This window comes from Bradyrhizobium sp. SZCCHNRI1029 (assembly GCF_032487555.1).
GTDB lineage: Bacteria > Pseudomonadota > Alphaproteobacteria > Rhizobiales > Xanthobacteraceae > Bradyrhizobium.
Genome location: NZ_JAUEUK010000011.1, coordinates 113215 through 210120 on the forward strand (window position 1 = coordinate 113215; position 96906 = coordinate 210120).

Consider the following 96906-nt stretch of genomic DNA (forward strand, 5'->3'; position numbering starts at 1 on the left):
TCACGGTCAACGTGACCTGGGCGATCAAGGCGGCGCAGTAGGTCGGCCTCACGCCCACGCGACGCATTGTGCGTCGTGGCAGCCGACAACGTAGCTACAAACTCGGTGTCGTCCCGGCCTTGAGCCGGGACCCATACTCCGGGGCGGTAATTGTCGCGCGAGAGGGAGCTGCCAGCCTTCACAACATTGAATTCGGTGTTTATGGGTCCCGGCTCAAGGCCGGGACGACATCTGTTTTGTGGCGGCGGCCTGCTTAGATCTCCACCACCTGCCCCGGCTTCAACACGCCGAACCGCTCGCGCGGGATGCCGGCTTGGTCGAGCGCGGCGTGCAGGGCGCGCGCCGGCGCGTCGATCGCCTCGTCCGTCAGTTGGAACGTGCCGTGGTGATGCGCCAGCGCGGCCTCCGCGCCGCAATCCTGCAGCGCCTGCACGGCATCCTCGGGGTTCATGTGCTGGTCGCGCATGAACCAGCGCGGCTCGTAGGCGCCGATCGGCAGGATCGCGAGCCTGATCGGCGCGTGCTGCTCCGCCACGCGGCGGAAATGCTTGCCCGTGCCGTAACCGGAATCGCAGACGATGTAGACCCTGCCGCGCGGCGTCTCCAGCACGAAGCTCGCCCAGAGCGCCTTGTTGCGGTCGAACAGGCCGCGCGCCGTCCAGTGCCGCGTCGGCACCAGGGTCACGGCGACCTCCTCGTTCAGCGTCACGCGATCGTGCCAGTCATAGGCCTCGGCGCGGATCTTGGAGTCAGCGTCGATCATCGTAAGGTCGTTGCCCAGCGGCGTGACGACCCGCGGCGAAAATCGCGCGGTCAGCTTCGACAACGTCCGGATGTCGAGATGATCGTAATGCCCATGCGACACCAGCACGACGTCGATATGCGGCAGCCCCTCAAAGGCGATGCCGGGATCATTGTGCCGCCGGGGACCGGCGAACGCGAATGGCGACACCCGCTCCGACCAGACAGGATCGACCAGGATGTTGAGCCCGCCGGTCTGGACCAGCCAGCTGGCGTGGCCGATGAAGGACAGCCGCACTGTCTCGCCGTCGATCCGGTGCGGCGGCGTGTCGGCGTGCGGGCTCGCCGCCCAGGACGGCCAGCGGGAACGCTTGCGGTTGCGGTCGAACTGCCAGCGCAGCACCTGGGACAGGGATTTGGGCGGAACGCCGTCGGGATCGTAGAAGCGCTTGCCGTCGAAATGGTCGGTGACGGGGCCGGAATAGGTCCTGGAACGGCGCAGCAAGGTCGTCCTCGCAAGGGAAAGCTGAACTGGCGCAAGAGGTAAGCGCCCCCACAGGGTCCGGCAACGGGACGGCGAGAAGCAAGTTTCCTTGACTTTTGCGGCTGCTGAGGGTTTAACCCGGCCGAATTTCGGAAAGTTTCGTCTTTTCGAGCCACCGCCCGGCCCTGGAGGCCGGAGGTCACCGCCCGACAGCGCTGTGCGCCCTCGGGCGCAAACGTGTTTGGACTGACGGTTTCGGCCGACGGGCCGAGGTTTATATGGTCGTCATGGGCCGCAGCAAGCGGCGATGACGGGCGGCAATGAAGCGAGCGCCCGCAAGGGCAAAGGATAACGGCATTGTTCGACAATCTGTCGGAAAGGCTTGGCGGCATTCTCGATCGGCTGACGGGGCGTGGTTCGCTCTCGGAAGCCGATGTCGACGCCGCGATGCGCGAAGTCCGCCGGGCGCTGCTCGAGGCCGACGTCGCGCTGGAGGTTGTCCGCAGCTTCACCGAGCGCGTGCGCGAGCAGGCGATCGGCGCCACCGTCGTCAAGTCGGTCACCCCCGGCCAGATGGTCGTCAAGATCGTCCATGACGAGCTGGTCAAGACGCTCGGCGACGACGGCCAGACCATCGACCTCAACGCCGTGCCGCCGGTGCCGATCATGATGGTCGGCCTGCAGGGCTCCGGCAAGACGACCACCACCGCCAAGCTCGCGCGCCGCATGGTCCAGCGCGACAAGCGCAAGGTGCTGATGGCCTCGCTCGACGTCTACCGTCCGGCCGCCATGGAGCAGCTTGCGGTGCTCGGCCGCGACCTGGACATCCCGACGCTGCCGATCGTGGCCGGCCAGATGCCGCCGCAGATCGCGCGCCGCGCCATCGAGGCCGCCAAGCTCGGCGGCTACGACGTGGTGCTGCTCGACACCGCCGGCCGCACCACGCTGGACGAGGACATGATGAAGGAGGCCGCCGAGATCAAGGCGGTCGCCAATCCGCACGAGGTGCTGCTGGTCGCGGATTCGCTGACCGGCCAGGACGCCGTCAATCTCGCCCGCGCCTTCGACCAGCGCGTCGGCCTCACCGGCATCGCGCTGACCCGTATCGACGGCGACGGACGCGGCGGTGCGGCGCTGTCGATGCGCGCGGTCACCGGCAAGCCGATCAAGCTGCTCGGCACCGGCGAAAAGACCGACGCGCTGGAAGACTTCTATCCCTCGCGCATTGCCGGCCGCATCCTCGGCATGGGCGACATCGTCTCGCTGGTCGAGAAGGCCGCGGCGAACATCGACGCCGAGAAGGCCGCGCGCGCCGCCGAGCGGATGCGCAAGGGCCAGTTCGACCTCAACGACATGCGCGAGCAGCTGCAGCAGATGGCGCAGATGGGCGGCATCGGCGGGCTGATGGGCATGATGCCCGGCATCTCGAAGATGAAGAACCAGATCGCGGCCGCCGGCATCGACGACAAGATCCTCAAGCGCCAGGTCGCGATCATCGATTCGATGACGCGCGAGGAGCGCAAGCATCCCGACCTGCTCAAGGCCAGCCGCAAGAAGCGCATCGCGGCCGGCTCCGGCCAGAGCGTCGAGCACGTCAACAAGCTGCTCAAGATGCACCGGAACATGGCCGACGTGATGAAGGCCATGGGCTCAGGCAAGCGCGGCCCGCTGGCCGGCATCGCCCAGGCGATGGGTTTTGGCGGCGGTGGCGGCATGCCCTCGCCGGATCAGCTCAAGGCGCTTGCGGAAAAGATGCCGGGTGGCATGCCCGGCGGACTGCCGAATTTGCCGAAGGATCTGCCCGCCGGCCTGCGCGGCGGCCTACCGAACCTCCCCGGCCTCACCGGTCTCAGCGGCAAGCCGACTCTGCCGGGCCTCGGCCTTCCTCCGGGGAAGAAGAAATAATGAGGATCATCCGCTCCTCTTTCCATTCGTCATTCCGGGGCGCGCGCAGCGCGAGCCCGGAATCCATACGCACGATCGTGGTTATGGATTCCGGGCTCACCGCTTCGCGGTGCCCCGGAATGACGGCTTAGCTGACATCAACTCATCAGAAGACACTCAGGAGAACCTACATGTCCGTCGTCATCCGTCTCGCCCGTGCCGGCACCAAGAAGCGCCCGGTCTATCACGTCGTCGTCGCCGACTCGCGCTTCCCGCGTGACGGCCGCTTCATCGAACGTCTCGGCTACTTCAATCCGCTGATGCCGAAGGACAACGAGGCACGCCTCAAGCTGGACATGGAGAAGGTGAAGGGCTGGCTCGCCAAGGGCGCGCAGCCGTCCGACCGCGTCGCCCGCTTCCTCGACGCCGCCGGCGTCAAGAAGCGCGAAGCCCGCCAGAACCCGATCAAGGCCGTGCCGCGCAAGGAGCGCAAGGCGCAGGCCGAAGCCGCCGCCAAGGGCTAAGGTCGTTGACGAGCGCGGCCTCATGCTTCGAGATGCACGGCTTGCGCCGTGCTCCCTTGCATGAGGAACTGGCTCCTCCTCCTGAGGAGCGCGCGTTCGAGCGCGTCTCGAAGGACGAGGCACGCTGATGTCCAAGCTCATCTGTGTCGCCAGAATCGGCGCCGCGCATGGCGTGCGCGGCGAGGTTCGCTTATGGACCTTCACCGAGGATCCGCTGGCCGTGCTGCATTACGGCCCGCTCACGACCAAGGACGGCAGCCGTTCGTTCGAGGTCGCGAAGGCGCGCGAGGCCAAGGACCATCTGGTCGCAGGCATCAAGGGCGTCACCGACCGCAATGCGGCCGAACGCCTCAACGGGCTCGAGCTCTACGTGCCCAGAGACCGCCTGCCGGAGACGGCTGACGACGAATACTACCACGCCGACCTGATCGGCCTCGCCGCGGAGACCGCTGACGGCGCGCAGCTCGGCCGCGTGCTCGCGATCTATAATTTCGGCGCCGGCGACATCATCGAGATCGCCCCGCCCTCGGGCAGCACATTGCTGCTGCCGTTCACCAATGCCGTGGTGCCGACGGTCGATCTTGCCGGCGGCCGCGTGATCATCGAGCTGCCGGCGGAGATCGAGGGCGAGGAGCGCGATGGCGGCGATGAGGAGAGCGACGCCGCCTCCCCACCCCCCGCTCGTCGTCCCCGCGAAAGCGGGGACCCATAGCCACCGCCGCTGATTGGCTTGCGCGGGACTGGCCGCGTGCCTCGTTTCGAAATCACGCGGTATGGATCCCGGATCGGCGCCGCGACGCGCTGATGCGCGTCACGGCTTGTCCGGGACGACCCCGGTGAATGAGCCGCACGAGCCGGGGACACGCAGCATTGATCGAGGGGCTCGATCTGCCCGCGCCAGTGCCGTAACAGTGCATCCATGACCACTTCGCCCACCCCCGCCATGCCCTGGCGCGCCACCGTGCTCACCCTGTTTCCGGAGATGTTTCCCGGGCCGCTCGGGGTCAGCCTGGCCGGCCGGGCGCTGGGGTCCGGCGTCTGGGCGCTGGAGGCGCGCGACATCCGGGCCTCCGCCACCGACAAGCACCGTAGCGTCGATGACACGCCGGCCGGCGGTGGCCCCGGCATGGTGCTGCGCGCGGACGTGCTGGCAGCCGCGATCGACGCGGCGGCGATCGATCCCGAGCGGCCGAAGCTGCTGATGAGCCCGCGTGGCCGGCCGTTGACCCAGGCCTTCGTCCGCGAGCTCGCGGCCGGTCCGGGCCCGCTGATCGTCTGCGGTCGCTTCGAAGGCGTCGACCAGCGCGTCATCGATGCGCGCTCGCTGACCGAGGTCTCGATCGGCGACTACGTGCTGTCGGGCGGCGAGATCGCCGCCCTGGTGCTGATCGACGCCTGCGTCCGGCTGCTTCCGGGCGTGATGGGCAAGCTCGAATCGGGCACCGACGAGAGTTTTTCCGATGGCCTACTTGAATACCCGCAATACACCCGGCCCCAACTATTCGAAGGCCGGACCATTCCGGATGTGCTCACCTCGGGTGACCACGCCAAGGTCGCCGCTTGGCGCCGCGCCCAGGCCGAGGCGCTGACTGAAGCGCGAAGGCCGGATTTGTGGGCCGAATGGCAGGCGCGCGACGGCCGAGAACAAAGAGGGACCGGCCAAAAAGAGCCAAAAAGCACGACAGACGGGTGACAAGCCTCGCGCTTTGGCTTATAGGAGCGCCCAATTCCGCAAGTGACGGCAGGAACAAGCGCAGCCCCCGCGTGACCCGGCTGGGCGCGCCGCCGATGGAGATTTACCCGTGAACCTGATTCAGCAGCTCGAAAAAGAGCAGTTCGACAAGCTGTCCGCCAACAAGACCATTCCGGAGTTCGGCCCGGGCGACACCGTGATCGTCAACGTGAAGGTGGTCGAAGGCGAGCGCACCCGCGTGCAGGCCTATGAGGGCGTTTGCATCGGCCGGTCCGGCGGCGGCATCAACGAGAGCTTCACCGTGCGCAAGATCTCCTACGGCGAGGGCGTGGAGCGCGTGTTCCCGATCCTCTCCCCGATGATCGATTCGATCAAGGTCGTGCGCCGCGGCAAGGTGCGTCGCGCCAAGCTGTATTACCTGCGCCAGCTGCGCGGCAAGTCGGCCCGCATCGTCGAGAAGCAGGACCGGCAGCAGACCGCCGTCAACGAGTAGTCGTTGCTTTCATTGGACTGACGAAGAGCGCGGGCTGGCCCCGCGCTTTTCTGTTTTTGCGCTGCCGTCATTGCGAGCGAAGCGAAGCAATCCAGAGTCCTTGCCCCGGCCCCTGGATTGCTTCGTCGCTTCGCTCCTCGCAATGACGGCGGGCGCAAACGCATCTCGCACTCCACGGCACGCGTGCTATATATCCCCCTGAAATGGTTCTAGATCGCACCAGCATGGCCTGTCGCCGCGTCGTCATCGACGATCGCCGCCGGCTGCCCGGGCGGTTCTTCGGACGCTTCGCCACCTCGGCGACATCTGAGCTTAGGCGCGCGCTGTAAGCCGCAGCGCCTCATTCCTGATTGTTCGCGCGTGCCCGTCACGCGCTCCGTTTCAAACCTTAAATTCCCGGGAGCATTCGCTCATGTCGAAGCCGACCACCCTGTACGACAAGATCTGGAACGACCATCTGGTCCACGAAGCCGAGGACGGCACCTGCCTGCTCTACATCGACCGCCATCTGGTCCATGAGGTGACCTCGCCGCAGGCCTTCGAAGGCCTGCGCATGACCGGCCGCAAGGTGCACGCGCCGGAAAAGACGCTGGCCGTGGTCGATCACAACGTGCCGACCACAGACCGCTCCAAGCCGAACCCGGATCCGGAGAGCATCGAGCAGATCAAGACGCTGGCCGAGAACGCCAAGGAATTCGGCATCGAATATTACAACGAGTTCGATCGCCGCCAGGGGATCGTCCACGTCATCGGCCCCGAGCAGGGTTTTACGCTGCCCGGCACCACAATCGTCTGCGGTGACAGCCACACCTCGACGCATGGCGCGTTCGGCGCGCTGGCGCACGGCATCGGCACCTCCGAGGTCGAACACGTGCTGGCGACGCAGACGCTGATCCAGAAGAAGGCGAAGAACATGCGTGTCACGGTCGACGGCGTGCTGCCGGACGGCGTGACGGGGAAGGACATCATCCTCGCCATCATCGGCGAGATCGGCACCGCCGGCGGCACCGGCTACGTGCTGGAATATGCCGGCGAGGCGATCCGCGCGCTGTCGATGGAAGGCCGCATGACCGTGTGCAACATGTCGATCGAGGGCGGCGCGCGCGCCGGTCTGGTTGCGCCGGACCAGAAGGCGTTCGACTTCCTGCGCGGCCGTCCCAAGGCGCCGAAGGGCGCGGCCTGGGATGCGGCGATGCGCTACTGGGAGACGCTGCGCTCCGACGAGGGCGCGCATTTCGACAACGAGCTGCGTCTCGACGCCGCCAAGCTCCCGCCGATCGTGACCTGGGGCACCTCGCCCGAGGACGTGATCTCGGTGACCGGCGCAGTGCCCGATCCGGACCAGATCGCCGACGAGGCCAAGCGCATCTCCAAGCACCGCGCGCTGAAATACATGGGGCTGACCGCGGGCACGAAGATCACCGACATCAAGCTCGACCGCGTCTTCATCGGCTCCTGCACCAATGGCCGCATCGAGGATCTGCGCGCCGCCGCCAAGATCGCCGAAGGCAAGACCGTCAGCAGCCACGTCAATGCGATGGTCGTTCCGGGCTCGGGCATCGTGAAGGAGCAGGCGGAGGCCGAAGGCCTCGACAAGATCTTCATCAAGGCCGGCTTCGAATGGCGCGAGCCGGGCTGCTCGATGTGCCTCGCAATGAACCCGGACAAGTTGGCGCCAGAAGAGCGCTGCGCCTCGACCTCGAACCGCAACTTCGAGGGACGCCAGGGCTTCAAGGGCCGCACCCACCTGGTGTCGCCAGCGATGGCCGCGGCGGCCGCAATCGCAGGACACTTCGTCGACGTACGCGACTGGCGCTGACGTCATCTCGCTGCTTCAGATCCGGCACGGCGGCCGGTCTACAAACGAACGCGATGGCTTCACCAAGCCATCGCGTTTTTCATTTCACCTCAACGTCGACACAGTTCGGCAAGGGCTTCTTAAGTCTCGTCGCGCACAATCCTACCGCCGGACGCGCTGCGTCTGCAGAGGAACGTGCCGAGGAGCCTGACATGGCCGACAAGCCGGAATACGTCGACCTCATCCGTGATGCGACGCGCCAACGCCGCAAGACACCGCCCGCCAAGATCATTGCCCAGCCCGAGGCTCCGAAGGAGGAGCGGCGGTTGTCGAACTGGCCGCCCGGCCGCTTTGCCAAATGGCGCCTGGAGACGCTGGTGCCTTGGAAGCTGAGTGTGAGGAATTGGCAGTTCAAGGATTGGCTCTGACCGCCGCGCCCCACTCCATCCCCTTGAAATGAGAGAAGGACGCCGTTGGGCGCCCTTCCTGCTTTGTCGAACTTCAAGTCCCGTCAGTAGTAGCGCCAATGGTGGCGGTGGCGATGATGCCACCGGTGATAATGGCGCCAGTGATGACCCCGCCAATGCCGATAGTGGCAGATGCGGCGCGGCCCGTAATGGGTCCAGACGACGCGGCAGCGGCGATAGGGATAGTAGTAGCCCGAGGTATAGACCGGCGCGTAATAACTGCGATAGCCGTAGAAGTGCCGGCGGTGATGGTGGAAGTACGGCCGGTAGGCGTAGTACGGACGATGATGATAGCCGCCGCCATGGAACACCGGCCGCGGGCCGAATCCGCCATGGAATGCGGGGCCGCCACCGTGGAAGACAGGACGCGGGCCACCACCGCCGAAGGCATGTCCTCCCCCATGAAACGCGGGGCTGCCGCCGCCCCTGAACATGGCGCCGCCGCCATGGAACGCCGGGCCGCCGCCTCCGCCGTGGAACGCCGGACCGCCGTGGAATCCACCACCGCCGGGATGCCCGCCACCACCGCCGCCATGGCCGCCGGGGCCTCGGACCTGAACGGTCAATACGTCCGAAGGCGTCTGCGTGGCGGAGCCGGCACCGGGACTCACCGGCGACATCGCAAGCGCAGGCCGTCCGGACGCGCCCGCCAGGACAAACAGTGTGGCCGCCGCAAGACTAAGGCGACGAGCAAGACCAGCGCGCTGGTCCTTCATCCTCATCATGGTCCCTTCTCCCTGAATGCTGTGCAACGATGGACCCATGCAGCGCCGATGCTGGTCGTCCGATCGGTGGATTGGCGCACCCCCAACATGAACGTAGAGATAGCGACGTGAATGCGGCATGAATGATGCACGTCAGTGATGCACGGTGCACGCGCATCTGCGGCGTGGCGTCGCGGCAGAGGAGATGCACCTGAGCCTCTGCGTCGTCGTGCAACTCAGGATCACGGATGCCGACGCAACGGCTCACGTGCTGCTCGTGCGGGGACTTCGCAACTAACGACACGCAGGAAACGCAGCGCGCCTCGCGGACATGGCCTCAATGGTAGAACGGCGTGAACAGAACCAAGGGGCCCGGCGGATAGGCCGGCGTGTAGTCCGTGGGACGGTCGAGATAGTGCGGCACCTCTGCCGTCGACACCACGGGCTTCAATCGGCGGCCCTGCCGACGCGGGCCAGCATCCGTTACGGTCTGACGCGCCTGCGTTACGGCTGGAGCTGCGGCGACAGGAGCGGTGGCGGCGGAACTTGCGAGCAGCATCGCCACCGTGACAACGCTGATCCCGAGCCAGGTTCTGTTGACTGATGGTTTCATGGCGAACCTCGTTGCCAGCCCCCATCAACGTACAGGCCCGCAAAGCGGGCCTGTTTGATTTCGGTCATTGTCTCGGTCGGCTCGAAAGCGCGGCTTACCAGCGGCCGTGATGGCGATATCCGTAGTGATGCGGCCGCCAGTGATGACGCGGATGGTAGTAATGCCGAGGATAGTAGTGGCGCCGGGGATGCCAATGGCGGCGGCCGTGCCAATGCGCCTGCGTGGTCTCCTGCGCCGTGCCCTGCTGCACCGCGGTCGCAGCGCCCGGATTGATCAGCGACAGCGCCTGCGCGCGTTCGGCGGGGGCAGCCATCGCGAGAACGGCGCCAACCGCCGCGATGCCCAACAGCTTCATCACAGTCATGAACTTCTCCCTCGATCGCCTGACATCACGTCCGGCACCGTACCTTCCGCCTTGTCAGTTGCCTGAAGGGCGGCCGCAGCAGCGCGACGCAGACCAGTCTCGAACGAGCGACGTGAATGGGACATGAAGACCTGCGCAGGAGCAGAATGCCGATATGTCGCGCATGGTTCCGCCGCAGTGCGCGACATATCGGCACTGTGTCCGGGCGGTAACATCAGGCAACGTCGCGATCGCGACCGGATCGCGTGCGCGCTTGCCGAGCCGATCAGTGCGCGGGACCCAGGAGTCAGCCGCGTCGCCAGACGCAACTCATATGCGGGACGATCACGGTGCCGCTCGGCCGATGCTCCGGAACATAGGTGGCATCGCATACACGAACTGCGTTCGGACCCGGGTTGAAGCGCGGCACCACGTCGGGCTGCCAATGACCCTCGTAGCGCGGATAGATCTGGATTCGTCGTTGCCGGCGCTGTGCGGAGAGATCCGTGCTCGCCTCAGGCGGCACGGCGCCGCGCACGCCGGCGACTTGCTCGGCTTGCGCTGCCACCGAGATCGAGACCACGACCGCCGCAGCCAGCGCCGCTCCGGCCAGCACCATCGACATCTGCCTCATCTGTCCCTCAAACCCCCAGTTCGCGCGTCACGGTCGCCGGTTTCATCCCCTGCGTCAACCAGCTCCGCCCCACATGTCATAGAACCAAGATGCAAGATGATCAAAGCCGGGCTAGAAGGCGGCAATGTGGACAGATCTGAAAGCCCCCTCGCTCGCCGACATGGAAGTCATGGCGCACGAGATGTTCGAGCGTCTGCCCGAGCATTTTCGCAGGATGTGCGAGGGCGTCATCATCCGGGTCGACGACTTTCCGACCGAGGAGGTGCTCGACGAGATGCAGTCCGAAAGCGAGTTCGACCTGCTCGGCCTGTTCCAGGGCACGGGACTGCCGTTTCGCAGCAACGACGACCTGCCGCGCCTGCCCAACATGATCTGGCTCTACCGCCGACCGATCCTCGACTACTGGGCCGAGCACGACGAGAGCCTCGGCCACATCGTCCGCCATGTCCTGATCCACGAGATCGGCCATCATTTCGGAATGTCCGACGACGACATGGAGGCAATCGAGGCATCCGTCGACTGACGAGCCGGCCGATAGCACCGGGATTTTGACTTTATCCGCCCTGCCGTTCGGGCTAAACAGCGGCCTGCCCGTATTCTCGAAGGTGCCCCCGATGGACAAGTTCACCACGCTGGAAGGCGTCGCCGCGCCGCTGAAGATCATCAATGTCGACACCGACATGATCATCCCCAAGCAGTACCTGAAGACCATCAAGCGCACCGGCCTCGGCAAGGGCCTGTTCTCGGAGCAGCGCTACAAGGACGACGGCAGCGAGAACCCGGATTTCGTGCTCAACCAGCCGGCCTATCGCAACGCCAAGATCCTGGTCGCCGGCGACAATTTCGGCTGCGGCTCGAGCCGTGAGCACGCGCCCTGGGCGCTGCTCGACTTCGGCATCCGCTGCGTGATCTCGACCTCGTTCGGCGACATCTTCTACAATAACTGCTTCAAGAACGGCATTCTGCCGATCCGCGTGTCGCAGGCCGACCTCGACAAGCTGTTCGACGACGCCGAGCGCGGCGCCAACGCGACCTTGACGGTCGATCTCGCCAACCAGGAGATCCGCGGCCCCGACGGCGGCACCGTCAAATTCGACATCGACCCGTTCCGCAAGCATTGCCTGCTCAACGGGCTCGACGACATCGGGCTGACGCTGGAGAAGAAGGCGTCGATCGACAGCTACGAGGCCAAGCTGGCCGAGCGCGCCTGGGCCTGAGGCCCGCCGAAGGATGGTGAGTTCGCGGGCCCCGGACCTCGTCCGGGGCCCTGTTTCGAGAGCAGCCCAGCAGGTCCGCCGTTGACGCGCGTATTGCCCGAGGTCGTCACCTTCTGGCGGGGGCCGCTCGACCGCCTGCGCCAGACCTGCCTGCGCTCGCAGCTCGCCGCCGGCCACAAGGTGACGGTCTACAGCTTCGATCCGCTGCCCGGCCTGCCCGACGGCGTCGGCAATGCCGAGGCCGAGGCGGTCCTGCCTTATGCGTTCTCCGAGCGTCTCAGGCCGCCGCAGCCGGACGGCGGCTGGCGCGATTGGACCACCTTGCAGTTCAGCGACTTCTTCCGGATGCGGCTGATGGCACAGCGCGCCGGCCTCTGGCTCGATGCCGACGTGCTGCTGCTCAGGCCGGTCGAGATCGACCCCGCCGTGCCCTATTTCGCCTGGGAGCGGCCGCGGCAGCTCGGCAACTCCGTGCTCTACCTGCCGCCGGAGGATCCGATCGTCGCCGAGTTCGCCGCGCTGATGGCGCAGGACGCGCTGACGCCGAACTGGCTTTCGCTGCGTCACCGCCTCACCTTTGCGCTGCGCCGCCTGCGCGGCGGCTCCGACCGCCTCTCGGACATCCGCGTCGCCATCTTCGGCCCTGCCGCGCTGACGGCGCTGGCCCGCCGCCATGGCTCGCTGCACCATGCGCTGCCGAAGCGCAGCTTCTACGCGGTGCATGCCGAGCCGAAGGCGTTCTTCGACCCTTCCGACTTCTCCGGCCTGATCGGCGATCCCGGTGTCATCGGCCTGCACATCTCGCCGAAGGGCCGCGGCGGCGAAGCGCCGATCCCGGGCAGCCTCTATGCCTGGGCGGCCGCACGATTTGCCCCGCGCTGACCTTCGCCGCGCAGCTTTGCGGCCGGCGCAGGGCCGATTTGCTGCTTGATCTACCGCAACGTCCGCGCGTCCACCCGGTGATTGATTGCGAACAATCATCGGAGACGTGTCATGACCGTAGACGCCAAGCCTTATCCGCGGGTTCAGTTCCTGATCGATACGTTCGCGCAATGGCTCCGGCACCGGCGTGAGCTGAGCGAGATCCGGCAGCTGGACCGTGACGATTTCGAGCGTATCGCGATGGACCTCCAGGTCACGCCGGCGGATCTCGACGAGCTGGTCCGCCATGGCGAGCACGCCGCCGACGAGCTGCCGCAGATGCTGAAGGCGCTCGGCATCGACGAGGCCGCGCTGGGGCGCGCCGAGCCGCTGGTGCTGCGCGACATGGAGCGCGTCTGCGCCATGTGCAAGGACAAGCCGCGCTGCCATCGCGATCTTGCCGCCGGGACGAGTGCCGAGCACTACGAGGAATACTGCCTCAACGCCCCGACCATCGACCGCCTGGGCGCCGCCGCGGTCAAGCACTGATCGCCGCCTCCCTCCCACCCAGCGGAGCAATGCGATGAGCCTGCCGAATCTGCACCGCAACACCTGGCTCCATGTCGGCGCCGCGATCCTGCTCGCGCTCGGCGCGATGCTGCTGATCCGGCTGCACAATGCCCACGGCGTGACGCCGGCCGCCGACAGCGTGCAGGCGGGACGCAAACTGGCGGAGGCCTGGTGCAGCACCTGCCACGCCATCGACACCAGCGGGGCGAGAGCCCAAACCACGGCCGCCCCCGATTTCGTCGCGGTCGCCAACATGCCGTCGACGACCGAGCTATCGCTCAAGGTGTTCCTGCAGAGCAGCCACCCGACGATGCCGAACGTCATTCTGACGGCCGAGCAGCGCGGCGACCTCGTCAACTACATCCTCAGTCTCCGCCGCACCTGACGCCTCACTTCGCCACCGCCGCGATCGCATCGGCGATCGCGATCGTGCGTCGCGCCATCTCGGCATGCAGCCGCTCGACCATGCGGCCGTCGATCTGGATCGCGCCGCGCGAGGCATTCTCCGGCAGCTCGAACGCAGCAATGATCTTGCGTGCCGCAGCGACCTCGTCGGCGGGCGGCGTGAAGATCGCGTTGCAGGCGTCGATCTGGCCGGGATGGATCAGCGTCTTGCCATCGAAGCCGAGATCGCGGGCCTGGATGCATTCCTGAGCGAATCCGTCGGTGTTGGCGAAATCGCTGTAAGGCCCGTCCAGAATCTCCAGCCCATGGGCGCGCGTCGCCAGGATGCAGTGGCTGATCATCGGCAGCATCGTGGAGCGGCCCGGCAGCATCCGGATGCGAGTCTCACGCGAGATGTCGTTGGGTCCGAACACGAAGCCGGCGAGCCGCGAGCCTTCCTCGTGCACGGTGGCCGCGAGCAGATCGGCATCGAGCACGGCACGCGCCGTCTCGATCATCGCCCATACCTTCAGCGCGGGATCGGCGCCGACCTCGGCCAAGCGATCCGTGACCAGGCGAAGGTCCTCGACGGTCGACACCTTGGGAACGAGGATGCCGTCGGTCGCCGCCTGTCCGGCCATGGCGACGTCGTCGCGCCACCACGTCGTATCCAGGCTGTTGATCCGGATCAGCAGTTCCCGCTTGCCGTAGCCGTCGGCCGCCACCGCCTTGGCGATCTGGTCGCGGGCGGCGGCCTTGGCGTCCGGCGCCACCGAATCCTCGAGATCGAGGATCAGCCCGTCGGCCGGCAGGTTCCGCCCCTTCTCCAGCGCGCGCGCATTGGAGCCGGGCATGAACAGAAGACTGCGGCGCGGGCGGATCATTTCGGCGTTTCCCTTGGTTTATCGACGCGGCCCGCGATACCATTTCGGGGGCCGGCCCGAAAGGCTTGTTCCCGGAAGGCGCATGTGTTTAGGCAAGGCCCATGATCTCGTTTCCGCAACGCCTGCTCGAAGGCTATCGCGCCTTCGCCACCCAACGCCTGCCGACCGAACAGAGCCGTTACCTCGAGCTCTCGGAGCGCGGCCAGTCGCCCGAAGTAATGGTGATCGGTTGCTGCGACTCGCGCGTCTCGCCCGAGGTGATCTTCGACGTCGGTCCCGGCGAATTGTTCGTGCTGCGCAACATCGCCAACCTGGTGCCGATCTATCAGCCGGACGCCAACGCGCACGGCGTGTCCGCGGCGCTGGAATATGCCGTCACCGTGCTGAAGGTGAAGCACATCGTCATCCTGGGCCACGCCCAGTGCGGCGGCATCCGCGCCTTCGTCGACAAGGCGGCGCCGCTGTCCCCGGGCGACTTCATCGGCCGCTGGATGTCGATGTTCATCAAGCCCGGCGAGGTCGTCGAACAGCGCACGCATGAGAGTTTCCAGGACTTCGTCACCCGGATCGAGAAGGCCGCGGTGTTCCGCAGCCTCGAGAACCTGATGACCTTCCCATTCGTGCGCAGCCGCGTCGAGGCCGGTGATTTGCAGCTCCACGGCGCCTATTTCGGCGTCTCCGAGGGCTCGCTGTTCGTGCTCGACAAGGCCAGCAAGGAATTCAAGAGCGCGCGCGCTGGCGAATAGCGAATGGGGAGTAGCGAGTAGTTCACCTGCCCTATTCGCCATTCGCGCCTCGCTATTCGCCGCCCATCAATGGTCACCCGACCAGCGGTCCGACAGCGCCAACATCAGGGTCGACACCACGAAGGTCATGTGCACGCCGACCAGCCAGGCGAGCTTGGTCGAGTCGTAGCCGGCGTCGAGATTCATGAACGCCTTCAAGAGCTGGATCGCCGAGATCGCGACGATCGAGGCGAGCAGCTTCTGCTTCAGTCCGGCGAAATCGACCTTGGTCATCCATTCCGGCCAGTCGGGATGGCCGCCGGGATCGATGCGCGAGACGAAGTTCTCATAGCCGGAGAACACCACGATCAGCACCAGATTGCCGGTCAGGCAGACGTCGATCAGGCTGAGCACGCCGAGGATGATGTCGCTCTCCTTGGCGGTCGGCAGATGGACGATGTTCTCCCACAGCAGCAGCACGAACTTGAACAGCAGGACGACCAGGCTGACGACGAGGCCGACATAGAACGGCGCCATCAGCCAGCGGCTCTTGAACAGGAAGCCTTCGAGCCCGCGCTCGAGCGGACCCGGCGCGTGCCTGGCGGCGTCCGGCGTCGTCTTCTCGCTCATTGCGTTCCGCGCCTCACCCTGACGACGTCTCCGCTCAGGCCGCCTTCTTCTTGGCCGTGATCAGCTTGCGGTTGATCAGGACCTCCGCGATCTGGATCGCGTTCAGCGCCGCGCCCTTGCGCAGATTGTCGGACACGCACCAGAAGGCGAGGCCGTTCTCGACCGTGCCGTCCTCGCGGATGCGGCTGATATAGGTCGCGTCCTCGCCGGCCGCCTCATAGGGCGTCACGTAGCCGCCCGGCTCGTGCTTGTCGATGACGAGGCAGCCCGGCGCATTGCGCAGGATGTTGCGGGCCTCGTCCGCCGTGATCGGATTCTCGAACTCGACATTGACGGCTTCGGAGTGACCGACGAACACCGGCACGCGCACGCAGGTCGCGGTCAGCTTGATCTTCGGATCCAGGATCTTCTTGGTCTCCATCATCATCTTCCACTCTTCCTTGGTGAAGCCGTCTTCCATGAAGACGTCGATCTGCGGAATGACGTTGAAGGCGATGCGCTTGGGAAACTTCTTATTGACCAGCTCGTCGTTGGTGTAGACGGCCTTGGTCTGCGAGAACAATTCGTCCATCGCATCCTTGCCGGCGCCGGACACCGACTGATAGGTCGACACCACGACGCGCTTGATCTTGGCCTTGTCGTGCAGCGGCTTCAGCGCGACGACGAGCTGGGCGGTCGAGCAGTTCGGATTGGCGATGATGTTCTTCTTGTTGAAGCCGGCGGCGGCGTCGGCATTCACCTCCGGCACGATCAGCGGCACGTCGGGATCCATGCGCCAAGCCGACGAGTTGTCGATCACGACAGCGCCGGCGGCGCCGATCTTGGGCGACCACTCCTTCGACACCGAACCGCCGGCCGACATCAGGCAGATGTCGACATCGGCAAAATCGTAGTGCTCGAGCGCTTTGACCTTCAGCGTGCGGTCGCCATAGGACACCTCGACGCCGACGCTGCGGCGTGAGGCCAGCGCCACGACCTCGTCGGCCGGGAATTGCCGCTCGTCGAGAATATTGAGCATTTCCCGCCCGACATTGCCGGTCGCGCCGACCACTGCGACTTTGTAACCCATCGTTCACTCTCCGAAGAAATATGGCCGGCCGCGCGTGTCAGCGGAAACCGAAGCGGCAGCGCTTCTATGCGAGAAACGTCCCTGACACAACGTTACCACGACGTCTCGCATTCGATGCAGTCCAATTCGGCCAGAACAGCCGCAGCGCCCCGATCCGGGTCCGTCCTGCAAGGGCTCAAGAGCTTCGCGGACGAGGTCTGCGGCACCTTTGCGCGCCTGTTCGCCTATGTGGGGGCTCTGGCGCTGATCGCCATGCTCGGGGTCGCCGGCTGGAATCATCTCGACGACGGCGACCCTTTGCCCGGCCGCGCCGGCTGGACCTTGGCCGACGCCGCAGTGCCGGCGTTCTCGCTTCGTCTCACCGACCAGCCCGACAGGACCGCCACCTACACCGTGCTCATCCACCCGGAAGGCGGCCGCAAGGACGTGTTGCGCTGGGGCGAACCCGCCGATCGCCCCGCTGCCGAGCTCGAGGTCTACCGGTTCGGATCGGAGCGCGATGCAAGGCATGATCCCCGGGCCGATCTCGCGGTCCGGATGGGGCGCAACTCCGCCTCCGAGCTCGAGACCGCCGGCGTGATCGACAGCCGGTTCGGCCCCGTCAGTCTGGTTCGCCGGGCTGGGGCTCCCGAGGGCGCCGGAGCCTGCCTCGGCTTTCTCAAGACCATCGCCGAGCCGAGCTTGCGGATCTCCGGCTGGTCGTGCCAGGGCGTGACGATGCCGATGCGCCGCGCCATGGTCGGGTGCATGCTCAACCGGCTGACCCTGCTGGCGCCCGACCAGCACCGGGCCCTGAGCCAGCTGTTCATGGGGTCCGATCAGCGGCGCGGCGGCTGCGACGAACCCGCCATCGCCAGCGGCAGCGCCGATTGGGTGACGTCGACCGCCAATCCGAGGCTGCGCGGCGCCTTGTGAATGTCTGCCTGCGTCCGGATGTTGCTGGGCGTGACCGCGCCCAATTCGGGCGTCCACATCGGCAGCCAAGTGACGGATTTTGATGCAACTTTCCCGCCACAGCGGGAATTTATCTTCGATGCGGCCGCGGGAATGACCTTGTGATGCCACAGCCGACCCAGATATTGTGCGGGCCAAATCATGCGCATGGCGAGCGCCCGCCCCTTTTGGCGCGAGGAAGAGGACGTGATGATCGAATTTCCTGCTGCGACCCGGGTCATGGCCTTGGCGGTGATCGCCGCGACGGGCCTTGCCGTCACGTCTCTTGCCGCCACCTCGGCGGATGCCGCCACCACCAAGCGCCGCGTGACGACCACCTATAGCAGCGGCAATCCGAACTATTCCTACCAGTCCGGCCCGCGCACCCGCATCTACATCACCCGCCGCTCGTTCCTCGACGGCGGCACCGAGGTGCTGCCGGGCGACCGCAAGTTCTCGGATTACGCGTTCCCGCCGGCCGTCGGCTATCCGTCGTTCGCCCGCGAGAACCTGAACCGCCCGATCGACCGTCAGCCGCTGATGGCGCCGTCCGATCTCGGTGGCTATCCGACCCGGATTCCGATCCCCTACTGAGGGCGGCCGCATCGTCAGATCATCAAGGCCGGGCCCCGCCCGGCTTTTTGTTGTTTTGCCGCGCTGACGTTCCATCGCGTCGTCATCGATCATGAGCTGGTCACTGCTCGATTTCGAACGTGTGAGACGACCGTTCGGAGACATGGCTGACACATCGCTACACGCCGATGGAGGCCAGCCTGCTCCACCCCTCAGTGTCATCCCGGCGAACGCCGGATCCATAACCACCGGCCGGCATGCCCTCCCGGTCTCATCGCTCCAGCGTGCCTCACACCCATGTCGGGGAGTCTGGGTCCCGGCGTTCGCGGGGACGACACCGGAATTTTCGGCACGACTGGTCATCCTCGCACCCGCTTTCGCGTCCGAGTCTTTGCTCGTCTGATCGCCCTCTCCTTGCAGAGGGCGCAGGGAAGGCCGGGCCTCGGCTGAGGCCCGTGGCCCCCGTGCGGAAAAAATGCACGGGGCAGGAACCACAGGTACAGCCGGATCGACCCGGCCTTCCCTGCGCGATGGTTTTCACGCTTACTCTACGCTCTCCCCGGTGTCCGGCCTGTTAGCCACCGTCGTCGTCGGGATCATCGCCCTTCCGACTTGGCGCCAGCATCGGGGCGCCAGGACCACGCAGCTTCACGTCCGCAAGAGCCTCGTTCGTCCGCATGCCCCTAGGACATGCTGCGAGCCCTCGCGGCCACCGCATTCCCGCCTCACGCCTCCTGACGATCGCGAAACGTCCCTCGCAAGCGAAGCGGGATGGAGGGAGAAGACCATGGATTCTGGAAAAACGAAAGTGGAATTTTTGGCGGAGGCCGACTGATCAAGCGGAGGAGATTGAAATCGCGGGCGAAATAAGTTCTTCGCCGCGAAGGGAATAGAGCCACGGGACGAGCGGCAACCTCCGTCAATCGCCATCGATCGCACCCGAGAGCTGATCTGATTTGCCCGACGAGCAGTCGCGACAAGCAAGCGTGCGAGTTGGCTACTCCGTCATGCCCGGGCTTGTCCCAGGCATCCACGTCCTTCCCAGGATGCCTCGCGATGTGGATGGCCGGGACGAGCCCGGCCATGACGACGCGGAGATGGACCGCCGCAAACTCAGATCATCATATGCGATCGCCCGGCCCGACCTCGCACCGGTCTCAATCGTACAGCACAGCCGCGATCTTCGGGTTGGTGATGTTGGACTTGTCGTACCAATAGAAGCCGGTGTCGGTGACCTTCGGCAGCTTCTCGCCCTTCAACGCCTTGACCGCTGACTCCACGGTGCAACTGCCGATGCCGATCGGGTTCTGGGTGATGGCGCCGGCCATCTCGCCCGACATGATCGCGGCCTTCTGCTGCTTGCCGGAATCGTAGCCGATCACGACGATCTTCTTCTTCATCTCCTTGACGCCGTTGAGCACGCCGATCGCCGAGCCCTCATTGGCGCCGAAGATGCCCTTGAGGTTCGGATTGGCCTGCAGGATCGACTTGGTGATCTCGGTCGATTTGAGCTGATCGCCGCCGCCATACTGCACGCTGACGATCTTGATGTTCGGATGCTTGTCCTTGATGCGCTTGAGGAAGCCGTCGCGACGGTCGATGCCGGTGCGGCTGGTCTGGTCGTGCACGACGACGGCGACGTCGCCGGCATCGCCGATCATGTCGGCCATCTTGTCAGCGGCGAGGCCCGCCGCGGCGAGGTTGTCGGTGGTGCAGGTGGTCAGCGGAATGTCGCTGTCGACGCCGGAGTCGAAGGCGATCACCGGGATCTTGGCGGCCTGCGCCTTCTTCAGGAGCGGAATGGCGGCCTTGGAATCGAGCGCGGCGAAGCCGATCGCCTGCGGCTTCTTGGCGAGCGCCGCGGAGAGCATGTCGATCTGCTTGTCGACCATGGCCTCGGTTTCCGGCCCTTCGAAGGTGATCTTGACGTTGGCGGCCTTCGCGGCCTGCTCGGCGCCAAGCTTCACCGCCTGCCAGAACTGGTGCTGGAAGCCCTTGGAGACGAGGGGGACGTAGACATCATCGGCACGCGCGCTCGCGGACACTCCCGCGACCATGAGGGCGCCGAGCGCGACGCCGACGAGATGCTTGCTCAACATTGGTGTTTCCTCTGCTCTCTTCAGTGACCTTGTCGTTACAGTGATGATCGTGGTCGTCGCCGCTCGCTGTCGGCGGGCAGCGCAGTCTTCAGCGCGACGTCGGAGCGGTGCTGGTCGCTGGTCCTCCTTGAAGGGTCAGGCGCGGTTTCGACGGAGCATGTCGGCGTAAACAGCGAGAATGATGATGACCCCGGTGACGACGAATTGCCATTCCTGGGCCACCGAGAGGATGCGCAAGCCGTTGGTCAGAACGCTCATGATGAAGGCCCCGATGATGGTGCCGAGAATGGTGCCGGTGCCGCCGCTCAGCGACGTGCCGCCGATCACGACGGCAGCGATCGCATCGAGCTCATAGCCCTGGCCGAGCGCCGGCTGGGCGGAATTGATGCGCGACGCGATCAGCAGTCCCGCGACTCCGCAGATGGCGCCGCCGAGGCCGTAGATGATGATCTTCCAGCGGTCGACATTGACGCCGGAGAGCCGCACCGCCTCCTCGTTGCTGCCTATCGCGAAGGTGTAGCGGCCGAGCGCGGTGCGGTTGAGAACGACGGAGGCCAGCACCGCCATCACGAACAGGATCAGGGCTGCATTGGGAATCGGCAGCGCCGGCACGAGCGTGCCGAGCAGCGAGTCCTGCGAGATCATCGAGAAGTTCTCGGTGTTGGTGAAATAGATCGGCTTGCTGCCGGAGACGACCAGGGCCAGCCCCTTCAGCACCAGCATCATGCCGAGCGTCGCGATGAACGGCGGCACCTTCATCTTGGTGATGACCGTGCCCGACAGCGCGCCGCTGAGCGCGCCGGTCACGATCGCCGCGACGATGCCGGTCCACATCGGCAGCTCCCAATAGGTGAGGAACACGCCGGCCATCACCGCGCAGAAGGTCATCAGCGTGCCGACCGACAGATCGATGCCGGCGGTGATGATCACGAAGGTCGAGGCGATCGCCAGCACGCCGTTGACCGCGGTCGCCTGCAGGATGTTGATCATGTTGTCGGTCTGCATGAACGCCGGCGAGGCGAAGCTGAAATAGACCAGCAGCAGCACGAGGCTCGCGAACGCCAGCAGCTTCTGCAGCGCTGCGGGCCCGAGCAGACGGCGCCGCAGCGCCGCCATCGCGCCACTCGGCGCGAGGCCATCCTTGACCTGATCATTGACCAATGCGGGGTCGCTCATGCCGTCAGCCTGCCTTCATGGTTTCGCGCTGGGTGGCCAGCTGCATGATCCGCTCCTGCGTGGCCTCGTCCGGCGACAATTCGCCGGTGATGCGGCCCTCGCACATCACGACGATGCGATCGCTCATCCTGATCACCTCGGGAAGCTCCGAGGAAATCATCACGATCGCCTTGCCCTGGTCGGCCAGCGCGCGCAGCAGGCGGTAGATCTCGTTCTTGGCGCCGATGTCGATGCCGCGGGTCGGCTCGTCGAAGAACAGGATGTCGCAATCGCGATCGAGCCATTTGGCGATCACGATCTTCTGCTGGTTGCCGCCGGAAAGCAGGCGAACCTGCTGCGACGCCGAAGGCGTGCGGATGTTCAGCATCCGGATGAAGCGGCCGGCGGTATCGCGGATCGCGCGCTTCCTGAGCATGAACTTCATTGCAAGGTAGTTCGCGAGGTTCGACATCACGACGTTGGACTCGACGTCCATGCCGGTGGCGAGGCCGAAGCGCTTGCGGTCCTCGGAGAGATAGCCGATGCCGTGGGCGACCGCATGCGCCGGCGAGCGGATCGTCACCTTGCGATTGTCGACGAGAATATCCCCGGACGGGACGGCGTCGGCGCCGAAGATCGCGCGCGCGACCTCGGTGCGGCCGGCCCCCATCAGGCCGGCAAAGCCGAGGATCTCGCCCTTGCGCAGGGTGAAGCTGACGTCGCGGACCAGCGGCCCGCAGTTGAGCCCGCGCACCTCCAGCGCGATCGCGCCGGCGGGCTGCGTGCCCGCGACGCGCGCGTCGCCCAAGGTGCGGCCCACCATCATGCCAATGATGGTCTCGATCGTGGTGGTCTCGGCCGGCACCGTCGCGACATACTCGCCGTCGCGCAGCACGGTGACGCGATCGGCGATCTGCTTCAGCTCGTCCATCTTGTGGGAGATGTAGACGATGCCGACGCCGCGTGCCTTCAAGGCGCGGATCATCTTGAACAGCTCGGCGATCTCGCGATTGTTCAGCGCGGCGGTCGGCTCGTCCATGATCAGGACGCGCGAGTTGAAGGACAGCGCCTTGGCGATCTCCACCATCTGCTGCCTGGCCACCGTCAGCCCGCCGACTGTCGTGCGCGGGTCGATCGACAGATTGAGCTGGGCAAGCAGCTCGGCCGCCTGCCGGTTGAGCCTGTCCTCATCGAGCAGCAGCCCGAACGCCTTCATCGGCTCGCGCCCGATGAAGATGTTCTGCGCCACCGTGAGGTGGTTCATCAGTTGCAGCTCCTGATGAATGATGCCGATGCCGGCGGCCTGCGCCTCGCGCGGTCCTGGAAAATCGACGCTGGCGCCGTCGTAGATGATCTCGCCGGAGTCCTTGCGGTAGACGCCGGCGAGGATCTTCATCAGGGTCGACTTGCCGGCGCCGTTCTCGCCCATCACGGCATGGACCTCGCCGGCGCGCAGCTCGAACCTGACATTGTGCAGCGCCCGGACGCCGGGGAAGCTCTTGCACAGCCCGTGAACGGAGATGAGCGGCGCAGTCATGCGTCAGCGTTTGTGGTGAGGGAGGTTGCGTAGAATCGCCACGGGGCGGTGGTCGCGACATTGGCGACGACACCATGCACGGCGAGCGACATATCGCATCGCAAGCGCGATCACATTCATCCTCCCCGGCCTTCGCACGCATCATGTCGAACGCGTGCGAGCCCGCGTCCATTCAATGGCGCGGCGTTGGGGTCAGGCTATTCATCCGGGGATGAAAGTCTATAGGTAAAATCGACAGGCCTTGCGATGCGCCTGCAGGACGCGACCGCGGAATAGCGACGACGCGCCCGGTGGCGCGATCGAACACGTCGTGCGTTGAATTTGCGCTATCTCGACAACGACGGTGAGCCCCCCTCCCCCTTGCGGGGAGGGGTCGGGGGTGGGGGTCCCCGGGCGATACTTGATGTGATGAGTTCGGGTCGAGACGTGCAACGACGAAAAGTAATCGTCTGGGCAGGTGAGACGGTGCCTCAAGCGGGGCTCACTGGGTGTGGGCCCCCACCCCCGACCCCTCCCCGCAAGGGGGAGGGGAGTGCACCTTCGGCGCGGCGGAACCTCGGCTCCAACTACGCCGTGAGCTTCTCCAGCTCCTTGATGATCGCCTCGCCCATCTGCGCGGTCGAGGCCGGGGTCGAGCCTTCGGCCTTGATGTCGGCGGTGCGCAGGCCGGAGGCGAGCACGGCGGCGATGGCGGCGTCGAGCTTGTCGGCGAGCGCGCCCATGTCGAAGGAGTAGCGCAGCGCCATGCCGAACGACGTCAGCATCGCGATCGGGTTGGCGAGACCCTTGCCGGCAATGTCCGGCGCCGAGCCGTGCACCGGCTCGTACAGCGCGCGGCGCTTGTGGGTCTTGGCGTCGACCTCGCCGAGCGAGGCCGACGGCAGCATGCCGAGCGATCCCGTCAGCATCGCCGCGATGTCCGAGAGCATGTCGCCGAACAGGTTGTCGGTGACGATGACGTCGAACATCTTTGGATATTTCACCAGATTCATGCCGCCGGAATCGGCGAGCTGGTGCTCGAGCGTGACGTCCTTGTATTCGCGATTGTGAACCGCGGTGACGACCTCGTTCCAGAGCACGCCCGACTTCATGACGTTGCGCTTCTCCATCGACGTCACCTTGTTGCGGCGCTTGCGCGCCAGGTCGAAGGCGACGCGGGCGATGCGCTCGATCTCATAGGTGTCGTAGACCTGGGTATCGACGGCCCGCTTCTGGCCGTTGCCGAGATCGGTGATGGTCTTGGGCTCGCCGAAATACACGCCGCCGGTGAGCTCGCGCACGATCATGATGTCGAGGCCCTCGACGATCTCGCGCTTCAGGCTGGAGGCATCGGCGAGCGCCGGGTAGCACACGGCAGGACGCAGATTGGCGAACAGGCCGAGATCCTTGCGCAGGCGCAGCAGGCCCGCCTCGGGGCGGACCTCGTAGGGAACGCCGTCCCACTTCGGACCGCCGACGGCGCCGAAGATGATGGCATCCGCCGCCTTGGCCTTGTCCATGTCGGCTTCCGAGATCGAGGCGCCATGGGCGTCGTAGGCGGCGCCGCCGACCAGACCGTCCTCGGTCTCGAACGAGGCCAGCCCCTTGCCGTTGAGCCAGCCGATCAGCCGCTTCACCTCGGCCATCACTTCGGGGCCGATGCCGTCGCCGGGCAGCAAAAGGAGCTTCTGGGTCGCCATGGTCGTTGTCCTCACGGGGCTTGTCATGCCCGGCGTTGCGCGGGCATCCGGCATTCCTGGCCGGATCGCCGGACGGACCGGCAATGACGGGAACGAAAATCCGCGGGAGTGCTAAAGCCCTCCTGCATGGTTGGCAAGCCACCATTGCCGCCGCACGTCTTCTGGACCGGCGCGCCGAGCTGCTATGTTCTCCGGGATCGCCGCTGGAGAGCATGGACTGCCGGACGATCGCCGCGCCGGAGCATGTCTTGCTGAATCCCACGCCCGATCCGCCTCCGGCCCATCCGGCGCGGCTGAACCTGACACTGTCGCTCGGGCCCATCGTCGGCCTCGGCATCGGCCGCTTCGCCTATGCGCTGGTGCTACCCGACATGCGCGATTCGCTGCACTGGTCGTACTCGGCCGCGGGTTTCATGAACACCGTGAACGCCGCCGGCTATCTGATCGGCGCCCTGATCGCGTCGCGTCTGATCGGCCGGATCGGCGCACCGGCGACGGTGCGCGGCGGAACCCTGGCGGCGCTGGCCTCGCTCGCGGTCTGCGCCCTGACCGGCGACTTCGTCGCGCTCAGCCTGGCGCGGCTGATCACCGGCATCGGCGCGGGCGTCGCCTTCGTCGCCGGCGGCACGCTGGCGGCGCGGATCGCGCAATCGCGGCCGGCCCAGGCGAGCTTCATCCTCAGCCTGTTCTATGCCGGACCGCCGCTCGGCATCGTCGCCTCCGGCCTGGTGGCGCCGTTCGTGCTGCAGGCGTTCGGGCCTGGCTCGTGGTGGATCGTCTGGCTGGCGCTGACCGCGCTTGGCTGCGTGCTGATCCTGCCGCTGCTGCTGACGCCGATCCCCGCGATGGCGGCCGTGCCCGGCGGCGGCGCAGCCCCGGTGTCGCTGCGGCCGATGACGATCTATCTGTTCGGCTACTTCCTCTATGGCGCCGGCTATATCGCCTATCTCACCTTCATGATCGCCTATGTCCGCGACCTCGGCGGCGGCGCCGCCGCGCAATCGGCATTCTGGTGCCTGATCGGGCTGGCCGGCTTCACCACGCCCTGGGTGTGGCGCCGCGTGATCGCGCTGGACCGCGGTGGGAGGCCGGCCGCGATCATCCTCACCGTCAACGCCATCGGCGCCGCACTGCCGGCGCTCAGCCATTCGCCGGCGATGCTGGCACTGTCCGCCGCGATCTTCGGCGTCGCGTTCTCGACCGTCACGACGGCGACCACCGCGTTCGTGCGCTTCAACCTGCCGCAGGCCGCATGGTCACGCGCCATCGCGGCCCTGACCATCGTGTTCGGCATCGGCCAGACGCTGGGTCCGTTCGCGGTCGGCGCGATCACGGATGCGATGGGAAGCCTGACCTATGCGCTGAATGTGTCGGCGGCGCTGTTGCTGTTGGGCGCGGCAATGGCGGCGCTGCAGGGGAAGTTGAAACGCGCCGATCGAGCCTGATCGACGGTGTCGTCCCTGCGAACGCAGGGACCCCTACCGCGGACGCTATCGAGGAATCTGGCTGGTAGTTGCCTGCCTCATCACGGCCTGTGGTTATGGGTCCCTGCGTTCGCAGGGACGACAGCGGAGATTGCGGCCGCCATCCGGGCTCGATTGGCGGGAGATCAGCTCCCGCTGAACGAATTGTACCCCTGATCCTCCCAGTAGCCGCCCTTGTAGTCGTTGGTGACTTCCATCGCGACGACGTATTTGGGGTTCTTGAAGCCGAGCTTGGTGGGCACGCGGATCTTCATCGGGTAGCCGTAGGCGCGCGGCAGGATCTGGTCGGCGAACTTGAAGGTCATCTGGGTCTGCGGATGCAGCGCGGTGCGCATGTCCAGAGGCGAGTTGTAGCCGTCCTTGTCGGCGCAGTTGAACCAGACATATTTCGCACTGATATCCGCGCCGATCAGCTTGAGGAAGTCGCGCAGCGGCGTGCCGGTCCAGGAGCCGATCGCGCTCCAGCCCTCGACGCAGATGTGGCGCGTGATCTGCGTCACCTGGGGCAGCGCCTGCAGCTCATCCAGCGTCCACGACTTCTTGTTGTCGACGAGGCCGCGCACCTCGAGCTTCCAGTCGGCGGCGTCGATCTCCGGCGCCTCGTCGAGCGTGTAGTAGGCATTGAACGGGAACGGCTTGGTGATCGCGCTCTCCGGGAAGGTCGGCGCCAGCGCATCCGGATTGAACATCCAGGCCTGCACCGCGTCGTTGAACTTCGAGACCTTCTTGAGCAGCTCCTCGGCGGTGTCGCCGTCGACGACGTCGCAGCCGGCGAGCAAGGTCAGCGCGCCGAGGCTGGCGCCGCCGGTGATGAAGCGGCGCCGCGTGAGATCGGGCATCACCTTCAGCGAGTCCTTGATCAGGAGCCGCTTGTCGACGCCGGGAATGAGGAACGGACGTTTCGCCATGGTTGTCTCTCCTCTCAGCGGCCGATGATCATCGCGCGCAGGCTCTTCGGCACCAGCAGCGCGAGCAGGATGTGGATCACCAGGAAGGCGCAGATCAGCGCCATGCAGACGAAATGGACGTAGCGCGCCGCCGGATAGTCGCCGAACAGGCTCACCAGCCAGTGCAGCTGCACCGGCTTCCACATCGACAGGCCCGTGAGCACGACGACGATGCCGACGCAGATGATGCCGAGATAGAGCAGCTTCTGCACCGCGTTGTAGACGGTGAGGTCGTCATGGGCGAGCTTGAAGGTCAGCGCGGCCTTGAGGTCGGCGATGACGGACGCCGGCGAGATCGGCAGCAGCTTGCGGCGGAACCGGCCGGTGGCGAGACCGGTGACGAGATAGGCGAGGCCGTTCAGCATCAGCAGCCACATCGCCGCGAAGTGCCACAGCAGCGCGCCGCCGAGCCAGCCGCCGAGCGTGAAGCTGCGGTCGAAGCGGAAGTCGAACAGCGGCGAGGCATTGTAGATCTGCCAGCCCGACATGATCATCATGATCATTGCGACGGCGTTGATCCAATGCATGACGCGCACCCAGGCCGGCTGAATGGCCTTGGTCGCGACTCCGGTTACCGCTCCCCCGGTCGCCGCGAGGGTCGAGGGGGCGCTGGTGGTGGCGCTCGTCATGGCGGTCGGCTCCGTCGCTTGCATTTACGTCGCTTGCATTCGTCACGCCAAGTATACGCCGGCTCGGCGGGCTCCGTTACACGCGCGGCGCCGATCAAAACGATACGCAGAAACTATCGCGTTCACAAAAAAGCGAGCCGGGGGTGGCCCGGCTCGCTCCTGGTCACATCCGCGAGGAGGAGGAAGAAACGGATGTGTCCGGTGTCGCGCCGGGCCTCAGGACGCCGGCATCAGCACGGTGTCGACCACGTGGATGACGCCGTTCGACTGGTTGACGTTCGGGATCGTCACCATCGAGGTGCCGCCCTTGGCGTCGACGATCATAACGTTCTTGCCCTCGCGCTTGACGGTGAGCTGCTCGCCCTCGACCGTCTTCAGCATCTGGCCGTCCTTCAGGTCGGACGCCTCGAGCTTGCCGGGCACGACGTGATAGGTGAGGATCTTGGTCAGCGTCGCCTTGTTCTCCGGCTTGACGAGGCTGTCGACGGTGCCTGCCGGCAGCTTGCCGAACGCGGTATTGGTCGGCGCGAACACCGTGAACGGTCCCTTGCCTTCCAGCGTCGGCACGAGGCCGGCGGCCTTCACCGCGGCGACCAGCGTCGTGTGATCCTTCGAGTTGACCGCGTTCTGCACGATGTTCTTCGACGGATACATCGCCGCGCCTCCGACCATCACGGTCTTCTCCTCGGCGCTGGCGGGCGCGACGAAGGTCGAGGTCAGCGACAGCGCGCTGAAGGCGGCGGCAGCGAGAAAGGCAATGCGCTTGGACATGGGTAGCTCCCTATGAAAGGCGGCGGCAGAGCCGCGTGATGAGTTCGACTGCGACACCGATGCTGATCTTGAGCGGATGCGCTCTTGCGTCGTGTCAGGCCGAGCTACGCCGCGTTCGGAAGCGAGTTTCGGCGCATAATTTAACGTGATCCGTGAAACCTGCGGCGATCGAGATCGTCTCGCCGACTCATTGAACGAGATCCGCGCCGCATTGTCGCAGCCTGCTGCGAACTGATCAGCTCTCTGTCGGTCATTGGCCGACGCCGATGACCGATCATCGTCGCCATTAACTACAATGCGAGCCGAGCCCGGCCGAACCTGCCGAAAACATTGCGAGTAAGACTTTCTTAAGGTTGATTGGTCGGCACGGCGCCGGCTGCGGGAAGGGGATGTCCTGCACTGTCCGGCGCGATCGGCGGGGGTTTCCTACAGTGAACAGAACGATCTGGATTGCGGGGTTCTGCCTCGTGATAATCTGCTGCTTGCTTGCAACGAAGATGGTGCTTGCCGCGGTATCGCCCGGCGACATCGCAGGCGAAGCGACGTCGTCGCTGATCCGCGAGCCCATTCCCGGCGTTGATACGTTGAACGAGTCCGATCGCAGTTTCGAAACACCGCCGCTCGATCTCAACGAAGGCGCGCGCCTGCCGCTGCTATCGAGGGCCGTGCGCGCGGACGGACGTGGTGCGTCGGCTGCCCGCCGCGCCAAGCCGGCCAGCAAGTCGACCGTGCTGCGGCCGGCTAGGCGCGAGGCCGCGCCGGTGAAGAGCGCGGCGGCGCCGTGCCGGCAGCTCGATCCGATCGCCCGCTTCCTTGCGTCGGCCAAGATCGGGCCGCGCTGCCAGGCTTGATGAATTGCGGCGTCAGGCCGAGACCGCCGTCACCACCTGCGCCAGCAATTGCTCGCGCCGCGTCTGCGAGCGCTGGCCCTTCATGGTGGCGGCGAAGCGTTCGAGGATGCCGTCCTCGAACGCCGTGACGATGGTGTCGTGCACGTAGCTCTTGCGGCAGATCGCCGGCGTGTTGGTGAGCTCGTCGGCGGCGGCGCGGATCGCTTCCAGGATCTGCTTCTTGCGGCCGCGCGCGCTCGCCGCCGGCGTGATCCGCGACAAGGTCTCCAGCGCCACGGCGGAGGCCATCAGCGTGCGGAAATCCTTCAGCGAGATCTTGATGCCGGCGATCTCGCGCAGGAAGGCGTTGACCTGCGTGGTCGAGACGGCGCGCACCACGCCCTGGGCGTCGCGGTATTGGAACATGCGGCGGCCGGGCACGCCGCGCAAAATGCCGACGGCCCGCACCAGCTTGGCGGCGTCGCATTCCTTGCGCACGGCCTTGCCGCCCTTGGCCTTGAAGGTCAGCACCAGGGAGTCATCCTCGAGCGTGACGTTCGACTTCAACAGTGTGGTGGCGCCGCGCGTGCCGTTCAGCCGGGCATAGGACTCGTTGCCGGGGCGAATGGCCGTGCGCGCGATCAGCTCGATGACAGCAGCGAGCGCGAACTCGCGCGTCGGCTGGTCGCCGGCGAGATGTTTCGACACCGCGCGACGGATGCGCGGCAGCGCGCCGACCAGCTTGGCGAGGCGATGCGCCTTGCGATGCTCGCGCACCTTCTCCCAGTCGGCGTGATAGCGGTATTGCAGCCGGCCGGCGGCATCGACGCCAACCGCCTGCAGATGCAGGTTCGGATCGGGGGCGTAGCGCACCTCGCGATAGGCCGGCGGCACCGCCATCGCATGCAGGCGGCGGATGGTGCCGGCGTGGCGGATCGGGGTGCCGTTGGCGCGGATGAAGGTATAGCTCTTGCCCCGCCTGATGCGGCGGATGGTCAGCGCGGTCTGGTCGCCGAGCTTCAGCCCGATGCGCTTGGCGAGTTCCTCGACCGAGGTCTTGGCATTGCCTTGCGCGTCGGCGGTCTTGGCGTGGGCCAGATCCTTCAAGCTCAGCTTGCGGCGCGGCGGCTTGGGCGGCCACTGGCCCAGCGCTTTCGCGAGCGCGACCTCGGGATCGGCCGGGCCGACCCGCGGGCTCTCGAAATTCTGCTGGTCCATCATTGCTTTAGACGCCCTGCCGTCGTTTTCATCCGCTCAATGCCCCGGAGTCCGGTTTGGTTCCGGCCGGGTTATCCACAGCTTCAAGGCGATTTAGGGCGTGACGGGCCGGATAGCGAGTCCCTAATTTTGGGCAACGCGGTTTCAAAATACCGGTACACGCCCCGATTCCGGGTAACCTTGATGCTGCAGACTGTAGGGACCTCCGAGGCGCGGCCGGCGCACGCAACCTCCGCGCACAATTCTTTGATCCTGCTCAGACCGCCTCCCCGCCGAAGGTCCTACTTGTCTTGCCTTGTCGCCGCCGGTTACGCGGACGCATAGTGGGAACAACGATGGCCTGCGCGGGATCGACGGCAGGCCGCATGTGGAGGGTGTGAAATGTCCGAGAAGATCTACGACGTTCCGGCCGAGTGGGCGAAACGCGCCTTTGTCGACGACGCGAAGTACCAGGAGATGTACGCGCGCTCGATCAAGGACCCCAACGGCTTCTGGGCCGAGCAGGCCAGGCGCGTCGATTGGGTCAAGGCGCCGACGAGAATCGAAAACGTCTCCTACGCACCCGGCAACATCTCGATCAAATGGTTCGAGGACGGCGTCCTCAACGCCGCCTATAACTGCATCGACCGCCATCTCGCCACCCGCGGCGACCAGACCGCGATCATCTGGGAAGGCGACGACCCCTCGCAGTCGAAGCACATCACCTATCGCGAGCTGCACGACGAGGTGTGCAGGATGGCCAACATCCTGCGCAACCGCAACGTCAAGAAGGGCGACCGCGTCACCATCTATCTGCCGATGATCCCGGAGGCCGCCTATGCGATGCTGGCCTGCGCCCGCATCGGCGCCATCCACTCGGTGGTGTTCGCCGGCTTCTCGCCGGACTCGCTCGCCCAGCGCATCAAGGACTGCGATTCCAAGATCATCATCACCGCCGACGAGGGCCTGCGCGGCGGCCGCAAGGTGCCGCTCAAGGCCAATGTCGACGCAGCGCTGAACAAGGTCGACAATGTCGACTGGGTCGTCGTGGTCAAGCGCACCGGCGGCAAGATCGAGATGAATCCGAGCCGCGACCTCTGGTACCACGAGGCCGCCGAGATGGTGACCACCGAATGCCCGTGCGAGCCGATGAATGCGGAGGATCCGCTGTTCATCCTCTACACCTCGGGCTCGACCGGCCAGCCCAAGGGCGTGCTGCACACCACCGGCGGCTATCTCGTCTACGCCGCGATGACGCATCAATACGTGTTCGACTATCACGAGGGCGACGTCTACTGGTGCACCGCCGACGTCGGCTGGGTCACCGGTCACAGCTACATCCTCTATGGGCCGCTGGCCAATGGCGCCGTCACGCTGATGTTCGAAGGCGTGCCGAACTATCCGGACAATTCGCGGTTCTGGAACGTCATCGACAAGCACAAGGTCAACATCTTCTACACCGCGCCGACCGCGATCCGCGCCCTGATGCAGGGCGGCGACGGACCGGTGAAGAAGACCTCGCGCGCGTCTCTGCGCCTGCTCGGCTCGGTCGGCGAGCCGATCAATCCGGAAGCCTGGGAGTGGTATCACCGCGTCGTCGGCGACGACCGCTGCCCGATCGTCGACACCTGGTGGCAGACCGAGACCGGCGGCATCCTGATCACGCCGCTGCCGGGCGCGACCCGGCTGAAGCCGGGCTCCGCGACGCGGCCGTTCTTCGGCGTCGTGCCCGAGATCGTCGATGCCGACGGCAAGACGCTGGAAGGCGCGACCGAGGGCAATCTCTGCCTCACCCGGTCCTGGCCGGGCCAGATGCGCACGGTGTATGGCGACCATGCCCGGTTCGAGATGACCTACTTCTCGACCTACAAGGGCAAGTACTTCACCGGCGACGGCTGTCGCCGCGACGCCGACGGCTATTACTGGATCACCGGCCGCGTCGACGACGTCATCAACGTCTCCGGCCACCGCATGGGAACGGCCGAGGTGGAAAGCGCGCTGGTTGCCCATCCCAAGGTGTCGGAAGCCGCCGTGGTCGGCTATCCCCACGACATCAAGGGCCAGGGCATCTACGCCTATGTCACCCTGATGGCCGGCGAGCAGCCGACCGAGGAGCTGCGCAAGGAGCTCGTCGCCTGGGTGCGCAAGGAGATCGGCCCGATCGCCTCGCCCGACCAGATCCAGTTCGCCCCCGGCCTGCCCAAGACCCGCTCCGGCAAGATCATGCGCCGCATCCTGCGCAAGATCGCCGAGGACGAGCCGGGCGCGCTGGGCGACACCTCGACCCTTGCCGATCCCGGCGTGGTCGATGATCTCGTCCAGCACCGGCAGAACCGCAAGGAGAAGCAGGCGTAAGCACGCCGTGCCCCGCGGGCGCGAAGCGCGTTCGCCGCAATCGTCAAGTCTCATCGCACTCCCGCGGCTGATTCCGCGGGAGTGTTGTTTTTAGGTCATTTACTCGCAGATGGAGTTTTCCTTTCCTCATGCGATCTGCGTGCTCCCGGCCGGGGAGCAGGCGCCGCGGAACCGGCTGAGGGGATGACCATGCGGACTGGGGCGGTCAGGCTGACAATGAAGGCGGCGATGCTGGCCGCGTCGGTGATCGGAACCATGGTCACGACGGCCGGCTCTGCGTCGGCCCGTCCCGAGTTGGTCGCCGTCGCCGGCGACTTTTCGCCGGGCACCATCGTCGTGAGGACCGGCGAGCGGAAACTCTATCTCGTGCTCGATGGCAGCCACGCCTTGCGCTACACGGTCGGCGTCGGCAAGGCCGGCCGGCAATGGGCCGGCACCACCAAGATCGACGGCAAGTACAAGAATCCGGCCTGGGCTCCGCCCGCCGACGTCAAGCGCGACAAGCCGGAGCTGCCGGACGTCATTCCCGGCGGCTCGCCGCGCAATCCGATGGGCGTTGCCGCCTTGACGCTCGCCGGCGGCGAATATGCGATCCACGGAACCAACGTGCCGAATTCGGTGGGCGGCTATGTCTCGTATGGCTGCATCCGCATGCTCAACCCGGATATCACCGACCTCTACGAGCGCGTGTCGATCGGCACGACGGTGGTGGTCACGCGCTGAGTCACCGTTGCGATACGGGAGTGCGGCGAACGCGGGACCGGCAAGCCCGGCGCCGAACAACGAAAGCCGAGCGCGGACATCCCGTCAGAAGTCCGAGATGATTCCCTTTTTCTCCCAGTCGCCGTAACGGGTCGGCTCCGGCCCTTTCGGCCCCTGCAACTCCGTCGGCATCGGCTTCGTCTGTTGTGCTGCCAGTCGGCGGCGTTCCTCAGCCTCGGTCAGCGCGCGCTGCGCGGCCGGCGTCAGCGGCTTGCGCGGCGACTCATTGCTGGCGACCAGGGCCAAAGCGGGCTTGCCCTTCGGCTCACTCCTGGGCTCATTCTCGGGCTCGTTGCTCATCGTACCATTCCACCATTGAACCGGTTCGTTCCGACCTCATCAGATCGTGTGCCCACCCATGAAAAAACAGGGCTAATAAAAGCAGAGCCGATTCTTACATTTGGCATATTCCGGTGACAGAGGACCCGCAAGCTGATGGCATGCACCCGATGGTCGCGGAACTGCCTTTCTTCTTTCGCGAGTAATTCCCAGGCATGCCTCCGCCGCGTTTTGCGACCCCTTCCGAAGTCCCAGGCCTGGCGGCACGGCGCATCGCCGCCGACGTGGTCGACGGCGTGCTGCACAAGCATCGCACCCTCGACGATCAGCTCGACGGGACCGGCGCACATCCCGGACTGAAGCATCTGGCCGACCGCGACCGCGCGCTGATGCGCCGGCTGGTCGCCACCACCTTGCGGCGGCTTGGAACGCTCGGTCACGTGCTGTCGCGGCTGCTGGATCGCGGCGTGCCGACCGACGCGCCGCGGGCGCAGAGCGCGCTGCTGATCGGCGCCGCCCAGATCCTCTGGATGGACGTTCCTGACCACGCTGCCGTCGACCTCTCCGTCCGCCTGGTGCAGGCCGACCGCCGCGCAGCGAAATATGCCGGGCTCGTCAACGCGGTGCTGCGGCGCTGCGCGCGCGAGGGCGCAACCCTGCTCGACGATGCCGCCGGTCAGCCGCTCGACATCGCGCCCTGGCTGCTCAAGCGCTGGATCGATCATTATGGCGAAGCGACCGCCAGGGACATCGCCGCGGCGCTCGGCCAGGAGCCGTCGCTCGACCTCACGGTGAAGTCGGACCCGGCGCAATGGGCGTCGCGGCTGCATGGCGAGGTGCTGTCGACCGGCACCGTGCGCACCGTACTGCATGGTTCGGTGACGGTGCTGCCGGGCTTCGCCGAGGGACAATGGTGGGTGCAGGACGCCGCCGCCGCCTTGCCTGCGCGCCTGCTCGGCAACATCAGCGGCAAGGCCGTCGCCGACCTCTGCGCGGCGCCAGGCGGCAAGACGGCTCAGCTCGCCCATGCCGGCGCCCGCGTTACCGCGGTCGACCGGTCGCCGGCCCGGATGAACCGGCTGAGGGACAACATGACCCGGCTGCAGCTGACCGCCGAGACGGTCGTGGCTGACGCCGCCGAATGGCAGCCTGCCGACGGCGGCGGCTTCGACGGCCTGCTGCTCGATGCGCCCTGCACCTCGACCGGCACGATTCGGCGTCATCCCGACGTCGGCTGGTTGCGTAGCGAGGCCGACATCGCCGCGTTGTCGGGCTTGCAGGCGCGGCTGTTGACCAGGGCGGGCAGCCTGATCAAGCCGGGCGGAACCCTGGTCTACTGCACCTGTTCGCTGGAGCCCGAGGAGGGCGAGCAGGTGGTCGAGCGCGTGCTGGCCGAATCCACCGAGCTGCGCCGCATCCCCGTCACCGCCGGCGAGGTGGCGGGACTGGCCGAGCTGGTCACTCCGGCCGGCGACCTGCGCACGCTGCCCTGCCATTTGCCGCACCAGGACCCCCGGCTCGGCGGTCTCGATGGTTTTTATGCGGCGAGACTGGAGCGGCGGCCGTGAGCGTGTCATCGTGCGCCGTGCGCCGTGCGCCGGCCCTGCGTCGGTCGGGCTTTAAGGGCGTCGGCGTTGCGTTAGTCCGTTAAATCCTGATTTTGCACCAGATTCTGGTCCCGCGATGGTGCTGCACCGGGGCCAAAAATGGTGTATCGGCGGCAGTTGCGATCTATGAAGGATGCGCAACCGAATCCCCCTCTGAATCCAAGGCTTGGCGTGTCCGCCGCTCAACGCAGACGCATATCGACGCTGGTGATGGGCCGCTTTGCGCGCAGCCTGATGTCCAACGTCAGCGGTGTATCGGTATCCGTGTCCGGGTTGTGGCCCGGTCGCGCCGACCGACTCATCATTGCGCCGCATGACCTGCGCACGTCGGACGCGACGCGGGCGGCCGAGATCTACGCCGGCCGCTTCGTCTTCGCCGGCAAGATCGTGACCTGCCATGGCCGCTCGATCTTCGACCTGGAGCCGCCGTCGGAGGACTGGGAGGTGGCCCTGCTCGGCTTCGGCTGGCTGCGACATCTGCGCGCAGCCGACACCGCGCTGACCCGCGCCAATGCCCGTGCTCTGGTCGACGACTGGATCACTAACCAGATCGGCCGCCATCCGCTGAGCCGGCGCGCCGACGTGCTGGCGCGGCGGGTGATCTCGCTGCTGTCGCAGGCGCCGCTGGTGCTGGCCGATTCCGACGGCAAGTTCTATCGCCGCTATCTGCGCGGGCTGACCCGCGAGATCCGCTATCTGCGCTATTCGACGATCGACATCCCGGATGGCGCGCCGCGGCTGCAGGTGCTGATCGCACTGTGTTACGCCGCGCTGTGCCTCGCCAACCAGGCCAAGCACATCCGCAGCGCGACCCGGAAACTCTCCGACGAGTTGCAGCGGCAGATCCTGCCCGATGGCGGCCACGTCTCGCGCAATCCGGGCGCGCTGATCGAATTGCTGATCGACCTGCTGCCGCTGCGGCAGACGTTTGCGGCCCGCAACATCGCCCCGCCGCCGGCGCTGCTCAACGCCATCGACCGCATGATGCCGATGCTGCGCTTCTTCCGCCACGGCGACGGCAACATGGCGCTGTTCAATGGCATGGGCGGCACCCCGTCCGACCTGCTGGCGACCCTGCTCGCCTACGACGACACCCACGGCACGCCGATGGCGAGCATGCCGCATTCCGGTTTCCAGCGGCTCGATGCCGGACCGATGACGGTGATCGTCGATACCGGTCCGCCGCCGCCACCGCATCTGAGCCATGAGGCCCATGCCGGTTGCCTCGCCTTCGAGATGTCCTCCGGACCGTGCCGCATCGTGATCAATTGCGGCATGCCGTCGACCGGCCGCGATAATTGGCGCGCTTTTGCGCGCAGCACGGTGGCACATTCAACGCTGACCTACCACAACACCTCGTCCTGCACCTTCGTCGAGATGTCGGCGATGAAGCGCCTGCTGCACGGCGCGCCGATCGTATCGGGTCCGACGCGGGTCGAGAACTTCCGCGAGATCGTGCCCGACGGCACCGTGCTGTCGACCTCGCACAACGGCTACGCGGCGAAATTCGGCCTGATCCATCGTCGCGTGCTGGTGGCGGCCGAGGACGGCTCGCGGCTCGACGGCGAGGACACCGTGACGCCGGCGCAGGGCGCGCGGCTTCGCGGCGGCGGATCGGACTACGCGCTGCGCTTCCACCTGCACCCGGCCGTCAAGGCCAGCCGGCTCAGCGACGGCCGCGGCGCCATGCTGGTGCTGCCCAATCGCGAGGTCTGGACGTTCGAGACGTTCGACGATCGCGTCGACCTCGAGGACAGCGTGTTTCTCGCCGGCAATGACGGTCCGCGCCGCACCACGCAACTGGTGATCCGGCAGGACGCGCAGCAGGCCCCGTCGATCCGCTGGAGCTTCGTCCGCTCGTCGACGTCCCCGACCGAGACCAACGGGCGCCGCAACGGGCGGAGAGAGCCTGAGCTGCCGCTGTAACACCCTGGCTCTCGCTTCTCAGATCATCTCACATCACCGTCCGTCGAGACGTCCGCCTTCGGCGGGCCCTCGGAACGCGGCCGACGTTCGGGCGGCTCATCGTGAGACGTGCGGCCAAGGTGATCGTTCGATCGCCCACCCGTTGTCGCGGGCGGCAAAAGCTGATATGAGGCCCGCTCTCGCGCGACTGGCGACTTTGGATGGAGCACCATCGGGGAGCGCGGGATTTGACGCCGTGCGCCTGGGCATTTTGAACTCCTGCACAAGGACTCTGCCCATGACCAATCAGCTTCGTCGCGTTCACCGTGCCCTGCTTTCCGTATCCGACAAGACCGGCCTGGTCGACTTCGCCCGCTCGCTCGCCGCGCGCGGCATCGAGCTGGTCTCGACCGGCGGCACCGCCAAGGCGATTGCCGATGCCGGCCTCAAGGTGAAGGACGTCTCCGACCTCACCGGCTTTCCCGAGATGATGGACGGCCGCGTCAAGACGCTGCATCCGAAGGTGCATGGCGGACTGCTCGCGATCCGCGGCAATGATGAGCATGCCGAGGCGATGAAGACCCATGGCATCGCGCCGATCGATCTGCTCGTCGTCAATCTCTACCCGTTCGAGGCCACGGTCGAACGCGGCGCCCCGTTCAACGACTGCATCGAGAACATCGACATCGGCGGCCCGGCGATGATCCGCGCGGCGTCGAAGAACCACGAGGACGTCGCCGTCGTCGTCGACGTCAACGACTATCACGCCGTGCTGGACGACCTGGCGCGGCATGAGGGTTCGACCACGCTGCTGCTGCGCCGCCGGCTTGCCGCCAAGGCCTATGCGCGCACCGCCGCCTATGATGCCGCGATCTCCAACTGGTTCGCCGCCACCATCCAGAACGACGCGCCCGATTACCGCGCCTTCGGTGGCAAGCTGATCCAGTCGCTGCGCTATGGCGAGAACCCGCACCAGCACGCCGCGTTCTACGCGCTGCCCGGCCGCCGTCCCGGCGTCGCCACCGCGCGCCAGCTGCAAGGCAAGGAGCTGTCCTACAACAACATCAACGACACCGACGCGGCCTATGAGTGCATCGCCGAGTTCGACCCGGCGCGCACCGCCGCCTGTGTCATCGTCAAGCACGCCAATCCCTGCGGTGTCGCCGAAGGGCCCGATCTCGTCACCGCCTACCAGAAGGCGCTGGCCTGTGACTCGACCTCGGCGTTCGGCGGGATCATCGCGATGAACCGCAAGCTCGATGCCGCCACGGCGCACGCGATCACCGGCATCTTCACCGAGGTGATCATCGCGCCCGACGCGACCGAGGAGGCGATCGCGGTGATCGCAGCGCGCAAGAAGCTGCGGCTGCTGCTCGCCGGCGCCCTGCCCGATCCGCGCGAAGCCGGCCTCACCGCCAAGACCGTGGCCGGCGGCCTGCTGGTGCAGAGCCGCGACAATGCTGTCGTCGATGACATGGAGCTGAAGGTGGTGACCAAGCGCGCCCCCACCGAAGCCGAGCTGCGCGACCTGCGCTTCGCCTTCCGCGTCGCCAAGCATGTCAAGTCGAACACCATCGTCTACGCCAAGGAGTCGGCGACAGTCGGCATCGGCGCGGGACAGATGAGCCGGGTCGATTCGGCGCGCATCGCCGCGCGCAAGGCGCTGGATGCGGCCAGCGCGCTCAAGCTCGCCGAGCCGCTGACCAAGGGATCGGTGGTCGCCTCCGACGCGTTCTTTCCGTTCGCCGACGGCATGCTCGCCTGCATCGAGGCCGGCGCCACCGCGGTCATTCAGCCCGGCGGCTCCGTGAAGGACGACGAGGTCATCAAGGCGGCCGACGAGCACGGCATCGCCATGGTGCTGACCGGCGTGCGGCACTTCCGGCACTGATTGCGCCCACAATCTCCGCCGTCATTCCGGGATGCGCCGCAAGGCGCAGGCCCGGAATCCATAACCACGATCGTGAGTATGGATTCCGGGCTCGCCCTGCGGGCGCCCCGGAATGACGGCGGAGCAAGTTTCAGGCGCCCTGCCCCGCACGACCACCTGCATTCACCCGCGCCAGCAACACTAGCCCCACCGCAAAGAACAGCACCAGCACGGCCATGCCCGCCTTCTGGCTCGCGGTGGCCGCGGTGATGATGCCTATCAGCAGCGGGCCGATGAACGACGTCACCTTGCCGGTGAGCGCGAACAGGCCGAAATACTGCGCCACGCGCTCCTTCGGCACCATGCGGATCAGCAGCGAGCGCGAGGCCGCCTGCAGCGGCGCGCCGCAGGCGCCGATGACGCAGCCGAGCAAGAGATAGGCGCGCTCCGGCAGCGAGGCGAACAGCGGGCCGCCCGGCACGGCCGGCGTAACCGAAATGAACAGAACCGAATCACGGCTCACCATGAGAATCGCGATGATCGCGAGCAGCAGCAGCGTCATGCTGCCGGCGATCACACGCTTCGGCCCGAGAAAGTCATCCAGCTTGCCGCCGAGCCAGCCGCCAAACGTGCCGGCGGCGGCGAGGATGATGCCGAAGGTGCCGATCTGGATCGTGTTCCAGCCGAACGTGCCGGCGGCATAGATGCCGCCGAAAGCGAACAGCGACACCAGCCCATCGGTGTAGATCATGTTGGCGAGGAGAAAGAGCGCGACGTCGCGCTGCTGCGGCAGGCTGCGCAGCGTCTGCTTCAGTTGACCAAGCCCCTCGCCCACGGCCGCGCCCAGCCGGTGCCGCGCCGGAAAGTCCGGTGTGAACAGGAACATCGGCAATACGAACACGATGAACCAGAGCCCGGTGAGCGGACCGGAGATGCGGTCGCCTTCATGGCTCACGGGATCGAGCCCGAACAGCGGCTTGAATCCAAACAGCGTGCGGCCGCTGTCGGGATTGGCGGCGAGAAAGCCGAGCACGATGACGAGCGAGAGGATGCCGCCGACATAGCCGGTGGCCCATCCGGTGCCGGACAGCCGGCCGATGCGTTCCGGCGGCACCAGGGTCGGCATCATCGCGTTGTTGAACACGGTGGCGAACTCGACACCGATGGTGGCGATCACATAGGCCGCGAGCAGCGGCGGGATCAGCTCGGGCGCGCCGGGACGCCCGATCCACATCAGCGAGGCGCCGATCACCAGCATCGCGCCGAACGCCGCGATCCACGGCTTGCGGCGCCCGGTGGCATCGGCGATGGCGCCGAACACCGGTGACAGCAGCGCGATGACGATGCCGGCCGCGGCGATCGCAAAGCCCCACAGCGCCTGGCCGCTCGCCGCGTCCGGCGCGACATGCGCCGCGAAATAGGGCGCGAAGACGAAGGTCGTGATCAGCGTGAAGTAGGGCTGCGCCGCCCAATCGAAGAAGATCCAGCTGACGACGGCCGCGCGCCCGGGATAGATTCGGCCGTCGGCAGGACCAGAGGTCTCGATCGTGATGACGGTCATTCGAAAATCCTCTGCAATCACCGCGTCGCATCTCGCGACGATCACGGCGTTGCGTTTTACGCCGGCGACGCGGCCCTATAACATCTGACGATCCCAGGCGGATGTCAGCAACGGCAGAATTGCGATGACCACGTTCACGATTGATCGACGACGGCTCCTTGCGGGTTTCATGCTGTTGCTGGCCGGCTGCCTGCCCGCGCGGGCGCTGGATTCGCAAACCTTCGATATCCCGCAGCCCCCCGGTATCACCGCGCCGGCGCAGCCGCCCGCACATGGCATGGTGGTGGCGCAGGAGCGGATCGCGGCCGAAGTCGGCCAGCGCATCCTTGCGCTGGGCGGCAACGCGGTCGATGCCGCCGTTGCCACCGGCTTTGCAATGGCCGTGACCTATCCCGTTGCCGGCAACATCGGCGGCGGCGGCTTCATGGTCATCCACATCGCCAGGACCAACGAGGACGTGGCGATCGACTATCGCGAGACCGGTCCCGCCGCGATCACGCGCGACATCTTCCTCGGCGCCGATGGCAAGCCCGACAACGTCAAGTCGCGCGATTCGGCGCTGTCGATCGGCGTCCCCGGATCGGTGGCAGGTCTCGCGCTGGCGCTGGAGAAATACGGCTCGGGCAAGTTCACGCTGGCGCAGGTGCTGCATCCGGCGATCGTGCTGGCGCGCGACGGCATCCCCGTCGCCGACGACGTTGCCGTCACCCTGCCGATGATGGCGCCGCGGCTGGCAAAATGGAAATCATCGGCCGCGATCTTCATCCGTCCCGATGGCACGGTGCTGAGGGAAGGAGACCGGCTGATCCAGCGCGATATGGCGGCGACGCTCACCGCCATTGCCGAGCAGGGCCCGCGCGGATTTTATGAAGGGCCGGTCGCCGACCAGCTCGCCAAGGCGATCCAGGATGCCGGCGGCATCATGACAGCGGACGATCTCAAGGCCTACCAGCCGGTGCTGCGCACGCCGGTGCGCGGCACCTATCGCGGCTATGACATCGTGTCGATGCCGCTGCCGTCCTCGGGCGGCACCGTGCTGGTCGAGATGCTGAACATCCTCGAGGGCTTTCCGCTCGCTGAGCTGAAGCAGGGCTCGCCCGCCTCGCTGCATCTGCTGATCGAGGCGATGAAGCGCGCCTATGCCGACCGCGCGCGCTATCTCGGCGACCCCGCCTTCGTCGACGCGCCGGTGCGCGCGATGCTGTCGAAGGACTATGCCGCGCGCCAGCGCGCCGGGATCGATCCCGCGCACGCCACCAGCGCCGGCGACGTGCTCAACACCACGCCGCTGCGGGAGGGCAGCAACACCACGCATTTTTCGGTCGTCGACAATGACGGAAATGCCGTCAGCAACACCTACACGCTGAACTTCCCCTATGGCGTCGGCCTCGTCGCCGAGGGCACCGGCGTGCTGCTCAACAACGAGCTCGACGATTTCACCGCCGCGCCCGGCGCCTCGAATGCCTTCGGCCTGGTCGGCTTCGAGGCCAATCTGCCAGGCCCCGGCAAGCGGCCGCTGTCGTCGATGTCGCCGACCATCGTGCTGAAGGACGGCAAGCCCGTGCTCGTCACCGGCTCGCCGGGCGGCAGCCGCATCATCTCGACCGTGCTGCAGGTGATCGTCAACGTGCTCGACTATCGGATGGACGTCCGAGAGGCCGTCACCGCGCCTCGCCTGCATCACCAATGGATGCCCGACGAGGTCCGAATCGAGAAGGGTTTTGCCGAGGACGTGCTCGCCGGTCTGCGCGCCCGAGGTCACAAGCTCGAGGAGCCGATGGGACGGACCTCGGCCAACTCCATCCTGGTGACGTCGGATGGATTCGTCGGCGCGCCGGATCCGCGCAGCAAGGGCGCCACCGCAGCCGGGCGCTGAGGCGCCGGTTCCCAGGCGATGCCGGACATCGCGGCCCCGGATGACGATTTGCCGCCGCCCGGCGGGGCCCTGCACCCGCTTCCCTCCGTTGGCGTGGTGACCGAGGCGCGTTAGAAGCATACCAGGGCGCAGCGAGGCTCGCCCGCGAGACGGTGTCGGACGTTCTGGTGCATTTGCGAAGATTCGTGGTCGGTCTGCTGGTGTTTGCGGCCCTGCTGGTGGCGGGGTGGCTCACCTATCGGCCTGACCGGGCGCTGCGCGTCGCGACCAGCGCGGTCGCCGAGATGATCTGCGCCAAGACCTACGTCTCCGGCTTCGATCCGCAAACGGTGTTTGCGGAGACCATGGAACGGCCCGGTCTGCGCCGGCTGCGGGCCGTGATGCGCTACCGGGTGGAGCCGGACATGCGTATGGTGGAGGCGTCGCTGCTCGGCCTGCACGCCACCCGGGCCACGTATCATGACGGTCTCGGTTGCGTGACGCTCCAGGGCCAGAAGCCGCCTTACGTGCCTCACACCGACGTCGCTGCGCTGCGTGCCGCGGCGCCCGCTCCCGCGTTGCCCGACTTGGCGGAAGGCGCTGCAGTGGAGCCCAGCGATCCCGCGCTGAAGGCGGCGCTCGATCACGCCTTCGAGGAGCCGGCCAACCCGCCGTTCCGCCGCACCAAGGCGGTCGTCGTCGTCAAGGACGGTCGCCTGATCGCGGAGCGCTATGCGCCGAACATCGGCGTCGATACGCCGCTCCTGGGCTTCTCGATGACCAAGACGGTCACCAATGCGCTGCTGGGCATCCTCACCCGGCAGGGCAGACTGAGCCCGTCGGTCCCGGCGCCGGTCGCGGAATGGCGCGAAGCCGGAGATCCGCGCCACGACATCACCATCGAGCAGTTGATGCGCATGACATCAGGTCTGGCGCTGGACGAGACCAATTCCGGCTTCGACCCGTCGAGCCAGATGGACATCCACCGCGACATGGCGGCGTTCGCGGTGCATGCGCCGCTGATCGCGCCGCCCGGCCAGCGCTGGGCCTATTCGAGCGCGAGCACCCAGATCCTGGCACGCATCATCCGCGATGCCGCCGGCGGTCCCGAGCAGGCGATCGAACTCGCGTGGCGCGAGCTGTTCCATCCGCTCGGCATGCGCAGCGCGACGCTGCAGTTCGACGGCACCGGCACGCTGCAAGGTTACGGCAACATGCTGGCGAGCGCGCGCGACTGGGCGAAGCTGGGGCTGCTCTATCTCGGTGACGGCGTCGCCGGGGACAAGCGCATCCTGCCCGAGGGCTGGGTGGCGATGTCGGCGGCCGCGACGCTGGACACCGACTATGGCGCGGGACTGTGGACGAACCGCAGCCAGCATTTTCACGCGCTGGGACGGGCGCGCGCCGGCATCCCGGCGGACGCGTTCTTCGCCTTCGGCCTGCTCGGCCAGCGGCTCGTGATCATGCCGAGCCAGCGCATGGTGGTGGTCCGGCTCGGCGATTCCGTGGATCCGGACGGCGACATCAAAGGCGTCGCCCGGCTGGTGCGCGAGGTGATTGCGGCGACCGCGGCGCCGGCGACGGCCGCCAAATAGCGCTCAGCGGCCGACCTCGTAGGGCCCGCCCTTCTCCAGCGCGATCTTGTAGGCCGGCCGTGCCTCGATGCGGGCGAGGAAATCCATCGCCCGCGGATGGCCCTGCTCCAGGCCGCCGCGCGATGCCGCCGCCTGCAGCGGGAAGCTCATCTGGATGTCGGCCGCGGTGAACGAATCGCCCGCAAACCACTCGCTCTTCTGCAGCTCGCTTTCCCAGAACGCCATGTGCTGCTTCAACTGCGGATTGACCAGCGTGCTCAAGGCCTGGTTCGACACCTTGCGCACGATCGGACGGAGCAGCGCCGGCGCGCGCTTCGGCATGATGTTGAACAGCAGCTTCAGCAGCAGCAGCGGCATCGCCGAGCCCTCAGCGTAGTGCAGCCAGTACGAATAGCGCAGCCGCTCCGGCGTCTTCGGCGGCGGGATCAGCCGTCCCTCGCCATAGGTCTCGATCAGATATTCGACGATCGCGCCGGACTCCGCGACCGTATTGCCGTCGTCGGTGATGACGGGCGACTTGCCGAGCGGATGGATGGCGCGCAGCTCCTTGGGCGCGCGCATGTCCGGCTGGCGCTCGTAGCGAATGATCTCGTAGGGCACGCCGAGCTCCTCGAGCAGCCAGAGCACGCGTTGCGAGCGGGAATTGTTGAGGTGGTGAACGGTCAGCATGGGGTTCCCAGGGACGGATCGAGTGGCGGGCGCCGTTCCGTAGCAGGACAGGATGGGTTCGGCGAGGCGTCCTCGGCACTGGAGGCGGCCACAATAATTATCCGGGTAATATTGACTTTAATTTCACCCGGGTCTTATTAGGCGCATCACAGGGACCAAGCCATGGACACTTTCACCGCGTTTGCCGGCCAGAACCGGGTCGCCGCCGGGCCGCTGCCCAAGGTGGCGCTGGTGCTGAAACACGCCGCGCCGAACACCGAGCCGATCGTGATCTTCAACGACCGCACCGGGCAGCCGATCGACATCGATCTGCGCGGCAGCGACCGGGAGATCCTGGCGCGCCTGCCGGTCGACGCCGGCGCGGTCGCAGACCAGCCGCCGAGCGGGCCGCGCGGCCGCGGCCGGCCGAAGCTCGGGGTCGTGGCCCGCGAGGTCACCTTGCTGCCGCAGCACTGGGACTGGCTGAACGCGCAGCCGGGCGGCGCCTCGGTGGCACTGCGCAAGCTGGTCCACGACGCCCGCCGCGCCAGCGGCGACACCGATCGCGCCCGCGAGGCGCGTGACGCGGCCTATCACTTCATGTCGGGGATCGGCAGCAACCTGCCGCAATTCGAGGAGGCCTCCCGAGCGCTGTTCGCCGGCGATCTCGGCCGCTTCGCCGCGCTGATCGCGGACTGGCCGGCCGACATCCGCGACCATGCGGTGGCGCTCGCAAATCGCCACAGGGCCGATTGAGATCGGCTGATTTCAACAGCCAGCGAGAGCGGCCGTTCGCGGCCGCTCTCATTCCAATTCCTCGCAACGCGACCGTGCTCCGAATGAAGAGCGGTCGACGGAGAACCATGCCGTGTCGCCGCCAACCGCCTCGCTGCGCAAGCCGTTCCTGATGTTCGTCGTTCCGATGATGCTGAGCAACACGCTGCAATCCCTGTTCGGCACCATCAACAATGTCTATCTCGGCCAGATGATCGGCGTCGATGCGCTCGCCGCGGTCTCGGTGTTCTTCCCGGCGATGTTCTTCTTCGTCTCCTTCGTCATGGGCCTCGGCTCGGGCGCCGGCGTTCTGATCGGACAGGCCTGGGGCGCCGGCGAGCCCGCCAAGGTGAAGCAGGTCGCCGGCACGACGCTGACCATTGCGCTGCTGCTCGGCGGCCTGATCGCGGTGCTCGGCGGCCTGTTCAGCCGCGAATTGCTGACCGCGCTCGCCACGCCCGCCAACATCCTCGATGCCGCCGCGGGCTATGCCCGCATCATGATGATCACGATGCCGCTGACCTTCGCCTACATCCTGCTGTCGTCGCAGATGCGCGGCGTCGGCGACACCGTGACGCCGCTGGCCTCGCTCGCCGCATCGACGACGCTCGGACTGGTGCTCACCCCGGTCTTCATCCGCGGCTGGCTCGGCGCGCCCGTCCTCGGCGTCGCCAGCGCCGCCTGGGCGTCGGCGATCTCGACCCTGACCACGCTGGCCTGGCTCCACGTTCATCTGCGCCGGCGCAAGCATCCGCTGGCGATCGATGCGGCCTTCCTGCAGGGCATGCTGCCTGATCCGAAGCTGCTGCGGGCGGTGCTGCGGCTCGGCATCCCCGCCGCGATCGGCATGATCGTGATGTCCTTGGCCGAGATGGTGCTGATCGGCCTCGTCAACGGCTTCGGCTCGGACGCGACGGCGGCCTATGGCGCGGTCAACCAGGTGCTGGGCTATGTGCAGTTTCCGGCGCTGTCGATCGCGATCTCGGTCTCGATCTTCGGCGCCCAGGCGATCGGCCGCGGGCAGGCCGAGCAGATCGGCGACATCGTGCGGACGGGCATCGAGATGAACGTGGTGCTGACCGGCGGCCTGGTCGCGATCGGCTATCTGTTCTCACGGGTGCTGATGGGTTTCTTCATCACCGACCCTGCCGTCATCGAGGTGGCGCAGCATTCGCTGCATATCGTGCTGTGGAGCTCCGTGCTGTTCGGCATGTCCATCACGTTCTCGTCGGCGATGCGCGCCTCCGGGACGGTGTGGATGCCGCTGGCGATCTCGGCGTTTGCGATCGCCGCGATCGAGGTGCCCGCCGCCACCTGGCTCAGCCGCAGCATCGGGCTCGACGGCGTCTGGCTCGCCTATCCCATCACGTTCGCCGCGATGATGCTGCTGCAGATGAGCTATTATCTCCTGGTATGGCGCAAGCGGACGGTGCGCCGGATGATCTGACGCACCACCGGCGTCTTCCGGCCGCTGGAATATGATGACCGTCATAAAACCCTGGACGGGGCTGCTGCGCTGGACCACAATGCGAAAAACCGAGGAGACCGCCCATGAGCCGTCCAGCGCCAGAATTCATGTTCGACTTCGGCAGTCCCAACGCCTATCTGAGCCACGAGGCGATCCCGGCGATCGTGAAGCGGATCGGCGTCCAGTTCTACTATGTCCCGGTGCTGCTCGGCGGCATCTTCAAGGCGACCAACAACAAGTCGCCCGCCGAGTCGCTCGCCGGCATCAAGAACAAGCGTGAGTTCCACGAGGTCGAGACGCAGCGCTTCCTCAAGCGCTACCACGTGCAGCCCTGGGTCTGGAATCCGTACTTCCCGGTGAATACGCTGAACTTGATGCGCGCGGCCATCGCCGCCCAGCTCGAGGGCGTGTTCGAGGCCTATGTCGACGCGGCGTTCCACCACATGTGGCGCGAGCCGAAGAAGATGGACGATCCCGAGATCGCGATCGCCGCGATCACATCGTCCGGGCTCGACGGGGCCAGGCTGTTCGCCCGCGCCCAGGAGCCCGAGGTCAAGGCGAAGCTCGTGGAGAACACCCAGCGCGCCGTCGAGCGCGGCGCATTCGGTTCGCCGACCTTTTTCGTCGGCAACGAGATGTTCTTCGGCAAGGAACAGCTGCGCGACGTCGAGGACTACATCCTAGGCAGGTAATCGCCGTCATCGCGAGCGAAGCGATCCAGAGCCACGACGAAGGACTGGATGGCTTCGTCGCTTCGCTCCTCGCAATGACGCCTCGGGAGAACGGAGACCAAGCATGCAGCAGCGCAACGCCACCGTCGCGGTCGTCGGGGCCGGCGACTACATCGGCGCCGAGATCGTCAAGAAGTTCGCGTCCGAAGGCTTCACGGTGTTCGCCGGCCGCCGCAATGGCGACAAGCTCGCGCCGCTGGTCGCGGAGGTCGAGAGCGCCGGCGGGCGGATCGTGGCGCGCTCGCTCGATGCCCGCAAGGAGGACGAGACCACCGCCTTCCTCAACGACGCCGACAAGCATGCGCCGCTGGAGGTCGTGATCTTCAATGTCGGCGCCAACGTCAATTTCCCGATCCTGGAGACCACCGACCGCGTGTTCCGCAAGGTCTGGGAGATGGCGTGCTGGGCCGGCTTCGTCACCGGCCGCGAGGCCGCCCGGCTGATGCTGCCGCGCGGCGGCGGCAAGATCTTCTTCACCGGCGCGACCGCGTCGCTGCGCGGCGGCGCCGGCTTCGCGGCCTTCGCCTCCGCCAAGTTCGGCCTGCGCGCGGTGGCGCAGGCGATGGCGCGCGAACTGATGCCGCAGAACATCCATGTCGCTCATCTGATCATCGATTCCGGCGTCGACACCGCCTGGGTGCGCGAGCGCCGCGCCCAGCTCTGGGGCGAGGAGGCGCTGGACAATCCGGACCTGCTGATGCCGCCGTCCTCGGTTGCCGGCGCCTATTGGCAGCTCTACCAGCAGCCGAAGAGCGCCTGGACCTTCGAAATGGAGATCCGGCCGTTTGGCGAGAAGTGGTAGGGGCGATAGGGAGTGGCGAGTAGCGAATGGTGGCCATCCCTATTCGCCACTCGTCATTCGCCACGCGCTTCGTCATGATGCAGCCTTGCTAACGGAGAGACCCCCATGCGTATCCTCGTCGTCGGCGCCGGCGCCATCGGCGGCTATTTCGGCGGCCGGCTGCTGCAGTCCGGAGCCGATGTCACGTTCCTGGTCCGCCCGCGGCGCGCGGCTGAACTCGCCAGCGCCGGCCTCGTGATCCGCAGTCCGACCGGTGACGTCACGTTGCCCAATCCGCGGACGGTGCAGGCGGATGGTTTGAAGCAGCACTTCGACGTCGTCCTGCTGAGCTGCAAGGCCTTCGATCTCGACGACGCGATCGGCTCGTTTGCACCGGCGGTGGGACCTGACACCGCGATCATTCCGATGCTCAACGGCATGAAGCACCTCGACGTGCTCGACGCCAGGTTCGGGCGCGCGCGCGTGCTCGGCGGGCTCTGCGCCATCGCCGCGACATTGAACGAGCAGCGCGAGGTGGTGCAGCTGCAGCCGATGCAGTCGCTGAGCTTCGGCGAGCGCGACGGCGGATCGTCGGAGCGCGTCCGCGCGATCTTCGAGATCTTCCAGCGCGGCAATTTCAATGCGTCGGCCAGCGAGAACATCATGCAGGACATGTGGGAGAAGTGGGTGTTCCTGTCCTCGCTCGCCGCGTCGACCACCTTGATGCGCGGGCCGGTCGGCGTGATCCTGACCGCGCCGGGCGGCAAGGATTTCCTGCTCGGCATGCTCGACGAATGCAGCGCCACCGCTGCGGCCGCCGGCTACCCTCCGGCTGGCGCCTTCTTCCAGCGTGTCTCCGGCATGCTCACGGCGGAGGGATCACCGATGACCGCCTCGATGTTCCGCGATCTCCGCGCCGGCCTGCCGGTCGAGGCCGATCACGTCATCGGCGATCTCGTCGCCCGCGCCGATGCCGCCAAGGTCCCGGTGCCACGGCTGCGCATCGCCTATACCCAGCTCAAGGTCTATGAGGCACAGCGGGACAAGTAACTCTTGGTGTCGCCTCGGTGTTCGCCGAACCGTTGGTCAGGCACGACGGCGCCACAGACTCCGATGTCGTCCCGGCCTCGCGCCGGGACCCATAGCCACCGCCCGTAGTGAAGCAGGTCACTCTCACCGACGTCCCTCGATAGCCTCCGCGGTATGGGTCCCGGCGCGAGGCCGGGACGACAGTTGTGATCTGGGCGGCGTCCCAGCTACAGATGCGCCAGATAATGCGCGAGCGCCGTGATCTCCTCGTCGCTCAGCGGATAGGCAACATCCGTCATCGCCGCCTGGCTGCCGCCGACGCGCTGGCCGCTCTTATAGTCGTGCAGCGCCTTGACGAGATATTCCTCGCGCTGGCCGGCGAGCCGCGCCACGCCCTTGGTGCCGGCATAGCTGTCGAGATGGCACGAGGCGCAGCGGCGGCCGGCGGCGGCTTGCGCGCCTTTGGCCGACAGATCCGGATCATTGTCGGGCGGCGCCTTGGCCGGCTGCAGCGAGGCGAAATAGGCGCCGAGATTGCGGATATCCTCGTTGGTGAGCTGATCGACGATCGGCTTCATCGCCTCGTTCTTGCGTGTGCCGGCGCGGAAGAACACGAGCTGCCACTGGATGAACTGATCCTGCTGGCCGGCGAGCGAAGGAATGTTCTCGGTCTGCGAGATGCCGTTCTCGCCGTGACAGCCGGCGCAGAGCTCGGCCTTGGCCTTGCCTGCCTCGAGATCGGCCGCGGAGGCCGGACGCGCCGCAAGCACGAGCAAGAGCGTCAGCGCGGCCGCTGCTGCCTGGCACATTCTGGAGGTCCCTGGAGTCATCGCGGGGGTTCTCGCTCCCATCATTGCTATGGCGCGCGGACCGGCCTTCGGTCGATGAGCGGTACCTCGCCCCCGGTCAACGCGCGACTATCAAAATAGTTGGGGCTGCGGCCGCCGTAAGGCAGCGCGCAGCCCCGCTTTCACGACGAGCTCATTTCTTCTCGTAGCTGATGCGATAGATCGCGCCGGCCCAGTCGTCCGCCACCAGGATCGAGCCATCCTTGGCGAGGATGATGTCGTCGGGGCGGCCGAGATAGCCCTGGTCGCCTTCGAGCCAGCCGGAAGCGAACACCTCCTGCTTGGCGTCCTTGCCGTCGGGACCGACGATGACGCGCATGATCCGCGCACCCTGGTACTTGTGCCGGTTCCAGGAGCCGTGCTCGGCGATCAGGATGTTGTTCTTGTACTCCGCCGGGAACTGGTCACCGGTGTAGAACTTCATGCCGAGCGGCGCCACGTGCGCACCGAGGTTCAGCACCGGCGGTGTGAACTCCGAGCACTTGTGGCCCATCGCGAATTTCGGATCCGGCATGTCACCCTGGTGACAATAGGGATAGCCGAAATGCTCGCCGATGCGGGAGATCATGTTGAGCTTGTCGCTCGGCAGATCGTCGCTGACCCAGTCGCGCGCGTTCTCGGTGAACCAGTAGCGGCCGGTGCGCGGATCGACGTCGCCGCCGACGCTGTTGCGGACGCCGAGCGCCCAGATCTCGGCATTGCCGGTGCGTGGATCGACGCGGCGGATCTGCGACACCGATGTCGGCGGAATGCCGATGTTGAAGGGCGGGCCGAACGGAATATAGAACCAGCCCTCCTTGTCGACCGCGATGTATTTCCAGCCATGCGCCGCATAGGACGGCATGTCGTCATAGACGACCTTGCCCTGGCCGAGATTGTCGAGATTGGCCTCGGCATTCTCGTATTTGATCAGCTTGTCGACGGCGATGACGTAGAGATTGCCGTCCTGGAAGGCAAGGCCGGTCGGCATGTTCAAGCCCTTGAGGACCGTCTTGACCTCGCGCTTGCCGCCCTTGTCGCTGATCGCATAGACGTTGCCGAGTCCGAACGAGCCGACGAACAGCGTGCCCTTGTCACCCCACGCCATCTGCCGCGCGGCGAGCACGCCCGACGCCCAGACCTCCATCTTGAAGCCGTCCGGCAGCTTCACTTGCTTGACGATCTTCGCAAGCTCGGCATCGGAGGCGCCGGTCGGCGGGCCCGATGGCGGCGCCAGCCCCTTCTGCGCCTCGGTCTCGTCACCGAGGAACCAGTCGTCCGGCGGATGCGTCCAGAACTCCTTGGTGCCTGATTCGTATTTCTTCAGGCCCTTGCCCTGATCGGATTGCTGCTGCGCGCCGGCGATGCTGGTGCCGGCGAGAAGACTGATTGTTGCAAGCGCAAGAATGCTTCGGTGAAAAGCCGATGTCATCGCTTCACTCCCATGAGGCAGCTCATGTGGCTGCGTCTACTATTCGGAACGTATCTGAAGACGTCCTTTGGCCGACCACACCAGTGGTCCTGCTCGAAAATGGTAGCACATCCTGAGCGGGTGAGAAGCGGATTGCTGCCAGGTTCGCGCGAGGCTCAAGAGATGCCGTTCCACTCATCTCATACTGGATGCGCATGCCCATGCTCACGCCTGCGCCGCATCCGCGATTGTGCGCCACGCGGCACGGGCCTGCCGCCATGCGCTGTATTCATATGCTCCGATCGGCCGGACGATTGGCGTGCGCTTGAACACCCGATAGGATCGGAACAACCGGCTGCGACCGTTCACCGCGCGGCAATGAGATCAAGTCGACAGGATCGATGAATGTCCGAGCGTATCCCTGTGTCCACGCCAAAGGCCGGTGCCGGCGTTCTCGAGCTGCTGCGACGGTTTGCAGCCGATCCGACAGCGGCCACCGCCTATGGTGAAGATTGTTTGAAGAAGACGCAGGCAATCGAACCGCGGCTGAAAGCATTCGAATATCTGCCGCGGGATGTCGCTCCAAAGACCGGCCCGCTCGGTGGAATTCCCGTCGCCATCAAGGACATCATCGCCACCTCGGACATGCCGACCACCAACGGCTCGCAGATCTACCGTGATCACGTGCCGGATGCGGACGCATGGGTGGTCGAGCGACTGCGCAATCTCGGCGCAACCATCTTCGGCAAGACGGTCTCCACCGAATTCGCCTGGCGTCATCCAGGTCCGACCGTCAATCCATGGAACCCCGAGCATACGCCGGGCGGCTCATCGTCCGGATCGGCCGCGGCGGTTGCGGCCGGCCTGGTGCCGCTGGCGCTGGGAACACAGACGCTCGGCTCGGTGATCCGACCGGCGGCGTTCAACGGCGTCGTCGGCTTCAAGCCGAGCTTCGGCGCGATTCCACGCGTCGGCGTGCATCCCCTCAGCCCGTCGCTCGACCATGTCGGCTTCTTCGCCCGCCGCGTCGACGACGTGGCCTTGGCCCTCTCTCTGCTGGCCGGCACCAGCGCCGATGATCGCCACGGCCGGCCGCTGCCGGGCTTCACCGTCGACATCGACCACGGCCCCACGCCGCTCCGCACGCCACAGCTTGCGGTGGTGCGCTTCGCCAAATGGGAGCGCGCCGAGGCCGAGCAGAAGGCGGTGTTCGAATTGGTCGTCGACAAGCTGCGCAGCGCCGGCGCGACGATCGACGAGATCGAACTGAGAGAGCTCGACGCGGTGAACTGGGATGCGATCACCACGATCATGCTCAGCGAGGCGACCACGATCTTCTCCGATCTGATCGCGCGCTATCCCGACCGGGTCAGCGAGGTCATGAAGGGCCACGTCGAGAGCGGGCGAAGCAAGACGGCCATGGAATATCTCGCTGCGAAGGCGGCCCAAGCCCTCAGGCAGAAGACGCTCGCCGCTGAGCTCGACGGCTTCGACGCAGTGCTCACCTTGCCGGCCTTCGGCGAAGCGCCGCGCGGCCTGGATTGGACCGGAGACGCCGAATATTGCGCCCCTTGGACCTTCGTCGGAGCGCCGGCCATCTCCTTGCCGGCCGGGTTCGGCAACAACGGCCTGCCGCTGGGCGTGCAGATCGCCGGCCCCTATCGCAACGACCTCCACGTGCTCCGCGTCGCGAAATGGGCCGAAGCGGTGCTGGCGTTCGATCCCGGCGTGCCGCTCCTGGCGCGCTAATCGCCGCCACGCCCCCCGAGCAAGGATGCCGCCGCGCCACGAGGGCCTCCTCCGACAAGCCCAGTGGCGGGTTTGCGGCCAGCGCTGTAAAACGGTCACATGACAATCACAGACATCGCGAGCAGAACCTATAATCACGGTTGGCGCCTCGATCCGATCGTGCGCAGCCTGCTCGACACCGATTTTTACAAGCTGTTGATGCTGCAGATGATTCGGGAGTTCTACCCGACTCAGCAGGTGACCTTCTCGGTCATCAACCGGACCCGGCGGGTGCGGCTCGGCGACGTCATCGACGAGGGCGAATTGCGCGCCCAGCTCGACCACGCCCGCACCATCCGCTTCGCCAAGAAGGAGCTGATCTGGCTGGCCGGCAACACCTTCTACGGCAAGACCCACATGTTCTCGCCGGAGTTCATCGCCTGGCTCGCCAATTTCCGCCTGCCCGAATACGAGCTGCGCAAGTCCGACGGCCAGTACGAGCTGCATTTCCACGGGCCCTGGACCCACACCACGATGTGGGAAATCCCGGCGCTCGCGATCGTCAACGAGCTGCGCTCGCGCCAGGCCATGAAGGGCCAGGGCCGGTTCGCGCTCGACGTGCTGTTCGCCCGCGCCAAGGCCAAGCTGTGGGCCAAGGTGGAGCGGCTGCGCAAGCTCGAGGGGCTGCGGCTGTCGGATTTCGGCACCCGCCGCCGCCACGGCTTCCTGTGGCAGCGCTGGTGCGTCGAGGCCGTCAAGGAAGGTCTCGGCCCGTCGTTCACCGGCACCTCCAACGTGCTGCTGGCGATGGACAACGACCTCGAGGCTATCGGCACCAACGCCCACGAGCTGCCGATGGTGGCAGCGGCGCTCGCCAAGGACGATGACGAGCTGCGCTTCGCGCCCTATCGCATTCTCGACCAGTGGCGGCAGACCTACGCAGGCAACCTGCTGATCGCGCTGCCCGACGCATTCGGCACCAAGGCCTTCCTGCGCGACGCACCCGACTGGGTCGCCGACTGGACCGGCTTCCGTCCCGACAGCGCGCCACCGATCCAGGCCGGCGAGGAGATCATCGCCTGGTGGAAATCGAAGGGGCGCGATCCCAAGCAGAAGCTGCTCGTGTTCTCCGACGCGATGGACGTCGAATCGATCGAGCAGATCCATCATCGGTTCTCCGACCAGGTGCGGCTGTCGTTCGGCTGGGGCACCAACCTGACCAACGATTTCGTCGGCTGCTCGCCGGACGGCTCGGTCGACCTCGATCCGATCTCGCTGGTCTGCAAGGTGACGTCGGCCGACGGGCACCCCGCCGTGAAGCTGTCCGACAACCCGGAGAAGGCGACCGGCGATCCCGCCGAGATCGCCCGTTATCTCCGCGTGTTCGGCGATGCCGGCCGGGTGCGCACGCCGGTGGTCGTCTAGGCCGCCGACAGCCCACGGCAATTTCTCTTTTTCCTGCCACGATTCTTGTTCCTGCTTTGTTCGAAATGCGGTAAAATCGTCGCACGAGCAGATCGGGTAACAGGAGATCGTTGGCATGCGTCGGGTGATCGGCCGAGTTGGACAGCTGCTGTCTGCAACCATCCTTGTCGTCGGCGCGATCCTGATCTCGACCGAGCCCGCTGCCGCCGACAAGCGGGTGGCGCTGGTGATCGGCAACGCCATCCACGAGCACGCACCGCTGCTGGACGAGCCGGCGGCGGATGCCCGGCTGATCGCCGACAGCCTGTCGCGACTCGGCTTCACCCTGAGCGGCGGTGCCGCGCAGATCGACCTCGACCGACGCGGCTTCGATCGCGCGCTTGCCGAGTTCAAGGGCCGGATCGCGGACGCCGACGTCGCGCTGATCTATTATGCCGGCTATGGGCTCAACCTGGGCGGCGCCGATTATCTCGTCCCGGTCGACGCGGCGCCGGCGACAGCTGCGGATCTCAACACCGAGCTGCGCGACCTGACTGCGATTCTGCGCGAGCTGGGCGGATCGAGCCCCCGGCAGAACGTGATCATTCTCGACGCCTTCCGCTCCAATCCGTTCGCCGGGCGCGGCATTGCCGGTCTTGCCGCCGGCCTCGTCCCAGTCGACGTTTCCGCACGGACCGTGATCTCCTTTGCCGCACAGGCGGGGACGGCGGGACAGCGCGGCCCGGACGGTCACGGCGTGTTCGCCGCCGCCCTTGCAGAGGCGCTGCAGCAGCCAAGCCAACGCCTGATCGAGACCTTCAACCAGACCAACGCGGCGGTGGAGCGAGCCACGGGCGGAGCGCAGCAGCCGCTCGTGATGTTCACGTCGATCGACGGCGGCGCTCAACTGAGCGCCGCTGCGGCGAAGCCGGCGCAGCCCGCTGGCCCCGCCGCCGCGCGGAGCAGCGCTCCCGTTTCGAGCCCGACCGCATCGTCCGACGCGGCAGATGCGCGGACGCCTGGGCTCGCCGTGCTGTATGATGAGGATCTCTCCGACCCCAAGGGTAAGCGCTATTCCGGCTCGGTCACCTGGCGGACGGAGACGGTCAGGAACGCACAATCAGGACGGCCCACGCCGGTGATCCGTGGCGAGATCGACATTCCCGAGCGCAAACTGAAGGTCAGCCTGCAGTTGCGCCGCAACGACGATCCCAGCCTGCCGGCCAGCCATGTCGCCGAGCTCACATTCAGGCCCGCTGCCGATTTCGTCGGTGGTGGCATCAGCAGCGTCCCAGGAATGCTGATGAAGGCGGATGAGAAGTCGCGCGGGACGCCGCTTGCCGGGCTTTCCGTCAAGATCACCGAAGATTCGTTCCTGGTGGGCCTGTCCAACGTCGAGGCCGATCGCGCGCGCAACGAGGAGCTCCTCGCGCGGCGCGAATGGTTCGACATCCCGGTCGTCTATGCGAACCAGCGCCGGGGCATCCTGGCCATCGGCAAAGGTCCGAGTGGAGATCGCGTCTTCGCCGACACGATAGCGAATTGGGAGAAGACCGCAGTGGGAAGCGGTAGCTTACGAAGGTGAATGGACAGGGTGGCAGCCTGGAGCGACAATAGGATCGAATACCCTGGCTGTCCCGACTAAGCGCCCGGAAGCGGGTCTTTCTCATATTGAAGCAGCGGCCTGTGAGAAAAAGGTAATAGACAAGCGTTTTATCGACCTCTAGATGAATCCAATGGATATTCAGCCTCAGATTGATAAAAAATGTCTGCTTCGCCCCCCCCGCGTCCCGATTGGCTTTCTGAAGTCGCATATTCCAACATACTCAACGACAAAGCGACCCCCAAGAGATACCGTCTGGGGGTATTAAAGGCGTTGAGCGCTTGTACGAGTGCCTCGGACGGCAAAGCGGCTTTTGTGGCGTATTTCGCAAAAGTTACACTGGCGCCTAAGCCCCAAAATCTCCGGGGCGACGCGATGCTGGGTCATCTGTATTTTTCCGGAGGTTTTTACAAGCGGGTTGCTGAGGTAGTCGGTTCTGGAGATGAAGGCGATGTCGAAGAGACTTTCAACGTGATAAAGAACGAGGCGCTCCCGCGACGAGAGCGCAAAAAAGCACTTCGAAAGCTTGAACGCGCGATGCACGGACATCCTATAAGGGCGAAATCACCAATCTGGCTTTACCGAGATCCGAACCTTGTGAAAGACCCAACAGCAATACTCGATAGCATCGACGCTTGCCTTCCATGGAGTCTCGCCCTTCCCCGTCCAGAAGGAGAGTTCATTCATTTTGCGTTCCCTCGAACGTCTGTCCAGGACATCTGTCGTACGCCGAACTGTAACGATACCGGATTCGACCAACTTGACATCTGGAACCACGGCGGAAAGACACTCCCCCCGAAGGTTTATCCCAAAAGTTGCGGCGCGCTATCCGGTCTGAAGGAAGTCGTCGCCACCAGCGTCACCTATGAACAGCGAACATTTTCGCTCGGTCGATGCGTCTCCGCGAGTGTAACATAATGGCCGAACTCCTGATCGATCTAATCAAGCAAGATGCGGCCGATTTGGCCGACAAGTCGGGGAAGACTGAGCTCGATACATGGATAGAGTCACACTTGGCAGATGGGCCCAGTGTTGCGCCTCAACTTCTTGCGGCAGTCCGTCAGCTCGACGGAGACGAATGGAAGCAGTGGCGAGCATTTCGCCAAATCGTACGCAGACTCAAGATAGCCGAGCCTTCTATTTCCAACGAATTAGCAGTTCTAACCGAGAACGGTTTGCCGAAGGATGCACGGGCGCGATTTTACGCCTATCTCTCTAGGAAAGATCTGGGCGCGCCGCCCCCAATGGCTGAGCTTCTCGAAGATAATGAGCTACGTACAACACGCCCTGCCGACTGGCTATCGTTGGCGTATGACGAAGCTACAGGACCAAGTCTTCATTCTTACTACATGCAGGCAGCCAGCGGCCTCAAGGCGAAAGACTTTTCTTTCTCGCTTGATAAACTAAGGGCTAAGTACGCAGGAAGCTTCCTGGATAATCTAACGGCTCTGTGCTTGATTATGCCATTCAAAGAGGCCGACGAATTAGCCAAGATGATCGACGAAGATTATCGGTGTGACCTTCACTCTCTCGTGCTATCGGCGCACTCGGCGCTGCGGCCGACGAATGTGACGACGCGAGCCGCTGATCCGTCGTTCAAAGTGGTCGCTATTTTCCCGACGCTGAACGATGGAATGAAGCAACGGCTTGGACAAAGATAATGGCCGTCGACTATGAAGATGCTGAGGCGTTTCTCTATGACCTCCCCTTCGGAACAGCGGGGCGCCTCTTCTACGAAAAGTTTTATGAGGTCGCAGGACTTTTCTTAAACAGTGATCCCGCTCGGTGGGATCATCTGGCGGAACCAGTGAACAAACTATACAATGACAGCTTCATCGGAATGTGGAACCGCTGGGATCCGCATCTAAGCGAGGGAATAACAGCGAACCTTCGAAAGTATTCAGATCAGCCGAACTCCGATCCAACTCGCGTCTTTTTAATATTAAAACACATATTCAAAAGCGTCCTAACCGAGCAAGCTCGACGCACCCTGAACATTCGCAATCCATCACAACAACCAAGGCACTTACTACCTTCTCCACTTTATTTCCTACGAATGTACTTGACGTCACCGGAATTCCCCGCGAGCGACGCTTATGCTCACGCAGTAGTTCGCGCCATTATCTTCGCTGGCGCCGTCAGATATTATCGAAAGCTGAACTCCGACAAGTCTCTACGAGGGCAACTGCTTAAGTCTGCCCCTCACGGTTTCCCGCAACGAGATGACCCGATCGAGATCGTTCGTCATTTTATTGGCTTCGAGGGAATCGTCGATTCAGTTAGATCTATAGATCGGCACTGGAAGATTAGAGACATCAACTATCCGACGAACCCGACCGACTTCATTGTGATGCACATGCTCGCGTCCCGCGGCATGATGCATCTATCGTTCCCAACTTTTCAAAGCGAAATGACCCCTCGAAAGCGGCGCACCGAAAAACAAGAGCTACGAAGCTCATTTCTTGGTCGCGGCTCTCTATTAGGTGAAGACGGAATATACGAGTTCGTAATAGCCAATAACGTTGAGGCACTTCCTCCAGCCTCTGAACTAGTCAATGAAATTGACGGACTTCCGATAGCCATTCCCAATGCCGACATCGTCTTTGCCCGAGGATTACGATTTACGGCTTCGGAAGGGACCATCATGCGAATCACCGGGCCTTCGGGAAGCGGAAAGACGTCGCTCGCCCTCGGCTTCGCTACCGCTCTGGCCCCTCTCGGTATCGACACAATATATCTTTCCTGCGAGGAAAACCCGGACGATTTGCAACGTCGCATTAGCACTATCGTTCCGGAATTTATCCGTAGAACACGTACATTCAACAAGGACAACCTTTGGTTCGAGGCCAAGCACCTCAAAGAAGATGCCGATACCGATTTGAACTCCATAAATCAACTGATTGACGATCTCGTTGATCTGCGTCCAAACGGCAGCATTGACGTCTCATCTCGACCACCTGGAATTATTCCGCTCCTTATTGTTTTGGATGGAATACATGAGTTGTTAGAAACCGACAGACGCACAGTCTCCAAAGGACAGGAAACTAGACGTCTTCGTGGGCTTGTCGAAAATTTGCGCCGAGCTGGCGCGCTCGTAATCATCATGTCAGCAGACTACGACGATCCGGCAGTGCAGGATCTAGACTACGTAGTCGACCTGGTCGTCGATCTCTCATTGGAGAAGAACGACGATGTCTCGCAACCTCTTGTTCGAAAGTTCATTCTAAGGAAGACTCGGCGGCAATTTGCACGAATGGGAGCACATCTCCTGAATCTTTCGCCACGCGTCGGCGTAGGCCTTACTCCACAGATCGCCGCGCAACGTGATATGCACCGCGACTATGCCTGGAACAATCGAAACACAGGCCGATGGCTCGATGTTTTCCGAAGTTCGAGCAAACGAGAAACTTTCGCGCTCAAGCTGTACGATCATTCCCAAATCTTGATCACGGGAAAAGGAAGCAGCGGGAAGGCCTCCCTCGCACTGCGGCTCGTTGCAGGCGGCATTGTCGACGATTCGAGTCAGCGACAGCAAAAGACCGGTGACCTATTCGAGGCGGGCACAGAACCTCCTTCAGAGTCCGACAGCACTCTATCTCTGCTTAACGCACTAAATATGCCCGACTCTAAACGACGCATACTCGTGGTTTCTTTCTTGTATCAAGATGCATATTATCAGGGACTCCTAAGAAACCTCCGCCGGCGAAAAGTTGCACCCAGTTCGTCGCCCGATTTGATGGTTGACGTAGAGTTCTTCTATCCCGGACACCTGAGGCCAGAAGACTTTCTTCGGAGGATTATCAGCCGCATTGAAGCGAGCTATCTCGATGGACTTGTATACGACGCGATTATCGTCGATGGATTGCACAATGTATTTATGCAATTTCCACGACTTCAAGAAAGTACTGTTCTTTGGCCGATTCTTTATGAGATGCTTAGACGGTATACCATGACCGTTATTACTACTCATACCCACATCGATATGCCAGGCAGCTCCTATAGTGAGCACATGGCTTTGGATCTAACAGTTGCAAGAGAGCGAGCAGGCCCGGTCCTACAGGCACTGGTGAATGCGGCAGACTTCTATTTTGATGTATCGGCCAGCGGGGATGATAGAAATGAGTTCCGGATCGAAACAGTAAACGCTTCGGAGCAGACTATTCCGCCCCACATGGTTTGGGATAGATCATCTCTAACAATTAGTACCAAAATCTAGAATTGACGCCCCTCGTTAACAAGTTTGCCTCATCGATAAACTTCGTTTGATCTTTCTGACGAGTGGAGCACGGTCTTTCAGCTCGTGTTGCCAGATGCGCAGGACCCGCCAGCCTCTCAACCGCAGATGACTGTTTACAGCGAGATCCCGCGCAAGATTTCGTTCAAGTTTTTTGGCCCAAAAACTACGATTCGTTTTAGGAAGACGGGAGTGAAGGGCGCACCCATGCCAGAAGCATCCATCAACAAATACGGCTATTCTGCAACTCGCAAAAACGAAATCTGGTTTGCCGAAAAGGCGGGAATTCCTCCTCCAACCTACTATGTGGCTCTCACGAAACAGCTCGATGAGCTTAACCTCGGTCGCCAGGTTTCCTTTACTTTTGATTCTTGACATTATCTCCGAGCGTCGGGCCGGTGCGAATATATCCACTTTCTCGCCCTCAGTCTGCCAGCTGTAGCGCAGATCGAATCAAGATCGCATGTCTCCTGATGAATTCGGGAGGCAATGCATTTCCTATCATCTTAGCGATGGCAATTTTCCCCAGCCGGGGATCAAACTTGTAAGTAGCAGGAAAACCCTGCAGAAGAGCGGCTTCTCTCATGGTGATCGCACGATCTTCTTCCGGATGAAGAAACCGGCCCTTCGAGGGATTGAAGCAACCGGTAGTAATGGTCGGCGCGACCTGATCCCACGCCATACGACCATAGATATCGCTGAAGCCGGTGGTCTTACGGTGACAATCTAGTTGTCTCTTGGCCGGTAGATCACGTCGACTTCCGCCATCCTTGGGAATATCTCGAATCAACTCGTTGATTCGGGTAGACCGAGGAAATTCCGGCATATCGTGCAGTGGATCTGCGCCGCTCCCCGCTGATGGAATTGTTCCTATCGCGTCCCGCACTGTGAGAAACTCAGCCTCCTCGGGCGCAAAAACAATTGCGGAGTCTATGCTAGCCAGCAAGATCAATCTCTTACGGCGCTGAGGAACGCCGTAGCGCGAAGCATCCTTCACTGCGTACTCCACGCGATATCCGATTCGTTTCAGATCTCGGCATAGTTGTCTGAACGGCTCACGCGAGGCGAGATTCGGAACATTTTCCATCATTATGAATTTTGGTCGTAAGACCCGGGCAAACCGCACCATTTGGCTTACGAGTCCATTACGCAGATCTCGGTTTCGTTGTGCTCCGTTCCGTGTTCGAAGGGACGAGAAGCCTTGGCAGGGCGGGCACCCGGCCAGGAGATCCAATTCTCCTACCTTTAACTTTAGGATTTTGCGCATTTGGGCTGGCGAGACGCTTTCAATGTCGGCTTGCCACAGGCGCGAGTTACGGTGATTTTGCCTATAGGTATGAGCAGCAACCGCATCGGCCTCTATAGCCCCGATAACCGAGAAGCCAGCTTGTCGTAGCCCAAGCGTAAGGCCGCCGCAGCCACTGAATAGATCAATCGCCTTTGGCTTTTTCGACAGCCCTTCCGTCCTCCTCCTCGAAGAAAGAACCATCGGCAGCGAGATCCGGGACGACGTCGTCCTAAAGTAGGACCATTGAAATTAACCAAGGACCGGATCTTACACTTAGACCCGCTGGTTGCAAATCTGTGGAACGATGGCGCTCGAACTAGCGGCGGAAATTTTGCCCCTGCCGATAACCGACATCTGTCGGACACGGTTCATGCGACATTTTGGAGCGGGCGAAGGGGTTCGAACCCTCGACCCCGACCTTGGCAAGGTCGTGCTCTACCACTGAGCTACACCCGCATCCGTGACGCCTTGGCAGCGTGGCCGCCAGCGACGGGCAGAGCTATGCCAAATGCCGCGGACGAATGCAACAGGTCTGCGACAGGTTTCGTACGCCGGCGACGTTCAAATTTTAGCGGCCGGGAGGCCGAACCGGGCCGAAACCTGCCCATCACCGGACCGCGATGGGCGCTGATTGAAATTTCCGGCTGGACCGCCACTTAAAAGGAAAGAAAACGTGTATTGAGGCGCGGCGGCGGCCGGTTCCCGGTCGCCGTCCATCGGAATTTTTCGGACGAGGGACCCCGTGACCATTGTTGAGCAGGGCGGCGGACCGGCGCCGCAGGTGCCGGATCTGATCAAGGACACCACGACGCAGAGCTTCGTGAAGGACGTCATCGAGGAATCGAAGCGGCAGCCGGTCCTCATCGACTTCTGGGCGCCGTGGTGCGGACCGTGCAAGCAGCTGACGCCCATCCTGGAAAAGGCCGTCAAGGCCGCCAAGGGCAAGGTCAAGCTGGTCAAGATGAACATCGACGAGCATCCGGCCATCCCTGGCCAGATGGGCATCCAGTCGATTCCGGCCGTGATCGCGTTCGTCGGCGGACGGCCCGCCGATGGCTTCATGGGTGCCGTGCCCGAGAGCCAGGTCGCCGCCTTCATCGAAAAGATCACCAAGGGCGTTCCCGGCGCCGGCGAGCCCGACATCGCCGAAATCCTCAAGGAAGCCGAAGCCGTGCTGGCCGAGGGCGATGCGGCCGGCGCGGCCGAGATCTATGCCGAGGTGCTCGCGGTCGATGCCGCCAACATCCCGGCGATCGCCGGGCTTGCGAAGTGCCAGGTCGAGCTCGGCGCGATCGACGAGGCCAAGCAGACGCTTGCGATGGTCCCGGACTCCAAGCGCAGCGATTCGGCGGTCTCCGCCGTGCAGGCCGCGATCGATCTGGCCGAGCAGGCCCAGTCGCTCGGACCGGTCGGCGAGCTCGAACAGAAGGTCGCCGCCAATCCGCTCGACCACCAGGCGCGTTTCGACCTGGCGACCGCGCTGAACGCCGCGGGCAAGCGGAAGGAAGCCACCGACCAGCTGCTCGAGATCGTGAAGCGTGACCGCAAATGGAACGAGGACGGCGCGCGCAAGCAGCTCGTGCAGTTCTTCGAAGCCTGGGGCGGCGCCGACGAGGCCACCATCGAGGGCCGCAAGCGGCTGTCGACGATCCTGTTTTCGTAACCCGGCTGGGCGGGACGCGCGCTCGTTCCAGCGGACACGAGGTATCGCATGCCGATCAATGCCGAATATCGCGGTCCCGCCGAGCTGCCGGAGATCGTTCCGGTTTTTCCGTTGGCGGGAGCCTTGCTGCTGCCGCGCGGCCAAATGCCGCTCAACATCTTCGAGCCGCGTTATCTCGCGATGGTCGACGATGCGCTTCGTGACGGCCATCGGCTCATCGGCATGATCCAGCCCGACGTCACGCATTCCTCCAGCGAGGAGCGCCCGGTGCTGTTCAAGGTCGGCTGCGTCGGCCGGATCACGCAGCTCGCCGAGTCCGGCGATGGCCGCTACATCCTCGAGCTCACCGGCGTGTCCCGCTTCAAGGTGGTCGAGGAAATGACGGTGCTCACGCCCTATCGGCAGTGCAAGGTCGATTATTTCCCGTTCGTCGATGATTTCACGGCACGCAAGGGTGAAGACGCGGTGGACCGCGAAGCGCTGCTCGCGGTTCTCACCGACTTCCTCAAGGCGAACAATCTCAAGGTCGACTGGGCCGGCATCGAAGCGGCGCCGAACGAAGCGCTCGTGAACGCGCTGGCGATGATGTCGCCCTATGGTCCGGCGGAGAAGCAGGCGATGCTCGAGGCGCCGGACCTGAAGACCCGCGCCGAAATCCTCATCGCCGTGACCGAGATGGATCTCGCCAAGAAGCGGACCTCGGGCGATCCGCCGCTGCAATGATCACTCGGCGGGAGCCGCGCGCGGCGCTGGCGGGGCCGCCGTCAGGCGCATCAGTGTGATGGTGGCGACGATCACCCCGATGTAGACTGCGAGCTGCATCGCGGTAGGCTGATCTGTATAGCCGATCAGAGCCTTGAGCGTCCGCCCGGCAACGCCACGCTCGGGCAGAACCGCGCTCGAATCCCACACCACCTGGTCGAACGTCGTCAGCCAGTTGGCGCGGGCGAGAAAGAACACCGCCTGCGCGGCCATTCCCGCCGACAACAGGGTGATCAGCACGGTGGTGGTCTTGAACAGCGCGCGCGGCGGGATGCGCATCAGGCCGAAATAGGTCGCGAGACAGACGGCAACGCCGAGCAGCAAGCCAAGGACGCCGCCACCGAGTAGCGCCCGCCCGCCGCCGTCGCCGGAGGCCGCCACCCCATAGAGAAACAGCGCGACCTCGCTGCCCTCGCGCAACACGGCGATGGCGATCACGGTCGCCAGCGCGACCAGCGGCTTGGCGCCTTCGGCCACCGCCTGGCCCATCGTCCGCAGCTCGTTGCTCATCTCGCGGCCGTGCCGGGCCATCCAGACATTGTGCCAGGTCAGCATGATCACGGCAGCCGACAGGATCCCCGCATTGAACAATTCCTGCCCCATGCCTTCAAAGAGCTGGGTCAACGTTCCCGCGAACGCCGCGACGATGCATGCGCCGACCAGGCCGGCAAACAGCCCCGCGCCGATCCAGCGCAGGCGATGCGGGACCGCGCTGGTGACGGCAAGCACGATGCCGACGATCAGGCCGGCTTCGAACACTTCGCGGAAGACGATGATCAGGGCGGCGAGCATGGGATCTGGACCTATTGGACGTTGACGAAGCCGCGGGCCTTTTCGTTGAAGTCGTTGTAGAACTCGTAGCGCCCGGACTTCATGGCGCGGACGTTGAGCACCGCCTCGCTGTTGGCCGCGATCACCTTCTCGACCTTCAGGGTCTCGCTCTCGAACTCGATGGCCTTGCCCTCCATGTTCCTGACGCGGATCGTCAGCGGCGCGTCGGCAGGAACGGTCGGCTCCTTGGGCTCGAATTGACCATTGGCATAGGTGAGGCAGATCTCGTTCGATCCCCCGGCGTGCGCCTGCGCTGCCATCAGCAGCATGCCGACGCTTCCACCTACGACGACCAACTTCCGCACCACGTCGACCAACATCGATCCGTCCCCTCTCCTATCCAGACAAGCAAATCGGAGAACGGTTGCGCGCCCGGATCGATGTCGACGCCGGGCACCCGTTCGCGACGACGAACAGCTAAGCGGCTCGTCGCCGTGTCTGCAAAGAGACTCCTTCTAAGTTGGAACCATTCTTGGCGAATGTGTCGTGGGAGTGGCCTCGCGGTGAACGGAGTGCGGCCGAACAGCAGTTGAGGCGACGCGGCGGTTACGGAGCGTCGCGATGCCTTCCTCTCGCCGGGTACGTGGCGGCGCTGCGGTGGACCGGGATTCGCCGCATCAGTAGCCGGCGATGGCGAGACTGACCACGCCGGCGAACATGACCCAGCCGAAATGCCGCCCGCGCGTCGCCAGCGCATTGGCGCCTGCAGCGAAAGCGAACACGACGATGACCGTGGTCACAGTCCAATGTCGCGCCGACTCCGACGCCATTTGCGGAGCGACGGCGAGCAGCACGCCACAGCCGATCCACGCCACCGCGCCAGTCTGCCAGACCAGCCGCAGCAGGGTTCGCAGCCGCTCCGGCGAGATGGTGGCACGCGCGAAAACCATCGTCTCGCCGAGCACGCCGTGGATCAGGGCGACGGCGATCGCCATCAGCCCTGCGGTTACGAGCAGCGCATCGCGCATGGCATGCCTCCATACAGTTGTGTATGGACGATGCACGAAGCCCTGGCGGTCGTCAATACAGCTGTGTATGGTCGTCTCATGGTGACGACATGACCGATCAGCTCTCGGCCGACGATTGGCTGACACAGGGATTGAAGGTGCTGGCCACCCGGGGCTTCACCGCGCTGAAGGCGGAGCCGCTGGCGAAAGCCATGGGCGTGTCGCGCGGCAGCTTCTACTGGCATTTCGCCGATGTGGCCGGGTTTCACGCGGCCCTCCTCAAGAAGTGGCGGGAGATTGCGGCCGAGCAGATCATCACCGGGGTGGAGGCGAACGCCGGCGACCAGCCGGCCATTGCCGTGCTCCTCCGCCGCGCGTTCAACGTCAAGCTCACCCTGGAGCGCGCCGTGCGCAACTGGGCCGGATCCGACCCCGCCGCGCGGCAGGCTGTCCAAGCCATCGACAGGCGCCGGCTGGGCTATGTCGAGAGCCTGCTTGCAGCCGAGGGACTAGTGCCGGCGATCGCGCGCGCACGCGCCCAGGTGCTGTACTGGACCTTCCTCGGCCACGCGCTGTCGGATCGGCCGTTGCCGGCCGAGCAACTGGACGCGGTCATCGACGAGCTGATCCGGATCGCCCGGCACAAGCCTTGAAGCACGACAAGCGAGCGGACGTTATGCTACAGAGGCGCCCGCCGGAGACCCTTGCCATGAACGCCCCGCTCGAACGCCCCGCCAATTCCGTCGATCCCAAGCTGCTCGAGATCCTGGTCTGCCCGATGACCAAGGGCCCACTGGAATACGACGCGGCGAAACAGGAGCTGGTCTCGCGGTCGGCGAAGCTCGCCTACCCGATCCGCGATGGCATCCCGATCATGCTGCCCGAGGAAGCGCGGAAGATCGACTGACCGATGCGGCCCGTCGTGATCCGCTGTGCGCTCGCCGTGGCGCTGATGGCCCTCGCTTCGGGGGTCTCGGCCGAGGAGAGCGCCGTTCGCGTCGGCGCACTCGACGCCGTCCTGACGACGCCAGCGGGTGTCGAGCGCCCGCCGGTGGCGCTGCTGATCGCCGGCTCCGGGTCGACGGACCGGGATGGCAATGGGCCGCAGCTCAAGCCGGCGACCTTGAAGAAGCTCGCCGAGCAGCTCGCCACCCAAGGCATCGCCAGCCTGCGCTACGACAAGCGCGGCGCACGCGGCTGGAAGGCGGAGTTCGGCAAGCCGGAGGACTTCCGCTTCAAGGACTACGTCGACGACGCCGCCGCGCTGGTCGACTTCCTGCGCGGCAAGTTCGCCCGCATCGTTCTCGTCGGCCACAGCGAGGGCGGCCTGGTCGCCATCCTCACCGCCCGCCGCACCCCGGTCGACCGCCTCGTGCTGCTCACCACATCGGCGCGGCGGCAGGGCGACCTGTTGAAGGCGCAGCTCGAGAAGAAGCTGCCGGCCGCGAAGATGGAGCCGGTCGCCAAGGCGATCGACGCCATCATGGCCGGGCAGGTCGTGGACCCGCCACCGCCCGAGCTGCCGGTCGCACCGAGCATGCAGCCCAGCATCGGCTCCGCCTTTGCCGAGGACCCGATCGATCCACTGAAGCAGCTCACGATCCCAATTCTGATCGTCGGCGGCGCCCGCGACCACCAGATCGCACGCCTCGACATGGTCGCGCTCGCCGCCGCCGCACCGGCCGCCAAGTCGCTATGGCTGCCGGAGATGAACCACGTCCTGGTCGACGTCGCCAACGAGGACGAGAACCTCGCCTCCTACAACGACCCCGAACGTCCGCTCGACCCCGACATGGTCGAGGCCGTCGCCGGCTTCATCGCCGCCGCAGGCCCGCGCTGAGCTCTTTGTTCGAGCATGATCTTTTCGGAAAACCGGTCTCCAGTTTCCGGATCATGCTCTACAGCGCCTCACCCTTCAGCAGCCGTGGCATCTCTCCGGTGAGGCCCGCGGCCTGCTTGATGAACAGCTCCTTCAACGGCGGCGCGCGATCGACGATGCCAAGGCCGATGTCGCGCACGGCCCGCAACAGCGTCGACTTGTTCGAGAACAGGAAGTTCAGCGAATTGGTGGCAACGCCCATCGCCATCGTGTCGAAGCGGCGCCAGCGCTGGTAGCGTTCGAGGACATCGACCTGCCCCGGATCGATCCCCATTCTTGCCGCATCGACCACGACCTCGGCCAGTGCGGCGACGTCTTTCAGCCCCATGTTGAGCCCCTGCCCCGCGATGGGGTGGATCACATGGGCGGCGTCGCCGACCAGCGCCAGCCGCGGCGCGATGAACGAGCGGGCGACGAAGTAGGACAGCGGAAAAGCGCGCGGCTGGTCGAGCACCTTCAACTCGCCGAGATGCAGACCCGCGCGCTTCTCCAGCTCGGCATGGAATTCATCCGCGCTGAGCGCGACGAGGCGCTTCGCCTCGGCGCGCCGCTCGGTCCACACCAGCGAGGAGCGCTTGCCGGTCAGCGGCAAGATCGCGAATGGTCCGGGCGGAAGAAAATGCTCCTCGGCGCGGCCGCCATGGTCGCGTTCATGACCGATGGTCGCGACGATGCCGGACTGGTCATAGTCCCAGCCATGGGTCTGGATGCCCGCGCGCTCGCGCAGCTTCGAACGCGCGCCGTCAGCGGCCACCAGCAGGCTCGCCTCGAGCTGGCTGCCGTCGCCCAGAGTCACCGCGATGCCGTCGGCCCGCGCCACGAAGCCGGTCACCGGCATCGCCTTGAGCTCGACGCCTGCGGCCTCCGCATGCCGCACCAGCGCATCGATCAAGAGCCGGTTCTCGACCATGTGCGCGAACGGCTCGCCGGCCTCGACCTGGCCCGCAAACGTCAGGAACGACGGGCGGGTCGCGTCCTCGAGCTTGGAATCGGTAATGACCATGTCGAGGATCGGCTGCGCCTGCGGCGCCACGTCCGCCCAGACCCCGATCGCATCGAACAGCTTGCGGCACGCCGCGACGATGGCGCTGGCGCGTGGATCGCGGCTCGGCCGGTTGGCGAGCGCCGGATCGGCCACGATCACCGGCACTTCGGGACCGAGCCCCTGCCGAAGCGCGAGCGCGAGCGCCAGGCCGGCAAAGGCCCCGCCACAAATGACAATGCTTCGCTGTGTCGTCATGCCACCCTGCTCACAGTTACTCTTGCGGGAGGATTATAGCTGGGCGAAACAGGGGCGTGAACCAAGGGCTGCCACCCGAGGCCATCAATTCCGGATGCCTGATCCCGCGAGAACGGGACCGGAGCGGCCGGCCGAGCCAGCGAAAGCACGACGCCATGTCCAAGGGACTGATCGACCTGATCTCGATCCTCGATCTCGAGCCGATCGAGGTGAACCTGTTCCGCGGCAACAGCCCGAAGACGAGCTGGCAGCGCGTGTTCGGCGGCCAGGTGATCGGCCAGGCGATGATGGCGGCGTGCCGCACCGTCGAGGGCCGGCTGCCGCATTCGCTGCACTGCTACTTCATCCTCCCCGGCGACCCGCAGGTGCCGATCATCTACCAGGTCGAGCGTCTGCGCGACGGCAAGAGCTATGCGACGCGGCGCGTCACCGCGATCCAGCACGGCAATGCGATCTTCTCGATCATGGTGTCGTTCCACAGCGACGAGGAGAGCGCGTTCAACCACCAGGACAAGATGCCGGACGTGCCGCCGCCGGAGAAGCTGACGGCGGAGGAGATCTCCAAGCAGCCGATGTTTCAGGAGGTCTTCCAAAGGATGCCGGACTTCATCCGCCGCTACTACGAATCCGACCGGCCGATCGAGCTGCGCCCCGTCGAACTGAACCGGTACTTCGGCCAGAAGATCGAGGATGGCCGCATCAACGTCTGGATCAAGACGGCGGCGAAGCTGCCCGATGATCCGGCGCTGCACATGTGCGCGCTGGCCTATGCGTCGGACTTCTCGCTGCTCGACGCGGTCATGGCGCGCTATGGCCGCACCTTGTTCGACAAGCGCATGATGCCGGCCTCGCTGGATCATGCGATGTGGTTTCACCGGCCGTTCCGCGCCGACGAATGGCTGCTCTATGCGCAGGATTCGCCGAGCGCGCAGGGCGGCCGCGGGCTCACCCGCGGCTCGATCTTCAAGCCCGACGGCACGCTGGTCGCCTCCGTCGCGCAGGAGGGCTCGATCCGCGAGCGCCGGGCCTAGCCGCATCACACCGGCTGTGCCGTCCGCGGGACGACCGCGAATTGCGACACGTACCAGGCGCTGTACCAGCGCAGCAGCCACGGGATCGGAATGATCACCGAGCAGCCGAGCACGAACGCGAAGGTGCGCCACAGCACCTGCAGGCCCGAGCCGGTGAACACGACCTCGCGCCGCGTCCCCTGGATGTTGCGGCAGACCCAGCGCATCCAGGCGGTCAGCACCCAGGCCCAGCCGATGACGGTGATGCCCGACACGATCATCAGCAGGTACCAGCCGGCATAGACGACGGGGCTGCCTTCGAAATGGATCGGCAACCGCTCGCCATTCGAAGCGAGGTTGCTCAGCAGCCAGCGCAGCACCATCCAGCCCAGGAACGCCGGGGCAACCAGCGAGATCAGGTTGAGGATCGGCCGGTCGCTGAGGCCGACATAGGCCAGCACGCCCATCGCGATGAAGACGTACCAGATGTCGAGCGGCTGGCCGGTGAAGGTGAGGTTCGGCCGGCCGGGCACCCGCATCCGCTCGATCACGTAGCGGTAGAGATAGACAGCGGTCCAGGGCGTGATCACCACCAGGAACTGGCCGACGACATACAGCAGTGTCCAGCCGAGATAGGACCAGGTGTCCAGCTTGACCGAGAGCGCGCCGCCCGACGCAGGCACGCCGGCCTCGAACGCGGGCGGGACGCCGGGGGAGATGCTCGGCACGCCCGACATCAGGCCGGGAATGCGCCCGGCCTTCTCCCAGCCGGCCATGCCGTCGCTCCACAGCAGCGTCTCGGCCGTGACGACACCCCGGGCGATCAGGTCGCGCAGTTCGTCTTCCGAAATGGGGCCCTGTTGCTGGCCTTGCGCCGCGTAATACCAGGAACGATTCGACATGGGATGTCCTTGAATGTGGGATGGCAGGAAAACGTCTTCAGTCTGTCGGGCGATGTCGCGTTCCGTTCAGTGATATCCGTCACTCCTTGACGTTTTCGCTTAACGCTGCGCTGATTTTGTGCCATTTGCCTAGGAACAGGCCAAAATGGCCATCCCAAGCCTGCCTCCGAAACAGGCTGCTCCTACCTGAGGAAACCAGGGCCCGCCCATGAAGCTCGTCGTCGCGATCATCAAACCCTTCAAGCTCGACGAGGTGCGCCAAGCCCTCACCGCGATCGGCGTCCACGGCATGACCGTCACCGAGGTCAAGGGCTACGGTCGCCAGAAGGGCCATACCGAGATCTACCGGGGCGCCGAATATATCGTGAACTTCCTGCCCAAGCTGCGCATCGAGATCGCGGTCAACTCGGACATCGCCGAGAAGGCGGTCGAGGTGATCACGACGCACGCGCGCACCGGCCAGATCGGCGACGGCAAGATCTTCGTGACGCCGATCGATCATGCCCGCCGCATCCGCACCGGCGAAACCGACACCGACGCACTCTAAGCCCGTCAAGCAGCCGCAACGGCTGCACGCCCGCCGCAACGGCGCGGCGGACTGCAAAATCCTAACATCTGACATGCCGGGGGGACTGTCATGGAGACCAGCGCGTCTCGTAGCCTGCGCGCGTCTGCAGCATTGGCTGCAGCGGGAGCGATTGCCTTCACCACGCCAGCAGCGGCCGCAGCGCCGTCCACGATCGAACCGGCCGACACCGCCTGGATGATCGTCGCCACCGCTTTGGTGCTGATGATGACCATTCCGGGTCTGGCGCTGTTCTACTCGGGCATGGTGCGCAAGAAGAACGTACTGGCGACGATGGCGCAGAGCCTCGCAGCCGTGATGCTGATCTCGATCCTGTGGGTCGCATTCGGCTACTCGCTGGCCTTCGTCGGCGACGGCACCTGGATCGGCTCGCTCGACCGCGCCTTCCTCGCCGGCATGGGCATGGACAGCGTCCATCCCGGCGCCAAGACGATCCCCGAGTCGCTGTTCATGCTGTACCAGATGACGTTCGCGATCATCACGGTGGCGCTGGTGGCGGGCTCGGTCGCCGACCGCATGCGCTTCTCCGCCTACCTCCTGTTCAGCATCGCATGGTTCATCTTCGTCTATGTGCCACTGGCGCATTGGATCTGGGGCGGCGGCTTTCTCGCTCAGGCCGGCGTGGTCGACTTCGCCGGCGGTCTCGTCGTGCATCTCTCCGCGGGCACCGCGGGATTGGTCGCCGCGCTGGTGATGGGACGCCGCCAGGGCTACGGCAGTGAGAACCTCTCGCCGTTCGACCTGTCGCTCGCGGTGGTCGGCACCGGCCTGCTCTGGGTCGGCTGGTTCGGCTTCAATGGCGGCTCGGCGCTCGGGGCGAATGCGCATGCGGTGATGGCGATCCTGACGACGCATCTGGCCGCCTGCGCCGGCGCCGTCACCTGGGGCGCGCTGGAATGGTCGACGCGGCGCAAGCCGTCTGTGCTCGGCATGATCTCGGGCGCGGTGGCCGGCCTCGGCACCATCACGCCCGCGTCCGGCTTCGTCGCCCCCTGGCATGGGCTGGTGATCGGCGCGCTCGCCGGTATCATCTGCTACTGGGCCTGCACCTCGCTGAAGCACCGCTTCAACTATGACGATTCGCTCGACGTGTTCGGCGTCCACGGCGTCGGCGGCCTCACCGGCACCGTGCTGGCCGGCGTGTTCGCGACCGCCGCGATCGGCGGCACGGCGGGGCTGATCGAGGGCAACCCGAAGCAGCTTGCGGCCCAGCTCTACGGCGTCGCCGTCACCCTGGTGTGGTCGGGCGGCGTCACCTGGGGGCTCCTGAAGCTGGTCAGCGCCTTCGTGCCGCTGCGGGTGTCGCGTGAGCACGAGCTGGAAGGACTCGACATCTCCCAGCATGGCGAGGCGCTGCAATAGCTGCAGCAATTGACGCCAATTGACCTGTTCGGCGCCGCAGGATTCTGCCCGCGCGCTGAGCAGCATTGTGTCTTGAGCCTGACATGCGCAACTTTTGCGCATGTCTGCCCATTCCTTGAGCGCGACGGAATAGCGCAGCCCCTGCTGCCCCTCCCGAGGGGTGAAAAGGTCAGGATTCACCGCTCGTTAGCCCTGACCAGCCGTCTGGCACGGCATTTGATTCTATCGCTCCCGGCTGTGCCCGCGTCGTGAAGATTTCTCCGCGTGGTGAACCTCAGTCGACAGGAAGCGCTCGGTAACGTCCGTGCCGGGCCCAAGCGGGGATAGGACCCATGAAAATTGTTATGGCGATCATTAAGCCATTCAAGCTCGAAGAAGTCCGAGACGCCCTGACCGCCATCGGCGTTCATGGTCTCACGGTGACGGAAGTGAAGGGGTACGGCCGTCAGAAAGGTCATACGGAAATCTACCGCGGCGCCGAATATGCGGTGAGCTTCCTGCCCAAGATCAAGATCGAGGTCGCGATCCCCTCCGACCAGGTCGACAAGACCATCGATGCGATCAGCTCGGCCGCCAAGACCGGCCAGATCGGCGACGGCAAGATCTTCGTCATCAGCCTCGACCACGCCGTGCGTATCCGCACCGGCGAAGCGGACGCTGCGGCCCTTTGATTTCGCGCTCAAACCAGAACACTTACGGAGTACAATAAAATGACGTTCAAGCGTCCAACCAGCGCGGGATGGGTTACGCTCGCAATTGCAGGGCTCTGCGTCGCAGGCCTCGTCGATGTGGCGTTCGCCGAGGACGCGCCTGCCGCCGCTGCCGCAGCCGCCCCGGTTCCCAACAAGGGCGACGTCGCCTGGATGCTCGTGTCCAGCGCGCTCGTCCTGATGATGTCCATCCCCGGCCTCGCGCTGTTCTATGGCGGCCTCGTCCGCACCAAGAACATGGCCTCGGTCCTCACCCAGGTGTTCGCCATCGTCGCCATGGTCGGCGTGGTCTGGACGCTCTACGGCTACTCGCTCGCCTTCACCGACGGCGGCAGCATGACCTCGTGGGTGGGCGGCTTCTCCAAGGCCTTCCTGCACGGCGTCGACGCCAACTCGACCGTTCCGACCTTCTCGAACGGCGTGGTGATCCCGGAGCTGGCCTACTTCGTGTTCCAGATGACCTTCGCGATGATCACCCCGGCCCTGATCGTCGGCGCCTTCGCCGAACGCATCAAGTTCTCGGCGGTGATGCTGTTCATCCTGCTCTGGGTGACCTTCATCTACTTCCCGATCGCGCACTGGGTCTGGTACATCGCCGCTCCCGATGACGTCGCTGCTGCTGCCAAGGCTCTCGCTGCCGCTGGCGACGCTGCCGCCAAGACCGCCGCCCAGGCCAAGCTCGACGAAGTCACCGGTGCTGTCGGCTGGCTCGCCGGCGCCGGCGCTCTCGACTTCGCGGGCGGCACCGTCGTTCACATCAACGCCGGCATTGCCGGTCTGGTGGGCGCGGTTCTGATCGGCAAGCGCACCGGCTACGGCAAGGAGCTGATGGCTCCGCACTCGCTGACCATGACCATGATCGGCGCCGCGCTGCTGTGGGTCGGCTGGTTCGGCTTCAACGCCGGCTCCAACCTGGAATCGAACGGCGTCACCGCCCTGGCCTTCGTCAACACCATGGTCGCGACCGCCGGTGCGGCGCTGTCCTGGCTGCTGTGCGAATGGGCCGTCAAGGGCAAGCCGTCGCTGCTCGGCATCTGCTCGGGCGCGGTCGCCGGTCTCGTCGCCGTTACCCCGGCCTCCGGTTATGCCGGTCCGATCGGCGCGCTGGTGCTCGGCCTGATCGTCTCCCCGGTCTGCCTGTTCTTCGTCTCCACCGTGAAGAACGCGCTGGGCTATGACGACGCGCTCGACGTGTTCGGCGTGCACTGCATCGGCGGCATCATCGGCGCTCTGGCCACCGGCATCCTGGTCAACCCGGCTCTGGGTGGCGTCGGCATCACCGACTACACCAACATCACCGGCAACAACGCCGGCACCTACGACTTCGCCACGCAGATGCTGGCGCAGATCAAGGCTGTCGTCGCCACGCTGGTGTGGTCGGGTGTCGGCTCGGCGATCCTCTACAAGGTCGTCGACGTGATCATCGGCCTGCGCCCGACCGTGGAGCAGGAGCGCGAGGGTCTCGACATCACCGACCACGGCGAGCGCGCCTACAACTACTGAGTTCTCCCGGGACTTGGTCGTACGCGACCAGGTCCGCAACTTCGGTTCGGGCAAATACCCGGCAATGCCCTGACCGTTGAGGGGCTCCAGCGCAAGCTGGGGCCCCTTTCTTTGTGTTTGGATCGTGAGGGCCGAGCGCGCGCCAAATAGCCGATGTCGTCCCTGCGAACGCAGGGACCCATACCGCGTGATGTTTGTAAGAGGCAGGCTGCGAGTCCGTGCAAGACAACTGAACCCTGTGGTTATGGATCCCGGGTCGGCGCGCTTCGCGCTTGCCCGGGACGACAGCTGTGGTTGGCGGTCCCGGCGTTGCCTCGACAAGCAGCTCGAAGGCGAACGATCTCGTTCTCGCGACACAATGCGCCCGAGCTGTGCTGAAACTATCGCCCTCCTCAAACAGAGGGCGCAGGGAAGGCCGGGCGCTGGCCGCGCCCGTGGCCCGCCAGCGAAAGAAAATGCTGGCGGCAGGCACCACAGGTCTGGCCGAACACACCCGGCCCTCCCTGCGCGATTGGTTTTAACGGCTGCTTCGCGTTCTCCCTGGTGCGCCGGGCTGTCTGGCCACCATCACGAGCGCGACACGCTGAGGGTATCGGCACCCGCTTGATATCAGCGTCGGGATATCAGGACCGCGCGACTTGACCGTGCGTGCATCGCCGTTCGTCTGCGCGATCAGCTCACGCTGCGTCGACCCACGCCCATCGCATCCCACTGCCAACGATCCGTGACGGTCGCGAAACGTCCCTCATGCGGCAGCAGGGACGTGCGGAAATCTGCAGGTGATTTGCCCGACGGTGCAATGCCGACAGCGTGCGACAAACTAACACGACGGGCAATTCGCGCATGTCGGGAATGCGGAAACTGCCCGACGGGCAACAGAGCAGGCTTTGATCCGCACAATAGCGCGGGGATGCCAATCCGGTTGCAGCGGCAGAAAACACAGCTTAGCGGTACTGTTCGCTGGCTCCGGCTGATCTTAAGAATTGGAACCCGGCCGTAACAGCGATCGCCGCTGCAGCCGGCACATGGGGGATCAGGATGAAGCATCGCTGTCGGTACGTAGTCGTCGCCTCCGCCATTTGGCTCACCGCCGCAACGCCGCCATCGGCAAGAGCCCAAGCGACATCACAGGAGTCCTTGGCGGCCGCGAAAGAGCTGGTCTCCGTGATGCATATGAATGACCAGGCGACAGCCCTGTTGCCGATCATTCTGAAGAACCTGAGACCGACGATCGTCCAGGGGCGCGCCGAGGTCGCTCTGCAATATGATGCGTTGATCCCGAAGTTCACCCAGGCCTTTCAGGGCAGGGTTTCCGAATTCTCGGATGCGATCGCGGTCGTCTATGCCAGGAACTTCTCGGCGGACGACCTCAGGACCATGGCTGAGTTCTACAGGACCCCGACAGGTCAAAGAGTCCTGCAGAAGCTGCCGTCCGTCACCCAGGAGTCGAGCATTGCCGGGCAGAAATTTGGTCAAGCTCTCGGCGAAGAGATCAGGAAGCAGATGGTCGATGAACTGAGGAAGAAAGGTCTCGATCTCTGATCCGAACTCCCGATCGTCATGCAGCGGCGCTGCCCTGCGACATAACCGGCGCGACGGGCAATTTCCGTATGACAGGCTTGTGGTCCGTCCCGCCTCGCCATCCCCGGGGAAGCCGAACCGGGACGTCCACGGTCATGCCCCCGATGCCGGGCACGACACCGGATTGCAGGCTCAAACCTTGCCGCGGGCCGATAGTCCGGCGAACGACAACGCAAGTCGATGGTCAGCTCATGCGCCTTCGAACTTGAACGACACGTTGAGCTTGGCTCGATAGGCTTCCACCTTCCCCTTCGCGTCGAGCTGCATATCGAGCTGGACCACTTCTGCGACACGCAGGTCTCGGAGTGTCTTCGCCGCCTGCTCGACGGCGTTGGTAGCTGCCCTTTCCCAAGATTCGCTGCTGGTACCGATCAGCTCGATGACTTTGTAGACGCTGTCAGACATGTCGGTCTCCTGTTCGGTATGGAGCAGGAAGCAGGTGCTCCCTGCCACAACTGAACGTAGCATCATCGCGCGGCGCCTGAAAGGACGCAGCCTACCCATGGCAGCCGCGGGTCCGGAGCTACCACGAATGGCGCTAACGCCTTGCGCGTCTCACAAGCCCTTGCGCCCCTACACGCCGCCCAGCTTGCAGACGTGCTTCCATTCCGCAGGCGTGACCGGCTGCACCGACAGCCGCGACTGCTTCACCAGCGCCATCTCGCTCAGCATCTTGTCGGCCTTGATCGCGGCGAGCGTCACCGGGGTCTTGAAGGGCTTGTGCGCCTTGATGTCGACGCAGACGAACTTGCCGGTCTTGTCGGTCGGATCAGGATAGGCTTCCTTGATGATCTCGGCGATGCCGACGATCTCCTTGCCCTCGTTGGAATGATAATAGAAGGCGAGGTCGCCCTTCTTCATCGCCACCAGGTTCTGCCGCGCCGTGTAGTTGCGCACGCCGGTCCAGGCCTCCCCCTTCGCGCCCTTCGCCACCTGCTGGTCCCACGACCATACCGAGGGTTCGGATTTCACCAGCCAGTAGTTCATAGTTCCGTTCTCTTTCCATTCGTCGTGGCCGGGCAAGAGTGCGAAGCACGTCAAAGGCCCGGCCATCCACGTCTCACCGCCAGCCATATTATCTTAGACATGGATGCCCGCGACAAGCGCGGGCAAGACGGCGGAGATGGCTGCATGATCAGCGGCGTGGAGTCGCGCTACACCGCTCACTCCTCCGCCTTGAACGGGCGCATCATCAGCGCCTCGATCGCGGCATCGATCGTCACGGTGCCGGCGAGAATGGCGGCGACCGCCTGTGCCACCGGCATCTCGACGCCGCGCGAGGTGGCAAGTTCGACCAGCACCGGCGCGGTGTACTGCCCCTCGGCGAGCTTGCCAGCAGGGAGCGGCTCGCCGCGGCCGAGCGCGAGGCCGGCGGCGAAGTTGCGCGATTGCGGACCAGCGCAGGTGAGGATCAGGTCGCCGAGGCCGGACAGGCCGGTCAGCGTCTCGCTGCGCGCGCCATAGGCGCGGCCGAGCCGCACCAACTCGGCGAAGCCGCGCGTGGTCAGCGCCGCCAGCGCCGAGGCGCCGAGATTGCGGCCGGCAACGATGCCGGCGGCGATCGCCAGCACGTTCTTGGCGGCGCCGCCGATCTCGACGCCGCGCACGTCGGTCGAATGATAGGGCCGGAAGGTCGGCGAACCCAGCGCATGGACGAGGTCGGCCGCGAGCGCCTCGTCGGGCGCGGCGAGCGTCACCGCGGTCGGCAGCCCTCGCGCGACGTCGTCGGCGAAGCTCGGGCCGGACAGGATCACCGGGATCGCGTTCGGCGCGGCCTCCGCGATCACCTCGGTCATGAATTTATGGGTGCCGTGCTCGATGCCCTTGGCGCAGGCGACGAGCGGCGTGCCCGGACGGAGCAGCGGCGCGAGATGCATGACGGCGCCGCGCAGATGCTGGGCGGGGACAACGATGAGAACGGCGTCGGCGCGGGCGGCCTCGGCGAGATCGGCGGTCACGGCGATGCTGGGGGCGAGCGGAATGCCGGGCAGTCGCGGGTTTTCGCGGGCAGCAGAGATGCGCGCGGCGTGGTGGCTGTCGCGCGCGTAGAGCGTGACATCACGGCCGGCACGCGCGGCGACGGCGGCGAGCGCCGTGCCCCACGCGCCGGCGCCGACGATGGAAATGGTTTGGACGTGGGTCATGCGCCGCAAGCGCCGCTGCGCTCCCTCCTCCCTTGTGGCGGAGGGCTGGGGAGGAGGGTGCCACGAGCGACAATCCTTGTGGGGCCACCCCCACCCCCGACCCCTCCCCGCAACGGGGAGGGGAGTGCACCGCGTCCTGCGCACCAGCTTGCGTCACGATGTGCAGGAGCACGGCTCAACCGATGGCTGAGTTCAGCCAGCAACTCCGCCACCCTCAAAACCCCGCCCGCGTATTCGCGAACTTGCCCGGCACGCTGGCATTGGCATCCAGCAGCCAGCGCGCGCGCGGCGCGGCGTCCATGCCGTCCACCATCCCTAGCGCCAAACGCTCCAGCCCGGCCCAGGCGATCATCGCGCCATTGTCGGTGCACAGCGCCGGCGGCGGCATGATCAGGCGGGTGCCGGCCTGCTGCGCGACATCGTCGAGTGCGCCGCGGATCGCCTGGTTGGCGGCGACACCGCCGGCGGCCACCAGCGCGGTCGGCGCGCCAAAACGCTGCTTGAACAGATCGAGGCCGACGCGCAGGCGGTCGGCGGTCGAGTCCAGCACCGCGGCTTGGAAGCTGGCGCAGAGGTCGGCGATGTCCTGCTCGCTCACCTTGCCGAGTCGACCGATCTCGTTGCGCACGGCGGTCTTCAGACCGGACAGCGAGAAATTGGCATCGCTGCGGCCCTGCATCGGACGCGGGAAGGCAAAGCGCTGACCGTCGCCGTTGCGCGCGGCCTGCTCGACCTGCGGTCCGCCCGGATAGGGCAGACCCAGCATCTTCGCGACCTTGTCGAACGCCTCGCCCATCGCGTCGTCGACGGTGGTGCCGAGCCTGACATAGTCGCCGACGCCGGCGACTGCGACGATCTGGGTGTGGCCGCCGGAGGCCAGGAACAGGCAATAGGGGAAGTCGATTGCATCGGTGAGGCGCGGCGTCAGCGCATGCGCCTCGAGATGGTTGACCGCGATCAGCGGCGTGTCGTGCACCATCGCGATCGCCTTGGCGGTGGTGAGGCCGACGATGACGCCGCCGATCAGGCCCGGCCCGGCCGCCGCCGCGACGCCGCCGAGCGCGGCATAGTCGATGCCGGCCTCGCGCATCGCCGCGTCGATGAGATGGTCGAGCATGTCGACATGGGCGCGCGCGGCGATCTCGGGAACCACGCCGCCATAGATGGCATGCTCGTCGGTCTGCGAGCGCACGACATTGGAAAGGATCTGCCCCTTGCCGTCCGAATCACGCGCCACCACCGCCGCGGCGGTCTCGTCGCAGGTGGTTTCGATGCCCAGCACGAGCGTTTGCGATTCGTTACCCAATCTCAACCCTTTTGGTCATTATGAGTGCGCAGAACCGCCTAACACCACGAGGTCGCCAGGTGCAATCGTCCGTCCGTTGCAGCCCGGCCGATCCGTGTTCGACGGGAGCATAGCACATGGCCGTGCTGGTGACCCGTCCCGCCCCTGACAATGAACGCACCGCGAGCGCCCTGCGCGCACGCAGCTTCGAGGTGCTGCTGGCGCCGATGCTGCGCTTCGAGCCGGTCGCGCTGCCGCCGGACGTCGGCGGCGATGCCGCCGGACTCATCGTGACGTCATCGAACGCGCTGCGCGCGGCGGCGCCGCAGCTCAGGGCGTCCGCCTTGCTGCGCCTGCCGCTGTTCGCGGTCGGCGACCGGACGGCCGCAGCCGCACGCGAGGCCGGCTTCATGCAGGTGATCTCGGCCGCGGCCGATGCGACCGCGTTGCGCGACCTGATCGCAGACAGCGGCGTCATCGAGGCCGGGGCCACCCTGCTCTATCTCGCCGGCGCCGACATCTCGCGCGACCTCGCCTCCGAGCTCGCCGAGCGCGGCTTCGATGTGATCACCCAGACCGTCTATCGCATGGCGCAGGTGACCACCCTGCCGCGCGAAGTCTGCGACGCCTTCGCAGCCAACCGGATCGAGGCGGTGCTGCATTATTCGCGGCGGAGCGCGGTTGCGTTCGTGGCGGCCATCCGCGCCGACGGCGTCGAAATCTCGGCGCTGGCGGTGCCGCATGGCTGCCTGTCGGCCAATGTCGCCGAGGTGCTGCGCGAGGCCGGCGCCACCCAGGTCACAATCGCGGCGCATCCGGATGAAAACGACATGCTGGAGGGCCTGACCCGTGCGCTACGGTCGTGAATGGCGTAAGAGGGCCTGCTCAATCTTGCCTCAGCCAGGGAACTTCCACCATGGTCGATGAACCCGACACCGCTGCACCGGCCTCCGACACCGGGCGGCCGAAACGGCCACCGCCGACCATCGATTTGGAGCCGACCTCGCGCGAGGAGCGCCCGTCGGCCAGCGAGAGCGCGGCCGAGCGGCCGACCACGTCGCCCTGGTCGGCCCCGGCCGAAGCCTTGGCCGAGGGGTCGTCGGGCGCGGCGAGCCAGTCGCATCCGCATGGCGCCGGTGACGCCGAACCGGAATCGGCCGCCAGCGAGACGCCCGAGGAGACGGTCGCCGCGGCCGAGCCGCCGCACGCCGAGCTTCCTCCACCCCCGCCGCCGCGTCCGGTGTCGCCCTGGATCATCGCACCGTTCTCCGGCGCGGCCGCGGCCGCGCTGGTGATCGGCGTCGGCTGGATGCTGGGCTGGCCGCCTGTGCAGCCGCCCTCGGCGATCTCGCCGCAGTCCGCCGCTATCGACGAGCTCACCTCCCGCGTCGCCGGGCTGGAGCAGCGCGTCGGCAAGCCGGACGGCGCCGTGACCGGCCGGCTCGATGCCGCCGACAAGGCGATCGCAGCGCTGCGCAACGACGTCGCCGGCCTGCGCGCGCAGGCCGACAAGACCGTGGCGGCCCTCAACGATGTCCGGGCGCAGCCGCGCGACGGCTCCGCGCCGGCGCCCGCACCCGAGCCGGTCGATCTCTCCGGCCTGACGGCGCGCATCGACGCGCTGGAGCGGGCGAGCAAGAGCCAGAGCGCGGCGCTGGCACAGGAGCGCGCCAAGCTCTCCGCGGCGGCAGAGGCGGCCAAGCCGGCCGACGACGCGCCGTTGCGCCGCGTGGTCGCCGCGACCCTGCTCGACGTCGCCGTGCGTCACGGCGATCCCTATGGAGCGGCGCTGACCACCGCCAGATCGCTGGCGCCCGACGCGTCCGCGCTGAAGCCGCTGGAGGCATTCGCCACGACCGGCGTGCCGAGCCCCGCGGCACTGAGCCGCGAGCTGCTCACCATCGTGCCGAAGCTCTCGCCGCCGGCGCCCGAGAGCACCACGGGGACTTCGATCCTCGGCAAGCTCTCGGCCGGCGCCTCGAGCCTGGTCAAGGTCGAGCGTACCGACGGCGCCGGCACCGATCGCGGCGCGGTCGTGGCACGGATCACCGCGGCGGCGCTGCGCAACGATTTCGCCGAGGCCCGCCGCGAGCTGAAGGGTCTCTCGCCGGAGGATCGCGCCCCCGCCAATGACTGGCTCGCACGCGCCGATGCCCGCGACGCCGCGCTGTCGACCGCCCGCAAATTCGCCGACGACGCGATGACCGCGCTCGCCAAACCCGCGCAATAGGACGCCCATGTTCCGGATCGTCATTTTCCTCATCCTGGTCGGGCTCGCCGCTGCGGGCTCGGCCTGGGTCGCCGAGCAGACCGGCGACGTCGTCTTGAATTGGGGCCCGTGGCGGATCGCCATGACCTTGCCGGTGTTCGTGCTCGCGCTCGGCCTGACCATCGCGGCCTGCGTGCTGGTCTGGAACCTGATCAGCGCGCTGCTGCGGGCGCCCGGCCACATCCGCAAGGCGCATCGCGCCCGCCGGCATCAGCGCGGCCGCCACGCCATCACCCACGGCCTGCTGGCGATCGGCCAGGGCGATTCGACCGCGGCGCGGCAGCACGCCGACACCGCCAAGCGGCTGGCCGGCGATGATCCGCTGACGCTGCTCCTGCACGCCCAGGCGGCGCAGCTCGAGGGCGACCGCGACGGCGCCCGGCGCGCCTTCCGCGCCATGGCCGAGCGCCACGACACCCGCCTGCTCGGCTTGCGCGGCCTGTTCATCGAGGCGCAGCGCGCCGACGACGCCTATGCCGCGGTGATGATCGCCGACGAAGCGCTCAGGCTGGCGCCCAACGCCACCTGGGCCTCGCATGCCGTGCTCGGCTTCCGCTGCGCCGAGGCCGACTGGGACGGTGCGCTTTCGATCCTCGACGGCAACTACACCGCCGGCATGATCGACAAGCCGACCTACCGCCGTCAGCGCGGCGTGCTGCTGACGGCGCGCGCGCTGGCGCTGGAGACCGGGGATCGCGACCTGTCGCGCTCGAGCGCGATGGAGGCGGTGAAGCTGGCGCCGACACTGGTGCCGGCCGCGGTGCTGGCGGCGAAGTTCGAGAGCGAGGCGCACCAGGTGCGGCGCGCGATGAAGATCATCGAGGCGGCCTGGGCGGCGTGTCCGCATCCGGATCTCGCCGATGCCTACGCCCATGTGCGGCTCGGCGATTCGGCCACGCAGCGGCTGGCGCGGGTGGAGAACCTGGCCGCGCGGACGCCCGGCCATGTCGAAGGCGCGCTGGCGGTGGCGCGCGCGGCGATCGACGCCGCCGAATTCGGCCGCGCCCGCGAGGCGCTGGCGCCGTTCACGGAGGATCCGACCCAGCGCGTGGCGATGCTGATGGCCGAGCTGGAGCGCACCGAGCATGGCGATGCCGGCAAGGCGCGCGAATGGGCGCTGCGCGCGGTGCGCGCCCGCCACGACCCGGCCTGGACCGCGGACGGCTATGTCAGCGATCGCTGGCAGCCGATCTCGCCGGTCACCGGCCGGCTGGACGCCTTCCAATGGCAGACCCCGGTGGCGAGCCTGCCCTCGGAGCGCAGCAGCGTGATCGAAAGCTCGGCCTTCGCCGAAGCCGTGCTGGCCCCGCCGGCCCGGCCCGCCGTGGCCGAAGCCGCGGTCGAGCGGCCAACCGAGCCCACGAGCGAGCCCTTGGTGATCCCGCCAGCCGTGCAGGACAACGAGCCGCCGCGGCCGGCGGTCGCCGCCGAGCCCGAGCAGGCCGAACAACCGGTCGAGGCCGTGGACAAGCCTGTCGACAAGCCGGTGGATATCCCTGTGGACACGGCTGAGCATAGCCGGTTGATCGAGGCCGGCGCCGCCGAGCCGGCGCCGCCGTTGCAGGCCGCGGGTCCCGTCGAGGCCGAATCGGAGCCGGAGACGGAGGCCGAGCCGGACGCGGTCGCCGCCAAGCCGGCCGAGACGGCGGCAGCCGCGCCGACGCCGCTGTTCCGCACCCGCAACGATCTCGCCCGGCCGGCGGAGACGCCGATCCAGGCGATCGTCCCGATCATGCGGCCGCCGGACGATCCCGGCGTCGACGACGACGACCAGCCCCGCGACGAGTTCGCCGAGCAGCTCGCGCCCAAGGCCCAGGCCGGCGGCTGGCGCGGGTTCTGGTCGCGGTTCGGCGGCTGAGGACCGTCAGGCCCTCCCGCCGTTCCGGTCACACCGGTTCGTTTCGGAGCCGCGGCCGCGCGCGTTGTCCTTGCCAACGGGCCGTCCGCCCGATATCAGGAGCGCGTCCGCGTCGTCCGGCCTCGTGCCGGGCGCTCGCCGCTATGGTTCGCCGCAATAGCTCAGCTGGTAGAGCACGTCATTCGTAATGACGGGGTCGGGGGTTCGAGTCCCTCTTGCGGCACCACCCCCCTTCCGCAGCCGTCCTCCCTCGTTCGTTTCTCGCCGACAAGGTACTGAAAACAAAACATTTTCGGTCATTCGTGGCCGTCACGGTTTGTTCTCGTTCGTTGACAGCCGATGAAATTGTTGGCCTCCTTGTTGGCCTTTCGGGCGATGTAGCTTTGAAAAGGCCAACAGTTGGTGCGTGGCATGGCGAGTGGAAAACTTACGGACGCTGCCGTTAGGAACGCCAAGGCTAGTGGGCGGCTAGTGAAGCTCTCGGACGGGGGCGGCCTGCAACTGTGGCTTACGCCAAGCGGTGGCAAACTCTGGAATTTCGCGTATCGGTTCGGCAGCAAGCAGAAGAAGCTCGCCCTTGGCGAATACGGCAAGGCCCCGGCCGGTGTGCCACTGGAAGCTGCCAGAAGGCTAAGGGACGAAGCTGCGGGCCTCTTGCGGGACGGCATCGATCCCGCCATCCGGAAGCGCCAGGTGAAGGCGGCGCGCGCCGAGGCTCAGGCCAACACGTTCAGTGTTCTGGCCGATGAGCTGCTTGCCAAGAAGAAGCGGGAGGGCGTTGCGACTGCGACCGCTGGCAAGCTGGAATGGCTGCTCGGCCTGGCCAAGGCCGATCTGGGACCGCTGCCGATCGGCGACGTCTCCGCTGGCGAAGTCTTGCGGGTGCTGCAACCACTGGAAGCGGCCGGCAAGCTCGAAACGGCAAAGCGCCTGCGGGCGGTCATTGGTGCCGTATTTCGATATGCTGTCACGACCGCCCGTGCCAATGCGGACCCGACCCAAGCGCTGCGCGGCGCAATCGCAGCTCCAAAACCGAAGCACCGGGCGGCGATTATCGAGCCTGTCGCGTTCGGCGGCTTGCTGCGGGCGATTGACGGCTTTCAGGGCCAGCCAACGACGAAGGCCGCGCTGCAACTGATCGCCCTGCTAGCGCCGCGGCCGGGCGAGCTGCGCCACGCGACATGGGCTGAGTTTGATCTGGACGCTGCCGTGTGGAACATCCCCGCCGAGCGGACGAAGATGCGCAGACCTCACCGCGTCCCGCTTCCAGCGCAGGCTACCGCCATTTTGCGGGATCTGCATCCGATCACAGGGCGAGGCTTGGCCGGGCTTGTCTTCCCGGGCCTGCGTTCGGTGACGCGGCCGATCAGCGAAAACACGCTGTGTGCGGCGCTGCGCCGTCTCGGCTATTCGAACGACGAGATGGTCGCTCACGGTTTCCGCTCGACCTTTTCGACCCTGGCCAACGAAAGCGGAAAGTGGAGCATCAACGCCATCGAGGCTGCGCTGGCGCATGTTGAGCCGAATGCTGTGCGCCGGGCCTACGCCCGCGGCGACTATTGGGATGAGCGTGTGAAACTGATGACGTGGTGGGCCGACTATCTCGATGCGCTGCGCCAGGGTGCGCGCATATTGCAATTCAAGGAAGCGTCAGCGTGAGCAGTGGTGGGCCTAGTACGTTAAGATCGTGTGCGGGGATAGGAAGGCTATCCGATAATCCGGTCAGCACCTCCGGGTACACATCGATTGGGGTACGACACGAGTGAGCTTATGGCGGCGGCCCTTTTGGTGAACAATGGGACGCCGGCATTTCACCAAGAACGGATCAGAAAACGCGGAGTTGGCTGCGTGGAGAAGCCCCTCTGTCAGCGCAGGACAAGCCTGTTGCTATCAGCGCAGAACTAGGACCGATTGACGGTCCAATCAGCAACGGGCCGAAGACGCGCCTCTCTAAGGAATAGGGCAAGCTGCCGCCACGGCGGACGCGCGCGTTGTTGATCATGCGTTTCGAGGACAACGACGATTGACGTTCATCTTCTCGTCACCGGACTTCACCGAGCGCGCCCCTCGGTCGCCACGAGACAGGATCTGCGATCCACCGGTTGATTTCGGATTCATGCCAACCGCTGCCATTGGTGCTGATCTTGATCTGAACCGGGAATGTGCCCTCGGCGATCTTGCGGTAGATCGTGGACCGCGACAGCCCGGTCCTCGCGAGAACGGTTTTCAAACGGATGATGCGGTCCGCTTCGCGCATGGCCGGGCTGCCTCCTGCTGGCTGGTTCTGACGGCTGCTGAGAGAAGAGAGGCCACCGCCTGGCGGGCGTGCAATTGGGTTTTCGACTTGTCGGGGCGTGGCGCCCAAGCGGCGGCAGATAGGCCTAGTCAGCGTTCGAGGCCTCGGTCTTTTCCAAGGCCGATACCGTGGGCAAGGGCTAGCTCCTGGCCGAGCCGGCGGCCGGATTCGAACGCGATGCCGAGGTCGTTCTTGCGGCCGGCGAGGATGGATTCCAATTGCGGATCGCGTTCGAGGCTTTTGGCCATGTCGCCCATTGCCGAGCGCGCAGCCTTGTAGCCGGACATGTCGCCAGCTTGGTATAGGCGCTGACTGGTGTGGCCAAGCTTGTGCCAGCGCTCCACAAAGCGATCGGCGCGCCGGCTTGGATCGGTGCGAAGTTCGGTCTCGATCTGGAGCGCACGGATGGCGGGGCTGACCTGACCGGCCGCCGCCTTACGGGCGAGCTCCGGGTTGTTTCGGTAGGCGGCTTCGGCGTCATGCGAGCCATAAGGCCGCACCGCCTCGAAGGCATGGCGGGCCGTCTGTAGTTCTTTCACCTGCTCCGGACTTGCCTGCCTGCCTATCTCCCGCTCCGCGAAGATCGCATCCACGGCGCGGGCATGGCGCACGAGCGCCCGGGTCCGGACGCGACGTGCTTCCACCTCGGGATCTTGCGCCACGTTCCTTGCCGGCACTTCGGGTTCACGCCGGTCGGTTGCCGTACCACTCCTTTCCCTTTCCGGCGACCCGGGCTCGGGCCGTTGTCCGCCATATCGGTCGGACACCTCCCCAGGAACGCGAAGGCCGTCGAACATGTCGCGCAGCTTCTCCGGCATGACCTTGCGTACGATCTCGGCCACGCGCTCGCGAAACGTGATCCCACGCCGCTCGGCGTAGCTTTGGATCGGATCGGCACGGTCGTAGTCGGAAGCCATGTCCTTGGCGCGATCGCGCGACAGGGCGCGGACCAGCCGAACCTCATTGGCAAAGTCGTCACGGCCATAATGCAGGTCGACGCTGTCGCGATGCCGCGACAGGGAGACATAGCTGCTGTGGGCGTCCATGCCGGGCGTCGCCAGCACATGGACGCGGTCCACCGTCATGCCCTGCGCCTTGTGGATCGTCGCCGCATAGCCATGGTCGAGCCGATTGTAATCTTTGAGGTCGAAGCGCACGGATCGGCCATCGTCGGTCTGCACGGTCATGGATTTTGCGCTGACCTGCTCGATGGTTCCGAGCGTGCCGTTCTTGACGCCGAGCCCGCGCTCGTTCTGCAGGAACATGACCCGATCGCCGCCCGCAAAGTCTCTCGTGCCGCGCTCGACCGTCACCTCCACCTCGTCGCCGAGATTGCCCGCTGCCCGCATCCGCTCGCGCGCCGTCTCGTTCAGCGCATGGACCTCTTCGTTGGTATGGGTGAGGATGATCCGGCTCCGATCCGGCGAGGCCAGCCGGTCGCGGTCCCAACGCTCGATCAGATCCCCTCGAGCCTGCTCGCGGGTCTGGGCCTCGTGCACCAAGCCATGGGCGCGGTAAGCTCCGAGCGCATGATCCACCTTGCCGGTCGCTAGATCGCGCGTGGCACCGCGCTGCCAGTCCTCCCGCTGACGGCGCACTTCGCCGATCTCGGCGCCGCCGTGACGCTCATAAATCGACCGGAAGGCCGCTCCCGCTTCGATCGCCTGCAGCTGTTGCGGATCGCCGACGAGCACCACCTTTGCGCCAGCCTCGGCGGCATGGGACAGCACGCGCTCGAGCTGCCGCGTGCCGACCATCCCCGCCTCGTCGATGACAAGCACATTGCTCGATTTGAGCAGATCACGGCTCTGTCCCCAGCCGTGCTCCAGGCTGGCAATCGTGCGCGACGCAATGCCCGATCCGCTTTGAAGGTTTTCCGCGGCAATGCCGGACAGCGCCACGCCCCGGACCTCGAAGCCAGCCGCTTCCCACGCCTCCCGTGCCACCCCCAGCATCGCGCTCTTTCCCGTCCCGGCATGGCCGACCACGACGCTGAGATCGCGTCCACCCGTGACGTGCGCCAAGGCGTCAACCTGCTCGGATGACAGCACCAGGCCGCGCGCTTCCGCACGCGCCAAAGCCGCCCTGCGCTCCGCATCTCGCACCTCGAGGCGCTCCCCTCCCGCCAACAATTCAGCGGCACGGTGCAGGCGCTGTTCCGTCTCGATCATTCCGCGGGTTGTGAACCGATCCTCGCCGCGGGCGTCCTTACCGAGTTCGATCAGATCGGGCGTTCCCTGTATCGCGCCCATGACCGCATCGAACTGGTCGAGCCCGTCACTGTGCCGGTGCGCGAATTTTGCCAGGTCGCGGCGCGTGAAGGTCGATTGCTGCTGGGTGATCGCGTCCAGTCCAAGGGAGGGATCAGCGATGATCCGCGCGCCATTGTTGCGCGCGATCTCGCGGTGCATCTCGGCCCGGTCGGCCTCAGACTCGTCGCCCGCAATGCCTCGGATCTCAATCCGTTTGGCGGGCGCGCCGATCTGGCTTTGCGGCTCCAGCGCAATGCCCTGGGCTTCCAGGCTGCGATGGTCGATCCGCGCGTCGATGTCGAGCTCGGCCAGCCGCTCGTTGCCAAGCTCGGCCCAGCGTCTGCGCCAGCGCTCGACCATCTCCGTACGGTTCCAGTCCCGTACCTTATTGCCAAAGCCGCTCTCGTCGACCGAGCGCATGGTCACCATGACATGGGCATGAGGTTTCGGCAGTCCGTCCTCCGCCCTGTCCCAATGCACATTGAGATCGGCGATCATACCGAGACCCACGAACTCGCTCCGAACGAAATCGCGGGCTAGCTCGATGCCCTGCGCCTCACTCATCTCGCGCGGAAGCGCAAACTCCACCTCGCGGGCCAGCTGGGCATCTTTCCGGATTTCGTGCGCTTCGACGTCATTCCAAAGCCGCTCGCGGTCGCTCCATGCTTCCGGCACGTTCTCCGGCAGCATGACCTCGGAATGAACGACGCCGCGCTTGGCGGAGAAATCCTGATCGCGGCCGAGCCGCTCGTCACGCAGCCGCGAGCCGGAGCGGTAGGCCGCCGATGCTACCGCGCTGCTCCCGGCCTTTCGGCCAATGACCTTGACGTGAAGATGATAGATCGCCATCGCGACCAGATCACTGGCACAGCGAAGCGCACGTCGGAACGACGTATAAGCGCGCCCTCCTCGAAAAAATCTCGGGAGGGACTACCCCGTCTCAGCTCGTCCTGATGACCTTACAGCATTCTGCGGTGTGCTCGCCTATTATTTCTCCATCGAGCTCATGGAGACGATGATGCGCAAGCCACGAGACTTTGATGCGGATCTGAAGGCACTCGAAGACAAAGCGCGCGGGCTGAAAACTCGAAAGGTGCGCCAGCTCGGCGAATTGGTCATCGCGACCGGAGCTGACACACTGACGGCTGAAGAACTGGCAGGCGCGCTGATCGTGCTGGCCGAGACGAAGGAGGCCGGGAAGAGGGAGGCATGGGCCAAGCGCGGCGCCGCGTTTTTTCAAGGACGGACGCGCTGAAATGCGCCAGCAACTGACCGCAACACGGACGGCGCTCCTGGGCAACCGGACGGCGCGCAACCGGCATCAAGCCGCAAAAGCGCGACATGACATGCGCGCGTGGCAGGTCGAACGCCGCAAGCGCACCCGGCACCTCATCGAACTCGGCGGCCTCGTGGTCAAAGCCGGCATCGTGGACCTGACCGGTGACGACCGTTCCACGATCTTGGGCGCGCTGCTTTGGATGGCTGACAAGCTTAAAAGCGGTGAGGGCGAACGGGCACGTGAGCTTTGGGCCGCGAAGGGAAAACAAGCGTTCGAAACGGACCCTGCAATGGAAACGCGCACAGTTCGTAGAATGCGCGACAATCGCACGTTGGCCGACTAACGCTTCCGCAGCAGCCCGCTTGGTGAATTGCACGATCCTAATATCAACTGCAAAGTTGGTTTGCCGCTTTACTGCAGCTCCCTTGCGACAGGAATTGAGAGCAAGGCAAACACAATTGCACCAAGCACAAGCGTGATCGCACCGACGAGAAGAAAAGCGGGTGGATACAGGCCGCTACCGCCCAGATTCAGGACGGCTCCTATCAGCGCGATGCCGAAAGCAAAGCCCACCTGACGCATTGTGACACACATGGCGGCAGCCGTCGCCGCTCGATCGGCTGGAACCGAGGAAACCGAGAAGGCCGTGATCTGAGCGTTGAACAGTGCGCACCCCGCTCCGCCCAGGAGCAGCATCGCGCCCACGGCCCACGTCGCTGCCGAGCTGGACAGATCCCTTGAAATGGCTCCCAGGAACAATGCCGCGACGCCAACCACCGTCAGTCCTCCGCCGAAGTAGAACCGTGCCGGCATACACTGCGACAAGCGCGCGCCCAGACTAGGCAGCAGGAGCATTGGTATGGTGAGCGCGGTTAGCAGCAATCCGGAGCGACTTGCATCGAGCCCCATCGGCCCGCGCATCATCTGCGGCAGATGGACGAGCAAGGACCAGTAACCGATCGAACTTGCAATAGCGGTGATACAAAGGGCAAGGAACGGAACCGACGCAAACAGTCCGAAATCAAAGGCCGGCCGCGGGTGCCTGCGCTCTACGACCCAGAACGCACAAGAAGCGAGCACGGTTGTAGCCAATGCTATCCCACGAAATCCGCCTGATGAGAGGAGCGCGTACGCTGAGGAACCGACGACTAGCGCTAGCAGGTTCGGCCCGAGCCAATCCATTGGCGGTTGAGAGCCGACACGTTCCGATTCCGCCAGCGGCGAGGCGAAGACCACGAGCGCCATACAGAGCGGAAGATTGATCCAGAAGATCCACGGCCAGCCAGCATAGGAGGCAATGATTGCTCCGAGCGGTGGTCCGACGACCATTGAGCCACCGATGACCGTACCCCAGATGCCGAAGGCCCAGGCGCGTCGCTTACCCGGATAAGCGGCCGCGAGTAGCGCCGCAGCCGCCGACGTGATCGCAGCGCCTGCGACGCCTTGCAGCACGCGCCACGCCAGCAGGCTCTCGAACGTGGTCGACGCCGCAGACAGTGCCGAGGAGAGAGCAAACAAGACGCCGCCGCCAATGAACACTCTTCGCCGCCCGTGTCGGTCTGCAAACGGACCGGCAACCGGAAGCGCGAAGATGAGAGCGAGGCTGTAGATGTCGATAATCCAGGCCTGGTCTTGCACCGGGACCCCTAAGCTGCTGGCGATGTCCGGTAGCGCTGCGGCCAGGCCCGTGAGATCGACCTGGAACAGGAATCCGCTGACACTCGCCGCAAGAAGCGCAAACCGCGGCAATCGTGAAGAAGAACCGTTATCCGCGATTGTCGGATCCTCAACCAGCGCAATTTCGAGATGTTCTGCCATCGCCTTAGGCTGGCGGAAAAACGGCTTGGCAGCGAATGAAGCATTCTCAAAATCTCATGAAACTGTATCATGTGGTTCTCATTGATCACTTCTTGCTCCGATGGTCCGTCGCCTTCCACCTTTCGCTCCATTGGTCGCGTTCGACGCCGTCGCGCGCCACCGCTCATTCACTCGCGCGGCTGAAGAACTTGGTGTGACCCAGAGCGCGGTCAGTCATCGAATTCGGCAGCTCGAGACATTTTACGGGACGACTCTGCTCCGCAGACTCAATCCCGGGGTCGAGCTGAGCGCCGAAGGAAGTTTGCTGCGAGCCGAACTTGCGATGTTGCTCGACACCATGGCCGGACTGGAGCCTCGTCTGCGCCGCCGCGCCAGCCGCCAAACCGTCAGATTGGGTTCAGGCCCGGCGTTCGCCGCGTGGTGGCTCGTCAGGCGACTTCCATCGTTTCAGTCGGAGCATCCCGACATCGATGTCGAGTTCGAGCCAATCCAAGCGGAGCAGGACGCGACGAGTTCAGTCGATCTTCGTATCGTCTGGACGTCGCTTGCCGAAGCACGGCCCAGTTCGACCCAAGCGCCATTGTTTCAGGAACGGGTGGTTCCGGTGTGCGCGCCACGTGTGCTGCCTGAAGGCAAGCCGCTGGCGAATCCGGCCGGTCTGATTGAGCTTCCGCTGATTCGCAAGGGGAGCGATCCGGCCGGTGAGTGGAGTTGGGAATTCTGGTTCAAGACACTTGGCGTGAACCAGGCCGTCTCCCGCGGGCCGGTTCTGCGTGATATCGGGCTTTGCCTCACCTCTGCCGTAGAAGGCGGCGGGGTCGCGCTTGGACGCTCGCTTCTGATCGCCGACGCAGTCGCCGATGGCCGCCTCGTACCGGCGTTGTTGGCGACGCCTCACGTGTCTTCGAGCAAAGTCCATGTGGCACGTTGGCGTCCAGAACTCACCGGTGATCGAGCTATCCGGACTTTAGTCAATTGGCTTTCTCGAGAAACATTGGTTACGGCAAACTGCCCCTCGGCTTGAACACGATGCGCAGAACGCAGACCTCTGAATTGCTCCGCAACTACGGTGTACCCAATCGAAATGGCGCACCACGGCCGATGAAGATGGGCACTACTGCTTCGCTATACCCCTATGATGCAGCGGCCGCCAAAGCGATCCGGCCGGATAACCAGCGACGGACTACGATCTTCCGCTACGCCTCATGGGCGACTGTCTTCCCGATTCCGCTGGTGGTCCGGTTACCCCTCGATAGCGGCCATTTCGATCAATCGCAGGATCGACGTGATGGGCCAATAGCCGACCACCAGTCACCGTCCCAGGCGCGATAGGAGCGCGGCCGCGTTCGGCTGCCTCGCAGCCCACGTAATATTATGTTCGCCGTCGACCTGCACAAAACCTGTACGTTCAGGCATGTCACTCCCATCAAGTGAGTTGAAAGTGCATGTTGCGCTTTCGCGAATGATGGCACCGATACGATCCTGAGCTTGGTAATCGATGAGCGCGATATACTGAACCGGCGAAGCTCGCTCGACTTGGGCAATGGCTTTCTTGGCTGCCTCGGACACTCGCCGTATCGGGTCTTTGAAGAACTCGTCGAACGTGATTGTCTTCCGAGACTCGTCTACGCTGATCCGCTCATAGGTGGACGGATCAACCAACCGCTCCTTGATTGCTCTATCACATGTCTGCACAAATTGAGCGGTGAAGGGTGCGTAGCCGCGAAGGTACGCGTGGCCTAGAACGATCACACCGAAGCTCAGAAGCATTGCAATTACGAGCTTTGTTCTCATCTTCCTGGTCGCTTGCCGACATTGCCCACGCCGCACTCAATACCGCTCTTGGACAAGGAAGCGGAAATCGAAGGAGAGCATCTTTTGTGCGGCCGTTACTAAAAACTAACGATGTCCGATTCGAAAAGCTGCCTTCTGATCGTCTGACGGCTCGCTTCCGGTTAAACCGCGAAAGCGGACATTCTCAATGCCGCTCTGGATCGTCCGTAGGGGGCCAGAACCGGAAGTGAACGCGACAAATGGGCTAACGAGAAGGGCTATTTGTCGCCATCAATACGGTGAGCAATGTAAAGATGCGTTTCATAATCGATGTCGAGGCCGCCTCCTTGATCGTCGATTGCTTTTGCAATTTCATTGAGCAGGTCTTCACGCGTCTCTGCCGCGAGTAACCGAACGTCCGACCGCGTGCTCAGAAACTCGGTGTAGCTGGACGCCGTGTGCTGCCATTTCCACAGATAGCACTTGTGTTCAACGGGCCCGAACAACTGCGACTGGTCAAACCAGTCCTTAAACGGGCCGTTCGGTAGGTACCAAGCTTCGGGCGGCGCCCCCACGAGCCCGTGTGACGTAGCCAAATTTGCTTAAACCGTTCCAGTAAATGTGAGGGTAGTCCGACAGGCACGTGCCCGAAGACGGCCAGTGTTCCGTTAGTCGAAAGCAGTTGGGCGGCTTTTACGAACCGCACTTCCGGGGATACCCAGTGCCACGCCTGTGCCGCAAAGATTAGAGCGAACACTGAATTTCCAACTGGCCACGCCTCGAAAGTAGCCTCGGCTAGTTTCACGTTGGCAAAACTCGCCAAAGTCTCGCGCGCGTAGCGGATCATTTCCGATCCGGGATCAATGGCGACGATCTGCAAACCCCGCTTCGCAAAGCTTTTTGTTGCTTGACCCGTTCCACAGCCAATTTCAAGAACGGCATCGGTTGGCTCTAGGTTTGCAAATGACATGACATCGTCAATCAGAGCCTCAGGGTAATCGGGTCGTGAGGCCCTGTATACGTTCGCGACCTGATCGAATGTGAAACGCTGCTCCATCGTTTGCCCCCTTTTGGCGGTTAGGGAACATAACCTGAGCGGCGTCTGCCCGTCCAACAGCCCACTTCCGCTTCGGGTCAAAAAGCCGGCGGTCGGTGCCCGGCCCCCTTATTCCGGTCGAGGCCCGGAAGCCGACATCACCGGCGGGACCGAAGGTCCGGGACGGGCCAGCAGCGGAAGTAAACGCGACAAAAGCGAAGGGCTACTTGTCGCCGTCACCTCTTTGGCAGCGCGTCGATAGCCGCTGCATACGAATCAGCAGATTGCAGAAGCCTGATGGCCCGTGCCGCCGGTGCCTTATCGGAGTCATATTGATAGCGAATCCTGATCGCGCCGATCAGCGTTTTCTTAAACTCGGACAGCGGCAGCCTCGCTTCATTGGCCAGCACCGGAATCGCAAAAATCGAACGCAGCAACCATGGTCCGATGGCTCTGATGCCGCCGAACGGGCGAACACGAATAAAGTCTAGAACATCGAACGACCGGCCGTCGGCGTCTACTAAGTGCCATTCGCCAGCGCGGGCGCGTTGGGCCGTCTCCTCAAACATCGAGCGGGGATGTGCACAGAGTTCGAGTGGCGTCGCAGCCAGATAGATGTAGCCCTCTCGCCAACAAAGCACGGGATACGAGATGTCGGGCAGATCGGCCGTCGTTTGACTCATTGGTCGCCGCAAAGTGCCAAATTGCTTGTACTCCAGGAGGCCACGATGCCTCGGTACTCTCCCTCAACGTACCAGCATACGTTGACTGAAAGCTTTGCAACCCCAAAATGACAGCGGTGCGAACGAAGGTCCGGTTTAGGTCAAAGCCGGTCCTTTTGCCCCTGGACGGCTTGCTTCCGGTCGACCTCCGGGAGCAGACGTCACCGTCCCGACTGGAAAGGTCCGCGAGGGGCCAATAGGCGACATGCCGATTGCCGACCTTTTTGGCTAGACGGACATTTGACCCGGGAAAGTGGTCACATTCTACGCCAGCAAAGTACTTCAGCAACGAGATGCTTCTGCTTCAATGTAATCTCGTTAGCGGTGCTTAGAGCCACACCAGCACCGAGGATGTGAGTCCCAGCACCGCTAGCGGCACGGCGTACAGGTAGAAAACGTAGATGTGAGTCCGCTGTTGTCTCTCGAAGTAGAACAAAAGCTCCGTTGCCCTTTTGCTGCCTCGTGTCGCCCAGACGAGCGCCAAGAAGATCAACATGATCAGAAATGGCAGGCCGAAAATAACCCCGGTTAACCAGGCGTTGCGCCACGGCGCGTCCTCACTCCCTATGGCAAGAGCCAACAAGGGAGTGGCAAACCCCAAGCAGCCACTAGCCAACAGGTAACGATAAAGCCGGCGGTTCTGCCGCTGGAGTGTTTCAGCCGGAACTTCGGCAAATTCGCCACCCTGTCGCGCAGGAGCAATCTTAGAAGCGACCTCTGCTGCGAGGCTTCCGAGAATGCCGCTCAGCAATTCATGAGGCATGTGCGGTTACCAGGGTCATACGGACACTGATTAGTGTGCTAAAGTTGCTGCCCGATTAAGCGTTCGGCTCAATTCTGATTAAGTCGGCTTCGGGTCTTGGTCGTGTAAAAACGGCCTTGCGGACGTCCGTCCTGACCACGAGGACGCGGGCGTTTCTCAGGCTGTGAT

The 96906-nt window shown here is 65.1% G+C and carries 93 protein-coding genes, 2 tRNA genes, 3 pseudogenes and 1 riboswitch (1 of these 99 only partly in view); of the genes and pseudogenes, 57 read left to right on the forward strand and 41 right to left on the reverse strand.

The window, feature by feature from the left end:
• Window positions 1-41, forward strand: partial view of an SIMPL domain-containing protein gene (locus tag QW861_RS27515; protein ID WP_315750617.1) — the 3' portion only. 670 nt of this gene lie to the left of the window's left edge; only the last 41 of its 711 coding nucleotides appear in the window; the start codon falls outside the window, past its left edge; its stop codon occupies window positions 39-41.
• A 212-nt stretch (window positions 42-253) separates the two neighbouring features.
• Here the strand turns inward: QW861_RS27515 and QW861_RS27520 are convergent, their stop codons facing one another.
• Entirely contained in the window at window positions 254-1246 is a 993-nt protein-coding gene (locus QW861_RS27520) for an MBL fold metallo-hydrolase (RefSeq protein ID WP_316193710.1), read from the reverse strand.
• Window positions 1247-1582: 336 nt separating this feature from the next.
• Here QW861_RS27520 and ffh point away from each other — a divergent pair, with 336 nt between their 5' ends.
• The 7 genes from ffh to QW861_RS27555 all read left to right on the forward strand — a co-directional run bounded on the left by ffh (window position 1583) and on the right by QW861_RS27555 (window position 8045).
• Window positions 1583-3130, forward strand: a complete 1548-nt coding sequence (ffh, locus tag QW861_RS27525) for a signal recognition particle protein (RefSeq protein ID WP_315715903.1) — start codon at window positions 1583-1585, stop codon at window positions 3128-3130.
• 170 nt (window positions 3131-3300) lie between these two features.
• Window positions 3301-3633 carry a 30S ribosomal protein S16 gene (rpsP, locus tag QW861_RS27530; RefSeq protein ID WP_008964221.1) on the forward strand — a complete coding sequence of 111 codons (333 nt, stop codon included), beginning with the start codon at window positions 3301-3303 and terminating at the stop codon, window positions 3631-3633.
• Window positions 3634-3760: 127 nt separating this feature from the next.
• Entirely contained in the window at window positions 3761-4345 is a 585-nt protein-coding gene (gene rimM, locus QW861_RS27535; RefSeq protein ID WP_316193711.1) for a ribosome maturation factor RimM, read from the forward strand.
• Window positions 4346-4552: 207 nt separating this feature from the next.
• Window positions 4553-5326, forward strand: coding sequence for a tRNA (guanosine(37)-N1)-methyltransferase TrmD (gene trmD, locus QW861_RS27540; RefSeq protein ID WP_316193712.1), 774 nt, complete (start codon window positions 4553-4555; stop codon window positions 5324-5326).
• Between the two features lie 109 nt (window positions 5327-5435).
• Window positions 5436-5819, forward strand: coding sequence for a 50S ribosomal protein L19 (rplS, locus tag QW861_RS27545; protein ID WP_015663536.1), 384 nt, complete (start codon window positions 5436-5438; stop codon window positions 5817-5819).
• 412 nt (window positions 5820-6231) lie between these two features.
• Window positions 6232-7638, forward strand: a complete 1407-nt coding sequence (leuC, locus tag QW861_RS27550; RefSeq protein WP_316193713.1) for a 3-isopropylmalate dehydratase large subunit — start codon at window positions 6232-6234, stop codon at window positions 7636-7638.
• A 191-nt stretch (window positions 7639-7829) separates the two neighbouring features.
• A complete protein-coding gene (locus tag QW861_RS27555; RefSeq protein ID WP_315715897.1) occupies window positions 7830-8045 on the forward strand; it encodes a hypothetical protein in 216 nt (71 codons plus the stop codon).
• An 83-nt stretch (window positions 8046-8128) separates the two neighbouring features.
• Here the strand turns inward: QW861_RS27555 and QW861_RS27560 are convergent, their stop codons facing one another.
• The 4 genes from QW861_RS27560 to QW861_RS27575 all read right to left on the reverse strand — a co-directional run bounded on the left by QW861_RS27560 (window position 8129) and on the right by QW861_RS27575 (window position 10360).
• A complete protein-coding gene (locus QW861_RS27560; RefSeq protein ID WP_316193715.1) occupies window positions 8129-8809 on the reverse strand; it encodes a hypothetical protein in 681 nt (226 codons plus the stop codon).
• 316 nt (window positions 8810-9125) lie between these two features.
• Complete coding sequence (locus QW861_RS27565; protein WP_316193717.1) at window positions 9126-9401, reverse strand: hypothetical protein; 276 nt, start codon at window positions 9399-9401, stop codon at window positions 9126-9128.
• Window positions 9402-9495: 94 nt separating this feature from the next.
• On the reverse strand, window positions 9496-9765 hold the full coding sequence (locus QW861_RS27570; protein WP_315715894.1) for a hypothetical protein: 270 nt from the start codon (window positions 9763-9765) through the stop codon (window positions 9496-9498).
• A gap of 286 nt (window positions 9766-10051) precedes the next feature.
• Entirely contained in the window at window positions 10052-10360 is a 309-nt protein-coding gene (locus QW861_RS27575; RefSeq protein ID WP_410052338.1) for a hypothetical protein, read from the reverse strand.
• A gap of 142 nt (window positions 10361-10502) precedes the next feature.
• Here QW861_RS27575 and QW861_RS27580 point away from each other — a divergent pair, with 142 nt between their 5' ends.
• The 5 genes from QW861_RS27580 to QW861_RS27600 all read left to right on the forward strand — a co-directional run bounded on the left by QW861_RS27580 (window position 10503) and on the right by QW861_RS27600 (window position 13411).
• The gene (locus tag QW861_RS27580; protein WP_316173403.1) at window positions 10503-10901 is read left to right on the forward strand and encodes a metallopeptidase family protein; all 399 of its coding nucleotides are present in this window, start codon (window positions 10503-10505) and stop codon (window positions 10899-10901) included.
• Between the two features lie 91 nt (window positions 10902-10992).
• Window positions 10993-11595, forward strand: coding sequence for a 3-isopropylmalate dehydratase small subunit (gene leuD / locus QW861_RS27585; RefSeq protein WP_315715892.1), 603 nt, complete (start codon window positions 10993-10995; stop codon window positions 11593-11595).
• A gap of 81 nt (window positions 11596-11676) precedes the next feature.
• Complete coding sequence (locus tag QW861_RS27590; RefSeq protein WP_315715891.1) at window positions 11677-12477, forward strand: hypothetical protein; 801 nt, start codon at window positions 11677-11679, stop codon at window positions 12475-12477.
• A gap of 111 nt (window positions 12478-12588) precedes the next feature.
• Entirely contained in the window at window positions 12589-13005 is a 417-nt protein-coding gene (locus QW861_RS27595; protein WP_316193720.1) for a DUF6455 family protein, read from the forward strand.
• A gap of 34 nt (window positions 13006-13039) precedes the next feature.
• Window positions 13040-13411: a cytochrome c gene (locus QW861_RS27600; RefSeq protein WP_316193722.1), complete on the forward strand. Its 372-nt coding sequence runs from the start codon at window positions 13040-13042 to the stop codon at window positions 13409-13411.
• Between the two features lie 4 nt (window positions 13412-13415).
• On the opposite strand, the gene QW861_RS27605 is transcribed toward QW861_RS27600, so the two are convergent.
• Complete coding sequence (locus tag QW861_RS27605; RefSeq protein ID WP_315715888.1) at window positions 13416-14294, reverse strand: CoA ester lyase; 879 nt, start codon at window positions 14292-14294, stop codon at window positions 13416-13418.
• A 101-nt stretch (window positions 14295-14395) separates the two neighbouring features.
• Between QW861_RS27605 and QW861_RS27610 the strand changes: the two genes are divergently transcribed.
• Complete coding sequence (locus QW861_RS27610) at window positions 14396-15040, forward strand: carbonic anhydrase (RefSeq protein ID WP_315715887.1); 645 nt, start codon at window positions 14396-14398, stop codon at window positions 15038-15040.
• A 66-nt stretch (window positions 15041-15106) separates the two neighbouring features.
• On the opposite strand, the gene QW861_RS27615 is transcribed toward QW861_RS27610, so the two are convergent.
• Window positions 15107-15649 (reverse strand): TIGR00645 family protein, encoded by a 543-nt coding sequence (locus QW861_RS27615; RefSeq protein WP_315715886.1) that lies wholly within the window; start codon window positions 15647-15649, stop codon window positions 15107-15109.
• A 34-nt stretch (window positions 15650-15683) separates the two neighbouring features.
• On the reverse strand, window positions 15684-16718 hold the full coding sequence (locus QW861_RS27620) for an aspartate-semialdehyde dehydrogenase (protein WP_315715885.1): 1035 nt from the start codon (window positions 16716-16718) through the stop codon (window positions 15684-15686).
• Between the two features lie 114 nt (window positions 16719-16832).
• Between QW861_RS27620 and QW861_RS27625 the strand changes: the two genes are divergently transcribed.
• The 3 genes from QW861_RS27625 (at window position 16833) to QW861_RS27635 (ending at window position 18245) form a co-directional block, all read left to right on the forward strand.
• Entirely contained in the window at window positions 16833-17633 is an 801-nt protein-coding gene (locus tag QW861_RS27625) for a hypothetical protein (protein WP_316193723.1), read from the forward strand.
• The gene (locus QW861_RS27630) at window positions 17634-17777 is read left to right on the forward strand and encodes a hypothetical protein (RefSeq protein WP_316193725.1); all 144 of its coding nucleotides are present in this window, start codon (window positions 17634-17636) and stop codon (window positions 17775-17777) included.
• Between the two features lie 84 nt (window positions 17778-17861).
• Complete coding sequence (locus QW861_RS27635) at window positions 17862-18245, forward strand: hypothetical protein (protein ID WP_315715883.1); 384 nt, start codon at window positions 17862-17864, stop codon at window positions 18243-18245.
• A gap of 1136 nt (window positions 18246-19381) precedes the next feature.
• Here the strand turns inward: QW861_RS27635 and QW861_RS27640 are convergent.
• The 4 genes from QW861_RS27640 to leuB all read right to left on the reverse strand — a co-directional run bounded on the left by QW861_RS27640 (window position 19382) and on the right by leuB (window position 24694).
• Window positions 19382-20323 carry an ABC transporter substrate-binding protein gene (locus tag QW861_RS27640; RefSeq protein ID WP_316193726.1) on the reverse strand — a complete coding sequence of 314 codons (942 nt, stop codon included), beginning with the start codon at window positions 20321-20323 and terminating at the stop codon, window positions 19382-19384.
• A 135-nt stretch (window positions 20324-20458) separates the two neighbouring features.
• Window positions 20459-21499, reverse strand: a complete 1041-nt coding sequence (locus tag QW861_RS27645; protein WP_316167787.1) for an ABC transporter permease — start codon at window positions 21497-21499, stop codon at window positions 20459-20461.
• 4 nt (window positions 21500-21503) lie between these two features.
• The gene (locus QW861_RS27650; protein WP_315750602.1) at window positions 21504-23015 is read right to left on the reverse strand and encodes a sugar ABC transporter ATP-binding protein; all 1512 of its coding nucleotides are present in this window, start codon (window positions 23013-23015) and stop codon (window positions 21504-21506) included.
• 566 nt (window positions 23016-23581) lie between these two features.
• Window positions 23582-24694 (reverse strand): 3-isopropylmalate dehydrogenase, encoded by a 1113-nt coding sequence (gene leuB / locus QW861_RS27655; RefSeq protein ID WP_316186221.1) that lies wholly within the window; start codon window positions 24692-24694, stop codon window positions 23582-23584.
• 212 nt (window positions 24695-24906) lie between these two features.
• On the opposite strand from leuB, the gene QW861_RS27660 reads away from it, so the two are divergent.
• Window positions 24907-26139 (forward strand): YbfB/YjiJ family MFS transporter, encoded by a 1233-nt coding sequence (locus QW861_RS27660; RefSeq protein WP_315750600.1) that lies wholly within the window; start codon window positions 24907-24909, stop codon window positions 26137-26139.
• Between the two features lie 164 nt (window positions 26140-26303).
• Here QW861_RS27660 and QW861_RS27665 read toward each other — a convergent pair whose 3' ends face one another.
• The 3 genes from QW861_RS27665 to QW861_RS27675 all read right to left on the reverse strand — a co-directional run bounded on the left by QW861_RS27665 (window position 26304) and on the right by QW861_RS27675 (window position 28525).
• Window positions 26304-27086 (reverse strand): molybdopterin-dependent oxidoreductase, encoded by a 783-nt coding sequence (locus QW861_RS27665; protein ID WP_316193727.1) that lies wholly within the window; start codon window positions 27084-27086, stop codon window positions 26304-26306.
• 14 nt (window positions 27087-27100) lie between these two features.
• Window positions 27101-27754: a cytochrome b/b6 domain-containing protein gene (locus QW861_RS27670; protein ID WP_316193728.1), complete on the reverse strand. Its 654-nt coding sequence runs from the start codon at window positions 27752-27754 to the stop codon at window positions 27101-27103.
• Between the two features lie 216 nt (window positions 27755-27970).
• Window positions 27971-28525: a fasciclin domain-containing protein gene (locus tag QW861_RS27675; RefSeq protein ID WP_315715875.1), complete on the reverse strand. Its 555-nt coding sequence runs from the start codon at window positions 28523-28525 to the stop codon at window positions 27971-27973.
• Between the two features lie 482 nt (window positions 28526-29007).
• On the opposite strand from QW861_RS27675, the gene QW861_RS27680 reads away from it, so the two are divergent.
• Window positions 29008-29376 (forward strand): hypothetical protein, encoded by a 369-nt coding sequence (locus tag QW861_RS27680; RefSeq protein WP_315715874.1) that lies wholly within the window; start codon window positions 29008-29010, stop codon window positions 29374-29376.
• 12 nt (window positions 29377-29388) lie between these two features.
• Here the strand turns inward: QW861_RS27680 and QW861_RS27685 are convergent, their stop codons facing one another.
• Entirely contained in the window at window positions 29389-30576 is a 1188-nt protein-coding gene (locus tag QW861_RS27685; protein WP_315750595.1) for a DNA topoisomerase IB, read from the reverse strand.
• Window positions 30577-30954: 378 nt separating this feature from the next.
• Here QW861_RS27685 and acs point away from each other — a divergent pair, with 378 nt between their 5' ends.
• Window positions 30955-32907, forward strand: a complete 1953-nt coding sequence (acs, locus tag QW861_RS27690; RefSeq protein ID WP_316173411.1) for an acetate--CoA ligase — start codon at window positions 30955-30957, stop codon at window positions 32905-32907.
• A gap of 228 nt (window positions 32908-33135) precedes the next feature.
• Window positions 33136-33630, forward strand: coding sequence for a L,D-transpeptidase (locus QW861_RS27695; protein WP_409998633.1), 495 nt, complete (start codon window positions 33136-33138; stop codon window positions 33628-33630).
• Between the two features lie 84 nt (window positions 33631-33714).
• Here QW861_RS27695 and QW861_RS27700 read toward each other — a convergent pair whose 3' ends face one another.
• On the reverse strand, window positions 33715-33969 hold the full coding sequence (locus QW861_RS27700) for a DUF1674 domain-containing protein (RefSeq protein ID WP_316193729.1): 255 nt from the start codon (window positions 33967-33969) through the stop codon (window positions 33715-33717).
• 194 nt (window positions 33970-34163) lie between these two features.
• Between QW861_RS27700 and QW861_RS27705 the strand changes: the two genes are divergently transcribed.
• The 3 genes from QW861_RS27705 to purH all read left to right on the forward strand — a co-directional run bounded on the left by QW861_RS27705 (window position 34164) and on the right by purH (window position 39351).
• Window positions 34164-35516: an RsmB/NOP family class I SAM-dependent RNA methyltransferase gene (locus QW861_RS27705; protein ID WP_316193730.1), complete on the forward strand. Its 1353-nt coding sequence runs from the start codon at window positions 34164-34166 to the stop codon at window positions 35514-35516.
• 249 nt (window positions 35517-35765) lie between these two features.
• Complete coding sequence (locus tag QW861_RS27710) at window positions 35766-37481, forward strand: heparinase II/III family protein (RefSeq protein WP_315825829.1); 1716 nt, start codon at window positions 35766-35768, stop codon at window positions 37479-37481.
• A gap of 173 nt (window positions 37482-37654) precedes the next feature.
• A riboswitch (ZMP/ZTP riboswitch) is annotated at window positions 37655-37735 on the forward strand.
• 23 nt (window positions 37736-37758) lie between these two features.
• Window positions 37759-39351 carry a bifunctional phosphoribosylaminoimidazolecarboxamide formyltransferase/IMP cyclohydrolase gene (gene purH, locus QW861_RS27715; protein WP_315825747.1) on the forward strand — a complete coding sequence of 531 codons (1593 nt, stop codon included), beginning with the start codon at window positions 37759-37761 and terminating at the stop codon, window positions 39349-39351.
• A gap of 130 nt (window positions 39352-39481) precedes the next feature.
• Here purH and QW861_RS27720 read toward each other — a convergent pair whose 3' ends face one another.
• Entirely contained in the window at window positions 39482-40891 is a 1410-nt protein-coding gene (locus tag QW861_RS27720) for an MFS transporter (RefSeq protein WP_316193731.1), read from the reverse strand.
• A 124-nt stretch (window positions 40892-41015) separates the two neighbouring features.
• Between QW861_RS27720 and ggt the strand changes: the two genes are divergently transcribed.
• Together ggt and QW861_RS27730 are read left to right on the forward strand one after the other, a co-directional pair.
• On the forward strand, window positions 41016-42767 hold the full coding sequence (gene ggt, locus QW861_RS27725; RefSeq protein WP_410052337.1) for a gamma-glutamyltransferase: 1752 nt from the start codon (window positions 41016-41018) through the stop codon (window positions 42765-42767).
• A 167-nt stretch (window positions 42768-42934) separates the two neighbouring features.
• On the forward strand, window positions 42935-44341 hold the full coding sequence (locus QW861_RS27730; RefSeq protein WP_316193732.1) for a serine hydrolase: 1407 nt from the start codon (window positions 42935-42937) through the stop codon (window positions 44339-44341).
• 3 nt (window positions 44342-44344) lie between these two features.
• On the opposite strand, the gene QW861_RS27735 is transcribed toward QW861_RS27730, so the two are convergent.
• Window positions 44345-45010: a glutathione S-transferase gene (locus tag QW861_RS27735; protein WP_315715866.1), complete on the reverse strand. Its 666-nt coding sequence runs from the start codon at window positions 45008-45010 to the stop codon at window positions 44345-44347.
• Window positions 45011-45172: 162 nt separating this feature from the next.
• On the opposite strand from QW861_RS27735, the gene QW861_RS27740 reads away from it, so the two are divergent.
• The 5 genes from QW861_RS27740 (at window position 45173) to panE (ending at window position 49793) form a co-directional block, all read left to right on the forward strand.
• On the forward strand, window positions 45173-45745 hold the full coding sequence (locus tag QW861_RS27740; protein ID WP_316193733.1) for a DUF2239 family protein: 573 nt from the start codon (window positions 45173-45175) through the stop codon (window positions 45743-45745).
• Window positions 45746-45896: 151 nt separating this feature from the next.
• Complete coding sequence (locus QW861_RS27745) at window positions 45897-47210, forward strand: MATE family efflux transporter (protein WP_315716177.1); 1314 nt, start codon at window positions 45897-45899, stop codon at window positions 47208-47210.
• 104 nt (window positions 47211-47314) lie between these two features.
• A complete protein-coding gene (locus QW861_RS27750) occupies window positions 47315-47923 on the forward strand; it encodes a 2-hydroxychromene-2-carboxylate isomerase (RefSeq protein WP_315715864.1) in 609 nt (202 codons plus the stop codon).
• A 103-nt stretch (window positions 47924-48026) separates the two neighbouring features.
• Window positions 48027-48764: an SDR family NAD(P)-dependent oxidoreductase gene (locus QW861_RS27755; protein WP_315750583.1), complete on the forward strand. Its 738-nt coding sequence runs from the start codon at window positions 48027-48029 to the stop codon at window positions 48762-48764.
• Between the two features lie 105 nt (window positions 48765-48869).
• The gene (gene panE, locus QW861_RS27760; RefSeq protein WP_315715862.1) at window positions 48870-49793 is read left to right on the forward strand and encodes a 2-dehydropantoate 2-reductase; all 924 of its coding nucleotides are present in this window, start codon (window positions 48870-48872) and stop codon (window positions 49791-49793) included.
• 206 nt (window positions 49794-49999) lie between these two features.
• Here the strand turns inward: panE and QW861_RS27765 are convergent, their stop codons facing one another.
• Both QW861_RS27765 and QW861_RS27770 read right to left on the reverse strand, forming a co-directional pair.
• Window positions 50000-50581 carry a c-type cytochrome gene (locus tag QW861_RS27765; RefSeq protein ID WP_315715861.1) on the reverse strand — a complete coding sequence of 194 codons (582 nt, stop codon included), beginning with the start codon at window positions 50579-50581 and terminating at the stop codon, window positions 50000-50002.
• A gap of 172 nt (window positions 50582-50753) precedes the next feature.
• Window positions 50754-52031 carry a PQQ-dependent sugar dehydrogenase gene (locus QW861_RS27770; RefSeq protein ID WP_315750582.1) on the reverse strand — a complete coding sequence of 426 codons (1278 nt, stop codon included), beginning with the start codon at window positions 52029-52031 and terminating at the stop codon, window positions 50754-50756.
• Between the two features lie 384 nt (window positions 52032-52415).
• On the opposite strand from QW861_RS27770, the gene QW861_RS27775 reads away from it, so the two are divergent.
• The 6 genes from QW861_RS27775 (at window position 52416) to QW861_RS27800 (ending at window position 60961) form a co-directional block, all read left to right on the forward strand.
• A complete protein-coding gene (locus QW861_RS27775) occupies window positions 52416-53759 on the forward strand; it encodes an amidase (protein WP_316193734.1) in 1344 nt (447 codons plus the stop codon).
• Window positions 53760-53858: 99 nt separating this feature from the next.
• Window positions 53859-55163 (forward strand): nicotinate phosphoribosyltransferase, encoded by a 1305-nt coding sequence (gene pncB, locus QW861_RS27780; protein WP_315750580.1) that lies wholly within the window; start codon window positions 53859-53861, stop codon window positions 55161-55163.
• 115 nt (window positions 55164-55278) lie between these two features.
• Window positions 55279-56727 (forward strand): caspase domain-containing protein, encoded by a 1449-nt coding sequence (locus QW861_RS27785; RefSeq protein ID WP_316193735.1) that lies wholly within the window; start codon window positions 55279-55281, stop codon window positions 56725-56727.
• Between the two features lie 180 nt (window positions 56728-56907).
• Window positions 56908-57663, forward strand: a complete 756-nt coding sequence (locus QW861_RS27790; protein ID WP_316193736.1) for a hypothetical protein — start codon at window positions 56908-56910, stop codon at window positions 57661-57663.
• Window positions 57663-58406: a hypothetical protein gene (locus QW861_RS27795; RefSeq protein WP_316193737.1), complete on the forward strand. Its 744-nt coding sequence runs from the start codon at window positions 57663-57665 to the stop codon at window positions 58404-58406. Before QW861_RS27790 ends, QW861_RS27795 begins: the two co-directional genes overlap by 1 nt.
• A complete protein-coding gene (locus tag QW861_RS27800; RefSeq protein WP_316193738.1) occupies window positions 58406-60961 on the forward strand; it encodes an RAD55 family ATPase in 2556 nt (851 codons plus the stop codon). Before QW861_RS27795 ends, QW861_RS27800 begins: the two co-directional genes overlap by 1 nt.
• 15 nt (window positions 60962-60976) lie before the next feature.
• Here QW861_RS27800 and QW861_RS34065 read toward each other — a convergent pair whose 3' ends face one another.
• From QW861_RS34065 to QW861_RS27815, 3 genes are all read right to left on the reverse strand, one after another.
• Window positions 60977-61357 carry a very short patch repair endonuclease gene (locus tag QW861_RS34065; RefSeq protein WP_410052339.1) on the reverse strand — a complete coding sequence of 127 codons (381 nt, stop codon included), beginning with the start codon at window positions 61355-61357 and terminating at the stop codon, window positions 60977-60979.
• 46 nt (window positions 61358-61403) lie between these two features.
• A complete protein-coding gene (locus tag QW861_RS27810) occupies window positions 61404-62468 on the reverse strand; it encodes a DNA cytosine methyltransferase (RefSeq protein WP_316193740.1) in 1065 nt (354 codons plus the stop codon).
• A 180-nt stretch (window positions 62469-62648) separates the two neighbouring features.
• Window positions 62649-62723 (reverse strand) — tRNA-Gly (locus QW861_RS27815).
• Between the two features lie 286 nt (window positions 62724-63009).
• Between QW861_RS27815 and trxA the strand changes: the two genes are divergently transcribed.
• Both trxA and QW861_RS27825 read left to right on the forward strand, forming a co-directional pair.
• Entirely contained in the window at window positions 63010-63930 is a 921-nt protein-coding gene (gene trxA, locus QW861_RS27820; RefSeq protein WP_316193741.1) for a thioredoxin, read from the forward strand.
• Window positions 63931-63978: 48 nt separating this feature from the next.
• Window positions 63979-64653 (forward strand): LON peptidase substrate-binding domain-containing protein, encoded by a 675-nt coding sequence (locus tag QW861_RS27825; RefSeq protein ID WP_315715855.1) that lies wholly within the window; start codon window positions 63979-63981, stop codon window positions 64651-64653.
• Here QW861_RS27825 and QW861_RS27830 read toward each other — a convergent pair whose 3' ends face one another.
• The 3 genes from QW861_RS27830 to QW861_RS27840 form a co-directional block, all read right to left on the reverse strand.
• Window positions 64654-65484, reverse strand: a complete 831-nt coding sequence (locus QW861_RS27830; protein ID WP_316193742.1) for an FTR1 family protein — start codon at window positions 65482-65484, stop codon at window positions 64654-64656.
• Between the two features lie 11 nt (window positions 65485-65495).
• Window positions 65496-65792: a cupredoxin domain-containing protein gene (locus QW861_RS27835; protein ID WP_316193743.1), complete on the reverse strand. Its 297-nt coding sequence runs from the start codon at window positions 65790-65792 to the stop codon at window positions 65496-65498.
• A 348-nt stretch (window positions 65793-66140) separates the two neighbouring features.
• Window positions 66141-66491, reverse strand: coding sequence for a hypothetical protein (locus tag QW861_RS27840; protein ID WP_316193745.1), 351 nt, complete (start codon window positions 66489-66491; stop codon window positions 66141-66143).
• Window positions 66492-66580: 89 nt separating this feature from the next.
• Between QW861_RS27840 and QW861_RS27845 the strand changes: the two genes are divergently transcribed.
• From QW861_RS27845 to QW861_RS27855, 3 genes are read left to right on the forward strand one after another with little or no spacing between them, the layout of a single operon-like run.
• Window positions 66581-67123 (forward strand): TetR/AcrR family transcriptional regulator, encoded by a 543-nt coding sequence (locus tag QW861_RS27845; RefSeq protein ID WP_316193746.1) that lies wholly within the window; start codon window positions 66581-66583, stop codon window positions 67121-67123.
• A 56-nt stretch (window positions 67124-67179) separates the two neighbouring features.
• Window positions 67180-67377 (forward strand): Trm112 family protein, encoded by a 198-nt coding sequence (locus QW861_RS27850; RefSeq protein ID WP_006613415.1) that lies wholly within the window; start codon window positions 67180-67182, stop codon window positions 67375-67377.
• A gap of 3 nt (window positions 67378-67380) precedes the next feature.
• Window positions 67381-68310 (forward strand): alpha/beta hydrolase, encoded by a 930-nt coding sequence (locus tag QW861_RS27855; protein ID WP_315750574.1) that lies wholly within the window; start codon window positions 67381-67383, stop codon window positions 68308-68310.
• A gap of 58 nt (window positions 68311-68368) precedes the next feature.
• Here QW861_RS27855 and QW861_RS27860 read toward each other — a convergent pair whose 3' ends face one another.
• Window positions 68369-69589 (reverse strand): ubiquinone biosynthesis hydroxylase, encoded by a 1221-nt coding sequence (locus tag QW861_RS27860; protein WP_315750573.1) that lies wholly within the window; start codon window positions 69587-69589, stop codon window positions 68369-68371.
• A 155-nt stretch (window positions 69590-69744) separates the two neighbouring features.
• Here QW861_RS27860 and tesB point away from each other — a divergent pair, with 155 nt between their 5' ends.
• On the forward strand, window positions 69745-70620 hold the full coding sequence (gene tesB / locus QW861_RS27865) for an acyl-CoA thioesterase II (RefSeq protein ID WP_315715848.1): 876 nt from the start codon (window positions 69745-69747) through the stop codon (window positions 70618-70620).
• A 5-nt stretch (window positions 70621-70625) separates the two neighbouring features.
• Here the strand turns inward: tesB and QW861_RS27870 are convergent, their stop codons facing one another.
• Window positions 70626-71501, reverse strand: coding sequence for a DUF4339 domain-containing protein (locus QW861_RS27870; protein WP_315750571.1), 876 nt, complete (start codon window positions 71499-71501; stop codon window positions 70626-70628).
• Window positions 71502-71709: 208 nt separating this feature from the next.
• Here QW861_RS27870 and QW861_RS27875 point away from each other — a divergent pair, with 208 nt between their 5' ends.
• From QW861_RS27875 to QW861_RS27895, 5 genes are all read left to right on the forward strand, one after another.
• A complete protein-coding gene (locus QW861_RS27875; RefSeq protein WP_172112996.1) occupies window positions 71710-72048 on the forward strand; it encodes a P-II family nitrogen regulator in 339 nt (112 codons plus the stop codon).
• Between the two features lie 90 nt (window positions 72049-72138).
• The gene (locus QW861_RS27880) at window positions 72139-73449 is read left to right on the forward strand and encodes an ammonium transporter (protein ID WP_315715846.1); all 1311 of its coding nucleotides are present in this window, start codon (window positions 72139-72141) and stop codon (window positions 73447-73449) included.
• 332 nt (window positions 73450-73781) lie between these two features.
• Entirely contained in the window at window positions 73782-74120 is a 339-nt protein-coding gene (locus tag QW861_RS27885) for a P-II family nitrogen regulator (protein ID WP_006611147.1), read from the forward strand.
• Between the two features lie 39 nt (window positions 74121-74159).
• Window positions 74160-75662, forward strand: coding sequence for an ammonium transporter (locus QW861_RS27890; protein ID WP_315715845.1), 1503 nt, complete (start codon window positions 74160-74162; stop codon window positions 75660-75662).
• Window positions 75663-76700: 1038 nt separating this feature from the next.
• Window positions 76701-77204, forward strand: a complete 504-nt coding sequence (locus QW861_RS27895) for a DUF2059 domain-containing protein (protein WP_315729398.1) — start codon at window positions 76701-76703, stop codon at window positions 77202-77204.
• Window positions 77205-77432: 228 nt separating this feature from the next.
• Here the strand turns inward: QW861_RS27895 and QW861_RS27900 are convergent, their stop codons facing one another.
• From QW861_RS27900 to tsaD, 4 genes are all read right to left on the reverse strand, one after another.
• The gene (locus QW861_RS27900; RefSeq protein ID WP_042340486.1) at window positions 77433-77648 is read right to left on the reverse strand and encodes a dodecin family protein; all 216 of its coding nucleotides are present in this window, start codon (window positions 77646-77648) and stop codon (window positions 77433-77435) included.
• Window positions 77649-77816: 168 nt separating this feature from the next.
• Entirely contained in the window at window positions 77817-78230 is a 414-nt protein-coding gene (locus QW861_RS27905; RefSeq protein ID WP_315750837.1) for an EVE domain-containing protein, read from the reverse strand.
• A 176-nt stretch (window positions 78231-78406) separates the two neighbouring features.
• On the reverse strand, window positions 78407-79387 hold the full coding sequence (locus QW861_RS27910) for an NAD(P)H-dependent glycerol-3-phosphate dehydrogenase (RefSeq protein WP_316193747.1): 981 nt from the start codon (window positions 79385-79387) through the stop codon (window positions 78407-78409).
• 214 nt (window positions 79388-79601) lie between these two features.
• The gene (gene tsaD / locus QW861_RS27915; protein ID WP_315715842.1) at window positions 79602-80669 is read right to left on the reverse strand and encodes a tRNA (adenosine(37)-N6)-threonylcarbamoyltransferase complex transferase subunit TsaD; all 1068 of its coding nucleotides are present in this window, start codon (window positions 80667-80669) and stop codon (window positions 79602-79604) included.
• A gap of 140 nt (window positions 80670-80809) precedes the next feature.
• On the opposite strand from tsaD, the gene QW861_RS27920 reads away from it, so the two are divergent.
• The 5 genes from QW861_RS27920 to QW861_RS27940 all read left to right on the forward strand — a co-directional run bounded on the left by QW861_RS27920 (window position 80810) and on the right by QW861_RS27940 (window position 86458).
• Window positions 80810-81538: a uroporphyrinogen-III synthase gene (locus QW861_RS27920; RefSeq protein WP_316193748.1), complete on the forward strand. Its 729-nt coding sequence runs from the start codon at window positions 80810-80812 to the stop codon at window positions 81536-81538.
• Between the two features lie 50 nt (window positions 81539-81588).
• Entirely contained in the window at window positions 81589-82902 is a 1314-nt protein-coding gene (locus QW861_RS27925) for a hypothetical protein (protein WP_316193749.1), read from the forward strand.
• Between the two features lie 7 nt (window positions 82903-82909).
• Window positions 82910-84799: a heme biosynthesis HemY N-terminal domain-containing protein gene (locus QW861_RS27930; RefSeq protein WP_316193750.1), complete on the forward strand. Its 1890-nt coding sequence runs from the start codon at window positions 82910-82912 to the stop codon at window positions 84797-84799.
• Between the two features lie 150 nt (window positions 84800-84949).
• A tRNA-Thr gene (locus QW861_RS27935) sits at window positions 84950-85025 on the forward strand.
• Between the two features lie 185 nt (window positions 85026-85210).
• Window positions 85211-86458 (forward strand): tyrosine-type recombinase/integrase, encoded by a 1248-nt coding sequence (locus tag QW861_RS27940; protein WP_316193751.1) that lies wholly within the window; start codon window positions 85211-85213, stop codon window positions 86456-86458.
• Between the two features lie 382 nt (window positions 86459-86840).
• Here QW861_RS27940 and QW861_RS27945 read toward each other — a convergent pair whose 3' ends face one another.
• Together QW861_RS27945 and traA are read right to left on the reverse strand one after the other, a co-directional pair.
• Entirely contained in the window at window positions 86841-87056 is a 216-nt protein-coding gene (locus QW861_RS27945; RefSeq protein ID WP_315715837.1) for an AlpA family transcriptional regulator, read from the reverse strand.
• 128 nt (window positions 87057-87184) lie between these two features.
• Window positions 87185-90196, reverse strand: coding sequence for a Ti-type conjugative transfer relaxase TraA (gene traA / locus QW861_RS27950; RefSeq protein WP_316193752.1), 3012 nt, complete (start codon window positions 90194-90196; stop codon window positions 87185-87187).
• Window positions 90197-90365: 169 nt separating this feature from the next.
• Here traA and QW861_RS27955 point away from each other — a divergent pair.
• Together QW861_RS27955 and QW861_RS27960 are read left to right on the forward strand one after the other, a co-directional pair.
• Window positions 90366-90692: pseudogene (locus tag QW861_RS27955) on the forward strand (conjugal transfer protein TraD).
• A gap of 1 nt (window position 90693) precedes the next feature.
• Window positions 90694-90969: a conjugal transfer protein TraD gene (locus QW861_RS27960; protein ID WP_315715835.1), complete on the forward strand. Its 276-nt coding sequence runs from the start codon at window positions 90694-90696 to the stop codon at window positions 90967-90969.
• A 68-nt stretch (window positions 90970-91037) separates the two neighbouring features.
• On the opposite strand, the gene QW861_RS27965 is transcribed toward QW861_RS27960, so the two are convergent.
• Window positions 91038-92444 carry an MFS transporter gene (locus QW861_RS27965; protein WP_315715834.1) on the reverse strand — a complete coding sequence of 469 codons (1407 nt, stop codon included), beginning with the start codon at window positions 92442-92444 and terminating at the stop codon, window positions 91038-91040.
• Between the two features lie 100 nt (window positions 92445-92544).
• Between QW861_RS27965 and QW861_RS34070 the strand changes: the two are divergent.
• Together QW861_RS34070 and QW861_RS27970 are read left to right on the forward strand one after the other, a co-directional pair.
• Window positions 92545-92730: pseudogene (locus tag QW861_RS34070) on the forward strand (LysR family transcriptional regulator); the annotation flags it as partial.
• Between the two features lie 36 nt (window positions 92731-92766).
• Complete coding sequence (locus QW861_RS27970) at window positions 92767-93468, forward strand: LysR substrate-binding domain-containing protein (RefSeq protein ID WP_315729252.1); 702 nt, start codon at window positions 92767-92769, stop codon at window positions 93466-93468.
• A gap of 287 nt (window positions 93469-93755) precedes the next feature.
• Here the strand turns inward: QW861_RS27970 and QW861_RS27975 are convergent, their stop codons facing one another.
• The 5 genes and pseudogenes from QW861_RS27975 to QW861_RS27995 all read right to left on the reverse strand — a co-directional run bounded on the left by QW861_RS27975 (window position 93756) and on the right by QW861_RS27995 (window position 96738).
• Window positions 93756-94238 (reverse strand): hypothetical protein, encoded by a 483-nt coding sequence (locus QW861_RS27975; RefSeq protein ID WP_316193753.1) that lies wholly within the window; start codon window positions 94236-94238, stop codon window positions 93756-93758.
• Window positions 94239-94495: 257 nt separating this feature from the next.
• Window positions 94496-94792, reverse strand: a complete 297-nt coding sequence (locus tag QW861_RS27980; RefSeq protein WP_316193755.1) for a hypothetical protein — start codon at window positions 94790-94792, stop codon at window positions 94496-94498.
• 71 nt (window positions 94793-94863) lie between these two features.
• Window positions 94864-95274, reverse strand: a pseudogene (locus tag QW861_RS27985) (class I SAM-dependent methyltransferase); the annotation flags it as partial.
• A 215-nt stretch (window positions 95275-95489) separates the two neighbouring features.
• Complete coding sequence (locus tag QW861_RS27990) at window positions 95490-95936, reverse strand: hypothetical protein (protein WP_315715830.1); 447 nt, start codon at window positions 95934-95936, stop codon at window positions 95490-95492.
• Window positions 95937-96303: 367 nt separating this feature from the next.
• On the reverse strand, window positions 96304-96738 hold the full coding sequence (locus QW861_RS27995) for a hypothetical protein (RefSeq protein WP_315715829.1): 435 nt from the start codon (window positions 96736-96738) through the stop codon (window positions 96304-96306).
• Window positions 96739-96906 lie beyond the last annotated feature (168 nt).

What these genes read in the sequence shown, in the direction of transcription:
- traA (WP_316193752.1), bottom strand. Translation starts at nt 90,196, where the DNA reads ATGGCGATCTATCATCTTCACGTCAAGGTCATTGGCCGAAAGGCCGGG.
- acs (WP_316173411.1), top strand. Translation starts at nt 30,955, where the DNA reads ATGTCCGAGAAGATCTACGACGTTCCGGCCGAGTGGGCGAAACGCGCC.
- QW861_RS27625 (WP_316193723.1), top strand. Translation starts at nt 16,833, where the DNA reads ATGCAGTCCAATTCGGCCAGAACAGCCGCAGCGCCCCGATCCGGGTCC.
- QW861_RS27910 (WP_316193747.1), bottom strand. Translation starts at nt 79,387, where the DNA reads ATGACCCACGTCCAAACCATTTCCATCGTCGGCGCCGGCGCGTGGGGC.
- QW861_RS27860 (WP_315750573.1), bottom strand. Translation starts at nt 69,589, where the DNA reads ATGACGACACAGCGAAGCATTGTCATTTGTGGCGGGGCCTTTGCCGGC.
- QW861_RS27615 (WP_315715886.1), bottom strand. Translation starts at nt 15,649, where the DNA reads ATGAGCGAGAAGACGACGCCGGACGCCGCCAGGCACGCGCCGGGTCCG.
- QW861_RS27620 (WP_315715885.1), bottom strand. Translation starts at nt 16,718, where the DNA reads ATGGGTTACAAAGTCGCAGTGGTCGGCGCGACCGGCAATGTCGGGCGG.
- QW861_RS27835 (WP_316193743.1), bottom strand. Translation starts at nt 65,792, where the DNA reads ATGCTGCTGATGGCAGCGCAGGCGCACGCCGGGGGATCGAACGAGATC.
- QW861_RS27570 (WP_315715894.1), bottom strand. Translation starts at nt 9,765, where the DNA reads ATGACTGTGATGAAGCTGTTGGGCATCGCGGCGGTTGGCGCCGTTCTC.
- leuD (WP_315715892.1), top strand. Translation starts at nt 10,993, where the DNA reads ATGGACAAGTTCACCACGCTGGAAGGCGTCGCCGCGCCGCTGAAGATC.
- QW861_RS27855 (WP_315750574.1), top strand. Translation starts at nt 67,381, where the DNA reads ATGCGGCCCGTCGTGATCCGCTGTGCGCTCGCCGTGGCGCTGATGGCC.
- QW861_RS27895 (WP_315729398.1), top strand. Translation starts at nt 76,701, where the DNA reads ATGAAGCATCGCTGTCGGTACGTAGTCGTCGCCTCCGCCATTTGGCTC.
- QW861_RS27660 (WP_315750600.1), top strand. Translation starts at nt 24,907, where the DNA reads ATGGACTGCCGGACGATCGCCGCGCCGGAGCATGTCTTGCTGAATCCC.
- QW861_RS27685 (WP_315750595.1), bottom strand. Translation starts at nt 30,576, where the DNA reads ATGATGGACCAGCAGAATTTCGAGAGCCCGCGGGTCGGCCCGGCCGAT.
- tesB (WP_315715848.1), top strand. Translation starts at nt 69,745, where the DNA reads ATGTCCAAGGGACTGATCGACCTGATCTCGATCCTCGATCTCGAGCCG.
- QW861_RS27750 (WP_315715864.1), top strand. Translation starts at nt 47,315, where the DNA reads ATGAGCCGTCCAGCGCCAGAATTCATGTTCGACTTCGGCAGTCCCAAC.
- QW861_RS27610 (WP_315715887.1), top strand. Translation starts at nt 14,396, where the DNA reads ATGATCTCGTTTCCGCAACGCCTGCTCGAAGGCTATCGCGCCTTCGCC.
- QW861_RS27930 (WP_316193750.1), top strand. Translation starts at nt 82,910, where the DNA reads ATGTTCCGGATCGTCATTTTCCTCATCCTGGTCGGGCTCGCCGCTGCG.
- QW861_RS27605 (WP_315715888.1), bottom strand. Translation starts at nt 14,294, where the DNA reads ATGATCCGCCCGCGCCGCAGTCTTCTGTTCATGCCCGGCTCCAATGCG.
- QW861_RS27775 (WP_316193734.1), top strand. Translation starts at nt 52,416, where the DNA reads ATGTCCGAGCGTATCCCTGTGTCCACGCCAAAGGCCGGTGCCGGCGTT.
- panE (WP_315715862.1), top strand. Translation starts at nt 48,870, where the DNA reads ATGCGTATCCTCGTCGTCGGCGCCGGCGCCATCGGCGGCTATTTCGGC.
- QW861_RS27995 (WP_315715829.1), bottom strand. Translation starts at nt 96,738, where the DNA reads ATGCCTCATGAATTGCTGAGCGGCATTCTCGGAAGCCTCGCAGCAGAG.
- QW861_RS27880 (WP_315715846.1), top strand. Translation starts at nt 72,139, where the DNA reads ATGGAGACCAGCGCGTCTCGTAGCCTGCGCGCGTCTGCAGCATTGGCT.
- QW861_RS27645 (WP_316167787.1), bottom strand. Translation starts at nt 21,499, where the DNA reads ATGAGCGACCCCGCATTGGTCAATGATCAGGTCAAGGATGGCCTCGCG.
- QW861_RS27695 (WP_409998633.1), top strand. Translation starts at nt 33,136, where the DNA reads ATGCTGGCCGCGTCGGTGATCGGAACCATGGTCACGACGGCCGGCTCT.
- QW861_RS27900 (WP_042340486.1), bottom strand. Translation starts at nt 77,648, where the DNA reads ATGTCTGACAGCGTCTACAAAGTCATCGAGCTGATCGGTACCAGCAGC.
- QW861_RS27635 (WP_315715883.1), top strand. Translation starts at nt 17,862, where the DNA reads ATGATCGAATTTCCTGCTGCGACCCGGGTCATGGCCTTGGCGGTGATC.
- QW861_RS27580 (WP_316173403.1), top strand. Translation starts at nt 10,503, where the DNA reads ATGTGGACAGATCTGAAAGCCCCCTCGCTCGCCGACATGGAAGTCATG.
- trmD (WP_316193712.1), top strand. Translation starts at nt 4,553, where the DNA reads ATGACCACTTCGCCCACCCCCGCCATGCCCTGGCGCGCCACCGTGCTC.
- QW861_RS27940 (WP_316193751.1), top strand. Translation starts at nt 85,211, where the DNA reads ATGGCGAGTGGAAAACTTACGGACGCTGCCGTTAGGAACGCCAAGGCT.
- QW861_RS34065 (WP_410052339.1), bottom strand. Translation starts at nt 61,357, where the DNA reads ATGTCAAGAATCAAAAGTAAAGGAAACCTGGCGACCGAGGTTAAGCTC.
- QW861_RS27560 (WP_316193715.1), bottom strand. Translation starts at nt 8,809, where the DNA reads ATGATGAGGATGAAGGACCAGCGCGCTGGTCTTGCTCGTCGCCTTAGT.
- QW861_RS27705 (WP_316193730.1), top strand. Translation starts at nt 34,164, where the DNA reads ATGCCTCCGCCGCGTTTTGCGACCCCTTCCGAAGTCCCAGGCCTGGCG.
- QW861_RS27790 (WP_316193736.1), top strand. Translation starts at nt 56,908, where the DNA reads ATGTCTGCTTCGCCCCCCCCGCGTCCCGATTGGCTTTCTGAAGTCGCA.
- QW861_RS27770 (WP_315750582.1), bottom strand. Translation starts at nt 52,031, where the DNA reads ATGACATCGGCTTTTCACCGAAGCATTCTTGCGCTTGCAACAATCAGT.
- purH (WP_315825747.1), top strand. Translation starts at nt 37,759, where the DNA reads ATGACCAATCAGCTTCGTCGCGTTCACCGTGCCCTGCTTTCCGTATCC.
- QW861_RS27875 (WP_172112996.1), top strand. Translation starts at nt 71,710, where the DNA reads ATGAAGCTCGTCGTCGCGATCATCAAACCCTTCAAGCTCGACGAGGTG.
- QW861_RS27665 (WP_316193727.1), bottom strand. Translation starts at nt 27,086, where the DNA reads ATGGCGAAACGTCCGTTCCTCATTCCCGGCGTCGACAAGCGGCTCCTG.
- QW861_RS27905 (WP_315750837.1), bottom strand. Translation starts at nt 78,230, where the DNA reads ATGAACTACTGGCTGGTGAAATCCGAACCCTCGGTATGGTCGTGGGAC.
- QW861_RS27740 (WP_316193733.1), top strand. Translation starts at nt 45,173, where the DNA reads ATGGACACTTTCACCGCGTTTGCCGGCCAGAACCGGGTCGCCGCCGGG.
- QW861_RS27735 (WP_315715866.1), bottom strand. Translation starts at nt 45,010, where the DNA reads ATGCTGACCGTTCACCACCTCAACAATTCCCGCTCGCAACGCGTGCTC.
- QW861_RS27960 (WP_315715835.1), top strand. Translation starts at nt 90,694, where the DNA reads ATGCGCGCGTGGCAGGTCGAACGCCGCAAGCGCACCCGGCACCTCATC.
- QW861_RS27920 (WP_316193748.1), top strand. Translation starts at nt 80,810, where the DNA reads ATGGCCGTGCTGGTGACCCGTCCCGCCCCTGACAATGAACGCACCGCG.
- QW861_RS27795 (WP_316193737.1), top strand. Translation starts at nt 57,663, where the DNA reads ATGGCCGAACTCCTGATCGATCTAATCAAGCAAGATGCGGCCGATTTG.
- QW861_RS27890 (WP_315715845.1), top strand. Translation starts at nt 74,160, where the DNA reads ATGACGTTCAAGCGTCCAACCAGCGCGGGATGGGTTACGCTCGCAATT.
- QW861_RS27870 (WP_315750571.1), bottom strand. Translation starts at nt 71,501, where the DNA reads ATGTCGAATCGTTCCTGGTATTACGCGGCGCAAGGCCAGCAACAGGGC.
- leuB (WP_316186221.1), bottom strand. Translation starts at nt 24,694, where the DNA reads ATGGCGACCCAGAAGCTCCTTTTGCTGCCCGGCGACGGCATCGGCCCC.
- QW861_RS27845 (WP_316193746.1), top strand. Translation starts at nt 66,581, where the DNA reads ATGACCGATCAGCTCTCGGCCGACGATTGGCTGACACAGGGATTGAAG.
- QW861_RS27850 (WP_006613415.1), top strand. Translation starts at nt 67,180, where the DNA reads ATGAACGCCCCGCTCGAACGCCCCGCCAATTCCGTCGATCCCAAGCTG.
- QW861_RS27800 (WP_316193738.1), top strand. Translation starts at nt 58,406, where the DNA reads ATGGCCGTCGACTATGAAGATGCTGAGGCGTTTCTCTATGACCTCCCC.
- QW861_RS27565 (WP_316193717.1), bottom strand. Translation starts at nt 9,401, where the DNA reads ATGAAACCATCAGTCAACAGAACCTGGCTCGGGATCAGCGTTGTCACG.
- QW861_RS27840 (WP_316193745.1), bottom strand. Translation starts at nt 66,491, where the DNA reads ATGCGCGATGCGCTGCTCGTAACCGCAGGGCTGATGGCGATCGCCGTC.
- rimM (WP_316193711.1), top strand. Translation starts at nt 3,761, where the DNA reads ATGTCCAAGCTCATCTGTGTCGCCAGAATCGGCGCCGCGCATGGCGTG.
- leuC (WP_316193713.1), top strand. Translation starts at nt 6,232, where the DNA reads ATGTCGAAGCCGACCACCCTGTACGACAAGATCTGGAACGACCATCTG.
- rpsP (WP_008964221.1), top strand. Translation starts at nt 3,301, where the DNA reads ATGTCCGTCGTCATCCGTCTCGCCCGTGCCGGCACCAAGAAGCGCCCG.
- QW861_RS27670 (WP_316193728.1), bottom strand. Translation starts at nt 27,754, where the DNA reads ATGACGAGCGCCACCACCAGCGCCCCCTCGACCCTCGCGGCGACCGGG.
- QW861_RS27640 (WP_316193726.1), bottom strand. Translation starts at nt 20,323, where the DNA reads ATGTTGAGCAAGCATCTCGTCGGCGTCGCGCTCGGCGCCCTCATGGTC.
- QW861_RS27675 (WP_315715875.1), bottom strand. Translation starts at nt 28,525, where the DNA reads ATGTCCAAGCGCATTGCCTTTCTCGCTGCCGCCGCCTTCAGCGCGCTG.
- QW861_RS27720 (WP_316193731.1), bottom strand. Translation starts at nt 40,891, where the DNA reads ATGACCGTCATCACGATCGAGACCTCTGGTCCTGCCGACGGCCGAATC.
- pncB (WP_315750580.1), top strand. Translation starts at nt 53,859, where the DNA reads ATGACAATCACAGACATCGCGAGCAGAACCTATAATCACGGTTGGCGC.
- ggt (WP_410052337.1), top strand. Translation starts at nt 41,016, where the DNA reads ATGACCACGTTCACGATTGATCGACGACGGCTCCTTGCGGGTTTCATG.
- QW861_RS27630 (WP_316193725.1), top strand. Translation starts at nt 17,634, where the DNA reads ATGTCTGCCTGCGTCCGGATGTTGCTGGGCGTGACCGCGCCCAATTCG.
- QW861_RS27600 (WP_316193722.1), top strand. Translation starts at nt 13,040, where the DNA reads ATGAGCCTGCCGAATCTGCACCGCAACACCTGGCTCCATGTCGGCGCC.
- QW861_RS27810 (WP_316193740.1), bottom strand. Translation starts at nt 62,468, where the DNA reads ATGGTTCTTTCTTCGAGGAGGAGGACGGAAGGGCTGTCGAAAAAGCCA.
- QW861_RS27825 (WP_315715855.1), top strand. Translation starts at nt 63,979, where the DNA reads ATGCCGATCAATGCCGAATATCGCGGTCCCGCCGAGCTGCCGGAGATC.
- QW861_RS27990 (WP_315715830.1), bottom strand. Translation starts at nt 95,936, where the DNA reads ATGAGTCAAACGACGGCCGATCTGCCCGACATCTCGTATCCCGTGCTT.
- QW861_RS27595 (WP_316193720.1), top strand. Translation starts at nt 12,589, where the DNA reads ATGACCGTAGACGCCAAGCCTTATCCGCGGGTTCAGTTCCTGATCGAT.
- QW861_RS27755 (WP_315750583.1), top strand. Translation starts at nt 48,027, where the DNA reads ATGCAGCAGCGCAACGCCACCGTCGCGGTCGTCGGGGCCGGCGACTAC.
- QW861_RS27885 (WP_006611147.1), top strand. Translation starts at nt 73,782, where the DNA reads ATGAAAATTGTTATGGCGATCATTAAGCCATTCAAGCTCGAAGAAGTC.
- QW861_RS27650 (WP_315750602.1), bottom strand. Translation starts at nt 23,015, where the DNA reads ATGACTGCGCCGCTCATCTCCGTTCACGGGCTGTGCAAGAGCTTCCCC.
- QW861_RS27970 (WP_315729252.1), top strand. Translation starts at nt 92,767, where the DNA reads ATGTTGCTCGACACCATGGCCGGACTGGAGCCTCGTCTGCGCCGCCGC.
- QW861_RS27555 (WP_315715897.1), top strand. Translation starts at nt 7,830, where the DNA reads ATGGCCGACAAGCCGGAATACGTCGACCTCATCCGTGATGCGACGCGC.
- QW861_RS27700 (WP_316193729.1), bottom strand. Translation starts at nt 33,969, where the DNA reads ATGAGCAACGAGCCCGAGAATGAGCCCAGGAGTGAGCCGAAGGGCAAG.
- QW861_RS27945 (WP_315715837.1), bottom strand. Translation starts at nt 87,056, where the DNA reads ATGCGCGAAGCGGACCGCATCATCCGTTTGAAAACCGTTCTCGCGAGG.
- QW861_RS27830 (WP_316193742.1), bottom strand. Translation starts at nt 65,484, where the DNA reads ATGCTCGCCGCCCTGATCATCGTCTTCCGCGAAGTGTTCGAAGCCGGC.
- QW861_RS27925 (WP_316193749.1), top strand. Translation starts at nt 81,589, where the DNA reads ATGGTCGATGAACCCGACACCGCTGCACCGGCCTCCGACACCGGGCGG.
- QW861_RS27710 (WP_315825829.1), top strand. Translation starts at nt 35,766, where the DNA reads ATGGGCCGCTTTGCGCGCAGCCTGATGTCCAACGTCAGCGGTGTATCG.
- QW861_RS27765 (WP_315715861.1), bottom strand. Translation starts at nt 50,581, where the DNA reads ATGTGCCAGGCAGCAGCGGCCGCGCTGACGCTCTTGCTCGTGCTTGCG.
- QW861_RS27785 (WP_316193735.1), top strand. Translation starts at nt 55,279, where the DNA reads ATGCGTCGGGTGATCGGCCGAGTTGGACAGCTGCTGTCTGCAACCATC.
- QW861_RS27965 (WP_315715834.1), bottom strand. Translation starts at nt 92,444, where the DNA reads ATGGCAGAACATCTCGAAATTGCGCTGGTTGAGGATCCGACAATCGCG.
- QW861_RS27975 (WP_316193753.1), bottom strand. Translation starts at nt 94,238, where the DNA reads ATGAGAACAAAGCTCGTAATTGCAATGCTTCTGAGCTTCGGTGTGATC.
- QW861_RS27745 (WP_315716177.1), top strand. Translation starts at nt 45,897, where the DNA reads ATGTTCGTCGTTCCGATGATGCTGAGCAACACGCTGCAATCCCTGTTC.